The 115,343-nt window shown below is 37.7% G+C and carries 104 protein-coding genes, 3 rRNA genes, 3 pseudogenes and 2 riboswitches (2 of these 112 cut by a window edge); of the genes and pseudogenes, 82 read left to right on the forward strand and 28 right to left on the reverse strand.

Features of this window, described 5'->3' with window-relative positions; genetic code table 11:
* From MKX83_RS03295 to rrf, 5 genes are all read left to right on the forward strand, one after another.
* Positions 1 to 430 carry the 3' portion of a GNAT family N-acetyltransferase gene (locus MKX83_RS03295; protein WP_307319146.1) on the forward strand. The gene continues 83 nt to the left of window position 1, outside the view, so the window shows 430 of its 513 coding nt (coding positions 84-513); its start codon lies beyond the left edge, outside the window; it ends in the stop codon at positions 428 to 430.
* A 164-nt stretch (positions 431 to 594) separates the two neighbouring features.
* Positions 595 to 698: riboswitch (purine riboswitch) on the forward strand.
* Positions 699 to 826: 128 nt separating this feature from the next.
* Entirely contained in the window at positions 827 to 2,152 is a 1,326-nt protein-coding gene (locus tag MKX83_RS03300; protein ID WP_307319143.1) for an NCS2 family permease, read from the forward strand.
* Between the two features lie 487 nt (positions 2,153 to 2,639).
* Positions 2,640 to 4,188 (forward strand): 16S ribosomal RNA (locus MKX83_RS03305).
* Between the two features lie 326 nt (positions 4,189 to 4,514).
* Positions 4,515 to 7,447 (forward strand): 23S ribosomal RNA (locus MKX83_RS03310).
* Positions 7,448 to 7,718: 271 nt separating this feature from the next.
* Positions 7,719 to 7,835: ribosomal RNA gene (rrf, locus tag MKX83_RS03315) — 5S ribosomal RNA — on the forward strand.
* Together the 16S, 23S and 5S rRNA genes form the textbook arrangement of a ribosomal RNA operon.
* A gap of 424 nt (positions 7,836 to 8,259) precedes the next feature.
* Here the strand turns inward: rrf and MKX83_RS03320 are convergent.
* A complete protein-coding gene (locus MKX83_RS03320) occupies positions 8,260 to 8,403 on the reverse strand; it encodes a hypothetical protein (protein WP_341054041.1) in 144 nt (47 codons plus the stop codon).
* A 193-nt stretch (positions 8,404 to 8,596) separates the two neighbouring features.
* On the opposite strand from MKX83_RS03320, the gene MKX83_RS03325 reads away from it, so the two are divergent.
* The 14 genes from MKX83_RS03325 (at position 8,597) to purD (ending at position 22,539) form a co-directional block, all read left to right on the forward strand.
* Entirely contained in the window at positions 8,597 to 9,139 is a 543-nt protein-coding gene (locus MKX83_RS03325) for a DUF2179 domain-containing protein (RefSeq protein WP_095370725.1), read from the forward strand.
* Positions 9,136 to 9,330, forward strand: a complete 195-nt coding sequence (locus MKX83_RS03330; protein WP_251163305.1) for an NETI motif-containing protein — start codon at positions 9,136 to 9,138, stop codon at positions 9,328 to 9,330. The genes MKX83_RS03325 and MKX83_RS03330 overlap by 4 nt, the downstream gene beginning before the upstream one ends.
* Positions 9,331 to 9,424: 94 nt before the next feature.
* Positions 9,425 to 9,526, forward strand: a riboswitch (purine riboswitch).
* A gap of 142 nt (positions 9,527 to 9,668) precedes the next feature.
* Entirely contained in the window at positions 9,669 to 10,157 is a 489-nt protein-coding gene (gene purE, locus MKX83_RS03335) for a 5-(carboxyamino)imidazole ribonucleotide mutase (protein ID WP_095370724.1), read from the forward strand.
* The gene (gene purK, locus MKX83_RS03340) at positions 10,144 to 11,298 is read left to right on the forward strand and encodes a 5-(carboxyamino)imidazole ribonucleotide synthase (RefSeq protein ID WP_180317049.1); all 1,155 of its coding nucleotides are present in this window, start codon (positions 10,144 to 10,146) and stop codon (positions 11,296 to 11,298) included. Before purE ends, purK begins: the two co-directional genes overlap by 14 nt.
* A 3-nt stretch (positions 11,299 to 11,301) precedes the next feature.
* Positions 11,302 to 12,594 carry an adenylosuccinate lyase gene (gene purB, locus MKX83_RS03345; RefSeq protein ID WP_095370723.1) on the forward strand — a complete coding sequence of 431 codons (1,293 nt, stop codon included), beginning with the start codon at positions 11,302 to 11,304 and terminating at the stop codon, positions 12,592 to 12,594.
* Positions 12,595 to 12,686: 92 nt separating this feature from the next.
* Positions 12,687 to 13,406, forward strand: coding sequence for a phosphoribosylaminoimidazolesuccinocarboxamide synthase (purC, locus tag MKX83_RS03350; RefSeq protein WP_322910218.1), 720 nt, complete (start codon positions 12,687 to 12,689; stop codon positions 13,404 to 13,406).
* A complete protein-coding gene (gene purS / locus MKX83_RS03355) occupies positions 13,399 to 13,653 on the forward strand; it encodes a phosphoribosylformylglycinamidine synthase subunit PurS (RefSeq protein WP_095370721.1) in 255 nt (84 codons plus the stop codon). The genes purC and purS overlap by 8 nt, the downstream gene beginning before the upstream one ends.
* On the forward strand, positions 13,650 to 14,336 hold the full coding sequence (gene purQ / locus MKX83_RS03360; RefSeq protein WP_341049695.1) for a phosphoribosylformylglycinamidine synthase subunit PurQ: 687 nt from the start codon (positions 13,650 to 13,652) through the stop codon (positions 14,334 to 14,336). Before purS ends, purQ begins: the two co-directional genes overlap by 4 nt.
* Positions 14,320 to 16,536, forward strand: coding sequence for a phosphoribosylformylglycinamidine synthase subunit PurL (gene purL / locus MKX83_RS03365; RefSeq protein ID WP_341054044.1), 2,217 nt, complete (start codon positions 14,320 to 14,322; stop codon positions 16,534 to 16,536). The genes purQ and purL overlap by 17 nt, the downstream gene beginning before the upstream one ends.
* Positions 16,521 to 17,933 carry an amidophosphoribosyltransferase gene (gene purF, locus MKX83_RS03370; RefSeq protein WP_095370719.1) on the forward strand — a complete coding sequence of 471 codons (1,413 nt, stop codon included), beginning with the start codon at positions 16,521 to 16,523 and terminating at the stop codon, positions 17,931 to 17,933. The genes purL and purF overlap by 16 nt, the downstream gene beginning before the upstream one ends.
* Before the next feature lie 128 nt (positions 17,934 to 18,061).
* Positions 18,062 to 19,087 carry a phosphoribosylformylglycinamidine cyclo-ligase gene (gene purM, locus MKX83_RS03375; RefSeq protein WP_341054047.1) on the forward strand — a complete coding sequence of 342 codons (1,026 nt, stop codon included), beginning with the start codon at positions 18,062 to 18,064 and terminating at the stop codon, positions 19,085 to 19,087.
* A 16-nt stretch (positions 19,088 to 19,103) separates the two neighbouring features.
* Positions 19,104 to 19,676, forward strand: coding sequence for a phosphoribosylglycinamide formyltransferase (gene purN, locus MKX83_RS03380; RefSeq protein ID WP_095370717.1), 573 nt, complete (start codon positions 19,104 to 19,106; stop codon positions 19,674 to 19,676).
* Between the two features lie 31 nt (positions 19,677 to 19,707).
* The gene (purH, locus tag MKX83_RS03385; RefSeq protein ID WP_307315343.1) at positions 19,708 to 21,243 is read left to right on the forward strand and encodes a bifunctional phosphoribosylaminoimidazolecarboxamide formyltransferase/IMP cyclohydrolase; all 1,536 of its coding nucleotides are present in this window, start codon (positions 19,708 to 19,710) and stop codon (positions 21,241 to 21,243) included.
* Positions 21,244 to 21,261: 18 nt separating this feature from the next.
* Positions 21,262 to 22,539 (forward strand): phosphoribosylamine--glycine ligase, encoded by a 1,278-nt coding sequence (gene purD, locus MKX83_RS03390; RefSeq protein WP_341054050.1) that lies wholly within the window; start codon positions 21,262 to 21,264, stop codon positions 22,537 to 22,539.
* A gap of 48 nt (positions 22,540 to 22,587) precedes the next feature.
* Here purD and MKX83_RS03395 read toward each other — a convergent pair whose 3' ends face one another.
* On the reverse strand, positions 22,588 to 22,881 hold the full coding sequence (locus MKX83_RS03395) for a YgaP family membrane protein (RefSeq protein ID WP_095370714.1): 294 nt from the start codon (positions 22,879 to 22,881) through the stop codon (positions 22,588 to 22,590).
* A gap of 160 nt (positions 22,882 to 23,041) precedes the next feature.
* On the opposite strand from MKX83_RS03395, the gene MKX83_RS03400 reads away from it, so the two are divergent.
* The 8 genes and pseudogenes from MKX83_RS03400 to ligA (MKX83_RS03435) all read left to right on the forward strand — a co-directional run bounded on the left by MKX83_RS03400 (position 23,042) and on the right by ligA (MKX83_RS03435) (position 33,118).
* Positions 23,042 to 24,784: an adenine deaminase C-terminal domain-containing protein gene (locus tag MKX83_RS03400; protein WP_180317018.1), complete on the forward strand. Its 1,743-nt coding sequence runs from the start codon at positions 23,042 to 23,044 to the stop codon at positions 24,782 to 24,784.
* Positions 24,785 to 24,825: 41 nt separating this feature from the next.
* Positions 24,826 to 25,875, forward strand: coding sequence for a DUF3048 domain-containing protein (locus MKX83_RS03405; RefSeq protein ID WP_322910213.1), 1,050 nt, complete (start codon positions 24,826 to 24,828; stop codon positions 25,873 to 25,875).
* A 23-nt stretch (positions 25,876 to 25,898) separates the two neighbouring features.
* Positions 25,899 to 26,207 carry a YerC/YecD family TrpR-related protein gene (locus MKX83_RS03410; protein WP_095370712.1) on the forward strand — a complete coding sequence of 103 codons (309 nt, stop codon included), beginning with the start codon at positions 25,899 to 25,901 and terminating at the stop codon, positions 26,205 to 26,207.
* Between the two features lie 148 nt (positions 26,208 to 26,355).
* The gene (locus MKX83_RS03415) at positions 26,356 to 26,607 is read left to right on the forward strand and encodes a hypothetical protein (protein WP_341054055.1); all 252 of its coding nucleotides are present in this window, start codon (positions 26,356 to 26,358) and stop codon (positions 26,605 to 26,607) included.
* 902 nt (positions 26,608 to 27,509) lie between these two features.
* A complete protein-coding gene (locus MKX83_RS03420; protein WP_251163297.1) occupies positions 27,510 to 28,196 on the forward strand; it encodes a heptaprenylglyceryl phosphate synthase in 687 nt (228 codons plus the stop codon).
* Positions 28,197 to 28,268: 72 nt separating this feature from the next.
* On the forward strand, positions 28,269 to 30,497 hold the full coding sequence (gene pcrA / locus MKX83_RS03425; RefSeq protein ID WP_341054059.1) for a DNA helicase PcrA: 2,229 nt from the start codon (positions 28,269 to 28,271) through the stop codon (positions 30,495 to 30,497).
* 18 nt (positions 30,498 to 30,515) lie between these two features.
* Positions 30,516 to 30,932 (forward strand): annotated as a pseudogene (locus MKX83_RS03430) (DNA ligase LigA-related protein); the annotation flags it as partial.
* 191 nt (positions 30,933 to 31,123) lie between these two features.
* Positions 31,124 to 33,118, forward strand: coding sequence for an NAD-dependent DNA ligase LigA (gene ligA / locus MKX83_RS03435; protein WP_341054061.1), 1,995 nt, complete (start codon positions 31,124 to 31,126; stop codon positions 33,116 to 33,118).
* An 81-nt stretch (positions 33,119 to 33,199) separates the two neighbouring features.
* Here the strand turns inward: ligA (MKX83_RS03435) and MKX83_RS03440 are convergent, their stop codons facing one another.
* From MKX83_RS03440 to MKX83_RS03455, 4 genes are all read right to left on the reverse strand, one after another.
* A complete protein-coding gene (locus tag MKX83_RS03440; RefSeq protein WP_275425432.1) occupies positions 33,200 to 33,334 on the reverse strand; it encodes a hypothetical protein in 135 nt (44 codons plus the stop codon).
* Positions 33,334 to 33,978 (reverse strand): hypothetical protein, encoded by a 645-nt coding sequence (locus MKX83_RS03445; protein ID WP_341054064.1) that lies wholly within the window; start codon positions 33,976 to 33,978, stop codon positions 33,334 to 33,336. The genes MKX83_RS03440 and MKX83_RS03445 overlap by 1 nt, the downstream gene beginning before the upstream one ends.
* 433 nt (positions 33,979 to 34,411) lie before the next feature.
* Positions 34,412 to 35,353 (reverse strand): BsuBI/PstI family type II restriction endonuclease, encoded by a 942-nt coding sequence (locus MKX83_RS03450; RefSeq protein ID WP_341054066.1) that lies wholly within the window; start codon positions 35,351 to 35,353, stop codon positions 34,412 to 34,414.
* 16 nt (positions 35,354 to 35,369) lie between these two features.
* A complete protein-coding gene (locus MKX83_RS03455; RefSeq protein WP_341054068.1) occupies positions 35,370 to 36,902 on the reverse strand; it encodes an Eco57I restriction-modification methylase domain-containing protein in 1,533 nt (510 codons plus the stop codon).
* A gap of 290 nt (positions 36,903 to 37,192) precedes the next feature.
* On the opposite strand from MKX83_RS03455, the gene MKX83_RS03460 reads away from it, so the two are divergent.
* The 3 genes and pseudogenes from MKX83_RS03460 (at position 37,193) to MKX83_RS03470 (ending at position 39,655) form a co-directional block, all read left to right on the forward strand.
* Positions 37,193 to 39,127, forward strand: a complete 1,935-nt coding sequence (locus tag MKX83_RS03460; RefSeq protein ID WP_341054069.1) for an AAA family ATPase — start codon at positions 37,193 to 37,195, stop codon at positions 39,125 to 39,127.
* A 43-nt stretch (positions 39,128 to 39,170) separates the two neighbouring features.
* Positions 39,171 to 39,411 (forward strand): annotated as a pseudogene (locus MKX83_RS03465) (cation-transporting P-type ATPase); the annotation flags it as partial.
* Between the two features lie 58 nt (positions 39,412 to 39,469).
* The gene (locus tag MKX83_RS03470) at positions 39,470 to 39,655 is read left to right on the forward strand and encodes a hypothetical protein (RefSeq protein WP_110113995.1); all 186 of its coding nucleotides are present in this window, start codon (positions 39,470 to 39,472) and stop codon (positions 39,653 to 39,655) included.
* 101 nt (positions 39,656 to 39,756) lie between these two features.
* Here MKX83_RS03470 and MKX83_RS03475 read toward each other — a convergent pair whose 3' ends face one another.
* The 4 genes from MKX83_RS03475 to MKX83_RS03490 form a co-directional block, all read right to left on the reverse strand.
* Positions 39,757 to 39,981 (reverse strand): hypothetical protein, encoded by a 225-nt coding sequence (locus MKX83_RS03475; RefSeq protein ID WP_341054075.1) that lies wholly within the window; start codon positions 39,979 to 39,981, stop codon positions 39,757 to 39,759.
* Positions 39,982 to 40,177: 196 nt separating this feature from the next.
* Complete coding sequence (locus tag MKX83_RS03480) at positions 40,178 to 40,609, reverse strand: GNAT family N-acetyltransferase (RefSeq protein ID WP_341054078.1); 432 nt, start codon at positions 40,607 to 40,609, stop codon at positions 40,178 to 40,180.
* Positions 40,610 to 40,735: 126 nt separating this feature from the next.
* On the reverse strand, positions 40,736 to 40,873 hold the full coding sequence (locus tag MKX83_RS03485) for a hypothetical protein (protein WP_341054080.1): 138 nt from the start codon (positions 40,871 to 40,873) through the stop codon (positions 40,736 to 40,738).
* 169 nt (positions 40,874 to 41,042) lie between these two features.
* Positions 41,043 to 41,309 carry a hypothetical protein gene (locus tag MKX83_RS03490; RefSeq protein WP_341054082.1) on the reverse strand — a complete coding sequence of 89 codons (267 nt, stop codon included), beginning with the start codon at positions 41,307 to 41,309 and terminating at the stop codon, positions 41,043 to 41,045.
* A 284-nt stretch (positions 41,310 to 41,593) separates the two neighbouring features.
* Between MKX83_RS03490 and MKX83_RS03495 the strand changes: the two genes are divergently transcribed.
* Positions 41,594 to 43,081 carry a DUF4041 domain-containing protein gene (locus MKX83_RS03495; protein WP_341054084.1) on the forward strand — a complete coding sequence of 496 codons (1,488 nt, stop codon included), beginning with the start codon at positions 41,594 to 41,596 and terminating at the stop codon, positions 43,079 to 43,081.
* Between the two features lie 112 nt (positions 43,082 to 43,193).
* On the opposite strand, the gene MKX83_RS03500 is transcribed toward MKX83_RS03495, so the two are convergent.
* A complete protein-coding gene (locus tag MKX83_RS03500) occupies positions 43,194 to 43,613 on the reverse strand; it encodes a hypothetical protein (RefSeq protein ID WP_341054086.1) in 420 nt (139 codons plus the stop codon).
* Between the two features lie 262 nt (positions 43,614 to 43,875).
* Between MKX83_RS03500 and MKX83_RS03505 the strand changes: the two genes are divergently transcribed.
* A complete protein-coding gene (locus MKX83_RS03505) occupies positions 43,876 to 44,106 on the forward strand; it encodes a helix-turn-helix domain-containing protein (RefSeq protein WP_341054088.1) in 231 nt (76 codons plus the stop codon).
* 242 nt (positions 44,107 to 44,348) lie between these two features.
* On the opposite strand, the gene MKX83_RS03510 is transcribed toward MKX83_RS03505, so the two are convergent.
* From MKX83_RS03510 to MKX83_RS03525, 4 genes are read right to left on the reverse strand one after another with little or no spacing between them, the layout of a single operon-like run.
* Complete coding sequence (locus MKX83_RS03510; RefSeq protein ID WP_341054090.1) at positions 44,349 to 44,885, reverse strand: hypothetical protein; 537 nt, start codon at positions 44,883 to 44,885, stop codon at positions 44,349 to 44,351.
* Positions 44,873 to 46,753, reverse strand: a complete 1,881-nt coding sequence (locus MKX83_RS03515) for a tyrosine-type recombinase/integrase (protein ID WP_341054093.1) — start codon at positions 46,751 to 46,753, stop codon at positions 44,873 to 44,875. The genes MKX83_RS03510 and MKX83_RS03515 overlap by 13 nt, the downstream gene beginning before the upstream one ends.
* Positions 46,750 to 48,924 carry a site-specific integrase gene (locus MKX83_RS03520; protein WP_341054095.1) on the reverse strand — a complete coding sequence of 725 codons (2,175 nt, stop codon included), beginning with the start codon at positions 48,922 to 48,924 and terminating at the stop codon, positions 46,750 to 46,752. Before MKX83_RS03520 ends, MKX83_RS03515 begins: the two co-directional genes overlap by 4 nt.
* A 13-nt stretch (positions 48,925 to 48,937) precedes the next feature.
* On the reverse strand, positions 48,938 to 50,272 hold the full coding sequence (locus tag MKX83_RS03525) for a tyrosine-type recombinase/integrase (RefSeq protein ID WP_341054097.1): 1,335 nt from the start codon (positions 50,270 to 50,272) through the stop codon (positions 48,938 to 48,940).
* A 231-nt stretch (positions 50,273 to 50,503) separates the two neighbouring features.
* Between MKX83_RS03525 and ligA (MKX83_RS03530) the strand changes: the two are divergent.
* From ligA (MKX83_RS03530) to MKX83_RS03540, 3 genes and pseudogenes are all read left to right on the forward strand, one after another.
* Positions 50,504 to 52,096 (forward strand): annotated as a pseudogene (gene ligA / locus MKX83_RS03530) (NAD-dependent DNA ligase LigA); the annotation flags it as partial.
* A gap of 12 nt (positions 52,097 to 52,108) precedes the next feature.
* Complete coding sequence (locus MKX83_RS03535; protein WP_322910210.1) at positions 52,109 to 53,284, forward strand: CamS family sex pheromone protein; 1,176 nt, start codon at positions 52,109 to 52,111, stop codon at positions 53,282 to 53,284.
* 404 nt (positions 53,285 to 53,688) lie between these two features.
* A complete protein-coding gene (locus MKX83_RS03540) occupies positions 53,689 to 54,150 on the forward strand; it encodes an SRPBCC domain-containing protein (protein ID WP_095370705.1) in 462 nt (153 codons plus the stop codon).
* Between the two features lie 66 nt (positions 54,151 to 54,216).
* On the opposite strand, the gene catA is transcribed toward MKX83_RS03540, so the two are convergent.
* On the reverse strand, positions 54,217 to 54,867 hold the full coding sequence (gene catA / locus MKX83_RS03545; RefSeq protein WP_307315322.1) for a type A chloramphenicol O-acetyltransferase: 651 nt from the start codon (positions 54,865 to 54,867) through the stop codon (positions 54,217 to 54,219).
* Positions 54,868 to 55,087: 220 nt separating this feature from the next.
* Positions 55,088 to 55,831 carry a class I SAM-dependent methyltransferase gene (locus tag MKX83_RS03550; RefSeq protein ID WP_341054100.1) on the reverse strand — a complete coding sequence of 248 codons (744 nt, stop codon included), beginning with the start codon at positions 55,829 to 55,831 and terminating at the stop codon, positions 55,088 to 55,090.
* Positions 55,832 to 55,956: 125 nt separating this feature from the next.
* On the opposite strand from MKX83_RS03550, the gene MKX83_RS03555 reads away from it, so the two are divergent.
* The 21 genes from MKX83_RS03555 (at position 55,957) to gatB (ending at position 82,318) form a co-directional block, all read left to right on the forward strand.
* Positions 55,957 to 56,187: a heterocycloanthracin/sonorensin family bacteriocin gene (locus tag MKX83_RS03555; protein ID WP_095370703.1), complete on the forward strand. Its 231-nt coding sequence runs from the start codon at positions 55,957 to 55,959 to the stop codon at positions 56,185 to 56,187.
* A 195-nt stretch (positions 56,188 to 56,382) separates the two neighbouring features.
* Positions 56,383 to 58,281, forward strand: coding sequence for a putative thiazole-containing bacteriocin maturation protein (locus tag MKX83_RS03560; RefSeq protein ID WP_341054102.1), 1,899 nt, complete (start codon positions 56,383 to 56,385; stop codon positions 58,279 to 58,281).
* Positions 58,281 to 60,209 (forward strand): TOMM precursor leader peptide-binding protein, encoded by a 1,929-nt coding sequence (locus tag MKX83_RS03565; protein ID WP_341054104.1) that lies wholly within the window; start codon positions 58,281 to 58,283, stop codon positions 60,207 to 60,209. The genes MKX83_RS03560 and MKX83_RS03565 overlap by 1 nt, the downstream gene beginning before the upstream one ends.
* Positions 60,210 to 60,233: 24 nt before the next feature.
* Positions 60,234 to 61,742, forward strand: coding sequence for a SagB family peptide dehydrogenase (locus MKX83_RS03570; protein ID WP_341054107.1), 1,509 nt, complete (start codon positions 60,234 to 60,236; stop codon positions 61,740 to 61,742).
* 243 nt (positions 61,743 to 61,985) lie between these two features.
* Complete coding sequence (locus MKX83_RS03575; RefSeq protein WP_095370699.1) at positions 61,986 to 63,206, forward strand: MFS transporter; 1,221 nt, start codon at positions 61,986 to 61,988, stop codon at positions 63,204 to 63,206.
* A gap of 284 nt (positions 63,207 to 63,490) precedes the next feature.
* Positions 63,491 to 65,038 (forward strand): L-glutamate gamma-semialdehyde dehydrogenase, encoded by a 1,548-nt coding sequence (gene pruA, locus MKX83_RS03580; protein WP_095370698.1) that lies wholly within the window; start codon positions 63,491 to 63,493, stop codon positions 65,036 to 65,038.
* A gap of 1,164 nt (positions 65,039 to 66,202) precedes the next feature.
* Positions 66,203 to 67,498 carry an isocitrate lyase gene (gene aceA, locus MKX83_RS03585; protein WP_095370697.1) on the forward strand — a complete coding sequence of 432 codons (1,296 nt, stop codon included), beginning with the start codon at positions 66,203 to 66,205 and terminating at the stop codon, positions 67,496 to 67,498.
* Positions 67,499 to 68,087: 589 nt separating this feature from the next.
* Positions 68,088 to 69,350: a group II intron reverse transcriptase/maturase gene (gene ltrA / locus MKX83_RS03590; RefSeq protein ID WP_341054110.1), complete on the forward strand. Its 1,263-nt coding sequence runs from the start codon at positions 68,088 to 68,090 to the stop codon at positions 69,348 to 69,350.
* A gap of 238 nt (positions 69,351 to 69,588) precedes the next feature.
* Entirely contained in the window at positions 69,589 to 70,362 is a 774-nt protein-coding gene (locus tag MKX83_RS03595) for a hypothetical protein (protein ID WP_341054112.1), read from the forward strand.
* Positions 70,363 to 70,616: 254 nt separating this feature from the next.
* Positions 70,617 to 71,057 carry a YueI family protein gene (locus tag MKX83_RS03600; protein WP_095370695.1) on the forward strand — a complete coding sequence of 147 codons (441 nt, stop codon included), beginning with the start codon at positions 70,617 to 70,619 and terminating at the stop codon, positions 71,055 to 71,057.
* A 67-nt stretch (positions 71,058 to 71,124) separates the two neighbouring features.
* Positions 71,125 to 71,742, forward strand: a complete 618-nt coding sequence (locus MKX83_RS03605; protein WP_233435316.1) for a helix-turn-helix domain-containing protein — start codon at positions 71,125 to 71,127, stop codon at positions 71,740 to 71,742.
* Between the two features lie 156 nt (positions 71,743 to 71,898).
* A complete protein-coding gene (locus tag MKX83_RS03610; protein ID WP_341054115.1) occupies positions 71,899 to 73,164 on the forward strand; it encodes a hydroxymethylglutaryl-CoA reductase, degradative in 1,266 nt (421 codons plus the stop codon).
* Between the two features lies 1 nt (position 73,165).
* Complete coding sequence (locus MKX83_RS03615) at positions 73,166 to 73,630, forward strand: hypothetical protein (RefSeq protein WP_341054118.1); 465 nt, start codon at positions 73,166 to 73,168, stop codon at positions 73,628 to 73,630.
* Positions 73,627 to 74,982, forward strand: coding sequence for a tripartite tricarboxylate transporter permease (locus MKX83_RS03620; protein ID WP_095370693.1), 1,356 nt, complete (start codon positions 73,627 to 73,629; stop codon positions 74,980 to 74,982). Before MKX83_RS03615 ends, MKX83_RS03620 begins: the two co-directional genes overlap by 4 nt.
* 445 nt (positions 74,983 to 75,427) lie before the next feature.
* Positions 75,428 to 75,952, forward strand: a complete 525-nt coding sequence (locus tag MKX83_RS03625) for a GNAT family N-acetyltransferase (protein ID WP_341054120.1) — start codon at positions 75,428 to 75,430, stop codon at positions 75,950 to 75,952.
* Positions 75,945 to 76,514, forward strand: coding sequence for a hypothetical protein (locus MKX83_RS03630; protein ID WP_095370691.1), 570 nt, complete (start codon positions 75,945 to 75,947; stop codon positions 76,512 to 76,514). The genes MKX83_RS03625 and MKX83_RS03630 overlap by 8 nt, the downstream gene beginning before the upstream one ends.
* A gap of 103 nt (positions 76,515 to 76,617) precedes the next feature.
* Positions 76,618 to 77,400: a hypothetical protein gene (locus tag MKX83_RS03635; protein WP_341054123.1), complete on the forward strand. Its 783-nt coding sequence runs from the start codon at positions 76,618 to 76,620 to the stop codon at positions 77,398 to 77,400.
* Positions 77,393 to 78,643: a glycosyltransferase family 2 protein gene (locus tag MKX83_RS03640; protein WP_341054126.1), complete on the forward strand. Its 1,251-nt coding sequence runs from the start codon at positions 77,393 to 77,395 to the stop codon at positions 78,641 to 78,643. The genes MKX83_RS03635 and MKX83_RS03640 overlap by 8 nt, the downstream gene beginning before the upstream one ends.
* A 466-nt stretch (positions 78,644 to 79,109) precedes the next feature.
* Positions 79,110 to 79,400 (forward strand): Asp-tRNA(Asn)/Glu-tRNA(Gln) amidotransferase subunit GatC, encoded by a 291-nt coding sequence (gene gatC / locus MKX83_RS03645; RefSeq protein ID WP_095370688.1) that lies wholly within the window; start codon positions 79,110 to 79,112, stop codon positions 79,398 to 79,400.
* A gap of 16 nt (positions 79,401 to 79,416) precedes the next feature.
* Complete coding sequence (gene gatA, locus MKX83_RS03650) at positions 79,417 to 80,874, forward strand: Asp-tRNA(Asn)/Glu-tRNA(Gln) amidotransferase subunit GatA (RefSeq protein WP_322910201.1); 1,458 nt, start codon at positions 79,417 to 79,419, stop codon at positions 80,872 to 80,874.
* A 16-nt stretch (positions 80,875 to 80,890) separates the two neighbouring features.
* Positions 80,891 to 82,318 (forward strand): Asp-tRNA(Asn)/Glu-tRNA(Gln) amidotransferase subunit GatB, encoded by a 1,428-nt coding sequence (gatB, locus tag MKX83_RS03655; RefSeq protein ID WP_224939000.1) that lies wholly within the window; start codon positions 80,891 to 80,893, stop codon positions 82,316 to 82,318.
* Between the two features lie 220 nt (positions 82,319 to 82,538).
* Here the strand turns inward: gatB and MKX83_RS03660 are convergent, their stop codons facing one another.
* The 3 genes from MKX83_RS03660 to MKX83_RS03670 all read right to left on the reverse strand — a co-directional run bounded on the left by MKX83_RS03660 (position 82,539) and on the right by MKX83_RS03670 (position 85,332).
* Positions 82,539 to 83,069 (reverse strand): hypothetical protein, encoded by a 531-nt coding sequence (locus MKX83_RS03660; protein WP_341054131.1) that lies wholly within the window; start codon positions 83,067 to 83,069, stop codon positions 82,539 to 82,541.
* A 597-nt stretch (positions 83,070 to 83,666) separates the two neighbouring features.
* Positions 83,667 to 84,761, reverse strand: coding sequence for an ethanolamine utilization protein EutH (gene eutH / locus MKX83_RS03665; protein WP_341054133.1), 1,095 nt, complete (start codon positions 84,759 to 84,761; stop codon positions 83,667 to 83,669).
* A gap of 28 nt (positions 84,762 to 84,789) precedes the next feature.
* On the reverse strand, positions 84,790 to 85,332 hold the full coding sequence (locus tag MKX83_RS03670; RefSeq protein ID WP_095370683.1) for a cupin domain-containing protein: 543 nt from the start codon (positions 85,330 to 85,332) through the stop codon (positions 84,790 to 84,792).
* Between the two features lie 99 nt (positions 85,333 to 85,431).
* Here MKX83_RS03670 and MKX83_RS03675 point away from each other — a divergent pair, with 99 nt between their 5' ends.
* From MKX83_RS03675 to MKX83_RS03740, 14 genes are all read left to right on the forward strand, one after another.
* Positions 85,432 to 86,541: a M24 family metallopeptidase gene (locus MKX83_RS03675; protein WP_341054135.1), complete on the forward strand. Its 1,110-nt coding sequence runs from the start codon at positions 85,432 to 85,434 to the stop codon at positions 86,539 to 86,541.
* A gap of 207 nt (positions 86,542 to 86,748) precedes the next feature.
* Positions 86,749 to 86,985: a hypothetical protein gene (locus MKX83_RS03680; protein ID WP_095370681.1), complete on the forward strand. Its 237-nt coding sequence runs from the start codon at positions 86,749 to 86,751 to the stop codon at positions 86,983 to 86,985.
* A gap of 236 nt (positions 86,986 to 87,221) precedes the next feature.
* Positions 87,222 to 88,358 (forward strand): N-methyl-L-tryptophan oxidase, encoded by a 1,137-nt coding sequence (solA, locus tag MKX83_RS03685; RefSeq protein WP_095370680.1) that lies wholly within the window; start codon positions 87,222 to 87,224, stop codon positions 88,356 to 88,358.
* Positions 88,359 to 88,474: 116 nt separating this feature from the next.
* On the forward strand, positions 88,475 to 89,200 hold the full coding sequence (locus MKX83_RS03690) for an MOSC domain-containing protein (protein WP_341054139.1): 726 nt from the start codon (positions 88,475 to 88,477) through the stop codon (positions 89,198 to 89,200).
* A 22-nt stretch (positions 89,201 to 89,222) separates the two neighbouring features.
* Positions 89,223 to 89,672 carry a DinB family protein gene (locus tag MKX83_RS03695; protein WP_157733805.1) on the forward strand — a complete coding sequence of 150 codons (450 nt, stop codon included), beginning with the start codon at positions 89,223 to 89,225 and terminating at the stop codon, positions 89,670 to 89,672.
* A gap of 55 nt (positions 89,673 to 89,727) precedes the next feature.
* On the forward strand, positions 89,728 to 90,279 hold the full coding sequence (locus MKX83_RS03700) for a thioredoxin family protein (protein WP_095370677.1): 552 nt from the start codon (positions 89,728 to 89,730) through the stop codon (positions 90,277 to 90,279).
* Positions 90,280 to 90,292: 13 nt separating this feature from the next.
* Positions 90,293 to 91,363: an NAD(P)H-dependent flavin oxidoreductase gene (locus tag MKX83_RS03705; protein ID WP_341054142.1), complete on the forward strand. Its 1,071-nt coding sequence runs from the start codon at positions 90,293 to 90,295 to the stop codon at positions 91,361 to 91,363.
* Between the two features lie 113 nt (positions 91,364 to 91,476).
* Positions 91,477 to 92,094 carry a nucleotidyltransferase domain-containing protein gene (locus MKX83_RS03710; RefSeq protein WP_095370675.1) on the forward strand — a complete coding sequence of 206 codons (618 nt, stop codon included), beginning with the start codon at positions 91,477 to 91,479 and terminating at the stop codon, positions 92,092 to 92,094.
* Positions 92,072 to 92,512 (forward strand): GNAT family N-acetyltransferase, encoded by a 441-nt coding sequence (locus MKX83_RS03715; protein ID WP_095370674.1) that lies wholly within the window; start codon positions 92,072 to 92,074, stop codon positions 92,510 to 92,512. Before MKX83_RS03710 ends, MKX83_RS03715 begins: the two co-directional genes overlap by 23 nt.
* Positions 92,513 to 92,601: 89 nt before the next feature.
* Positions 92,602 to 92,754, forward strand: coding sequence for a hypothetical protein (locus MKX83_RS03720; RefSeq protein ID WP_180317016.1), 153 nt, complete (start codon positions 92,602 to 92,604; stop codon positions 92,752 to 92,754).
* Positions 92,735 to 93,391 carry a GntR family transcriptional regulator gene (locus MKX83_RS03725; RefSeq protein WP_180317015.1) on the forward strand — a complete coding sequence of 219 codons (657 nt, stop codon included), beginning with the start codon at positions 92,735 to 92,737 and terminating at the stop codon, positions 93,389 to 93,391. The genes MKX83_RS03720 and MKX83_RS03725 overlap by 20 nt, the downstream gene beginning before the upstream one ends.
* Positions 93,392 to 93,432: 41 nt before the next feature.
* The gene (locus MKX83_RS03730) at positions 93,433 to 93,840 is read left to right on the forward strand and encodes a CidA/LrgA family protein (RefSeq protein ID WP_233435314.1); all 408 of its coding nucleotides are present in this window, start codon (positions 93,433 to 93,435) and stop codon (positions 93,838 to 93,840) included.
* On the forward strand, positions 93,810 to 94,502 hold the full coding sequence (locus MKX83_RS03735) for an LrgB family protein (RefSeq protein WP_095370672.1): 693 nt from the start codon (positions 93,810 to 93,812) through the stop codon (positions 94,500 to 94,502). Before MKX83_RS03730 ends, MKX83_RS03735 begins: the two co-directional genes overlap by 31 nt.
* A gap of 204 nt (positions 94,503 to 94,706) precedes the next feature.
* Complete coding sequence (locus tag MKX83_RS03740; RefSeq protein WP_341054146.1) at positions 94,707 to 95,897, forward strand: cytochrome P450 family protein; 1,191 nt, start codon at positions 94,707 to 94,709, stop codon at positions 95,895 to 95,897.
* A gap of 390 nt (positions 95,898 to 96,287) precedes the next feature.
* Here the strand turns inward: MKX83_RS03740 and MKX83_RS03745 are convergent, their stop codons facing one another.
* Positions 96,288 to 96,737: a hypothetical protein gene (locus MKX83_RS03745; RefSeq protein ID WP_341054149.1), complete on the reverse strand. Its 450-nt coding sequence runs from the start codon at positions 96,735 to 96,737 to the stop codon at positions 96,288 to 96,290.
* Between the two features lie 699 nt (positions 96,738 to 97,436).
* Here MKX83_RS03745 and MKX83_RS03750 point away from each other — a divergent pair.
* A complete protein-coding gene (locus tag MKX83_RS03750) occupies positions 97,437 to 98,450 on the forward strand; it encodes a DUF3231 family protein (RefSeq protein ID WP_341054151.1) in 1,014 nt (337 codons plus the stop codon).
* Between the two features lie 73 nt (positions 98,451 to 98,523).
* Here the strand turns inward: MKX83_RS03750 and MKX83_RS03755 are convergent, their stop codons facing one another.
* Positions 98,524 to 99,375, reverse strand: a complete 852-nt coding sequence (locus MKX83_RS03755) for a LysR family transcriptional regulator (protein WP_095370668.1) — start codon at positions 99,373 to 99,375, stop codon at positions 98,524 to 98,526.
* A gap of 132 nt (positions 99,376 to 99,507) precedes the next feature.
* On the opposite strand from MKX83_RS03755, the gene MKX83_RS03760 reads away from it, so the two are divergent.
* From MKX83_RS03760 to MKX83_RS03775, 4 genes are all read left to right on the forward strand, one after another.
* Positions 99,508 to 100,605, forward strand: coding sequence for an NADH:flavin oxidoreductase (locus tag MKX83_RS03760; RefSeq protein ID WP_095370667.1), 1,098 nt, complete (start codon positions 99,508 to 99,510; stop codon positions 100,603 to 100,605).
* A 164-nt stretch (positions 100,606 to 100,769) separates the two neighbouring features.
* The gene (locus tag MKX83_RS03765) at positions 100,770 to 101,495 is read left to right on the forward strand and encodes an alpha/beta fold hydrolase (RefSeq protein ID WP_095370666.1); all 726 of its coding nucleotides are present in this window, start codon (positions 100,770 to 100,772) and stop codon (positions 101,493 to 101,495) included.
* Positions 101,496 to 101,656: 161 nt separating this feature from the next.
* Positions 101,657 to 102,952 carry an IS110 family transposase gene (locus MKX83_RS03770; protein ID WP_341054155.1) on the forward strand — a complete coding sequence of 432 codons (1,296 nt, stop codon included), beginning with the start codon at positions 101,657 to 101,659 and terminating at the stop codon, positions 102,950 to 102,952.
* A gap of 432 nt (positions 102,953 to 103,384) precedes the next feature.
* Positions 103,385 to 103,951: an AAA family ATPase gene (locus MKX83_RS03775; RefSeq protein ID WP_341054157.1), complete on the forward strand. Its 567-nt coding sequence runs from the start codon at positions 103,385 to 103,387 to the stop codon at positions 103,949 to 103,951.
* A 270-nt stretch (positions 103,952 to 104,221) separates the two neighbouring features.
* Here the strand turns inward: MKX83_RS03775 and MKX83_RS03780 are convergent, their stop codons facing one another.
* The 3 genes from MKX83_RS03780 to MKX83_RS03790 form a co-directional block, all read right to left on the reverse strand.
* Positions 104,222 to 105,355, reverse strand: a complete 1,134-nt coding sequence (locus MKX83_RS03780; protein ID WP_340977751.1) for a zinc-dependent alcohol dehydrogenase — start codon at positions 105,353 to 105,355, stop codon at positions 104,222 to 104,224.
* A 68-nt stretch (positions 105,356 to 105,423) separates the two neighbouring features.
* A complete protein-coding gene (locus MKX83_RS03785; protein ID WP_157733804.1) occupies positions 105,424 to 105,915 on the reverse strand; it encodes a DUF3888 domain-containing protein in 492 nt (163 codons plus the stop codon).
* A gap of 109 nt (positions 105,916 to 106,024) precedes the next feature.
* On the reverse strand, positions 106,025 to 106,951 hold the full coding sequence (locus MKX83_RS03790; protein WP_095370662.1) for a manganese-dependent inorganic pyrophosphatase: 927 nt from the start codon (positions 106,949 to 106,951) through the stop codon (positions 106,025 to 106,027).
* A 451-nt stretch (positions 106,952 to 107,402) separates the two neighbouring features.
* Here MKX83_RS03790 and MKX83_RS03795 point away from each other — a divergent pair, with 451 nt between their 5' ends.
* From MKX83_RS03795 to MKX83_RS03805, 3 genes are read left to right on the forward strand one after another with little or no spacing between them, the layout of a single operon-like run.
* On the forward strand, positions 107,403 to 108,149 hold the full coding sequence (locus tag MKX83_RS03795) for a metallophosphoesterase family protein (RefSeq protein ID WP_341054160.1): 747 nt from the start codon (positions 107,403 to 107,405) through the stop codon (positions 108,147 to 108,149).
* A gap of 16 nt (positions 108,150 to 108,165) precedes the next feature.
* A complete protein-coding gene (locus tag MKX83_RS03800; RefSeq protein WP_328198911.1) occupies positions 108,166 to 108,900 on the forward strand; it encodes a class I SAM-dependent DNA methyltransferase in 735 nt (244 codons plus the stop codon).
* Between the two features lie 23 nt (positions 108,901 to 108,923).
* On the forward strand, positions 108,924 to 110,036 hold the full coding sequence (locus MKX83_RS03805; RefSeq protein WP_341054162.1) for an alpha-hydroxy-acid oxidizing protein: 1,113 nt from the start codon (positions 108,924 to 108,926) through the stop codon (positions 110,034 to 110,036).
* On the opposite strand, the gene MKX83_RS03810 is transcribed toward MKX83_RS03805, so the two are convergent.
* The 3 genes from MKX83_RS03810 to MKX83_RS03820 all read right to left on the reverse strand — a co-directional run bounded on the left by MKX83_RS03810 (position 110,016) and on the right by MKX83_RS03820 (position 112,460).
* Positions 110,016 to 110,825 carry a GNAT family N-acetyltransferase gene (locus tag MKX83_RS03810; RefSeq protein ID WP_341054165.1) on the reverse strand — a complete coding sequence of 270 codons (810 nt, stop codon included), beginning with the start codon at positions 110,823 to 110,825 and terminating at the stop codon, positions 110,016 to 110,018. The genes MKX83_RS03805 and MKX83_RS03810 overlap by 21 nt on opposite strands.
* 11 nt (positions 110,826 to 110,836) lie before the next feature.
* Positions 110,837 to 111,451, reverse strand: a complete 615-nt coding sequence (plsY, locus tag MKX83_RS03815; protein ID WP_095370658.1) for a glycerol-3-phosphate 1-O-acyltransferase PlsY — start codon at positions 111,449 to 111,451, stop codon at positions 110,837 to 110,839.
* A gap of 574 nt (positions 111,452 to 112,025) precedes the next feature.
* Entirely contained in the window at positions 112,026 to 112,460 is a 435-nt protein-coding gene (locus tag MKX83_RS03820; protein WP_095370657.1) for a cell wall hydrolase, read from the reverse strand.
* 216 nt (positions 112,461 to 112,676) lie between these two features.
* Between MKX83_RS03820 and MKX83_RS03825 the strand changes: the two genes are divergently transcribed.
* The 4 genes in view from MKX83_RS03825 to MKX83_RS03840 are tightly spaced (at most 7 nt apart) and all read left to right on the forward strand, a layout consistent with a single transcriptional unit that may run on beyond the window.
* Positions 112,677 to 113,222, forward strand: a complete 546-nt coding sequence (locus MKX83_RS03825) for an RNA polymerase sigma factor (protein ID WP_095370656.1) — start codon at positions 112,677 to 112,679, stop codon at positions 113,220 to 113,222.
* The gene (locus MKX83_RS03830) at positions 113,219 to 113,680 is read left to right on the forward strand and encodes a hypothetical protein (protein ID WP_095370655.1); all 462 of its coding nucleotides are present in this window, start codon (positions 113,219 to 113,221) and stop codon (positions 113,678 to 113,680) included. The genes MKX83_RS03825 and MKX83_RS03830 overlap by 4 nt, the downstream gene beginning before the upstream one ends.
* Positions 113,677 to 114,744: a hypothetical protein gene (locus tag MKX83_RS03835; RefSeq protein ID WP_095370654.1), complete on the forward strand. Its 1,068-nt coding sequence runs from the start codon at positions 113,677 to 113,679 to the stop codon at positions 114,742 to 114,744. Before MKX83_RS03830 ends, MKX83_RS03835 begins: the two co-directional genes overlap by 4 nt.
* Positions 114,745 to 114,751: 7 nt before the next feature.
* Positions 114,752 to 115,343, forward strand: partial view of a hypothetical protein gene (locus MKX83_RS03840; RefSeq protein ID WP_095370653.1) — the 5' portion only. The gene runs 338 nt beyond the window's last position; the window shows 592 of its 930 coding nt (coding positions 1-592); its start codon is at positions 114,752 to 114,754; the stop codon falls past the right edge of the window.

Below are 115,343 nucleotides of genomic sequence, written 5' to 3' on the forward strand. Positions count from 1 at the left end.
AAGAGGTATTCCACAATGGCAGGATGGAGATGGACCCAATCGAGAAATCATTACACAGGATATTTCGAATAAGGAAGCCTACGTGTTGATGGCGGATGAACGAAAAGTCGGTACTGGCACGATCTTAACTGCGCCAGAAGAACCGTATGAGCAATTAGTGAATTGGGAGAAAGCAGAAACGCCGTATGCTTCGATTCATCGAGTAGCGATTGACCCAGAGATACAAGGAAAGGGTTATTCGACGATATTGCTTCAACATTTAATTACCGCTGCAAGGCTCAATGGATTTCGTGATATTCGCATTGACACCCATCCCGAAAATGAAGTCATGCAAAAGGTTATTCAGAAAGCTGGTTTTTCCTATATTGGGGATGTGGAGCTAGATGTTCCAAATGGTAATCGATTTGCCTACCAAATATTGCTTAAATAAAAGAAGTATTGCTTCATAAATCTAGTTGGTTTATAGTTAAACCAAATGAAATTACGTATATAAAGTGGAAAATAAACCTAATTCCGAACAATGGTAAAAAACGGACTAAAAATGTTCGTTTTTTATATTGACTAGGACTTTTTTAATTGCTAATATAATAGAGAATTAAATATTAAAAACATCTTCGTATAATGTTGGGAATATGGCCCAAAAGTTTCTACCAAGTTACCGTAAATGACTTGACTACTTGATGTGTGTGCGTAACAAAGGAATGTGCTTTAGATATTATACTAATCTTATTTTTTACATTCCATGTTACTTATACCATCCCTGTTGTCAAGACTTCGGTTACTTTCCGAAGTTTTTTTAATGCCAACTTTAGGGGGAAAATTAAAAATGAAAAAGTACTTCCAATTCGACGAACTCGGCACCAATTTTCGCCGTGAGATTATTGGCGGGATTACAACATTCTTAGCTATGGCTTATATATTAGCAGTCAATCCACTTACATTAACGTTAGCCGATGTACCTGATCTACCAGATCATATGAGAATGGATTATGGTGCAGTATTCGTTGCAACAGCTATTTCAGCCGCCATCGGTTCCTTGATTATGGGACTCATAGCCAAGTATCCTATTGGTCTTGCTCCGGGTTTAGGGTTGAATGCGTTTTTTGCTTATACAGTTATCTTAGTGAATGGCATGCCTTGGCAACACGCGTTAGCAGCCGTATTTATTTCCAGTGTATTTTTCTTAATTTTAACTTTAACAGGTTTGCGTGAAAAATTAATCAACGCAATTCCATTTGAATTGAAAATTGCTGTAGGTGCAGGTATTGGTTTATTTATTACCTTTATCGGCTTACAATCTGCAGGAATTATCGTAAATAATGATGCAACTTTAGTAGCTCTAGGAGATTTATCTGAACCAAATACATTACTTGCTGTATTTGGAATCATTGTAACAATTATTTTAATGACAAGAGGCGTAAAAGCTGGTATTTTCTTCGGAATGGTTATTACAATGATTGTCGGTATGATTTTTGGATTAATTCAAACACCTGAAAAAGTTGTGGACGCAGTACCGAGTGTAGCACCAACATTCGGATCATTATTCTCAGCATTTGGTGATCCATCATTCTATACAACTGCGATGTTAGGTGTTATTTTAACTTTCTTGTTTGTTGATTTCTTTGATAACGCAGGAACCTTAATGGCAGTAGCTAACCAAGCGGGATTTGTGAAAAATAATAAGTTACCACGTGCAGGTAAGGCGTTATTTGCTGATGCAACTGCATCTATGACAGGTTCTATTTTCGGAACTTCAACAGTTACTTCTTTTGTAGAATCGTCTGCTGGTGTTGCCGCAGGTGCAAGGACTGGTTTTGCAGCCATCATTACAGCGATTTGTTTCTTATTATCGTTATTCTTCTTCCCGTTACTAGAAGTGGTTACATCCGCAGTCACGGCGCCAGCTTTAATTGTTGTTGGTATCTTGATGGTATCGTCTCTTGGTCAAATTGACTGGAAACGATTCGAAATCGCAGTACCTTCATTCTTTACAATGGTGACAATGCCACTTTCTTATAGTATTGCAACAGGTATTGCAGTAGGATTTATCTTCTACCCAATTACAATGCTTCTTAAAGGAAAAGGAAAAGAGATTCATCCAATTATGTATTTCTTCTTCCTAGTCTTCCTTGCGTATTTGATTTTCCATTAATTGAGTGGAAGTAAAGAGCATCCTCTAGTAGGGTGCTCTTTTTGGTGTGAAAGATTACTTTCTTCTATATAAATATGTTTGTTGTGTGCATATTAAGGAAAGGTGAGTATCGTTAGTCCTTATTGCAGGATGAAAGTCGTGTTTTAATTTTGTGTTTCATTACAGGTTTAGTAAACTATTAAAAGGGAATGTATAATATATATAATTTTATTAAGAAAAATAATATTTTTTGTTGACGTATGTCGATGAGGGTGATATTATTATAAAGCAGTCGTTGATAACGCTTTCGAAGATTACTTTCGAAAAAAGAACTTTAAAAAGTTGTTGACAATAGATTGCGAGAATGTTATATTAACAAAGTCGCTTCTGAAGCGAATGAGATTGTTCTTTGAAAACTGAACGAACGTAAAACGTCAAGCGTAATTCTAAAAAAAGCTGATTTATCAGCAACAAAGCACCATAGGTGCAAATGAGCTAATCAAACACTTTATTGGAGAGTTTGATCCTGGCTCAGGACGAACGCTGGCGGCGTGCCTAATACATGCAAGTCGAGCGAATCTGAGGGAGCTTGCTCCCAAAGATTAGCGGCGGACGGGTGAGTAACACGTGGGCAACCTGCCTGTAAGACTGGGATAACTCCGGGAAACCGGGGCTAATACCGGATAATATCTATTTATACATATAATTAGATTGAAAGATGGTTCTGCTATCACTTACAGATGGGCCCGCGGCGCATTAGCTAGTTGGTGAGGTAACGGCTCACCAAGGCGACGATGCGTAGCCGACCTGAGAGGGTGATCGGCCACACTGGGACTGAGACACGGCCCAGACTCCTACGGGAGGCAGCAGTAGGGAATCTTCCGCAATGGACGAAAGTCTGACGGAGCAACGCCGCGTGAGTGATGAAGGTTTTCGGATCGTAAAACTCTGTTGTTAGGGAAGAACAAGTACCGGAGTAACTGCCGGTACCTTGACGGTACCTAACCAGAAAGCCACGGCTAACTACGTGCCAGCAGCCGCGGTAATACGTAGGTGGCAAGCGTTGTCCGGAATTATTGGGCGTAAAGCGCGCGCAGGCGGTTCCTTAAGTCTGATGTGAAAGCCCACGGCTCAACCGTGGAGGGTCATTGGAAACTGGGGAACTTGAGTGCAGAAGAGGAAAGTGGAATTCCAAGTGTAGCGGTGAAATGCGTAGAGATTTGGAGGAACACCAGTGGCGAAGGCGACTTTCTGGTCTGTAACTGACGCTGAGGCGCGAAAGCGTGGGGAGCAAACAGGATTAGATACCCTGGTAGTCCACGCCGTAAACGATGAGTGCTAAGTGTTAGAGGGTTTCCGCCCTTTAGTGCTGCAGCAAACGCATTAAGCACTCCGCCTGGGGAGTACGACCGCAAGGTTGAAACTCAAAGGAATTGACGGGGGCCCGCACAAGCGGTGGAGCATGTGGTTTAATTCGAAGCAACGCGAAGAACCTTACCAGGTCTTGACATCCTCTGACAATCCTAGAGATAGGACTTTCCCCTTCGGGGGACAGAGTGACAGGTGGTGCATGGTTGTCGTCAGCTCGTGTCGTGAGATGTTGGGTTAAGTCCCGCAACGAGCGCAACCCTTGATCTTAGTTGCCAGCATTTAGTTGGGCACTCTAAGGTGACTGCCGGTGACAAACCGGAGGAAGGTGGGGATGACGTCAAATCATCATGCCCCTTATGACCTGGGCTACACACGTGCTACAATGGATGGTACAAAGGGCTGCAAGACCGCGAGGTTTAGCCAATCCCATAAAACCATTCTCAGTTCGGATTGTAGGCTGCAACTCGCCTACATGAAGCCGGAATCGCTAGTAATCGCGGATCAGCATGCCGCGGTGAATACGTTCCCGGGCCTTGTACACACCGCCCGTCACACCACGAGAGTTTGTAACACCCGAAGTCGGTGGGGTAACCTTTTGGAGCCAGCCGCCTAAGGTGGGACAGATGATTGGGGTGAAGTCGTAACAAGGTAGCCGTATCGGAAGGTGCGGCTGGATCACCTCCTTTCTAAGGAATATACGGAATTAACTTGATGTTAGACTGTTCGTTCAGTTTTGAGAGTATAATCTCTCATTTCAATCGTTCTTTGAAAACTAGATAATGTAATGAAGAAGATTACCGAGTAATCGCCACCTTAGTTATTTTTCTCTCTATATATTATAGATTGATTTAAAATACTAAACTTTTTTTAATAAACACAACCGAGAGGGTTGTGAGAAGCAAGCAGTTCAAGGAAGCGAGCGAGGAAACACCGGAGTGTGCGTCTTGTGCACATGAGGATGTTGACGAGTGAGCTGACGCCGAAATGCGTAGCTTATCGCAAGCCGAACAATGGTTAAGTTAATAAGGGCGCACGGTGAATGCCTTGGCACTAGGAGCCGATGAAGGACGGGACTAACACCGATATGCTTCGGGGAGCTGTAAGTAAGCTTTGATCCGGAGATTTCCGAATGGGGAAACCCCCTATCCGTTATGGGATAGGATCCATACCTGAATACATAGGGTATGGAAGGCAGACCCGGGGAACTGAAACATCTAAGTACCCGGAGGAAGAGAAAGCAAACGCGATTCCCTGAGTAGCGGCGAGCGAAACGGGATTAGCCCAAACCAAGAGGCTTGCCTCTTGGGGTTGTAGGACATTCTATACGGAGTTACAAAGGAACGAGATAGACGAAGAGGTCTGGAAAGGCCCGCCATAGGAGGTAAAAGCCCTGTAGTTGAAACTTCGTTCCCTCCAGAGTGGATCCTGAGTACGGCGGGACACGAGAAATCCCGTCGGAAGCAGGGAGGACCATCTCCCAAGGCTAAATACTCCCTAGTGACCGATAGTGAACCAGTACCGTGAGGGAAAGGTGAAAAGCACCCCGGAAGGGGAGTGAAAGAGATCCTGAAACCGTGTGCCTACAAGTAGTTAGAGCCCGTTAATGGGTGATAGCGTGCCTTTTGTAGAATGAACCGGCGAGTTACGATTACATGCGAGGTTAAGTTGGACAGACGGAGCCGTAGCGAAAGCGAGTCTGAATAGGGCGAATGAGTATGTGGTCGTAGACCCGAAACCAGGTGATCTACCCATGTCCAGGGTGAAGTCCAGGTAACACTGGATGGAGGCCCGAACCCACGTACGTTGAAAAGTGCGGGGATGAGGTGTGGGTAGCGGAGAAATTCCAATCGAACTTGGAGATAGCTGGTTCTCTCCGAAATAGCTTTAGGGCTAGCCTCATGCGTAAGAATCTTGGAGGTAGAGCACTGTTTGGACTAGGGGCCCTCATCGGGTTACCGAATTCAGACAAACTCCGAATGCCAAAGATTTATCCATGGGAGTCAGACTGCGAGTGATAAGATCCGTAGTCAAGAGGGAAACAGCCCAGACCACCAGCTAAGGTCCCAAAGTATACGTTAAGTGGAAAAGGATGTGGAGTTGCTTAGACAACCAGGATGTTGGCTTAGAAGCAGCCACCATTTAAAGAGTGCGTAATAGCTCACTGGTCGAGTGACTCCGCGCCGAAAATGTACCGGGGCTAAACGTATCACCGAAGCTGTGGATTGAACATCGTTGATGTTCAGTGGTAGGAGAGCGTTCTAAGGGCGTTGAAGCTAGACCGTAAGGACTGGTGGAGCGCTTAGAAGTGAGAATGCCGGTATGAGTAGCGAAAGATGGGTGAGAATCCCATCCACCGAATGCCTAAGGTTTCCTGAGGAAGGCTCGTCCGCTCAGGGTTAGTCGGGACCTAAGCCGAGGCTGAAAAGCGTAGGCGATGGACAACAGGTTGATATTCCTGTACCACCGTATTCTGTTTGAGTGATGGGGGGACGCAGGAGGATAGGGTAAGCGCACTATTGGATGTGCGTCTAAGCAGTTAGAGGGACCATGAGGCAAATCCCATGGTCACATACCTTGAGCTGTGATAGCGAGGGAAATTTAGTACCGAAGTTCTTGATTCCACACTGCCAAGAAAAGCCTCTAGCGAGGAATAAGGTGCCCGTACCGCAAACCGACACAGGTAGGCGAGGAGAGAATCCTAAGGTGAGCGAGAGAACTCTCGTTAAGGAACTCGGCAAAATGACCCCGTAACTTCGGGAGAAGGGGTGCTCATTAGGGTGTTAAAGCCTTGATGAGCCGCAGTGAATAGGCCCAGGCGACTGTTTAGCAAAAACACAGGTCTCTGCGAAGCCGCAAGGCGAAGTATAGGGGCTGACGCCTGCCCGGTGCTGGAAGGTTAAGAGGAGAGGTTAGCTCACGCGAAGCTTTGAATCGAAGCCCCAGTAAACGGCGGCCGTAACTATAACGGTCCTAAGGTAGCGAAATTCCTTGTCGGGTAAGTTCCGACCCGCACGAAAGGCGTAACGATCTGGGCACTGTCTCAACGAGAGACTCGGTGAAATTATAGTACCTGTGAAGATGCAGGTTACCCGCGACAGGACGGAAAGACCCCGTGGAGCTTTACTGTAGCCTGATATTGAATTTTGGTACAGCTTGTACAGGATAGGTAGGAGCCTTAGAAGCCGGAGCGCTAGCTTCGGTGGAGGCGTCGGTGGGATACTACCCTGGCTGTATTGAAATTCTAACCCACATCCCTTATCGGGATGGGAGACAGTGTCAGGTGGGCAGTTTGACTGGGGCGGTCGCCTCCTAAAGAGTAACGGAGGCGCCCAAAGGTTCCCTCAGAATGGTTGGAAATCATTCGTAGAGTGTAAAGGCACAAGGGAGCTTGACTGCGAGACCTACAAGTCGAGCAGGGACGAAAGTCGGGCTTAGTGATCCGGTGGTTCCGCATGGAAGGGCCATCGCTCAACGGATAAAAGCTACCCCGGGGATAACAGGCTTATCTCCCCCAAGAGTCCACATCGACGGGGAGGTTTGGCACCTCGATGTCGGCTCATCGCATCCTGGGGCTGTAGTCGGTCCCAAGGGTTGGGCTGTTCGCCCATTAAAGCGGTACGCGAGCTGGGTTCAGAACGTCGTGAGACAGTTCGGTCCCTATCCGTCGTGGGCGCAGGAAATTTGAGAGGAGCTGTCCTTAGTACGAGAGGACCGGGATGGACGCACCGCTGGTGTACCAGTTGTCTTGCCAAAGGCATCGCTGGGTAGCTATGTGCGGAAGGGATAAGTGCTGAAAGCATCTAAGCATGAAGCCCCCCTCGAGATGAGATTTCCCATAGCGCAAGCTAGTAAGATCCCTGAAAGATGATCAGGTTGATAGGTTAGAGGTGGAAGTGTGGCGACACATGCAGCTGACTAATACTAATCGATCGAGGACTTAACCAATTCGAAATGCGGAGGCGCCTTGTTCAGGTGCGACAAGCATAAGACGGATTTGACAGGAGGTTGTTTTTTAACCTCATGACAAATTTGACTTATGACCTCGAGCACCTAGGCGCCGCAGCTGGACAGCACTACGTAAGTAGTCGCGTCAGCAACGCATAGGCGATTACTCAATAAATATCTTCTTCAACATTACCTAGTTTTCAGAGAATGATTTAAAATTTCTCTTGAAATTTTCATAAAAGACGTTATAATAATAAATGTCTTTAATAAGTCCGGTGGCGATAGCGAGAAGGTCACACCCGTTCCCATACCGAACACGGAAGTTAAGCTTCTCAGCGCCGATGGTAGTTAGGGGCTGTCCCCTTGTGAGAGTAGGACGTTGCCGGGCAAGATAAAAGAGCACATCATTTGATGTGCTCTTTTTTTGTGGTTATTTACTAGGTCTCTATAAGATTACAAGCTTTTTCTATTTAATCTGTAAATACCGATAAAAGTGATATAATTCTGTCCGCATTAGATAGTTTTCTTGTTGTAGGGTTGATGTAATGTTCTTTAGTTGATTCAACTCTTCTTGCATATATTGGAGTTGTGTTTGTATATTTGTCATATTGGTTTTTGCTATATTCTTTTCCCTTGCTTCTTCGCGAGAGATAATTTCATCTTCTCTAATCCCTTTTATAATGGATGCTGTTCCGATACTTTCTCCGGCAGCTACAATAATACTTCCAAGTAAGGCTAACCTAAATGACTCTAAACTAAGTATTCCTTCACTTTCCGATTCAGTTATGCCTTCTTCATCTTCTTCTAGTTGATCAAAAAGACCAATTGACTACGATTATGCTCCCAATTGCAGAGAGAGCGCCGCCTAGTAATGCCAGTCTCTCACTTTCACGAACCCCTTCGCCTTCAGTTTGGAAATTTGCATGATGTGCGTAAAATGGATACCAAAAGACCATCTCTCTCCACCTCTTTTCCGATCATTAGGCATACATCCTGTATAACAGAGTATTCTTTTTTATGTAGATGGTACATTGTTTCAAGCGTTTAATTTAGGAAATTTGGGGAATCGAACAGGAAAGTAGTCATTTAACCTTGAAAGTTTGGGTATAAAGGTAATAAGAAGGTTTGAAGTGAGATAGGAGTGTTAAAATGTTAGAGAATGGCCTTGTAATGGTAACGATTATTTTGGTTATTAATATTGTGTATGTGTCCTTTTTTACGATTCGTATGATATTAACATTAAAAGGGCAGCGTTACCAGGCAGCATTTATTAGTATGATTGAAATTGTTATTTATGTCATTGGTTTAGGCTTAGTGTTAGATAATTTAGACCAGATACAGAACATTATCGCCTATGCAGTCGGGTATGGTATAGGCGTCATTGTTGGGATGAAAATTGAAGAAAAGCTTGCACTTGGCTATATTACTGTTAATGTAATAACGAAGGAGTATGATAAAGATTTGCCAAAGGATTTACGGGCCAAAGGATATGGTGTAACGTCTTGGGCTGCGAATGGGCTTGAAGGGGACCGTATGGCACTGCAAATCTTAACTCCAAGAAAGTATGAATTAAAGCTGTATGATACGATTAAAACACTTGATCCGAAGGCCTTTATCATTGCTTATGAACCAAAGACGATATATGGGGGCTTCTGGGTTAAATCTGTTAAGAAAGGTAAGTTATTTAAGTGAGTCAAAAGAAAAAGAAATTTGAAGTGTTGGAAAATGAAACCATTGATCAATGCTTAGATCGCATGAAGCAAGAAGGGTATTTTCCAATAAGAAGAATGGAAAAACCGTACTTTAAAGAAATGAAGAAAAATGGGAAGACAGAATATGAACCTGCAGGGCAAAAAATAGTCTTTGAAGGACAACTTTTGTAGCAAAACACGAACATTAATTTTCTGACTTCTTTAATCGTTCGAGATTATCATTGACGGACAATTCGGAAGTTGTTAAGATGAAATTGAAAGAAAACCTAACAACATTTTAACCCCTCATATAATAATGGGAATATGGCCCATGAGTCTCTACCCGGGAACCGTAAATACTCGGACTATGAGGGAAAGCTTCTTGTTTGTCCAAGGGACTAGTGTCTCTAAATTCATAACATTTCAATTTATGAATGAATGGCTCAGACAGAATCTTTCTCTCTTAGATTAGAGCGAGGATTCTATCTGGGCTTTTTCATTTTTTGGACAAAAAGGAATGGAGGAGAAGGATGAAAATCGAAGTTGCCGTCATCATGGGTAGTACATCAGATTGGGAAACGATGAAACATACTTGTGACATTTTAGATGAGCTTGAAGTCGGTTATGAAAAAAAAGTCGTATCTGCACACAGAACGCCTGATTTGATGTTTGATTATGCAGAAAGTGCAAGAGCTAAAGGAATCAAAGTCATTATTGCAGGAGCAGGGGGTGCCGCACACTTACCTGGCATGGTAGCCGCTAAAACAACGCTACCAGTCATTGGTGTCCCAGTTCAATCTAAAGCGTTAAACGGGATAGATTCCTTATTATCCATTGTACAAATGCCTGGCGGTGTCCCAGTTGCTACAGTTGCTATTGGTAAAGCAGGGGCAACAAATGCAGGGTTACTGGCAGGGCAAATCTTAAGCGCCTTTGATGAGGAAATTGCTAAACGGTTAGAAGATAGGCGAGAAAGAACAAAACAACAAGTGTTAGAAAGTAGTGATGATCTTGTCTAAACAAACCATACTACCTGGTCAAACAATCGGCATAATTGGTGGAGGGCAGCTAGGTCGCATGATGGCATTATCGGCCAAAGCGAATGGTTTTCGCATAGCTGTACTGGATCCCACGGAAGATTCCCCATGTGGTCAAGTGGCTGATGTGAAGATTGTTTCAGCTTATGATGATATGAATGCAATAAAACAATTAGCATCTATAAGTGATATTGTGACATATGAATTTGAAAATATTAGTGCTGAGGCGCTTGATTGGCTTTGTGAGAATGCTTATGTGCCTCAAGGTTCACATGTATTATCACAGACACAGGATCGTATAAAAGAGAAGGTAGCGATCACAAAAGCAGGTGCGACTGTTGCCCCGTACGCAGAGATTCACGCAACGGAAGATATTTATGCTAATATAGAAGCGCTTGGCTTTCCTGCTGTTTTAAAAACAGCAAGAGGTGGATACGATGGCAAGGGACAATATGTAATTCATAACGAAGCTGACATAGAAAAGGCGAAAGAATTATTAAATCATGGTGCATGCGTCTTAGAGAAGTTCATTCCTTTTCAAAAAGAAATCTCAGTGATTGTTTTCAGGAATCCCAATGGTGAAACAGCTTTCTTGCCAGTTGGGGAAAATGTTCATAAAGATAATATTCTACATCAAACGATTGTACCGGCGAGAATTTCCAAATTAGCTTCTCAAACGGCCTTAGAAGAGGCGAAAAAAATTGCCGATGATTTTGAGCTAGTTGGTACACTTGCGGTGGAAATGTTCCTTGGAGAAAATGATGAGATCTATATTAACGAACTAGCCCCAAGGCCGCATAATTCTGGTCACTACTCTATTGAAGCATGTGAAACTTCACAATTCGAACAGCATATTCGTGCAGTTTGTAATTGGCCATTAGCAAATACAGAATTACTAAAACCAGCTGTAATGGTCAATATATTAGGAGAGCATGTTGAACCTCTTATTCGGTCCATTCCTACGGTAACGGATTGGAAGGTTCATTTATACGGGAAAGCAGAAGCGAAGTTTAAACGAAAAATGGGTCATGTGACATTGCTTCGCGACAATGTAGAGGAAGCTTTACGTGAAGTAGAACAAAGTGACATATGGCAAATTGCTGCAGAAAAGATCGGAGGATAAATCATGATTGATCGTTATACTCGCCCAGAGATGGGAGCTATTTGGACAGAACAGAACCGTTTCCAAGCTTGGTTGGAAGTGGAGATTCTTGCTTGCGAAGCCTGGGCTGAGCTTGGAGATATTCCTAAAGAGGATGTAGCTAAAATCCGTGAAAAAGCTTCATTTGACATTGAGCGAATTAAAGAAATAGAAGAAGAAACAAGACATGATGTCGTTGCCTTTACACGTGCCGTTTCCGAAACACTCGGTGAAGAACGTAAATGGGTCCATTATGGCCTTACTTCTACAGATGTTGTCGATACTGCACTTTCATATATAGTAAAGCAAGCAAATGATATCTTACTAAAAGACCTCGAGCGTTTTGTAGAAATTCTTAAAGTAAAAGCACAAGAGCATAAAAACACAGTAATGATGGGACGTACACATGGTGTGCATGCGGAGCCGACTACTTTTGGTTTGAAAATGGCATTATGGTATGAAGAGATGAAACGTAACTTGGCACGCTTTAAAGAGGCGGCTGCCGGCGTTGAGTTCGGTAAAATTTCCGGCGCTGTCGGTACGTATGCGAACATCGATCCATTTGTTGAACAATATGTTTGTGAAAAGCTTGGTATTCAGCCAGCACCTATTTCTACACAAACACTACAACGTGATCGTCATGCACATTATATGAGCACGATTGCATTAATTGCTACGTCCATCGAGAAGTTTGCCACAGAGATACGGGGCCTGCAAAAGAGTGAAACACGTGAAGTGGAAGAATTCTTTGCAAAAGGACAAAAAGGTTCTTCAGCCATGCCTCATAAGCGTAATCCGATTGGATCAGAGAATATGACAGGGATGGCAAGAGTCATTCGTGGTTATATGATGACCGCGTATGAAAATGTGTCATTGTGGCATGAGCGTGATATTTCTCACTCTTCAGCGGAGCGCGTGATTTTACCAGATGCAACGATTGCATTGAATTATATGCTTAACCGCTTTGGCAATATTGTGAAGAACTTAACGGTATATCCTGAGAATATGAAACGAAATATGGATCGTACGTTAGGGCTTATTTATTCTCAACGTGTATTGCTCGCATTGATTGATAAAGGCCTTGTGCGTGAAGAAGCGTATGATACTGTTCAACCAAAAGCAATGGAATCATGGGAAAAACAAGTACCATTCCGCAGCTTAATTGATCAAGATGAAAAGATCACTTCCCTTTTAACAAAAGAAGAGATAGATGATTGCTTCGATTATCATCACCATTTGAAGCATGTAGATACGATCTTTAATCGTTTAGGTTTATAAAAAATAATGGGGAGAAGAAGTTTTTCCTCCTCTCCCCATTCATTTCACCTAGTAAGAATATTGCTAATTTTCATGATTGGGAGGCGCAAGTCATGCAAAAAGGTTCACTTGTTTATGAAGGAAAAGCAAAAAGGGTTTACAACACAGATGATGCATCTATCGTTTGGCTAGAATACAAAGATGCTGCTACTGCTTTTAATGGAGAGAAGAAAGCAAGTATTGACGGCAAGGGCCGTTTAAATAATGAGATTACTAGCTTGCTATTTTCAAAACTAAAGGAGCTTGGTATTGATTCTCATTTTGTGAAGCAAATTTCTCCGAATGAGCAACTTGTAAAGAAAGTGGACATCATTCCATTAGAAACTGTTGTGAGAAATACTTCAGCAGGCAGCTTTGCAAAAAGGCTTGGCGTGGAAGAAGGAAAACCATTAACAAGACCAATTGTCGAATTTTATTATAAGGACGATGATTTAGGTGATCCATTATTAACAGAGGACCATATAGAAATCATGGATTTAGCAACCGAAGAAGAAGTCGCATTTTTAAAAGAAAAAGCATTGAAAGTAAATGAAGTATTATCACAATTTTTTAAAGAGTTGGGCATCCGCCTCGTCGATTTTAAATTGGAATTCGGTAAGGATGCATCAGGTGCTATTCTGTTAGCAGATGAAATTTCACCTGATACATGCCGCTTTTGGGATTTAAAAACGAATGAAAAGCTCGACAAAGATGTTTTTCGTCGCGACCTTGGCAATTTAACAGATGCTTATGAAAATATTTTATCCAGACTGGGAGGAAAACTTCATGTATAAAGTAAAGGTGTTCGTCACATTAAGAGAGAGCGTATTAGATCCACAAGGAAATGCTGTTAAGCACTCCTTGCATTCCATGAATTACAACGAAGTGTCAGATGTGCGCATCGGAAAATACTTGGAGCTTTCGATTGAAAAGTCAGAGCGTCCTGTTGAAGAAGTAGTAAAAGAAATGTGTGAAAGATTACTTGCGAATGTCGTGATTGAAGATTATCGTTTTGAAATCGAGGAGGCTGTTGCTCAGTGAAGTTTGCTGTGATTGTTTTTCCAGGATCGAACTGTGATATTGACATGTATCATGCAGTAAAAGATGAGCTGGGCTGTGATGTGGAATATGTTTGGCACGATGAAAAAAGCTTAGATGGTTTTGATGGCATTCTATTACCGGGAGGATTTTCATACGGTGATTATTTGCGAAGTGGAGCCATTGCACGATTTAGTCACGTGATGAAGGAAGTGATTAAAGCGGCTGAGGCAGGGAAACCGGTATTAGGCGTCTGCAACGGTTTTCAAATTTTACTAGAAGCAGGCTTACTGCCAGGGGCGATGAGAAGAAATGAAAGCTTAAAATTCATTTGTCGTCCAGTTCAATTAAAAGTCGAGAACAATCAAACAATGTTCTCGCAAGGATATGAACAAGATGAAGTGATTACCATACCAGTAGCTCATGGTGAAGGAAACTACTATTGTGATGAAGTGACACTTGCTAGTTTAAAAGAAAACAATCAAATTGTTTTTACTTACCATGATGCCAACCCGAATGGTAGCTTAAGTAATATTGCTGGTATTACGAATAAAGCGGGCAATGTGCTTGGCATGATGCCCCACCCTGAGAGAGCGGTAGATGAGCTAATAGGTGGCGCTGATGGGTTAAAAGTTTTTCAATCAATTGTGAAACAATGGAGGGAATCACATGTCGTTAATGCTTGAACCAAGTCCAGAACAACTAAAAGAACAACAAGTCTATAAGGAAATGGGTTTGTCAGATGACGAATTTGCAATGGTTGAAAAGATTTTAGGTCGCCTACCTAACTATACTGAAATCGGACTTTTCTCTGTTATGTGGTCAGAACATTGTAGCTACAAAAACTCTAAGCCTGTATTAAGTAAGTTCCCTACAAAAGGCGAGCATGTGTTGCAAGGTCCAGGAGAAGGTGCCGGAATTGTTGATATAGGAGATGAACAGGCTGTTGTATTCAAGATTGAAAGCCATAATCACCCATCTGCGATCGAACCTTATCAGGGGGCAGCAACGGGTGTGGGCGGTATTATCCGCGATGTATTCTCGATGGGCGCAAGACCTGTTGCACTCCTCAACTCTTTACGCTTTGGAGAATTGGATACTCCTCGTGTTCGCTACCTTTTTGAAGAAGTAGTAGCGGGGATTGCTGGATATGGTAATTGCATAGGCATTCCAACAGTCGGTGGAGAAGTGCAATTCGACGCTTCCTATGAAGGGAATCCACTTGTTAATGCGATGTGTGTCGGCTTAATTGATCATAAAGATATTAAAAAAGGGCAAGCGCATGGGGTAGGTAACACAGTCATGTATGTGGGAGCCAAAACTGGTCGCGATGGCATTCACGGTGCTACTTTTGCTTCTGAAGAATTAACGGATCAATCAGAGGAGAATCGTCCGGCTGTTCAAGTAGGTGATCCATTTATGGAGAAGTTGCTATTAGAAGCATGCCTTGAACTTGTAAAATCTGACGCATTAGTAGGGATTCAAGATATGGGCGCGGCAGGATTAACGAGTTCATCTGCAGAGATGGCAAGTAAAGCTGGTTCAGGGATAGAAATGAACCTAGACTTAGTTCCACAACGCGAAACAGGAATGACTGCTTATGAAATGATGTTATCGGAGTCACAAGAAAGAATGTTAATTGTAGTGACGAAAGGAAGAGAGCAAGAAATTGTTGACCTTTTCTCCAAATATGATTTAGAAGCAGTGGCAATCGGCCGTGTGACTGATGATAAACAACTACGTTTGATTCATAAAGGCGAAGTAGTGGCAGATGTACCAACAGATGCACTAGCAGAAGAAGCACCTGTATACCATAAGCCTTCCAAAGAACCAGCTTATTACCGTGAATTCCAGGCGATGGAAAATGATATTCCCGCAGTTGATGATCATGGAGAAACTCTACTGTCATTATTACAACAACCAACGATCGCTAGTAAAGAGTGGGTATATGACCAATATGATTATATGGTAAGAACCAATACAGTCGTAGCTCCAGGGTCTGATGCCGCAGTTATCCGTATCCGTGGAACGAAAAAAGGACTAGCGATGACTACGGATTGTAATTCACGCTATATGTATTTAGATCCTGAAGTAGGCGGAAAAATAGCTGTAGCTGAAGCAGCACGTAATATCGTTTGTTCTGGTGGCGCGCCGTTAGCAATTACGGACAACTTAAACTTCGGTAATCCGGAAAAGCCAGAAATCTTCTGGCAAATTCAAAAATCTGCTGATGGCATCAGTGAAGCTTGTCGTACATTAAATACGCCGGTCATTGGTGGTAATGTTTCATTATATAACGAAACAAACGGCACAGCGATTTACCCTACGCCAGTTATCGGGATGGTTGGTCTAGTGGAGGATATTGAGCATGTGACAACACAAGACTTCAAACAAGCAGGCGACCTGATTTATTTATTAGGTGATACGAGAGCGGAATTTGGTGGCAGTGAACTACAGAAGCTAAGCTACAAAAAAATCTTCGGGCAAGCACCAGCAATCGATTTAACAGTAGAAGCAGCCAATCAAGAAAAAGTCTTAATAGCTATTCACCAAGGGTTACTATCATCTGCACATGATCTTGCAGAAGGTGGGTTAGCAGTGGCAGTAGCTGAGAGTTTATTTGCGAATCAATTAGGTGCAAAACTTAAGTTAACTGGTGAAGCGACAACACAATTGTTCAGTGAATCTCAATCTAGATTCCTTCTAAGTGTGAAGAAGGAGAACAAAGAAGCATTTGAACAATTAACAAATGCTACACTCATTGGTGAAGTAACAAATGAGCAAGCACTTGAAATTACTGTAAACGACGAACTTGTAATCAAAGAGCAAACAGAAGTGCTAAATAAGGCGTGGAAGGGAGCTATACCAGCATGCTTGCAGAAATAAAAGGTTTAAATGAGGAATGTGGTGTCTTTGGTATTTGGGGTCATCCGGAAGCAGCACAGATTACTTATTACGGATTGCATAGCCTTCAGCATCGTGGTCAAGAAGGTACAGGTATTGTTGTAACAGATGGAGATAAGTTGAAGGGTGTAAAAGGAGAGGGCCTCGTCACTGAGGTTTTCTCTCAAGATGCTATTCAAGAACTAAAAGGAACTTCAGCAATTGGTCATGTCAGGTACGCTACTGCAGGTGGCGGGGGCTATGAGAATGTGCAACCACTTTTATTCCAATCACAAAATGGTGGTCTAGCTCTATGTCACAATGGAAATTTAACGAATGCTACAGCCCTTAAATATCAACTAGAAGCACAGGGAAGTATTTTTCAAACGAGTTCAGATACCGAGGTATTAGCTCATTTAATTAAACGAGGCGGTGTATCTTCTCATAAAGAGCGTGTGAAGAATGCCTTGTCCATGGTAAAAGGCGCTTATGCTTTCTTAATTATGACTGAAAATGAAATGATGGTTGCGGTTGATCCGAATGGTCTCCGTCCTCTATCTCTAGGCAAAATTGGGGATGCTTACGTAATTGCTTCCGAAACATGTGCTTTCGATATTGTCGGAGCTGAGTTTGTTCGTGATGTATTACCTGGAGAGTTATTAGTCATTGATGATAATGGGTTCCGTTCTGAAATGTTCGCAATGGCTTCAAATATATCTATGTGTGCGATGGAATATGTGTATTTCTCCCGACCAGATAGCAATATTAATGGCATCAATGTCCATACAGCGCGAAAAAATTTAGGGAAGCAGCTTGCTGTCGAGGTTCCGATTGAGGCAGATGTCGTAACTGGTGTACCTGATTCAAGTATTTCCGTAGCCATTGGTTATGCTGAAGCAACAGGGATTCCTTATGAGATGGGTCTCATTAAGAATAAGTATGTTGGTCGGACATTTATCCAACCATCACAGTCATTGCGGGAACAAGGAGTGAAGATGAAGCTATCACCTGTAAGAGGTGTTGTTGAAGGGAAACGAGTTGTCATGGTGGATGACTCCATTGTACGTGGAACAACGAGCCGCCGTATTGTGACGATGTTAAAAGAAGCAGGCGCGACTGAAGTACATGTAATCATCAGCTCGCCACCGATCAAAAACCCATGCTTCTATGGCATTGATACTTCAACAAAAGAAGAATTAATTGCTTCTGATCGTTCTGTAGAAGATATTCGCGAAATTATTGGTGCTGATACACTTACTTTTTTAAGTCCAAAAGGGATGATCGATGCCATTGGAAGAGAAGAAGAAGGCGAGACAAGAGGTCTTTGCTTAGCTTGCTTCACAGGGAAGTATCCAACGGAGATCTATCCAAGCACGCTACATCCGTACGAAAAAGTATAAATAATAAAGTAGCAACATGGTTTGCTACTTTTATTCTTAGAAATTAACAATACGTTTTGGTGCGAATACTTGGCGTATGATGCTAGATTGAAAGAATACCTGTTAATAAATTGGTGAGGTGGATAGGAATGGCGAATGCTTATAAACAAGCTGGCGTAGATATTGAAGCGGGTTACGAAGCAGTGAACCGTATGAAGAAGCATGTGGAGAAAACGATGAGACCAGGTGTAATCGGTGGTCTTGGCGGTTTTGGAGGCATGTTTGATTTGTCATCACTTGGCTTAAAAGAACCTGTGCTTGTATCAGGGACAGATGGTGTCGGAACAAAGCTGATGCTAGCTTTTATGATGAATCAGCATGACACAATTGGGATTGATGCCGTTGCTATGTGTGTCAATGATATCGTTGTTCAAGGTGCAGAACCTCTTTACTTCTTAGATTATATTGCTTGTGGGAAGGCTGAGCCAGAAAAGATAGAAGCCATTGTCAAAGGAATAGCTGACGGTTGTGAACAAGCAGGTTGCGCGCTTGTTGGTGGAGAAACAGCGGAAATGCCTGGAATGTACAGTGAAGAAGAGTATGATTTAGCGGGATTTTCTGTCGGTGCATGTGAAAAGAGTGATTTAATCGATGGTTCAAATATTCAAGAGGGTGATGTTTTAATCGGCCTTGCATCGAACGGAATCCATAGCAATGGTTATTCTCTCGTACGGAAGATATTTTTAGAGGATGCGAAACTCTCATTGCAAGAGTATAGAGAGGAACTAGGGAACACGTTAGGTGAAGAACTCCTAAAACCAACGCGAATCTATGTGAAATCAGTTTTATCGGCATTAAAGCAATTTGATGTAAAAGGCTTCGCTCATATTACGGGTGGCGGATTTATCGAGAATATCCCTAGAGTGTTACCTCAAGGCTTAGGAGCTGAATTAATCGAGGGTAGTTGGGAGATTCAGCCGATTTTCAAGCTGATGGAAGAAGTAGGTAAGCTTGAGCGTAAGGATATGTACAATATATTTAATATGGGCATCGGAATGGTGGCAATTGTTTCTGTTAAGGATGCTGAAAAAGTAGTCAATTACTTTAATAAGATTGGTGAAAAAGCAAGTGTGATTGGTAAAGTTACACAGCAAGAGGGGATTTCAATCCTTTAAATAGACGGAGGTTATCATGAAAAATATCGCCATTTTTGCATCTGGCAGTGGAACAAATTTTCAAGCGATTGTTGATGCCTTTAAAAACGATGAATTGCAGGTAGACATTAAACTACTGGTAAGTGATAAGCCAGAGTCTTACTGTATTCAACGTGCTGTAAATGAAGGGATTCCAACCTTTGCTTTTCGTGCGAAAGATTTTACGAGTAAAACAGCATATGAAGAACAAATATTAGTAGAATTAGAGAATGCAAACATAGATTTTATTGTTCTTGCAGGTTATATGCGTCTTATTGGGGATGTTCTTTTACGTGAATATGGCGGAAGAATTGTAAATATCCATCCTTCTTATTTACCAGCATTCCCTGGTAAAGATGCTATTGGACAAGCGCTTTCTGCAGAGGTGAAACAAACAGGTGTAACCATTCATTATGTAGACGAAGGGATGGATACGGGTCCGATTATTGATCAAAGAAAGGTAGCCATCCTACCAGGTGATACGAAAGAAGCATTGCAGAATCGAATTCATAAAGTAGAGCATCAATTTTATCCAGAAGTATTACAAAAGCTTTTAAACGAAAACGCCTAAGAGGAACATCTTACAGGGAGGAAAATGGACGATGAAAAAACGTGCGCTTATTAGTGTATCAGATAAAAATGGTGTAGCAGCATTTGCGAAAGAACTTCACGAATTAGGGTTTGAAATTGTTTCAACAGGTGGAACAAAAAAAGCAATAGCTGAAGCTGGGGTTCCGGTAATCGGTGTAAGTGATGTTACAGGATTTCCTGAAATTTTAGAAGGAAGAGTAAAAACATTAAATCCGCTTATCCATGGTGGATTACTAGCTAAGTTCGATGATTCATCTCATCAAGCACAGTTAGAAAAACATCAGATTAATCCGATTCAAGTGGTATGTGTGAATCTCTATCCTTTCCAACAGACCATTGCTAAGCCAGATGTGACAGTGGAGGATGCAATTGAAAATATTGATATCGGTGGTCCTGCGATGTTACGTGCCTCTGCTAAAAACCACGCACATGTGACAGTTGTTGTAGATCCCATTGATTACGAAACAGTCATTACACAATTAAAAGAAAATGACATTGTAGATGCTGCAACCAAACGCAAGCTAGCAGCAAAAGTATTCCGTCATACAGCTGCTTATGATGCAATGATAGCTGAATATATGACAGAATTAGCAGAAGAAGAGCAGCCAGAAAAGTTGACAGTTACGTATGAATTAAAACAAGCATTACGTTATGGAGAAAACCCTCATCAAAAAGCTTCCTTTTATCGCAAACCATTAGGGTCGGTCTTTTCGATTGCTAACGCTACACAGCTACATGGCAAAGAGCTGTCTTACAATAATATTAATGATGCTGATGCAGCGTTACAAATTGTTAAAGAGTTTGACGGACCAGCTGCTGTTGCAGTAAAACATATGAACCCATGTGGTGTCGGTATTGGCACAGATATTTATGATGCTTTCTCTAAAGCTTTTGCAGCTGATCCTGTGTCTATTTTTGGGGGGATTATTGCCCTTAACCGTGAAGTAAATGCACAAACAGCAACGAAACTTCATGAAATCTTTCTAGAAATCATTATAGCGCCTTCTTTTTCAGCGGAAGCACTTGAGATTTTACAAGGGAAGAAGAATTTAAGACTATTAACTATTCCTTTTGAAGGAAACAAAAAGACGGAAAAACGTCTAACTTCTATTGAAGGCGGTTTATTAGCGCAAGATTACGATACTTATGGTCTTGAAGAAGCGAATATTACTGTGGCGACAACAAGAGAACCAACGGAGGAAGAGTGGCAATCACTCAAACTTGGCTGGAAAGTAGTGAAGCATGTGAAGTCGAATGCGATTGTTGTCAATAATAGCGACCAAACATTAGGTATTGGTGCAGGCCAAATGAATCGTGTCGGCTCTGCGAAAATTGCGATCGAGCAAGCAGGAAAAGCAGTTGAAGGAGCAACAATGGCATCCGATGCCTTTTTCCCAATGAATGATACAGTTGAAGCAGCAGCTAAAGCTGGTATTACGGCTATTATTCAACCCGGTGGTTCGATTAAAGATCAGGAATCGATTGAAAAAGCAAATGAGTATGGCCTGGCAATGGTATTCACTGGTGTGAGACATTTCAAACATTAAACTGGGGGAGAACATGAAATGAACGTATTAGTAATCGGTAGAGGCGGACGTGAGCATGCCATCAGTAGAAAGTTAAGTGAAAGCAGCCAAGTGGAAACAGTGTTTGTTGCACCAGGAAATCCAGGAATGGAAGATGTAGCAACGATTATTGATATTTCCGAGAACGAACAAGAAGAACTGATTGCTTTTGCGCTCGATAATCATGTTGAATTAACAGTTATTGGACCTGAAGTTCCTTTACTTGAAGGTTTGGCTGATAAGATGGAGGGAGCTGGACTTACTGTTTTTGGACCGAAAAGTCGAGCGGCTGAAATTGAAGGAAGTAAATCCTTTGCAAAAGAGCTCATGAAGAAATATTCCATTCCAACAGGAAGCTATGAAGTGTTTGATCAGTATGAGGCTGCAAGTGCTTATGTGAAAGAACAAGGAGCGCCAATTGTTATTAAAGCGGATGGATTAGCTGCTGGAAAAGGCGTCGTTGTTGCGATGACAGAAGATGAAGCATTAGCAGCGTTAGCGGATATGTTAGTTGGAGAAAAATTTGGTGAAGCTTCTGCTACAGTCGTTATTGAAGAATTTTTAGCTGGTGAAGAATTTTCATTAATGGCTTTTGTTAATGGAGAGACAGTTATCCCCTTAGAAATTGCTCAAGACCATAAACGCGCTTTCGATGGAGATAAAGGACCAAACACAGGAGGAATGGGTGCTTATTCACCTGTTCCACATATCAGCAAGGAGACGGTTGAAACAGCGATTGAAACGATTTTAATTCCAGCTGCAGAAGCATTAGTTAAAGAGAATCGCAGTTTTTGTGGCGTTCTCTATGCGGGACTTATCGCGACAGAACTAGGGCCAAAGGTGATTGAATTCAATGCCCGCTTTGGTGATCCGGAAACACAAGTCATTTTACCTAGAATGAAGTCAGACTTATCCCATGTCATGTTAGAAGTAATTGCTGGAGGTAAACCAGTGATTGAATGGGATGAGGAGGCAATGCTTGGGGTTGTGGTCGCAGCCAATGGTTATCCGGAAGCATATGAGAGTGGTGCCGAACTAAAAGGAATCGAAAAAGTAGCAGAAGAAGCATTTGTCTTCCATGCAGGAACGGCGAAAAATGCCCAAGGTGCATTCACAACAAATGGCGGCCGAGTCTTACTTGTTGGTAGCAAAGCAAATGACTTAGTATCTGCACAAAAGCAAGTGTATGATGCGCTAACGTATCTAACAACAGAAGAAGTCTTTTACCGCAGGGATATTGGCTATAAGGCGATAGCACATTCGACTATAGAAAAATAGATAGGGAAAATGAAAATGCCCCCCAAAAAAAATAAGGGGGCATATTTTTCATTCAAAATCAGTATCCTTTAATAACTTTTGCTCTTTTAAAAAATCCATAGGTGGTTTAAACTGGTGGTCAGAATCTTTTATATTCTCTTTCCCTTTTTCAAATAAGGCAATGATAGGACAATAGCGGACAATACCTTCTGCAACCTTCATTGCACCAAGTGAAATAAGAATGAGAAAGCGATCACTCCAAGGTTTTTTAACGAGCTTTGTGGCACTCCAAGCAATAATGGTTAATCCACAAGTAATACGGATTAATGCCTGAATGATACCAATATTGGGCTTAACATTCATAAAAGGACCTCCTTCACAAAAAATTAACAAATATTTGTTATTCTTTACTGCGTTAAAAAGTTATATATGTTATGATAATAGGCAACATGAATGCTGCTTCATTATCGTAAACGAAAAATAAAAATAGATAATTGTAGTTACCATAAAAGGAGGAAACAGAGTGCTAGAACAGCGATACCGTTGGAAAAACAAACATCTACGTGAACATGTATCTGTTCTAGATGGGCGTATTGCACCAACGATGTTACTGAAAAATGCTCGTTACTTAAATCAAGCAATTAAAAAATGGGTACATGCGAATATCTGGATTCTCGGTGATCGTATTGTTTATGTCGGTGAAAAGCTTCCTGACAAGTTAGAAGGCTGTGAAATTGTTGATTGTAATGGAATGACGCTTGTTCCAGGATATATTGAACCACATGCACATCCATTTCAGTTATATAATCCCCTTTCCTTTGCTCGTTATGCAGCGCAATTTGGCACGACCACTTTGATTAATGATAATATGGTGCTAGCATTACAATTAGAGAAAAAGAAAGCGTTTTCATTTTTGAAGGAAATGAGAAATATTCCTTCAACGATGTATTGGTGGTGCCGATTTGATGCGCAAACAGAAATTCAAAATGAAGAGACAACATTTTCGCATGGTAATATTAAATCTTGGTTAGAGCATGATGCGGTATTACAAGGTGGAGAGTTAACTGGCTGGCCAAAGTTACTCGACGGTGATGATTTAATGCTCCATTGGATGCAAGAAGCGAAAAGAATGAGAAAGCAAATCGAAGGTCATTTTCCTGGGGCGTCAGAAAAGACTTTAGCAAAGTTAATGCTGCTCGGGGCTGATTGCGACCATGAAGCGATTAACGGACAAGAGATTATGAATCGTTTGATGCAAGGATATACTGTATCGTTGCGCTATTCATCAATTCGACCTGATTTACCGCAGTTATTGGATGAAATGCATGAATTGGGCATTGATCATTATGAATCATTTATCTTTACGACAGATGGCTCTTCTTCATCCTTTTCCGATCAAGGGATTATTGATCAGATGATCCGAATTGCCCTTGAAAAAGGGGTACCGACAATAGATGCGTATAATATGGGTACAATTAACGTAGCTAAGTACTATAACATCCAACATCTGCATGGAAATATCGCTACAGGTAGAGTGGCTAATATCAATTTCCTAGAGAATGAAAGTAACCCAACGCCTGTTAGTGTGTTAGCAAAAGGTAAGTGGATAAGGAAAGATGGTGAAAATACACCATTTGAAGATAATATGCCATGGGAAGAGTATGGATTTGAACCGCTAGAAATGAACTGGGAGCTTACATCTCATGATATGCAATTTTCGATGCCGTTCGGTATTAAAATGGAGAGCGCTGTTATCACAAAGCCTTACTCATTAGCCATTGATATTTCCGGCGATGAGCTAAGTAGGGAGCATGACGAGTGTTTCTTCATGTTAATTGACCGCAAAGGCAAGTGGCGTGTAAATACGGTGATTAAAGGGTTTGCTAAGGAGCTAGACGGTTTAGCAAGTTCTTATTCTAATACCGGTGATATTATCTTAATCGGTAAAAGCAAGAAAGACATGATGAATGCTTTTAATCATATGAAAGAAATAGGTGGTGGAATTGTTATTTCTGAGCAAGGGAACATTGTTACAGAAATCCCACTTAAATTAAAGGGAATCATGTCGAATAAAAGAGTGGAAGATTTGATTGAAGAAGAAAGAACCTTATTAGCCTATTTGCGGGAAAGAGGTTATCGTTTTGCCGATCCAATTTATACATTATTATTTTTTTCCTCCACTCATCTCCCTTATATCAGGGTTACACAGCGAGGAATGTATGATGTCATGAATAAAACTGTACTCTTTCCAACTATGATGCGTTAAAATGTAAAAGAGGGTAATCATATAGTGATAAGGGGTGCATCATGCTGAACAAATGGGTGACTACGTCTCTCGTAGCAATACTTTTGGTGACAGGATGCAGCAAGAATGAAACAGTTGAGGATCCAGCAAACGAAGAGTTAAATGGTGTGGATAATCAAGGTGAAGAAAGTATGGATTCGCCTGAAGAAAAGACAGTTTATCCTCTCACAGGCATAGCTCAAGAGGGAAATGGGAATCAGCGTGCTATAGCAGTTATGATTAACAATCATCCGAAAGCAAGACCACAATCAGGATTGACTCAAGCGGATATTGTTTATGAATTACTGGCTGAAGGTGAAGTCACGCGATTCCTTGCTATTTTTCAAAGTGAGCAACCGGATAGAGTTGGGCCAGTACGCAGTGCCAGAGAATATTATATTGAACTGGCGAAAGGGTTTAATAGTCTTTATATTGCTCATGGAAATAGTCCAGAGGCAAAGAAGATGCTTGCTGATGAATATGTGGATCATTTGAATGGCTTATACTATGACGGTACACTTTTTGAACGTGTGAGCGATCGCCAGGCACCTCATAATTCATATATTTCTTTTGCGCATATTGAACAAGGGGCTAAGGAAAAGAATTATGAGCTGGACGGGGCACCAGCTGCTTTTGCTCATTTAACTGACGAAGAAGCGGATAAACTGAGTGGCTCTGTGGCGGGAGAGATTGCAGTGAGTTATGGAAAAGATGAACGTTTTGATGTCACATATGATTATGATGAAACAACGAAAGCATACAAAAGATCTTCAGATGGTGAATGGACAACAGACTATGACACAGGTGACCCTGTGTTATTAAGCAATATTTTAATCATAGAAGCGAAGCATACAGTGATAGATGGAGAAGGCCGACATGACATTGATTTGACTTCAGGGGGTAAAGGTTATCTTATTCAAAGAGGTATGATGTCTGAAGTGAACTGGGTGAATAAAGAAGGAAGAATTTATCCAGTAATCGATGGAAAAGAACAACCACTTGCTCCGGGGAAAACATGGGTGAATGTCATTCCACAAGAGCCAGGAATCAATCAGTCGGTAACAATTAACTAAAAAATGAAAAAGGGGTAAATATTATGCAAATTAATAAACTAAGAGGACAAGAATTAGATCAATTATTTCAGGCGGTATTATCACTAAATGATTTAGACGAATGTTATCGATTTTTTGATGACTTATGTACTGTGAACGAGATCCAATCATTAGCGCAAAGACTAGAAGTAGCTCGTATGCTTAGAGAAGGAAAAACTTATCATAAGATTGAAACAGAAACAGGTGCAAGTACTGCAACAATCTCGCGTGTGAAACGTTGCCTAAACTACGGAAACGATGCCTACGAAATGGCATTAGAAAGAATTAAAGAAGAAGAAACAACAGAAAAATAATAGAAACCACAGCAATGGAAACGACCGAACCGAGGGAATCAGCACCCACGGTTTTTTTTGTTTTGGAACGAAGATTTAGGTACTAGTAGAAAAAGCGCGATTGAAATAAGAGAGAAAGTGAGTCAGAAACTGGACTTCATGAGGAAATTTGATTGGATTAGAGGAGAAGCGGGTCAGAAACTGGATACCAAGAGGAAATTTGATTGGATTAAGGGAGAAGCGAGTCAGAAAACTGGACTCAAGAGGAAATCTGGTTGGAATAGGTGAGAAGCGCGTCAGAAAATGGATACCAAGAGGAAATTTGGTTGGAATAGGTGAGAAGCGCGTCAGAAACTGGATACCAAGAGGAAATTTGATTGGAATAGGTGAGAACCGCGTCAGAAACCTGAACCCAATGTGAAATCTGGTTGAAATAGGTGAGAAGCGAGTCAGAACCTGGACTTCATGAGGAAGTTTGATTGGATTAGAGGAGAAGCGCGTCAGAACCTGGACTTTATGAGGAAATTTAGTTGGAATAGGTGAGAAGCGCGTCAGAACCTGGACTTCAAGAGGAAATTTGATTGGATTAGAGGAGAAGCGAGTCAGAAACCGGATACCAAGAGGAAATTTGATTGGAATAGGTGAGAAGCGAGTCAGAAAACTGGACTCAAGAGGAAATCTGGTTGGAATAGGTGAGAAGCGCGTCAGAACCTGGACTTCAAGAGGAAATTTGATTGGATTAGAGGAGAAGCGAGTCAGGACCTGGACTTTATGAGGAAATTTGATTGGATTAGAGGAGAAGCGAGTCAGGACCTGGACTTTATGAGGAAATTTGATTGGAATAGGTGAGAAGCGCGTCAGAACCTGGACTTCAAGAGGAAATTTGATTGGATTAGAGGAGAAGCGAGTCAGAAACTGGACACCAAGAGGAAATTTGATTGGATTAGAGAAGAACCGCGTCAGAAACTTGGACCCAAGGTGAAATTTGATTAGATTAGGTGAGAAGCGAGTCAGAAACCTGAACCCAAGGAGAAATCTGGTTGGAATAGAAGAGAAACGGCTCAGAAACCCGGTCCCAACTGGAAATCTGATTGGAATAAATGAGAACCGCGTCAGAAACCTGAATCCAAGAGAAAATCTGATTAGCCAAAACAGAGTTTGCATCCGAATCCGAATGAATCATTTACATGGTGAATGGCAATGTCTGCAATGATGTTAATTTAGCCAAATAAATCCATTCTTACTTCATTAGCGGTTTCCTTTTTGAAATGCTTCTCAAATGATATAATGATTGAATGGAAAGATAGAATGGAGGAACTATGTATGTATGATGTTCGCGCGTGGCACCATGCGTTTAAGCTCGACCCTAATAAATATATATCTGATGAAGATTTAGAGAAAGTGTGCGAGTCTGGCACGGACGCGATTATTATTGGGGGGACAGATGGCATTACGCTTGAGCGGGTGCTTGATCTTATGGGGCGTGTTCGTAGATATACAGTTCCATGTGTGTTAGAGGTTTCCACAATTGAGTCGATTACACCTGGGTATGATTTGTTTTTTATCCCGACGGTTTTAAATAGTAAAGATTCCAAATGGATTAATGGAATGCACCATCAAGCAGTTAAGGAATTTGGCGAGATCATGAATTGGGACGAGATTCTTATGCAAGGATATTGCGTGCTAAATGAAGATTGTAAAGTCGCTCAATTAACGAGTGCGGATACGAATTTAACGATTGAAGACGTCAAAGCCTATGCCATGATGGCGGAAAAAATGTTTCATTTACCGATTTTTTATCTGGAATATAGCGGTACTTACGGCAATGTAGAAATAGTGAAAGAAGTAAGTCGAACATTAGAAGAAACAATATTATTTTATGGTGGCGGGATTACCTCTGTGGAACAAGCAAGAGAAATGGGCGCTTATGCAGATGTAGTTGTCGTTGGAAATGTCGTTTATGATGATATTAAAATCGCATTAAAAACAGTAGAAGCAGTGAAACAATAAATCTTGATTAACCAAATTAATCAAGATAGACTAAAAATAGAACAAATGTTTGTATGGTGGTGAAGAAAAGGAATGCAATATTTATCTAATAAATTATTAAATGGTTTGAATAAGGAGCAGCAACAGGCTGTAAAGGCAACAGATGGACCTTTGCTTATTATGGCTGGAGCAGGAAGTGGTAAGACGCGTGTACTTACCCATCGCATTGCTTATTTAATGGTAGAGAAGGGCGTGAATCCATATAATATTTTAGCAATCACGTTTACGAATAAGGCCGCAAGAGAAATGAGAGATCGTATTCGTGCGATGATGGGCGGTGTGGCTGAAGAAATCTGGATTTCTACTTTTCACTCTATGTGTGTGAGAATATTACGTCGTGATATTGATCGGATTGGGTTCAATCGTAACTTCACAATATTAGATTCTACTGATCAGCAATCTGTTATTAAGAATATCTTAAAAGAGCGGAATTTAGATCCGAAAAAGTTCGATCCTAGAGCAATTTTAGGGACGATTAGTTCTGCAAAAAATGAACTAATTGAACCAGAGGAATTCGCCAAGACTGCCGGTGATTATTTCTCCCAAGTGACAAGTGATGTGTATACAGATTATCAAAAACGTCTGCGAAAGAATCATGCATTAGACTTTGATGATCTTATTATGAAGACGATTCAATTATTTAATCGCGTCCCTGAGGTATTAGAATACTATCAACGTAAATTCCAGTATATTCATGTGGATGAATATCAAGATACGAATAGAGCGCAATACATGCTAGTAAAATTATTAGCGAATCGTTTCCAAAATATATGTGTGGTTGGAGACTCGGATCAATCTATTTATAGATGGCGCGGGGCAGATATTGCCAATATCTTATCCTTTGAAAAAGATTATGCGCAATCACAAGTCATTTTGCTAGAACAAAACTATCGATCCACACAAAGAATTTTAAACGCAGCTAACGGTGTCATTGATAAAAACATGAATCGTAAAGCGAAAAACTTATGGACGGAAAATCCTGAAGGAAATAAAATTCAGTATTACCGTGCAGATAGTGAGCAAGGCGAAGGACAATTTGTCGTAAGTAAAATAAAAGAATTAGCGCAAAGTCAGAATCGTAAGCTTGCCGATTTTGCTATTCTATATCGCACAAATGCCCAATCCAGGGTTATGGAGGAAATGCTATTAAAGTCGAATATTGAATATGCGATTGTTGGCGGAATTAAGTTCTATGATCGTAAAGAAATTAAAGATGTATTGGCTTATTTACGATTAATTGCCAACCCTGATGATGATATTAGTCTACAGCGAGTGATTAATGTGCCTAAAAGAGGGATTGGTTCTGGATCAGTTGATAAGATTGCTAATTTTGCAACCATGCATGATATGACAATGTTTGAAGCACTCGAATCCATCGAATTAATTGGCTTAAGCCCAAAAATCACAAAATCTGCTATAGAGTTTCGTGATTTAGTAAAGAATTATACACAAATGCAAGAATACTTATCTGTGACAGAATTGGTAGAGGAACTGTTGGACAAGTCAGGCTATCGTGACATGTTAAAAGCGGAGAAATCGATCGAGTCTCAAAGTCGTTTGGAAAACTTAGATGAGTTTCTATCTGTAACGAAGAATTTTGAAGATGCGTCCGAAGATAAAACACTTGTTGCCTTCTTAACAGATTTGGCGCTTGTTGCCGATATTGATAAATTGGATGATGACGGTGAGAAAGCGGATGCAGTTGTATTAATGACGCTTCACTCAGCAAAGGGATTAGAATTTCCAGTTGTCTTTTTAATGGGTATGGAGGAAGGTGTATTCCCTCATAGCCGTTCATTAATGGAAGAAGCAGAAATGGAAGAGGAACGTCGCCTTGCTTATGTAGGGATTACGAGAGCAGAAGAGCAGTTATTTATAACAAATGCGCAAATGCGTACACTATTTGGCCGTACAAACATGAACCCACCGTCCAGATTTATTCAGGAAATTCCGGCTGATTTATTAGAAGGATTAGAGCCAAAAGCAAAACCCCTTAATCGAGGTCAGTCCACGTTTAATAGTTCTTCAGGAAATCGTATGCAACCTGCTCGTAAAGCGGTTGTTCGCCCAGCTGTACAAAATACAGGTGGTAGCGGTATGAATTGGATAGTTGGAGATAAAGCTGTGCATGGTAAATGGGGTACTGGAACAGTTGTAAGTGTCAAAGGTGAAGGTGATGGAATGGAGCTTGATATTGCTTTTCCAAAGCCAGTAGGTATTAAAAGATTACTTGCTAAATTTGCCCCGATTTCGAAAGGTTAAAGGAAAGGGTTGAACGTCTTGGAGGAAAAGAAGGTAGAACAAAGGGTCAAGGATTTGCAAAATCTCCTTAATCAATATAATTATGAATATCATGTACTTGATCAACCATCTGTGCCTGATGCAGAATATGACCAGCTTCTTCATGAGCTAATTGCACTTGAGGAGCAACATCCAGAGTTGAAAACAGAAGATTCCCCAACGCATCGGGTCGGTGGGCAAGTATTAGATATGTTTGAAAAAGTTGAACATCGCACGCCGATGCTCAGTTTAGCCAATGCATTTAATGAGCAAGACTTAAGGGATTTTGACCGTCGTGTTCGCCAGGCAGTGGGTGAGAATATCTCATATGTCTGCGAGTTAAAAATTGATGGACTGGCTGTCTCTCTTCGCTATGAAGATGGATTGTTTGCAATTGGAGCAACGCGTGGAGATGGCTCCTTATCAGTAAAATATAATTTGTCTAATACAGTATGGAATAGTATAAACAGTAGGGTTAAAATACCACCATTATTAGTTAGACATGTAGGGGGATGTAGTCCCGTAGCGGGTAGCGGTAATGATGAACTTACTTTCAACAGGAATAGAAAAAATTTTATTGTACTTAAACAAGTTGGGGGTATAGTGGCATGAATATAATAGAAAGAATTGTAGAGCTACGTAACCTTATCAAATACCATAATGATTTGTATTATGACAAAGAACAACCTGAAATAACAGATTATGAATATGACAGACTTGTCCAAGAGCTAAAAACTTTAGAGAATGAACATCCAGAATTTATTAGTCCAGATTCCCCTACTCAAGAAGTAGGGGGTACAGTTAAACGTGAACTAAGAAAAGTACAGCATGATGTACCAGTGATAAGTCTTCAAGATGCATTTTCTAAAGAGGATATATATGAATTTGTAAATAAGGTGAAGTCTCAAATTACTAATCCTAAGTTTGTAGTAGAAATGAAAATTGATGGCTTAACTGTCATGCTTAGATACCATAATGGAAAATTAACTGAAGGAATAACGAGAGGTAATGGTGAGGTCGGGGAAGGGGTTTACGAGAACGTATTAGAAATACAAACTGTCCCTAAAAGTATCCCAACAAAACTACCGTATTTAGAGGTTCGTGGGGAAGTTTACATGTCCAATAAGTCCTTTGAAATGGTACTGGAAAGAGAAAAGAATAAAGGTGGCAAGACATATAAAACAGCAAGGAATTTAGCATCTGGAACACTAAGACAATTAGATTCAAGTATAGTTAGGGAACGTAATCTTGATATTTTTGTCTTTAATCTTGAAATTTCAGAAGGTAAAAATTTTACTTCTCATAGTGAAACTTTTGAATGGATGAAAGAACAAGGTTTTACGGTTATACCTAATTATAGAGTCTGCACTACAGCAGATGAAGTATGGGAAGCTGTATCATCAATTGGTAAAGAAAGAAACAATTTACCTTTTGGAATAGATGGAGCTGTGATTAAAGTTGATAATTTAAACGACAGAAGAGTGTTAGGAAGTACAAGTAAAGTTCCGAGATGGGCTATTGCTTATAAATACCCACCAGAACAAAAAGAAACAGTTATAAAAGATATTAAGATACAAGTAGGTCGTACAGGGAGATTAACTCCTTTAGCAATTTTAGAGACAGTTAAGTTAGCTGGAACAGATGTCTCGAAAGCAACTCTGCACAACCAAGATTTTATAGATTTAAAGGATATTCAAATTGGTGATACGGTAGTTATTCAAAAAGCTGGTGATATTATTCCAGAAGTTATAAGAAGCATACCTGAGAAGAGACCAGCTAATGCCATAAGATATTGCATACCACCAACTTGCCCTATATGTAATTCACCAACTATAAGGGATGAAAATGGTGCTGATACACGTTGTATCAATACAGAGGGCTGTCCTGCACAACAACTGGGCGGTATAGTATATTTTGCATCAAAAGGTGCAATGGACATAGAGGGACTTGGACCAAGTTCTGTTGAATCACTTGTGTCAGAAGGCTATATCAAAGATATTGGTGACATCTATTACCTTGAACAGTATCGTGATGAACTAATTGAAAAAGGTGTAATTGGAAGAAAAAAATCTACAGATAATCTTTTAAAAGCAATTGAGAAATCAAAAGATAATGATTTAGAAAAGCTAATAACAGGGCTTGGAATAAAAAATGTAGGGAAACAAACTGCAAGAGTATTGGCTATGAATTTTCCTGATATTGACGCAATAAGTAATGCAACTTATGAACAATTAATTGCTTTACCTGATTTTGGCGATATAGTAGTAAATAGTGTTTTAACCTATTTCAATCATGAAAAAAATCAACAACTTATCTCTAAATTAAAAAGAGCAGGTGTAAATATAAAATCGAACACTTCAGAAGTTAGTGGTGACGATAGATTTTTGGGTAAAACATTTGTAATCACAGGAACACTTCCAACCTTAAAAAGAGATGAAGCAACTAAAAAGGTTCAAATGTACGGTGGTAAGGTTTCAGGTAGTGTGTCTAAAAAAACATCATACGTTCTGGCAGGAGAAGAGGCTGGAAGTAAATTAACAAAGGCTCAAGAATTAGGGATAAGGATAATTAATGAAGAAGAATTTATGGATATGTTGAAATAAAGTAAATAAAATAGAGAACGTACTATTGTCGTTCTCTATTTTTATACCTTTAAATCCTGAGTATAACTTTTATACAATATTTTAAATACCTCTTTTGGCAAGAATCCGAAGAGCTTTTTGATTCATTTTCCTAACTTTATCAGATAAAAACAATTCTTCTGGAACAATCATGGGTCTTTTGGTTGGATTAGTCGCTTTCTTACATTTTAGTGTCATCACAAATCACCTTCGCTTTCTATGCCTTTCGTTTTTAAAACTCTATAATGGGTATCGTATTTTTTGCGAAGCCTCGATAAATTGGTAAACCCCATGATGCCGATTCCTGCTTTTAAAATTTCATCCCATAAATAATTCTTAGGATATCCGTAATCTTTAATCGCTTCAAGATAAGCAGTTACACTCTTATCTAACAGTTGTTTAGCATCCCTATCCAGTGCATCTTTATCCTTAGATACACCATACTCCATAGTTAGTGGTTCGAGTGTTAATTTTACCCCGTTATAAACTGGTGAGTGTACATTGCCATCCAAAGTGTGCATAATGGCTGGGTCAAAGATTTCTCCATTTATTTCAACCCAAGAATGACTAAATTGGGTATTGGCTTCATAGTCTTCTACTTCCCCTATCACGAGTTCATTTTCAACTCCCTGCTCCGTTAATAAAATATGTAACATTGCAGAAATCAGATGACAGCCCCCCGATGCTTCTTCTGTTTTCGCTAAATAATCTAAAGTGGATTCATATGCCTTCTGTATCCCTACTGCTTGTGGATGATTAAGTTCAATTTTTTTCATATTACGAATACATTCAGTGGATAAGAATGTTAGAAATTCTAATTTGCTATTAAAATGTGGAATCATCTTTTTCTCCTCGTATTTGATATTTAATTAATGATTCTTGGATAGTTCATACACCTTACTTAACTTTTATATCCCAATTACATGAGTGTAAAGATTGGGATTAAGAAAGGGAAAAACCACCCCAAAGCTCCGCAAAGGCAAAAAGGATGGTCTTTCTGGTCGTTCTCGTAAATAATCCAATTTTTCGGTGAATCAAACCATTAAAGCTCGGTTAAAGGGACAACAATAAATGTCCAGTTATCGTTGTCCCTTTAAGATTACAATAAAAAGAATTAGGTTTCCAGTATATTAACCATATTGTTCCTTTGTAGGGGATTAATTACTTTTATTTATTTCATTATTTTTAAAGATAGAGGCTTTTGTTATTCACGCATTTGTTAAAGCTGTTAGATAATATGGAATAAGAAAAAAACAAGCCTCCTATGAGGCTTGTTTAGTTACGAGGACCAAAAAATCTATCTCCGTTTAAGTGAATCATATGGTCTGGATTATCAGCTACCCAAATTTCTGTCTCCCATGCAATTTGGTCAATGAACTTTTTGAATCCATTTTTTGCAGACATATCCAAGAAGGTTGTAACATAAACAATTCCACACTTACAATCTTCGAGCATAGCTTGGATTTCATTGATTCGTTTCATCGAAATTGGACCTACAGAAGTGACCGCTTCTATAAAATAGAGCCAATTCTTTTCTTTCACGTACAGAACCACATCAGGTAGTTTATCATGGTCAGTGATTACTACCCCTAATTCTTCCAACTTTGCTCTGTTCTTAATTAAATCTTTCTTTTTAGTATCCCCTACATAAAGGACTTCCGCACCAGGGGCAAACCTTGGAGCAAACTCTTCGATAATAGCCTTTTGAAGCTGATTATGTGCTCCAGGGCTGAAATGCAGTTTTTGTCCATTCGCAACAACTGGAATCATCGCCATTTCCCTAACTTGTGTATATTGTTCCACTAAGGTTTCATGGTTTTCTAACCATTCTCCCAACTTTTCTTCCCATTCAACCGTTCCATATGCTTGAATGACTTCCAAAGTTTCATCAGCTAAACGATAAGAATACTTCGGACTATTAGTAGCCCTTTCGTCATCATCATCATTTGAAACTGCAATCGCACCATCTACAAATTGATGGATGCTCTCTTTTCTAATCGTTTCTCGGCTATTCGGTTTGTATATTTTTCCGTAATGCCTTGCCATAAACTCCATCATATCTACAATCCGCAAGGAATTAATTGAGGCATTAGCCCAACTGTCCTCTTCTTTTACTCCAGCCAATGCCAACAATACATATCCACTTCTATCGTTGTATTGTTTTGGTGGCATACCTAATTGTTTCAATATGTCTTTAGCTTCTTGTAGCTTACCCATTGTAAAAACTCCCTTTTTATCCTGTGTTTATTCCCTGCCTTGGGTTGACTAAAAACAATTCTTCTATAATCGTATCACAAGTTTCTGTTGTAATGGAGTTTGTTTCCAATATTCTTTTACCCATTCTTTTAATATCTTTTAAGGAAGGAAGTGGGATAGCATTTACTTCTGTAGCATTTACTTGGGTACTGCCATTCAATATTCGATAGTACGTATCAATATATGAACTATTAAAAAGAACAAATAATCCATACATTTCTTCTTTTGTCATTTCACCTTCTAACTTCGTAATATAGTTTAAATGGTTCTCAATTCCAACTTTTGCATTTATAAAATCATCAGCAAAATAGAGGGAACACTGTACCCTTCTTCGTTCTTCTTTACTTGTAAATCGCTTAACCAATAAATAGTTTTTGCTATCCAATAATACGCTTTGACTTTCTTCTGTATCCACTATATATTGTGGATTCTTTGATACTGGAACTGGAAAAGAAATTCTATTATTAATAAAGTGATTCGCCCATAAAAGGGGAACTGTATTTTCTTCTGGTACTTCTTTGATTAAATCTAATGCTCGAAAATCAACAACAGGTCCAGTCTTTAAACGAAAGCCTAAAGATATCAAATTATATTCCCAAGAATTAACAAGGGTTAGTAATTCAATTTCTTCTATAGTTGATGGGATAAGCATAAACAAGTTGTCCGAATCCATATCTACGACAGTGCCATAAGGCACTTGTTGGATAAAATTTTCTCTCATATACATATTCTCAGAGGCAGAAATAGTAATAGTATCAGTTATTTCTGTAGTTTTAATAGCTCTTAATACAATCGCTTCCTGAAGTACCTTATCTCCATCAAATACATCTAATCTGGAATGGAAAAGGTGAATATTGGTTATCCGAACGGTATTTAAGAAATACTCACGAAACTTCCGAAAATAAAGACCAGAGGTAAAACTACGTGGAGTAATAAAAATCATCTCTCCATTTGGTTTTAGTAATTTAGCGGCCATTGCCATAAACAAGAAATATATGTTTGGTTGACCATGTACAACTGAACTCATAACAACAGATTCAGGTTCGGCTTTGGCAATCTTTTTATATGGAGGATTACTGATTATGACATTGTATAATTCTTCTTCTGATTTCTCTTCTCTACCATTCCAGAAGTCGTCATTACTCAAAATGAAATTTTGGTCATAAATGGTATAAGTAATCGTCTTTCCATTCTGCTCTAAAACTGTGCGAATAAGTTCCATGTTCTCCCTTAGGAGAGGAAGAACATTTTCATCATTTTCGTATAAGTCAATGTGTATATGTGTAATAGTGTTTTGCTCCAAAATTATTTGGCATAATCCACCAGCAAGTATTCCCGTTCCTGCTCCTGTATCTAAAATTCGGATACTTGATTGATTGTATTCCATCAAACTTCCCATAAATTTTGCAATGGAAGGGGGAGTGAAGAACTGTCCGATTTTCTTTCGGATATTCTTTCCTACTCTTTTTCCATAGTCGATGGTTTTATCATAAATTTGATTAACTAACATAACTGCACCTCAAAGTGATTCGTAATCTAACATCTTATTTTAACATAGAAAAAACATGCAGTTAAAAGAACTTATGATTTCCTTAATATTCCAAAAGTAAGTGGGACAATCTTCTGCTGATGGTCAGTAAAAGGTAACTCCTAATAATGTATAAAATGAAATTTAAAAAGAGAAATGAGATTGGAGGTCTCGTTTCTCTTTATAGTAATAAGGAGTTTGAGAGAAAAGTTAAATAACAGGAAATATGTTACAATCATACTAAGAAATTGAGTTTTGAAGGAGTGTTTTAAATGAGGCTGAGCTATTTAGAAATAAAAAATTATAAATCAGTTGATTATTTAAGGATTCATATAGACTCATTGACAGCAATCGTTGGCAAAAATAACTTTGGGAAATCAACAATTTTAGATGCTATTCAATGCTTTTATGGAGAAAAGGCTATTGAGTCAGATAATTTCCATTTAGGAACTGATGAAGACATTGAAGTGACAATTATCTTTGATGAGATTTCTGATTATGATATTGAAAGATGCTTTGGATATAAAACTATGGTTGCAAAAACAAATTTAAAAATAAAAGAGCGAATTGAAGATGGTGAGTTTGCTAAGAAACAATTAGAAAAATTAAAGAGTGATAGAGATAAGAAATTCATAGAAGTAAATGAAAAGTATAATATCGATTACCCAAATAAATGCACAATTACAGTTACTTTTTCATATTCAAAAAAAGGAAAAGGAACTTATAAAATAAATGAAAATACTAACATCGCTAAATCTGATTTATTAAAATTTTTACCACCTATTAAAGTCATTTCTGCAATAAGAACACCAGACAAAGAAACTACAGCAGGTACAAAATCCAATTTAAAAGAACTGATATCTTTACTTCAAAGCGAAAATGATTCTGAGGATTACATAGAAATGCCTAAAATAGATGGTAAGCTATCATATGGAGAAATAAAGACTCTGATATCCAAAAAAGAAGAAGAAAAATGCAAATACCTATCGGAAGATTTAACGAAGAATTTTCAAAATGCTATTAATACTGATTCTTTACTTGTAAAAGTTAAGATTGATAACTCTTTCAAATTTGATTTTAAATATAAGACAGTTTTAGAGGATAAGGATGTACCAGGTAGAGAGATAGATATTCTCTCTTGCGGAACTGGTTTACAAAGTATGATGATATTGTCCATTTTACAGTCCTATATAAAACTTAAGAAAGATGACGACTTTATTTTATTGATAGAAGAACCCGAAGTTTATTTGCACCCCTCATTACAAAGAAAAATGATTAGTACATTGCTAAAAATCAGTGAAAAAAATCAAATTATTTTAACCACTCATTCGCCAATAATCATAAGTAAAATTGATAAGGGAAACATACATTGCGTTAATAAGGATAAGGGAGTCACATTTATGGTAGAAGCATCTGTAGAAAATATCGTACAAGAGTTAGGTGTGCAAATATCTGATATATTAAATAAACAGGCTGTTATATTTGTAGAGGGTAAAGATGATTCTCGGTTGTTTAGTCTCCTTATCAATAAAATTGCAAAACAAAAAGGTTTGGAGACGAACTTTGCTGAAAAGTACATTGATATGATTCAGACTGATGGCTTTGATAAAATGAGTTTTTACGCTAATGCTCAAATATTGCATAAAGACGCTGTGAAGACCCCTTATTGGGTAATTACCGATTCGGATGGAGAGTATATCGAAGACAGAAAAAAAGATTTAATGGAAAAAGGAAAAGCAAATGGTCTGAACATAAGAGAAGAACAGTTTAAAATCTTATCAGAATATGCAATAGAATCCTATTTTTTAGCTCCTATATTATTGGAACATGTATTTGGGTTTAATGAAAAGGAATCCACTCTTTTACATGATACTTATTTTCAAAAATACGAAGAGGCATTATATAGTCTAAGGCAAGGAAAAGGAATTATAAATAAGAAAACCTTTAGAAATAACTATAAGCCTAAAATAATGTTCTCTAATTTAGATAAGCCAGAAGAGATTATCGAGCTTATTTTAAATAAATACTATTATACAGATGTTGAATTCAAGAGATTAAGAAAAAAACTTATAGAAGAATGGAATAATCAAAGTGACCCAATAGGATACTTTATCGACCAATTAGATTATTCAGTTCTTGTTAATTCTAAAATGAATGAAGTGATATGTCATTTAGACGAAATAATTGGCTCAATAGTAGGTAAATGAGTGAATTATGGATATTTAATACAACATTTCTATTTATTCTTATGGGAATTGTGATGCCCCTGCCCTTGCCCCTGCAACAGTAGGTAAAGCAATGGGTGGGGATGGAACGGACACTGCATTAGAAACTGCGGATATTGCTTTAATGTCTGATGATGTAAGTGAACTTCCATATACGATTAAAATTAGTTGGGAATCCTTGGGAATCACCGAGCGAAACATTACCTTTTTATTAGGTATTAGAGTTACTTGCCTTGGTACTTATTGTTCCTGGATGGTTGACATTATGTTTTAGCAATCCTTGCAGAACAGTCGCTTAATACGTAGTAGTTAAGGAGTATTTATATGAAGGATAATATGGAAAATTGCCCCCATTGTAATACGAATCTCCAAGGGGAATTAATACCAAAAGAGCAACAGGAATCCTATGGAGCGACTCATTTCACAAGAAAAATTGGCATATACGACCTTTTGAAGGACCAGACGGTTAAATGGAAATGTCCTGATTGTGGAGATGAATGGGATAGATAATAATTGTTAAGCAATACGAAGAGAAAAGTCTATCTTCACACTCAAACGCCTGAAAAAGCTGTTCTTCTTTAAATTCATTTGTTTCTTTGTTAAAAGTGTCTTTAATTTTCTTCTAAAATTCCCATCAACTCTCTTCGGGTGTCTTTGGACAAGTTTTTAACCATGGTTTCCATCCCAACATTTGTCATGAGAAGATAAAGCATTTTTAATCTTTCTTGCTCGTCAAAGAAGATATCGTTCTGGTACATTTCAATTTTTTCTGGAGTGTTTTCTTCGTACTGTTGATAGGTTATTTTTTGTGGTTCTCTGCGAGGAATAAGTTCCATTTTCAATTCTCCTTTACTGACTCTTTTCTCGAATCGCTCTTTGTGCATTTGTAAATGTTCTTTTATCTTGAAAGCTCTTTTATAAGATAATAGTGATATTACAAACAAAGAATACTGGTCATCTTCAACTAAAGTGCACGTTACTTTAAGTTTAATTTTTCACAAACTCGATTTGTAAAAAAACCCTTTAGGTGATTTAGATAAGATTTTTTGCAAATCCAATACTTTTTTCTACATAACCCATATTTTTATAAAATCTGTGTGCATTCTCTCTTTCTGGTCGGCTTCCGCTATTTAATCCGATTCCAGTAGCCCCAATTTTTCTTGCCCAACTTTCTGCATTCTCTAAAAGTTTTTTCCCTATTCCTTTACTACGATAATTAGAATCCACAACAAGGGCTACAATACGAACATAGAAGCCATCCATCTCATAATAATATCCCTTAACCATCCCTATCATCCCAACTATTTTGCCATCATAAGAAGCTAATAAGGTGTGATAATCAGGACTTGATTCAATATTACTAAATCGTGTTTTCATATTTTCAATTGTAGAAGGATAACCAAGTTGTTCAATCAGTGACGTTAATTCCTCAATATCATTCACTGTTGCTTCTCTGATTTCCATTAATCAAATCTCCCTTAATTTTTTATTCTTATTATATTTCGGTTCTTACCCAAAATTCCCCTTCTTTTTAGTAATCTGCTTCGTTAGTTTAATAGGGAAATCACCAACAGCTTTAACAGAGCTAACTTATGAAAAAAATCTTTTTCCTTTTAATTTCTCTAAGAAATGAAGAAGTTCCTTTATTTCTTTTTGCCGAGTGATTTCATTAGGGGAAGGAGTGGTCATAGGGATACGTACCCTGGATTTTCGTTTAAATTGTTTCATTTTCATAAACCTCCCTTAGCAAGAATTAGTAAAGCCTTCTTATTCAACTTTTTCAATTCAGTAAATGAATTTTCCATTTTTACAGACAATGGTCTTCTATTAGGATTAACAGTTTTTTTACTTGTTAAGTTTTAAAGACATCTAATTCACATCCACTAAGATTTCTAATTCATTCTAACAAGGGTCTTAAAATGTCGGCCGCACCTGCGGTTGCAATGACTTGTTCTCGTGTTACAACCTCCATTGTATCTTTATCCAAGTAATACTTAACAAACAAAATCGCCCCAATATCATTCATTAAAATAAAAATATCAAGGTAATGATTCTTAGGGTGATATAGAAAATCTGCTTTTAAATAAATATCCTTTCCAAATTGAGTTATTTCTTTGTGTAACAGTTCTTCGCATCTCTTTTTCCATTGTTCTTCTGTGACCACATTAATCACCCCAGTCTTACTATAGAAAAAGAAAACCACCCCGAAGCTCCAACATAGCAAAAAGGGTGGTCGTTCTCGTAAATAATCCAATTATAGATTATCGCAAAATGGCAGTAAAAACAATCTAAGTATGTATATTATGAATTATTTTTAAAATCTAAAATTAAGTAGGAAGAATTACCCAATAAATGGTATCCTTAATACAAGGAGGTTTAAAGATTGTGAAGACGAAGGACTTAAATAACTGTGATAATAAAGAAAAGTTAAGATGGTATCATTCAACGATGTTTATTGCTATTTTATTCGCTTTTTGGTTTCTCATTATCCCTTTAATTGTCGGTATAACTTTGTTGCTCCGTCAAAGAAAATTTGATTTAGAAAATCGCCAAAAAATGAAGACATATAAGCAAGATAAAGAAATCGAGTTGGTAAAACGAACTCTGAATTTAGAGAAAAGAGAGGAAACACTTGAACAAAGTGAAAACCGATTTGAGCAAAGAGTCGAAGAATTTAATAGTCAATTGGTTAAAAAAGAAAAAGAAGTAGGTATTATAACCTTAGTTCAACAACTTAGGATACTTTCAATGGTCAAAAATAAGCAACAAGAATTGGAGAATTTAGAGTCATCTATTATCGATAGGAAACATAGAGTAAAGGAAGTTTTTAAGAACAAGCATCATGAGATAGAAAAGTTGAATTCACAAATAAAAGCTCTTAAACAGGAAATAATTAGTTTAGAAGATGAAGCCTTATATCATTCATTTGGATTATATGAAAATAAGTTTGATTTCGAGAGTTCAGAAGAATACTTAGAATTCTTATTGTTAGTCAGAGAAAAGCAGAAATACCTAATAAAAAATCGAAATGCGACAAATCATCTTGATTCTTGGACTTTAAATGGAAGCACCAGAAAAGGGACAGCAAATAATAATCAAAATATAAAAATGGCAATAAGGTCTTTTAATCATGAATGTGATTCTATTATTGATAAAGTTAAGTTTAATAATGTTGAAGTTGCTGAGAAAAAAATACGAACTGCGTTTTATCAAACTAACAAATTAAATCGTTACAATTCCATTGAAATTTCGGAAGAGTACCTGAATTTAAAAATAGAGGAGCTTTTTTTGGCATATGAATATGCTCAGAAGAAGCATGAGGAGTTAGAGGAACAACGCAGAATTAGAGAGCTTTTAAGAGAGGAAAGACGAGTTCAAAAGGAATTAGAAGAAGAGTTAAAGAAAATAAAGAAAGAGGAACAGCATTTACTAAATGTTTTATCTAATCGTTCAACACAAATTAGTGAACAAGAAATGTTTCAATACATAAATAGATTGAATGAAATTAGAAAGCAAATTGAGGAAGTAGATTATAGAGTTAAGAACACGAAGGCTGGTTATGTTTATGTAATATCCAACATTGGTTGCTTTGGTGAAAATGTCTATAAGATTGGAATGACAAGGAGATTAGACCCTTTAGATAGAGTAAGAGAATTGGGAGGAGCATCAGTACCTTTTCACTTTGATATACATGCTGTTATCTTTTCAGAGGATGCTCCAGCTTTAGAAGCAAGTCTACATAGAGCATTTCATCATCGAAGAGTAAATCGAATAAACCAACGTAAGGAATTTTTTAAAGTTGAATTAGCTGATATAAAGAAAGTAGTATATCAATCACATAAAAAACCTGTTGAATTCAAAATGATTGCTGAGGCAAAGGAATTTAGAGAGACAAAAGAATTGGAGAAAAAATTGGCTAAACAACACATCATTTGATTTTATAACTATAACAAGAATCTATGCTAAACGTGATTCAAGAAAGATTCAATGAAAAACAAAGACCATATAAATAGGTCTTTGTTTTTCATGTATTCATCAAAACATTGCATCATTTCTCAATGCCTTTAATGACGATAAAATTAAGTAATTCTGATGGTTTAACACACAATATAGGACTTATGGCTTCAAAAGTAATTGCAATTGTTAATTTTGCAAATGCTTTAACCTTACTTTTAGCTTCAAAGCCATGAATGCTTAAGGTAACTTCACCAATAACAATCTGCAAATTACCATTCATCATATAGATATTGATTTGATGTCTGCTATCAATATATACTCTGTTTCTGTGCCATTGTAACTTCCCATCATCAGAATAATAAGAACAAAGTTCTCCTGATTTCCTCTCGATTTTAATTGCTTCAATACTTTTCATAAGTGAGTTGAAATTTCTTCCTTCTCCACTCATAGAAAAACACAAGTAGGCTGTGTTTTTATTTTCTTTTTCTATTGCCCATTTTTCAATTTTCAAATTAATCCCCCTGTAAAAAATAATTTACTTATTCCTTCAAGCAAGATAGGATAACAAAAAACACTTTACTGCCCGAAGGAAATAAAGTGTTTTTTGTTAAAATATATATCATTTACGATAATCAGCATTAAGCTATTCATATAATCAACCTCTTACTTTAGGAAAAGATGTTTCCAAAATGCTTCTCTATTATAGTCAACTTTTTATAAAATGTCACTCATAGTCTGTAGATATATAGTGTGCATTTTCATAAATTTATTTTATGGAAGATAAATTTATCAAAATCAAATTTGGACTTGCTGTAAAAGAATTAAGACTCTCGAAAAATATTTCTCAAGAAAAATTTGCAGAAATTGTAGGTCTTCATAGAACTTATATTAGTGAGGTGGAACGAGGAACAAGAAATGTTTCTTTGATAAACATTGTCAAAATAGCCGAAGGCTTAGAAATTAAGACCTCGGAACTTTTCCACAAAATAGAAAAGAAAATATAGAATTTATTCTAATTAAGGCTGACGAATCTTTTTCGTCAGCCTATATGTCTTATGAAGCGTTTCTCCAATGTAAATTAAAAAACCACCCACATTAGTCTGGGTGGTACTACTGTATGAGTTTATTGTATTAAATAATTTAGAACATGATTGACAGTCTCTTCGAGCCTATTTAACAGATTTTTAACTCATTGTACTACAACGCATGTTATTCTTCTTCTAAATACCTTAAATGGCTTTTGACACTATTTTAAATTAGGTAATACAGTAACTTTAGAGGTATTTGAATTTACGTTATTATTGCCTTTTGTATTTTTATTTTTTAAGTTGTTATATTTCTCATGCAGTTCTTTGTTTTCCTTCTTTACATTTTTTATATTATTTTCTAACAACGTGATTTTCCTTCGCATGATTTCCAGGCCTACATCTCTTTCTGACATGAACTTTACTTTATTTTCGAGTTCTGCTATTCTCTCTAAATGTTTTTCAATTTTCCTAATAGGGTCAGAGTCATTGTATTCACTTATCCTGAATTCAATATACTTCTTTAAAAGCTCATTATTATAAATGGTTTGTCTTGCGATTTTTGATTTTGTAGCTGTATTGTTAATGGATGGTCTGGTGTTTTTGATAGCATTCTTAAATTTTTCCTGTACTGTGAATGCCTCACTTAAAACACTCTCTATTTTTTTTAGATGTTCCCAATTTTTCGGTTCAATTAATTCAATTTGTATATCCATTTTTTCTAAGGTAAGAGTGATAGTATCAACTAATTCAGCCACGCCTTGACCTCCTTATAGATAGTTTTATAGTTATCAACAAAAAAGGATATTTGTGGGTACTTTTCTTTAATGTAGGTTTCACCTTTTAACTTTGTTTCTTTTTCCAACTCTTCAAGTTCTGGGATTAAAAACTTCTCTATAATATATCGCAACTTGTTGGTTTCTTTCTCAACAGCCTTCTTGAATCCTTTGTCTTGATTGTACTTAATTGTTTTTAATAAAGTGGTATATTTTTCATAGTTTATATCTACCATAAAAAAGGAGTGAAATAGATTAGTACACATACCGTATGCACAATACAAGTTATCCGTTCCATCGCTTTTACTGCACTCTCTAATAGGACCACTCTTTATGCAGATACCCCCATTTTTAGCTCTAACGGGCATTTTCTTTGTCAGTCCACTAATGATTTCATCTAAATCCGTAGCAACATTTAGTTTCGACTTTTCAATATACTCGTTAATACGTAGCATTAAGGTATCTTTACCATCACCCATAACTTCTGATTCGCCTGTAACAAGCATTTTCATTACTGATTCTGCTAATTCTTTTTCCTTGGCTAAATCCTGTTCCCGTCTATAATACCCATAGGTAATTTCTTTTGTTAAATGGTTCATATGTCTTTGAACGTAATATATTGGAACACCTTGATTAATTAAATCGTTGCACAATCTCACCCTAAATTGATGTGGGCGAGGGGTGCTTATAGTATCTGTTGGTTTATATTTTTTTAGATATTCAATGCTTACTGCATTACGCTCCATCAATATTCCGATATTTTGATGATGAAAAGTTGGAAACTTTTCTTTTACGTTAATACAACCAATTTCTCTTCCATGTTTTAAGGAGATGTTTACTAACATTCTGGATAAAGCATTTTCAGAAACAGGCAATGTTTTTGCCTTTAAAGGTACAAATAGTAGACTACTTTTTATTTCTTTTCTTCTGTCCTTATAAATTTTTTCTAAAGTTTTATAAGCCCTACATGCTAAATCTGTCATGGTGGTATTTACTTCCTTAAAGTTTCCATTTCCTTTTACACCTTTTGAAGTCTCATATCGCATGTAATAGGCTGTTTTCGTACCTTTAAGAATTTGTACGCTTTCTAAGCTATTTAACGGAATATCGCAAATTTCTCCGTTTCTTAGCCCAGTTTGAGATAATAAAATGACCATTGCAGAAATCCCTCTGTCATCAATTGGGGCATTTTCGTTATCCATAATATTACTTAGGCAAGATAATAAATTGTCCAAGTATTCATCTGGTATCGTATCCCATTTGTTAGATTCTCTTTGTGCTTTAAGCTCTTGACTTTCCTTTTTTGTAAGATTTAGGTGTTTATTTATTTCAATCCAATCAATTTTATTGTAGTTATTTGAATAGAATTGAAAAAACTCGTTAATGCAATTTTTATAACTCCGAATAGTATTAGGTGCAAGGTGACTTTTAGAATCAATGTATTTTTTAACTGTTTGAGGGCTGACATACTCAAGAGAATAGATGTCAAATGCTGATAGGTACTTTACAAAATCTTTTATATTCCCAAGAGTTTTGTAGATGGTCTGAATCTTATCTTTATCTTCCCACACTTTAGTCAGAGCAAAAAACTTTAATTGTTCTTTAAAGGAAACATCTACCTTTGAAAAATCAAAAGTAGATTTCCTCTTGGGAACACGTTGAAGTGTGACTGAATTGAAATCCCATACATCGTTTGAAAAGTAAATTTCTCCAGATACTATTGGTAACTTATCTATTCTTTTTATATGATTGAAAATTCTATTCGTAGTTACACCTTTTAACACAGAATCATCAAATTCACCTGGAAATAGCCACTGAATATTGTTAATTTCTTTTAAAGTGCCATTCATCCTAATGTATTCTCCTTAAGCTCTAATAACTTCCTTAAATAAGTAAGATAAAGACGTTTTATAGTGACTAAACGCTCTTTATCTGTAGGTAATTTAGCTAATTTGATTTCATTATCAATACTTCTAATCTTTTCTTCGTAAAAAGGTATTCTATCAATAGTCGCTATGAAACCAGAACACATTAAACAATCTAAATTATCATCTTTTTTGATACAAGATTCGTATGGACAGTACCCGCATTGGTCATTTACAAGGTCTTCGTTCTTGTGGTCTGTTTCAGCGACTATATTCCCTTTGATAGTAGGATTTCCTATGACGACCATGTGTGTTGCTTCAAGATAATCATTGATTTTTTCAGCAACATAGTGATTAGTGGTTGTGCTAATATTTTTATGGTTAGTTAAAGCCCGTAGTTTCATATCTGACAGGTTATTTCTAATAGCATATTCTAATGACTTAGTCATGTAGGTATCCCTTAAATTTTGTGCTGTAAAAGATTCAATGCCTAATTCTGAACAAATTCTTTTTAGGTAATCCGAAAAAGTTCGGACATTTATTACCTTAAAGTACAAATTTGAATATTCATGAATAAAAATGTGTTCTTTAATTGCATTATCTTTACATTTATCTCTTACTTCTTGAGTGAATTGTATAGCAGTTTCAATATACCTTCGAGTAAAAGGAGTAATTGGTATTTCTACGATTTTTCCACCTGAAACTTTTGTATTCGTTTCTAAGTAATATTCCTTTTTTACGCCCTTTTTTAAACAATTCACTTTTAGATTTATAATCTGAGAAATCCTAAATTCTGTAGCCAGAGCGATATGGAAGACAATATAGTATAGGGTGTTTAAATAATTGTCTTTTGATTTTTCCTTTAATTTAGCTTCTATTTTAAATAGATTTTCATTTGATATATCTTTGGCGGAATTTCTTACTTCCTTAGATTTAGTTACTAAATATTTTAATCCGCTTATTTCAACATTATAAAGATTGTGTTCCAGAACATAGTTGAGAAAAACCTTTACATTTATAATGTACTGAACATTTTTGTTATTTGTTTTTATGAATTGTGCGTAAGAGAATATTTCCTCTACACTAATAGTATCTTGTTTATCAATTGATTTTGTCATTTCTTTTATGCTGAATTTATTCTTCAGGTCATATATGAAGTTTAGAAATTTAATGATTATATATGCTTGGTCAATTCTTGCGGCCAAACTAACTTTAGAATTCCAAAACCAGTGCTTGACACAATATTTTAAAGTTTTATCTTTACATAAAGAGAAGTCGATTGGCTTATATGAAAAGCTATTTATTTTGGTTGTTTTATTTTCAGCACCGTTTGGCATGACTAACCATTTATCAAATGCTGGAATTGGGTCAAACGGATTAAGGGGGATAGGAAGAAATCCCTCTTCATAATTCCTGTTAAAACTTACAGTTTGAAGCATATTACCATCTATACCGTCTCTCCAATGTAATATGTTCTTACCTTCAGGAAGACTTAATAGCTTCAGATAAAACTTCTTTAATAAGGTTAATAGAGTGACCCTGTATTTAAAATTATTAAAAAAATAGAATTGTTGTTTAAAAGTTTCAGCATTAAAATCGGTTATCTGATTAATTTCCGTACCATTAAGGCTCTTTTGAAAGTTTTCGTAAAAATCAAAACTACGTGCTGTAGTATTATGAACAACAAAATCTCTAAGCAAATAAGAAAGATAGAGGTTAGTGCAATCATTTATATAACAAGATGTACGCTGTTTGTTTTTATAAACAATTAAATTGTGTGGCAAAAGTGAATTAGAGAAAAGCTGGAATAGTGCCTCGACCAAATTTTTTGTGTGTACTGATTTAAATGTTTCAACTAACTCGATAAATTCACCACTATAGCAATCATTTTTTATGAATTCCGATATTAGCCTACATGTACATTCTTGCATTTCAGTGTTGATACTCATATTAAATAGTTCCTGAAAAAACTCCCAAGTGACTGAATGGCAATCAATATCTTGAGGTACAAGTTCTATTACCTTATTTACAATTTGAACATCAAAACTGGAGTATCTAACATTTCCTTTAGCCTTTGTTTTGTTTAAAAATAAATCTATGATATTTTGTATTTTTTCATCTTTAAAAGCAAATACGATAGGGGTACTTGTTGACATTTCTTATCCACCTTCAAATGGTTAGTTCTGGAATAACTTCATAAATAGATTCAACTAAACTTGTTCTCTGCTCTATAATCTCTTCATCGGTTGGGCGATAATAATGTTTTACAGAATTAATGTTATTATGTCTTAGAAGGTTTTTTAATGTAAGTGCATCAACATTTTTGTATTTAACCATGAACATTGCGTATCCATGTCTGAATCGATGACTTAAATTATGCTCTCTCTGTTCTTTATCGACATTTAATCCAGCTTTTTTGAAAATATCCCTTAATGTTTTACCCCATAAATTTTGGCTTAAAGGTCTTCCAATACTGTTAATGAATACATAGAAATTTTCAGTATTATCATCTTCAACCGAGTCGGCATATGTGTATTTCTGATAATTGTTTTGAAATTTAAGGCTTTCGTTTAAATGAAATTCGTTTACGTAATCATTAATCTTGTCTAATAAGGCATCACTCAAATAAACAACTTGATAACCTATGTCCTTTGTTTGATATTTCTTTGTTTTATAGGTTTTTTTACTTTCAGGAATCATCCGCCATTTTGCTAATTGGTCAGATGAATCCGAACACCGATTACGTATATATAAAAAGTTACCCTTATCATTTACAACGATGTCTTCATTTGTCATTCCAAGTGCCTCACCAAGACGTAACCCATTCTCAAACATTAAACGGACTAAACATTCCTCTCGGAGTGTGTATTCCTTTCTGATTACATCAAGAATTCTCTTAAAGTCCTCAACACTTATATATCTGGGAGTGCTTATCTCAGGTTTGTAGTTTTTGAAACTAACATCATATTTATATATTTTCATAGGAGAATCCGTCTCGTCATTATATATGAGTTTATAATCTGTACCTTTTTTTAGAAGAGGTGACTTATCATGACCTAAATACAAAATGAAGCTCCTATATAGAGCGATATAAGTATTGATAGTTGAGGGGCTACGTAGGGTAACTAAGTCTAATTGATATAAAGTTCCCTGTTTTGAGATTCCTTCAAGAAATGAAAATAAGTTTTGAACATCATTTTTTGAAAGGGAATCAATTTTTAAATCGTATAGTTCTAAAAACGAATATAATAACTTTAAGGCATTTAATACAGTATAACGATGGTTGGGAGAAGCACCCTGTAGTTCAAAATTTAAGTAATCAAAGACTTCAGGTATTGGATTCATTTTCAAGTCGTATAGAAAGACATATTCTATACCATCATAAACAACCTTTGCATTTTGAAAATGTACTTTCTCTTTTATAGATACTTCTCCATTTTCCGTAATGAATTTTTTTTCAAAGTAGATACCATCATGAGAATGGCATTCAGTTATCAAATACATAGAATTATCCCCTTGAAGAACATTTTGTAAATATATTAGCATTCACAATATAATTTGACAATTTCTATTTTACCGATAAAGTTTTTAGGTGAAGATTAAACAATTTTTATGGGAAATAGTTGAAAGTGTATTTTATTTGGTTGTCTAAATCGTTATAATGTAAAATGGTTTAGTAAATTGTAGTATTTAAAGGCTTTTGATATAATTGTACAAAAAGTGTTTTACTGATAAGGTTTTATTGGTGAAAACATTACCGTTAACCTTCGCACCATTCGTTCCATTCCTCTGCGGGTAAAGGAAACGGTAACCTTTGAAGTACGCGGAGAGGCGTTCATGCCTAGAAAATCGTTCTTAAGTTTAAATAAAGGAAAAGAAGAACGAGGTGAGGAACCCTTTGCGAACCCTCGAAATGCTGCTGCGGGTTCACTTAGGCAATTAGATCCAAAAATCGCTGCATCAAGAAATTTAGATATATTCGTTTATGCTATGGCTGACGAGGGGAAAACGGGTATTCGTTCTCATAGTGAAGGTCTGGACTTTCTTGACTCTCAGGGGTTTAAAACGAACAAAGAGCGCCAGAAGTGTAAAAATATAGATGAGGTCATTCAATATATCGAGAAATGGACAGAAAACCGACCAGACTTATCGTATGATATTGATGGAATCGTTATTAAAGTCGATTCATATGACCAACAGGATGAACTCGGGACAACAGCAAAGAGTCCGAGATGGGCGATTGCTTATAAGTTTCCTGCTGAAGAGGTAGTCACGCAGTTAAGAGATATTGAATTAAGTATCGGTCGCACCGGTGTAGTGACGCCAACAGCATTACTTGAACCTGTTAGAGTTGCAGGTACTACCGTGCAACGTGCATCCCTTCATAATGAAGACCTTATTCGTGAGAAGGATATTAAGCTAGGTGATTACGTTGTGATTAAGAAAGCAGGCGACATCATCCCTGAAGTTGTCAATGTATTACCTGAAAGAAGAACGGGAGAAGAAGTTGATTTTCATATGCCAACTCATTGCCCGGCATGTGAAAGTGAACTTGTGCGTTTAGAGGAAGAAGTCGCACTTCGTTGTATTAATCCGAAATGTCCTGCGCAAATAAGAGAGGGGCTTATTCATTTTGTCTCACGAAATGCGATGAATATTGACGGGCTAGGGGAAAAAGTAATTAGCCAATTATTTGCAGAAAAGTTAATTGAAGATGTGGCAGATATTTATCATCTTACGTATGAACAGCTTATTCAATTAGAGAGAATGGGCGAAAAATCTGTTAACAACTTGCTAAAGGCCATTGAAGTCTCTAAGGATAATTCTTTAGAAAAATTATTATTCGGACTAGGGATCCGTCATGTGGGGGCGAAAGCGGCAAAAACACTTGCGCAAACATTTGGAGAGATGGGCAAAATCCAGCAGGCAACCATGGAGGATTTTATTAGCATTAATGAAATAGGCGATAAGATGGCTGATGCACTCGTCACATATTTTGAACAAGAAGAAGTAACATCTCTCATTCAAGAGTTACAAGATGTTGGAGTGAATCTGACTTATAAGGGACCAAAACCTGTAAATATAGCGGAATCTGATTCTGTTTTTGCTGGTAAAACCATTGTGTTAACGGGTAAATTAGAACAGCTTGCTAGAAATGAAGCCAAGGAAAAAATTGAAGCTCTAGGAGGCAAGGTCTCTGGCAGTGTAAGTAAGAAAACAGATTTAGTCATTGCCGGAGAAGACGCAGGCTCGAAATTAACCAAAGCTCAGGAATTAGGCATTACTATTTGGGACGAGGAAAAATTGATTGAGGAATTAAATTCGTAAGAGGTGAAAATCGTGAAAAAACTCATGGCAGTGTCGCTGTCATTCGTTCTTTTACTCGCCGGTTGTGCACCTAGTTTTAACCAGCAAGAAGAGGTTGTGCAAAATGAAAATGAGAGCAGCGAAGAAGAACAGGCGATCATACCAAACTTTAAAATATCCGATTCGTACTATCGGACAATCCTACCTTTTAAGCCAAGTGAGTCACGCGGTTTAGTCGTTAATAATGTGAATACAAAATATGATATTAATGAATTCGAAACAGGTTTAATGAGAGTGGCTCAGAACCATTTTGATACGGAAAAGTTCTTCTTCCAAGAAGGACAATACCTTGATAAAACCACGATTTCATCATGGTTAAGTCGCCAATATACGAAAGAACAATTAGAAGAAAAAGATATGACGGAGGAAGAGAATCTCGGTCTAAACCCTGTTGATGATGGGAAAGGGACTAAAGAAGAAAGAAACGCCCGTGCACCTCTTTATTTAGCCCATATTTTAGAACATAACTATCTTGTAAAAGATGGCGATAATAAGGTGAAGCTTGGCGGTGTCGTCATTGGTTTGGCACTTAATTCCGTCCATTATTATCAAAAAGAAGCCTACGGTGCCACGTATGAAGAAGATATTTCTCATAGTAAAGTAGAAGCAGAAGGCAAAAAGATGGCTGAGGAAATTATAAAGAGATTAAGACAACAAGAAGGGCTTGAGAACGTACCGATTACCATTGCCCTATTTGAACAATCGGAAAGAACGTCTGTCGTCCCAGGAAACTTCTTCGCCTATGCGCATGCCGCTGAGGGGAGTAACCAGCTAAGTGGTTGGGAAGATGTAAAGGAAGACTATATTTTATTCCCATCTAATACAGCCGAAGAGAAGTATCGTGAAGACTATACGAATTTCTTGAATTTCAAACAAGATGTTGAAAAATATTTCCCTAATTTTAACGGTGTCATTGGAAAAGGTTTCTATATTGGTGATCAATTGCAACAGCTAAATATAGATATACCTATACAATTTTACGGTAAGTCAGAAAGTATCGGATTCACCCAATATGTAACAAGCAAAGTTGTTAGTATGTTTCCAGAATATATCTCTGTCCAAGTAAGCGTCACATCAGTTAACGGACCAGAATCATTAATCGTCCGAAACGCAAACGAAGCTGAACCATTTGTTCATATTTATCAATAAAACGAAAAAACGCCGCTATTTTTAAACGGCGTTTTTTTATTTGCAATGGGATTAAGGTGGTTTGAACAAAAAGACAAGGATTAAGTGCCCCAACATACTTTTCGAAGATTTTTAGAGAGTACTCTAAAGGTAGCGGAACGAATTCCACCCGCAACTAGGTATTATTCCGACAGTGACAACAAATGATTTTGCCTGTGCACTTGTACACCCCGCGTGAATCGGTCCAACCAAGGTGAAAGCAATCGAAGAAATCCATCTATCAACATCGTCATTATTATCAAATAGGTCAGCTTAGCTGAGGAAGGAGTAATCTATGCTTCCGTAGAAGAAATAGTAGAACTTTAAGGTTATTTGTGATATCAACATTTATTGCATAGAAATGATAGACCGAAGGAGGTTTTGTTATGGAAAATAGAACAGATACAGCTTCAAGAGTGATCATGGCAGAATCACACACGATTTATGAAGCATTTCTCCATCCGAAAGCTTTAGTATCATGGCTCCCACCTAAAGGAATGTCAGGTTATGTTGAAGATTTTGATCCGCGGGAAGAGGGAACTTACAAAATGACACTCTTCTATGAAGGAAACCAACCCTCATATGGAAAAACAACTGAGAACAGTGATGTGTATCAAGGGAAATTTTTAGAATTAGTTCCTGATAAAAAGATAATACAACTAGTAATATTTGACTCAGAATCGCCGGAATTCACTGGTGAAATGAAACAGACATGGCTATTTGAACCTCTTGCAAAAGGGACAAAAGTCACCATTATATGTGAAAATGTCCCTAAAGGAATAAACAAGGCAGATCATGATATCGGTTTACATTCAACATTAGAAAATCTAGCTCTATTTGTGGAATAATTTTAGGTATGACCTTTACTAAAAAAACACCGACTAAATTTATGTAGTCGGTGGGTTATTTCTCATTCACTTAAGCATTTGTTTAGGATTTCGAACAAGGCGCTGAAATGTGTCCATAAAAAGAGCGGTGTGATAACCGTCACAGACAGCATGATGAACCTGTAGTGAAAGTGGTAAATAAATATTTTCATTCTTATTGAAAAATTTACCCGCAGTAACTATTGGCAGGAGGTAATTTGGATTTGTATTTATATTTAAGTTAAATCCAGTGAAAGTAGTCCATGGAATCATAGATATATTAACGACATTTTCAGGTACGGGTGCTTTAGGAAACAATTTTCCTGTACCAGTATATAACTCAGTATCGGTCACATAATCCATGTGGAACCTTTCAAAGCCTTCATCGATATCGGTGAAAATAGCGGAAAATAACGCTGACTCCTTGTCAAAAATCGTATACATAGGAATCACTCTGTTCCAGTACCCTAACTCACCTTTAGCAGTAACATTCATTCTAAAATGTTTATTTGTATTGACAACTTGTGTGATTAAAAAAATAAAAGCAGGATAAAATTGATATCCTTTTTCTTTAGTAAATTGGTATAGCTCAGTAATATCAATGTTATTAGTGATACTAAAGCTAGTTTGTTGGTTTAAGAAATGATTGAAAACCTCTTTACGTTCCCAATTATTTATGTCGATTTTAGTGAATTTCATCTTTTAATGCCTCCTAAAATATATTCTGATTTTAGGAGGCTATAAGAACTGCTTTTTTCATTGGTCCCATTCCTTTAGTTTATTTAAATAATCCTAACATATGTAATATGCTTTAGCACCTATATATATACAATCTATATTCAAAAAAGGAGTAGCCACCCGTTGGAACTCCTATTAACAATGAGATCATGTATATCACGGGTGGGTAGATAATAATTGTTTATTTTCCACATGCAAATATCCGGTAGCCCAATAGCTCATTATATTTCAATAATAGGTTAAAATGTTCGTTCATTACGGTATAAAGCTCTGGTTCAATGTGCTTTGAATAAAGAAAATCAGGGTTGGGATTGTATTGGAGCATCGACTGATTTTGACCACTTACGCGAATGTTCGTAAATCCTGCCCCTTCAAATAAACGCTGCCATTCTGCTTCGGTGAGGACAGAGTTGATCCCATAGAATCGATTGATTTCATCTGCTATCCATGGAGGGAGTGAGACATTGGCAGTAAACTCATTAGAAATAAACCGCCCCCCTTTTTTTAATAAACGAAAAATCTCTTTAAGCGCTTTCGGTTGATTGACAAAAGTAAGGACTGATTCGCACATAATTAAATCAAATTTCTCATCTTCAAGTGGGAGTGCCTCGATAGAACCTTGGAAAATACGTACTGGAAGTTTAGCTTCCTTCATTCTATGGGTTGCTTTTTCCACCATAATAGGATTAATATCAACCCCAGTTACGTTTGCCCCTGACTGAGCAGCCAAAAAGGCGGCTGTTTGGCCAGTTCCGCAGCCTACATCTAAAATTTCCGACATAGCGTCTAATTCTTCATTCATAAGAAGCGCCTTTGTTAGTTCAAAACCACCCGGGTGCGCTCCTCCAACACCAAACTTTGATAAGAAATCTAAATAAATGGGAACCACCTCCTTTTGTATTTCTATAAGGTATGAAAAAAACAAATCTAATGTTCTTTGCCAAATGGGCTTTTACATCAGTAACAACTACCTAAAAACATCATAGTTTGTTACAGAGAGCGGTTTTAGACTCTCTTTCTACGGACTAAACCTAAAAAGGGGAAGAAAAAATGCAAAATTTTCAAAATGAACTTCAATCACTTGGAATGGATCAATATCAGGTGGGTGAATTAACACCTATTCAATATCAAGCACCAGTACCAGTTCAATTTAATGATATGCGTCGCTGTGGCGGCTGTGGTGGTTGCGGAGGTTGTGGTGGTTTTCGCTGTGGTGGTTGTGGCGGTTTTAGATGTGCAGGCTGTTTTGGTTGTTTTGGTTGCTTCGGGTTCTTTATTTAACAATTCCTTTTTTAAAGGCAAGTGTCAGTGTAAGTTACCTTCGTTCTCTCGTCACAAAATGAATAATGAAGCGTGTGTAAACACTCTACAAGTCCCTATGTTAGGGGCTTCTTTTTCGTTATTCATAATGGACAAATACAAATACATAAATTATAAGGAATATTTAATGAATGCTCAGATCGAAGGAGGGGCTACATGACGAAATTGAAAGCAACCTCACGTCTCAAAGTGAAGAATGATACATTTTATCTACCAGACCCAAAGGGAGGCGTCTATTTTAGGAATAACGCCAGTTCATTTTGGATGGATGGAGGCACTATTTATCAATGGATTGAAAAGCTGATCCCTATGTTTAATGGAAATCATACTTTGGAAGAACTCACTGCGGGTTTGACCACTCCCTATCGAAACAGAGTATATGAAATTGGTGAGGCTTTACTGACGAAAGGTTATGTTAGAGATACGAGTCAAGATCAATCACACCAATTACCAGCAAGTGTTCTAGAAAAATACGCTTCACAAATTGAATTCATTGAGAGTTTTGTTGATTCAGGTGCGTATCGTTTTCAAAGGTATCGCCACGCAAAGGTATTAGTGATGGGATCTGGTTCTCTATTCGTTTCGCTGACATCTGCATTGTTGGAATCAGGGCTACCAACCTTTCATGTGATGAGGACAGAAGCAGTCCCAACAGACCATAAGCGGATTAATGAAATAGTGAATCATGCCAAAAAGGATGATCCTACCGTGAAAGTGGAGGAAATTCCTTACAGTAAGAATTGGAGAGAAGTAGTACAATCATTTGATTGGATATTATATGTTTCCCAAAATGGAGATATAGACGAAGTGAAGGAGATTAATCAGGTTTGTAAAGAAGAAAAGAAAGCCTTCCTTCCTGCTTTATATCTAAAGCAGGTGGGAATGGCAGGGCCTGTAGTTGATTCAGAAACAGAGGGATGCTGGGAATCTGCATGGCGTCGAATGCATGAGGCAATATTGGAACAAGAACGTAAGCAACAGCCTTATTCTTCGACCGCAGGTGCTTTATTGGCGAATATTATTGTTTTTGAGTTTTTTAAGCAGGTGACAGGAGCAATGGATAAGAAAGAAAACAATCAATTCTATTTGCTAAATCTTGAAAGTTTGCAAGGTGAATGGATTTCGTACTATTCACATCCATTAGTTGAAAATCTTACATTTAAACCTGAACTTGTCGATGATTTAAACACCCGACTTCTGAGAGAGAATACGGAACAGCCCAACACAAACAGACTGTTAGAATATTTTAGTTTATTAACTGCTAAAGAAACAGGGATTCTTCATATTTGGGAGGAAAAGGACTTAACACAGCTTCCGCTTTCACAATGTTATGTTCAAGCAGTAAATCCATTGGCAAAAGGACCGGCTACTCTTTTGAAGAAGGCTTTATGCTCGGGTCTAACACATGAAGAAGCAAGAAGGGAAGCAGGGCTTACTGGACTGGAGATGTATGTTTCACAAATAGTGAGAGGTAGAATAAGTGGATTTATGGGCATTGGTGCTGGTGAATCCCTTGCAGAAGCGGTTTGTCGTGGACTACAAGCGTATTTGGAAGAGGAAAGGCGAGGTCTTCCAGTTGACCAGCAACAATCGCTGTTACCAGTAAATCTTGAGAGGATAGAGGATCGTAGTTGTAGATATTATTTACAGTCACTGACCACCTTAAATGGTCCACCCACTATCCGTATGGGAAATGAAATATTAGGCTTTCCTGTTATATGCATAGAGTCAAATGGTTTTAAATATAGTAGTTCTGGTTTAAATATCACACTGGCACTAAGTCACGCTTTGCAAAAAGCAGTATCGAATGTACAAAATGAGGCAACGTTCCATGAGGGGGAAATAAACTCTTATTATGGTATAAGAGGGAAAGAGGCAAAACTAAACATTCCTTCATGTGAGCATTTGACAAAAAAGGAGTTATTACAATCTGCTGTTTACAAATTAAATGAGGGCCATAAAGAGATCGTTGTTTACGATCTTTCTTTTGAACCATTTTTAAGAAAAGAGTTAGCTGGAGTTTATGGTGTACAGATTTGTAAGGAGGTACGCTAATGATTGTCATCGTCGGTAATGGTAAACTGGCCGATTTTGTCTATAGGCAATTGTCTAGTAATTATACAGTCGCGCGGCAAGATCTATTAACGGATTTCCCTGAAGATACAACATTGGCGCTCGTATTGCATGATAATTGGCAGCCCTCCGTTCATCAACAAGCAGAAGAAAAATTCAGAAAGGAAAATATTCCATGGCTCCGTGGCTTTGTTTCTTTTGGTGAGGGAATTATTGGTCCATTTATACAACCGGGAAAACGGGGATGTTCACGTTGCGCCGATGTAAGGCGCATCATAGGAGGTACAGATTCTAAAGAAATGTGGGGGCTTTATTATAAATTATCAGGAGAAAGTCGCCCGCAAGACGCATGGGCATCACGAACGGGACTTTGGCAAATGACAACTTTATTATGTACAGAAGTGGATTATATTCTTCAAGGAGAGATCAATCATTTAGAAAATCAACTGTTCATTACAAATCTTAAAACGTTCATGCATTCATCTCATCATTTTTCCTTTGATCCAATGTGCCCAATATGTGGAGACATTCCAGAAGATTCAGCGGAATTAGCAGAAATTAAGTTGCAATCTAGTCCGAAAATTCAAGGTGCTGGTTATCGCAGTCGTTCAATTGAAGAATTAGAAACCGTGCTATTAAGAGATTATTACGATCATCGGACGGGGGTAATCAATGGAAAAATACAGGATTGGACACTTCCTTTTGCTGATGTTCTTATGAATATGCCACTGTTTGGTGCAAGCGAGGGAGTGGCTGGAAGATCTAACTCTTATCGAATGAGCGAGTTAACAGCTATTTTGGAAGGCTTAGAGCGGTATTGCGGTATCGAGCCTAGGGGAAAAAGAAGGGTTGTACGAGGAAGTTATCTAGATGTTATGGATCAAGCCTTAAACCCTTCAACTGTTGGTTTACACTCACCTGAGTATTATGAGAATCCTCATTTTCCGTATCAATCATTCGAACCTAATAAACCAATGAATTGGGTTTGGGGTTATTCATTCTTACAAGAAAGATCTATTCTTGTCCCAGAATTACTTGCTTATTACAGTTTAGGTTGTGGGGAAGGTTTTGTTTATGAGACTTCAAACGGATGTGCAATCGGAGGTAGCCTGGAGGAAGCTATTTTTCATGGAGTAATGGAAGTCGTTGAGCGAGATTCCTTTTTACTCACTTGGTATGCGAAAATGCCATTGCCACGTCTTGATTTAAGTTCTGCAGATGACAAGGAATTGCAATTGATGGTTGATCGGGTACGTGAGGTGGCAGGGTACGACCTTCATTTTTACAATTCAACGATGGAACATGGTATCCCAAGTGTGTGGGCAGTAGCAAAAAATAGAAGAGAAACAGGTATAAATATTATTTGTGCTGCAGGTGCTCATATGGACCCAGTAAGGGCTGTTAAAAGTGCCATCTATGAGCTAGCGGGCATGATGTTTGTTCATGATGAGAAATTAGCAACAAATAGGCAAAAATACGAGGAGATGCTTGAAGATCCGTTTAAAGTAAGAACAATGGAGGATCATGGCATGTTGTACGGTCTACCCGAGGCGGAAGAATACCTAACGTTTATTTTGAATAATCAAGGGCCATTACGTACATTTGCTGAAGAATTCAAGAAGCCACCAGTATACAACGATTTGAAAGATGACCTTCACGAAGTTCTTCAGACGTTCCGTGAAAATAATCTAGAAGTGATTGTCGTTGACCAAACAACACCAATTATTCAAGAGAATGGATTGTATTGTGTGAAGGTCATTATTCCTGGGATGTTGCCAATGACATTTGGTCATCACCTGACACGGGTGAAAGGATTAGATAGAGTACTAAAGGTGCCAAAGCAGCTAGGGTATAGGAAGAAGCACTTATCGTATGAAGAGCTGAACCCACTTCCTCACCCGTTTCCGTAATGGAAGGAGAGGAGGATGAAAGAATTGGAGTTAGATACATTTATACACAATCTCCACTTTGATACAGAGAAACTTGCTCCACCCGATTGGCAGGTCGATTGGGAAGGGGCCCCCCTTCCGTATAAATTGTACCGTGGGTTACCAGCTATTCCGTTAAACGCTAATGTACCTTCAACCCTTCACCAAAATCTAATGCCTACATTGAAGGAGATTGGGCATTTGCTATGGTATACCTATGGAATAACTCAATATGTCCGGCTCCCTCATGACACTCAATCATTGCGGAGATTTGTCCCCTCCGGTGGGGCGCTTTATCCTAATGAAATATATGTATATATGAAACTTGAAGATGCTAAAACAGGCATCTACCATTATGATGTTGCTCATCACCGCCTCATTTTGTTACGGGAGGGAAATTTTGATACATTCGTTTCCAAAAGTTTGGGGACAGTGATTGAAGATTGTTTTTGCACTGTTTTTATTTCAACCTTCTTTTGGAAAAATTTTTATAAATACAATCATTTTTCCTATCGATTACAGGGACTAGATACTGGGGTGCTCATTGGACAATTATTAGAAGTAGCAGATCAATTAGATTACAATACGAAAGTTTGCTATCAGTTTTTAGACGGAGCAATGAATCATTTACTAGGTCTAGCTGAAGAAGACGAAAGTGTGTACGCAGTCATTCCGATATCAACTAAAGCCATCGACCAAACGACTAAAGAAATGGTGTCCTCCCATACATTGTGCGCCGAAATAGCGCAATTAGGTCACCTACCTCATAACCTGTCAAAGACTATGGACTATCCGTTACTTAGAAAGCTCAATGAAGCTGCCATGTTCGATTCAACAGTGTCTTTTAGAAAGGTAAGGTGCCAGGGTGAAACATTCACTTCTGGTACTGATATAACCTTGCCAAATACACAAAACTATTCATATGATTTCTCATCGATTTGTAAGAAGCGGTTTTCTCCAGATGCAGACTTTATGATGGGGGAAATAAGGCAAACGACTCTAGCAACCTTGCTAAAGGAGACATGTTCCTTCACTTATCATCACGATCTTGATGATACCGACGGCCATGTTGCTGCGCGTGTAACTTTATACGGCAGCCTACACAATGTGGAGGGGATACCGAACGGGGCTTATGCTTATGACAATGAAAATCATATGCTTCGTCTATTGAAAGAAGGTGATTATCGCCCGTTTTTACATTCGGGCTTAGTGATGCCTAATGTTAATTTATATCAAGTGCCGCTTTGTATGCATGTAATAGGGGATAAAAGCCATTACAAAGATTCATTGGGTTACCGAGGATACCGTATTCAACAGATGGAGGCAGGCCTACTAACACAACGATTACTCTTGCATGCGTCTGCCTTAGATTTGGGAGGGCATCCACTATTGGGTTATTCTGTAAGTCAATGCGATCAACTCTATGAACTCGCTTCTAAAAGGAAAACGAGCTTAATTCAAATCCCGGTTGGCATGCACCGGCCTCGTGCTTGGTTGAAAGGAGGATTACGTTGATGTAGTTTACTCATCAATAACGTACCCTCTCAAATTCTTGGTAATGAAAACAAGCCTTCTAACTCAACTTAGAAGGCTTTATCAAGTATTAGTTTGCAACAAATATCTCTCTTGCCTTCTTTTCTTACCCTTTTAAACCACAATCATCTATAAAAAAGTATTTTCTATTAGAAAAAGCTTGCATCTCACGTTACGTTATCTTCTATGATTGGGTGTAGATAGAATGAGAGAGGCAGGGTATGAATGGAACAACGATATTCTTTAATGAGAAACACACCTTTTATTTTCTTATTTATAGGTAGCTTTTTGGCGATTATTGGATTTAGTATGTTTTTCATGACAACTACTTGGTTTGTAATTTCAGATTTAGGGTCTGCTAGTTCACTAGGCATGATTCTCATTGCCATTACTGTACCTAGAGTAGTTATGATGGCATTTGGTGGAGTACTTGCTGATAAATATAAGAAGACGACCATTATGTTCACTACGAGTACCATTCAAGGTGTTTTACTCGTACTCATTTTTTTACTAAACAATGCCGGTCAATTAACATTTGTTTATTTGCTTATTTTGGGGTTCTTTTTTGGAACACTAGATGCTTTTTCTGGACCAGCCGGAACCTCGTTAATTCCCAAGTTGGTACAAGTACAACAGATCAAACAAGCGAACGCAATCATTCAGGGGTTAGGTCAAATTGGTTTTATTGTTGGTCCAATTATTTCTGGGAGTATCATGGAGTTCGCTGGCGTAACAACAGGTTATTTAGTTTCAGCTATTATTGTTCTGTTGTCTGCTTTCTTTATGTTTCCACCATTCTTAAAAGAAGGTCCAGTAGACAATACAGTCAAACAAACACCACTGAAAGATTTGATCGAAGGGTTTTCTTATGTCAAAGCGAGCAAATTTTTGATTACAGGCATTCTTATTTTAATCACGTTAAATTTCTTTGCCTTTGGTGCGATTTCTATTGCGATTCCCATCTTAGTAGAGACGTACGGAGGTTCACCAATCAATCTTAGTTACATTGAATCAGCATTAGGAGTGGGGATGTTAGTTAGTACTGCTATTATTGGGATGGTTAAAATACGCCGTAGGGGGTTCACTTCTATTGTTGGTCTAATTGCAACACTAATTGTTGCGATAGCATTTAGCCAAATTCCCAATTTGTATATATTGACAGCTTTAGCTTTCTTTATTGGATTTACGATGACATTTGTTTCTATTCCATTCTTCACTTCAGCACAAGAAGATACAGACCCAAGGATTATGGGAAGAGTGATGAGTATTGTTTTCTTAGCGATGAACGGCTTTGACCCGTTGGCTTATGCCACTGTCACTTTACTCGTGTCTAAGGGAATTGATATCCAATTAGTCATTTTGTCCTTTTCTGTTATTGGATTAATCATTGCTCTAGTCACTTTATGGAAAGGAAAGACGTATAGAAATTACGAGTCAACTTATTAATGTATTTAAAACAAGAGACCACTTTAATATAAAAGAAGTGGTCTTTTGATCACTAACATACTATTGTGAATCAACTAGGTAGATCCTTGATCAATAGGAGAAAAAAATCAATTTAATAGAAACTTTATTATTTTTCTAAAAATAGTATTAGTAGAATCATTGCTGAATTTTCTCTAATTATGGTAGTATAATAATTGTTAGGGTTAATCTTTTCACAGTCTGAAATGTGCCAATTGTAGCAACATTTCAAAATGACTGATGTGAACTTATAGGAGGATGAAAAAATGGTACAATCTTATAAGCATGAGCCATTTACTGATTTTAGCGTTGAGCAAAACCGTGAAGGGTATTTAAAAGGTTTAGAAACGGTTAAAGGTTATTTAGGTCAAGATTATGATTTATTAATCGATGGAGAACGTATCTCTACTGAAGATAAAATCGTTTCTGTAAACCCAGCGAATAAAGAAGAAATCATTGGTCGCGTTTCAAAAGCGAACCAAGAGCTAGCTGAAAAAGCGATGCAAGCTGCAGTTAAAGCCTTCCAATCATGGAAGAAAGTGAAGCCAGAAACACGTGCAGATGTGTTATTTAAAGCAGCAGCCATCATTCGTAGACGTAAACATGAATTCTCTGCCTTATTGACAAAGGAAGCAGGGAAGCCATGGAATGAAGCAGATGCTGATACAGCTGAAGCGATTGATTTCTTAGAGTATTACGCGCGTCAAATGCTTGCAATTAAAGATGGTGTGCCTGTTAACAGTCGACCAAATGAATTTAATCGTTATGATTATATTCCTCTTGGCGTTGGTATCATCATTTCTCCTTGGAACTTCCCATTAGCGATTATGGCAGGTACAACCGTTGCTGCTATTGTTGCAGGGAATACCGTTCTATTAAAACCCGCTTCTACAACGCCAATTGTGGCTGCGAAATTCGTAGAAGTTATGGAAGAAGCCGGTCTACCAAAAGGTGTACTGAATTTTGTACCAGGAAGTGGCGCAGAAGTAGGTGACTATTTAGTAGATCACAAAGATACGCGTTTCGTATCATTTACAGGATCTCGTGATGTTGGCCTTCGTATTAACGAACGAGCTTCAAAATTAAATGATGGTCAAATCTGGATTAAACGTGTCATTGCTGAAATGGGCGGTAAAGATACCATTGTTGTAGATAAAGAAGCAGATTTAGAGCTTGCTGCTCAATCAATCGTAGCTTCAGCCTTTGGTTTCTCTGGTCAAAAATGTTCTGCATGTTCACGTGCAGTCATCGTTGAAGATGTTTACGACCAAGTGTTAAATCGCGTAATCGAAATTACAAAAGAGAAACAAGCTGGTAATCCGGAAGACACAAGCAACTTTACAGGACCGGTTATTGACCAAGCTGCGTATGATAAAATCATGAGTTATATTGAAATCGGTAAACAAGAAGGAAGATTAGTAGCCGGTGGAGAAGGCGATGACTCTAAAGGTTATTTCATTCAACCAACAGTGTTCGCTGATCTTGATCCAGAAGCTCGTCTCATGAAAGAAGAAATCTTCGGCCCAGTTGTCGGTTTCACAAAAGCAAAAGACTTCGACCATGCAATTGAAGTGGCAAACAACACGGAGTATGGTTTAACGGGTGCTGTTATTACAACCAACCGTGAACATATCCAAAAAGCACGTGAAGATTTCCATGTCGGAAACCTTTACTTCAACCGTGGTTGTACAGGGGCGATTGTCGGTTACCAACCATTCGGAGGGTTCAATATGTCAGGAACAGACTCAAAAGCGGGTGGCCCTGACTACATCATGCTACACATGCAAGCAAAAACAACATCTGAAATGTATTAATCTGTCTAATCAAAGGGTGCTCACTAAAAATACGGTGAGTGCCTTTTTTTATGTACGTACCTTTACCAAATCTACTGGCAAAAGTTGACGTAGTAGTGAGCGGATGACAAACATTACTCGGCAATCCTTAGCCAGGGTGGTTATGAGTAGACTTTTACTGAAATCTGGTTGGATAGCTAGTATTAAAGAGTTTGCTCGGATAACATTGTAGGAAAATGGCAAGATAGCGGAGGAAAGCGAGATAGCGCATGCAACTCTGTAAGAAGCCGGGAAGATAGCTGGGGAAAAGGGGATTGCGCGTGCAACTGTATGGGAAACTGGGAAGATAGCTGGGGAAAGTGCGATTGCGCGTGCAACTGTATGGGAAACTGGGAAGATAGCGTAGGAAAGGACGATTGCACGTGCAACTGTATGGGAAACGGGAAAGATAGCGTAGGAAAGTGCGATTGCACGTGCAACTGTGTGAGAAACGGGAAAGATAGCGTAGGAAAGTGCGATTGCACGTGCAACTGTGTGGGAAAATGGAAAAGGTAGCTGTGGAAAGGACGATTGCGCGTACAACTGTGTGGGAAACGGGAAAGATAGCGTAGGAAAGTGCGATTGCGCGTACAACTGTGTGGGAAACGGGAAAGATAGCGTAGGAAAGTGCGATTGCACGTGCAACTGTGTGAGAAATTGGAAAGATAGCGGAACAAAGTGAGATAACGCGTGCAAATCTGCAGAAACCGGAAAGATACCCGAGCAGAGCGAGTTTACCCATAAAAATTAAAAGAAAAATAGCAAAGCAAAAGAGGTTTGCTTCGCTATCCTTAAAGGATCTCCTACAGTCAAAAGAGCAAAACCCTCAAGACTCCTCATTAGCAACTTCAACTCTTCATTAAAATAGAACTAATTCCAAACAAATGAAAGTTTTCTAGTTTGTAATTTTGAATGTTTTTTAATCTGTATTATAACAATCTCAAATTATAATCCCTTTAAAACATTGGTATATCAATGTTTTGATCGTTGTTGTCGATATTTGTCGAAAATAATATCAGATTATTTTGAATAAAATAGTTCCAATAACGGATTGTCTGTTATATAATACAAATTGTTAAGAGGTTATTGTAATACAACAATAAAGACGGGTTTTTTATTCAAATGATTAAAGGGAGGATTTAACAGATGGCGAATGAAAGAGTTAAACAATTACAAGAGGCTTGGGCAAATGATTCACGTTGGATGGGGATTGAAAGACCTTATTCTGCAGAAGAGGTTATTAAACTAAGAGGATCAATTGATATCGAATATACGCTTGCTCGGAGAGGGGCTGAGAAGTTATGGAAGCTCATTAATGAGGAAGATTTCATAAATGCTTTAGGTGCATTAACAGGCAATCAAGCGGTACAGCAGGTAAAAGCGGGGTTGAAGGCGATTTATTTAAGCGGGTGGCAAGTTGCTGCTGATGCGAACCTTTCTGGACAAATGTACCCAGACCAAAGTTTATATCCAGCGAATAGTGTACCAAATGTAGTGAAACGTATTAATCAAGCGCTACAAAGAGCGGATCAAATTCACCATATGGAACAAGATGAATCAATTGATTGGTTTGCGCCAATTGTAGCGGATGCAGAGGCTGGTTTTGGTGGACAGCTGAATGTGTATGAACTCATGAAAGGCATGATTGAGTCAGGTGCAGCTGGGGTCCATTTTGAAGATCAATTATCCTCGGAGAAAAAATGTGGACACCTTGGAGGGAAAGTTTTACTTCCTACACAAACGGCAGTGAAAAACTTAATATCTGCTAGATTAGCAGCAGACGTGATGGGTGTACCCACACTAGTCATTGCAAGAACCGATGCGAATGCCGCTGATTTAATTACTAGTGATGTTGATCCATATGATGCCGCTTTTATTACTGGGGATAGAACACCGGAAGGGTTTTACCGGACCAAAGCAGGCTTAGATCAAGCAATTGCAAGAGGACTTGCTTATGCACCATATGCTGATCTTATCTGGTGCGAAACATCAGAGCCAAGCTTAGAAGAAGCAAAAGCATTTGCAGATGCTATTCACGAGAAGTTCCCTGGTAAACTACTAGCGTACAACTGCTCACCTTCATTTAACTGGAAGAAGAAATTGGATCAAGAAACGATTGCTAAATTCCAAGTTGAGTTAGGAAAAATGGGTTACAAATTCCAATTCGTGACATTAGCTGGTTTCCACTCATTAAATCACAGCATGTTTGAACTTGCACTAGGTTATAAGGATCGTGGAATGGCAGCTTACTCTGAACTTCAACAACGTGAATTTACTAGTGAAGCAGATGGTTACACGGCAACAAGACATCAACGTGAAGTAGGAACAGGTTATTTCGACCAAGTTTCCATGACTATTACAGGTGGTACATCATCCACAACCGCACTAAAAGGCTCAACCGAAGAAGAACAGTTTACGAAGGATGAAGAAGTTCAAGTGTAATTTTTTGTATTGCCCTAATAATAACTCCAATTTTTTGCCTCCCTATTTTAGATGGGGAGGTCTTTTTGTGTGCCAGGCATGTTCATTAACTTGGCGGTGAAAGTCCGCTATGGGCGTTGGGATATGCGAACCATTAGCTGAAGGCAAGGGTGTCCATGGCGACGTGGAATCTGAAGGAAGCCCTAGGCAAATCCTTGGTCTGAGGTACACGAATCACATTTGAGGTTTCCATTCCTGGATGAGTTTGCAAAACAAAACAAAGTCCAAAATATCCCCGGATGGGATGGGAATAAATGTGACAGATATATGAGGAGAAAGTGAATGAACTTACCCTGGGAGATCTCTTAATCCCCTTAATAGGAATCTATTTAGCGATAAATAACTGAATTAAGAGAAGTCAGCAGAAGTCATAGTACCAACCTAACGGTTGAGAAGGACTGAACGAAAGGAGAGAACATGTTAGAGCTATTTACAAAGGGACGATGAAACAGAAACCGATTGGGTTTCAAGGGGAGCCTTGGACGGAATCCAGGAGATTCTTTTGAAATGTAGAGTTACCTTTGTACAAACTTGACGACATGGGACCAATATGGAAACTAATGATAATTTAATTCGAAGAATTATAAGCCCAGATAATCTAAACCTAGCTTTTGTGAAGGTGAAAAGGAATAAAGGGGCAGCAGGAGTCGATGCGAAAGATATAGAAGCGACCCGTCTTCACCTTAAAGAACAGGGACAAGAAATTATAAGGCTTATACAGGACGGAAAGTACAAGCCCCAACCAGTACGAAGAGTCGAAATCCCTAAACCAGATGGAGGGAAAAGAAAACTAGGAATTCCTACGGTAGCGGATCGAGTCATCCAACAAGCCATGGTCCAAGTCTTGACACCCATTTTTGATAGACTATTCAATCCGAACAGCTATGGTTTCAGACCGAACAAAAGTGCACATCAAGCTATTGAACAGGCAAGGACATACATCGAAGATGGATATCAATTCGTTGTGGACATTGACCTTGAGAAATTCTTTGATAAAGTTCACCATGATAAACTCATGTCCCTAATTTCAAAAACAATTGAGGATAAACCGACCTTAAAGCTAATCCGACGATACTTACAAGCGGGTATTATGGAGAATGGGCTAGTTACAGTAAATAGAGAAGGGACTCCACAAGGAGGTCCATTAAGCCCTCTTCTTAGTAACATTATGTTAAATGAGCTTGATAAAGAATTGGAGAAGCGTGGACATAAGTTTGTTCGCTATGCGGATGATTGCAACATATACGTCAAGAGCCATAAAGCGGGAGAACGAGTGAAACAAGGTATTATGGACTTTATTGAGAAGAAATTAAAACTGAAGGTGAATGAGGGGAAAAGTGCAGTGGAAAAGCCAGTGGCACGTATATTCTTAGGGATGAGTTTTTACTCTTCGAGCAACACCACCCGAGTATACGTGCCAAAGAAATCGAAAAAGAGACTCGAGGAAAAGCTTAAAAAGTTAACGAACCGCAACTGGGGAATAGCCATGGAATACCGAATTCTTAAAATCAATCAATTAATCCAAGGGTGGGGCAACTACTTCAAAATAGCTGACATCAAGAAATATGCTGGAAAGATAGACGGGCATATTAGGAGAAGGCTACGTGCCTGCCGTTGGAAAGAGTGGAAGAAAGTCAGGACCAAATTTAGGAACCTGACGAGATTGGGAATCAAGAAAGGTAAGGCGTGGCAATATGCAAACTCCCGTAAGGGATACTGGAGAAATTCCAAGAGTCCTGCCTTGGACCAAGCCATGAACAATAGATATTGGCTTCAACAAGGATTAAAACAATTAACAAACATTATTACATAAACTTTCGAACCGCCGTATACCGAACGGTACGTACGGTGGTGTGAGAGGTCGGGGGTTAATCACCCCCTCCTACTCGATTGTGTAAAGGAGAAGGTGGCTACAAAAGTAATCTAATGCCGTTAGGGCGGAAAGAAATAGGGATTGCGAGTCACACAGAAGGAAAAGTGGAGCTGAGCGTGTAGCAAAAGAGGTTAGCGAGTCACTCAGAAGGAAACCGGAAGTTGAGCGCGTAGCAAAGGTGGTTAGCAAGTCACTCAGAAGGAAACCGGAAGTTGAGTGCGTAGCAAAAGTGGTTAGTAAGTCGCTCAAGAGGAAAAGAGGATATGAGCGCGTAGCAAAGGTGGTTAGCAAGTCACTCAAAAGAAAAGCCGGAGCTGAGCGCTTAGCAAAGTGGATTAGCAAGTCACTCAGAAGAAAAAGTGGATATGAGAGAGTAGCAAAAGAGGTTAGCGAGTCACTCAGAAGGAAACCGGAAGTTGAGCGCGTAGCAAAAGTGGTTAGCAAGTCACTCGGAAGGAAAAGAGGAAATGAGCGCGTAGCAAAAGTGGTTAGCAAGTCACTCAGAAAGAAAAGAGGAAATGAGCGCGTAGCAAAAGTGGTTAGTAAGTCGCTCAGAAGGAAAAGAGGAAATGAGCGCGTAGCAAAAGTGGTTAGCGAGTCACTCAGAAGGAAACCGGAAGTTGAGCGCGTAGCAAAAGTGGTTAGCAAGTCACTCAGAAGGAAAAGAGGAAATGAGCGCGTAGCAAAAGTGGTTAGTAAGTCGCTCAAGAGGAAAAGTAGATATGAGAGAGAAGCAAAAGTAATTAGCGAGTCACTCAGAAAGAAACCGGAAGCTGAGCGCGTAGCAAAGGTGATTAGCAAGTCACTCAGAAGGAAAACCGGAGCTGAGTGCGTAGCAAACGAGGTTAGCGAGTCGCTCAGAAAAAAACCGGAAGCTGAGTGCGCAGCAAACGAGATTAGCAAGTCACTCAAAAGAAAAACCAAACCTGAGTGCACATCGAAATCCAATTAAGCATATTTTCTAGGATGTTTTTGTCCAGTCTATAATAATCGATAATGTACATTTGTGTTCCTCTCATGACTGATTGTACTACGATTCCAAATCCTCCAAAGAAAAGTAAATAATTACAGGTCCACTAATCACCTTTTGCCCAAATTTTCATACGCTTAAGTGAAAGAGTTGAGTTCAAGTCAATGGGCACGTATACTAAAACGAACATATCCATTAATCAAACGTTTGATTGATGAGGTGGAGGTAATAACGGTATGGCTGAGAAGGTTGATGATTATATTACACAAGGAATTTATGGAAAAAAAGAAACGAAACCAGATGAACGTAGAAAATTTCTGGGCACATTGAGAGAAAGAACCGTTATCGCTTTGACACAGGCGCAAGTAAGGAAACCGGGTATCATGAAAGAAGTAAAAGAAGCGATGACAAAAAATAAACAAGCACGCGTATATTTAAATGGTCATATTGCTTATCGTGACATATCGAAGTATGCCAAACTAGCGTCTGAACAGCATATGTCATTTACCATTGTCACGAACAAGGACTACAACTCGGACCTTGGTCTTGTTCTCGCATATGATTATGCCATTGATCAAGATGACATTTATGTGCAAGAACAAAGTAAGGTTTATAAAGAAGCGAATCAAACTGAGGCTGGATTTAAACAGTGGATGAAAAAAATATTTAGAAAATAAAGGGAGAAAGGTCGTGGGATAACGGCCTTTTTCTAATTCAACTTTGTTGAAAAGAATGAAACTTTATTTGAAACCATCCAAACCTCATTATATAATTTTATTAAAAGATATGAGGGAGAGGTTTCTAATCGAGTTAAGGCAAATAGGTAAGAGAGTTAAGCAAGCTAGATTAAACAAGCAAATGACACAACAAGATTTAGCAGAAAAATGTGGGCTAACGAAAAGTCTAATTTCTAAAATAGAGAATGGTCAAACAGCATCTGCTGTGGCAACTTTGTTAAAAATTTCTAATCAACTAGATATTCCCTTATCTTGGGTGCTTGAAGAAAATGAAAGTAAAAATTTAGTGCTTTCTCCGAGTCAAAGCCGCACGACAAAGGTTGGCAATAAGGAAATGGGCTATCTATATGAAACATTAGCTAATCGATCTCCGTTCAGTAAGATTGATCCAGTTGTTGTGACGGTTTTGGAGGACTCAGCTAAAGAAGGTCCATACACACATTTAGAAGACGAATTTATATACATATTAAAAGGTTCAATTTATCTCTCTTATGATGGAGAAAAATACTTATTACATGAAGGTGATAGTGCGTATTTTGCTGGTACCATTCCACATGTGTTTTTACCAGTAGAAAAAAAGGAAGCAAAAGTATTAACCATTTTTATACAAGCAGATGAAAGATAATAGTAGGGTTTTGGATGATCTTCTCAAGAGATTCCAAAACCCTTTATAATTTTCAGATTTTTTATTTACTTTTACAGAAAGGGGGTGTAATATTTTATTTAATATCATTCAACTTAGTTGAATGATATTAAATAAAAGTACTAAGGAGTGAATGGAATGAATAGTCGTCTATCTGGTTTTCATCGATTTTCGGTTGAGGAGAGACTTCAAATAATATCAGAAGCGTGTCATTTGACAGAGGAAGATAAGGAAATACTTATTGGCAAACAACCCCTTTCTATTAGTACGGCTGATGCCATGATTGAAAATGTGTTAGGTTCAATTTCAATTCCTGTTGGGGTAGCAACGAATTTTAAAATTAATGGTAAGGACACTTTTATACCGATGGCAACTGAAGAGCCTTCCGTAGTCGCTGCCGCAAGTAATGCAGCGAAGGCATCCTATGATAAAGGTGGTTTTTTTGCATCATTAAGTGGATCGGTAATGATTGGTCAGATACAAGTTATAGGTGTTGAAGATCCATATGCTGCAAGATTAAGGGTGTATGATAAGAAATTAGAAATTTTGAAAATATGCAACGAAAAGGATCCAACTCTAGTAGCTATTGGTGGAGGCGCAATAGACATAGAGGTAAAGATTATCCAAACGGTGAATGAGGTTTTACTTGTGGTTCATTTATTAGTAGATACAAAGGATGCAATGGGGGCGAATGCTGTCAATACAATGGCGGAATCAATTGCTCCATTGATAGAGAATATTACTTCAGGAAAAGCGCTTCTTAGAATTATTTCTAACTTGGCTGACAGACGATTAGCTAGAGCTCATGCGGTATTTTCAAAGGATCTACTTGGTGGAGAAGAAGTTGTGCGAAAGATTGTAAACGCTTACGAGTTTGCAGATGCTGATCCTTATCGAGCGGCTACACATAATAAAGGAATTATGAATGGTATATCTGCCGTTGTACTCGCGACTGGGAATGATACAAGGGCAGTTGAGGCCGGCGCCCATGCTTTCGCTGCAGTAACAGGGCAATATCGTTCCCTTACGAAATGGGAAGAAAATCGAGCAGGTGACTTAGTTGGATCTATTGAACTTCCGATGCCTGTTGGCATTATTGGTGGCGCTACAAAGACTCATCCGGTTGCCAAAGTAAATTTAAAAATATTAGATATTCAATCAGCAGAAGAGTTAGCTTGTTGTATTGCATCCGTTGGTTTAGCGCAGAATCTAGCTGCGATGAGAGCTTTAGCAACTGATGGCATTCAAAAAGGTCATATGGCCCTTCATGCAAAAAACTTAGCTGTTATGGCTGGTGCAACAGGGGATGAGATTGGTCGAGTCGTTGCTGAAGCAGTAAAGGAAAAAGATGTAAGGTTTGATCGAATCCTACAATTAACAAAAGAGATACAAGGGAGGATTTAATATGGCTCCTAATTTACATGTGGATAAGGGGAAGCAAAGCATAGAACTAGATAAAATAAATGAAGCACCTAAATATCTTGAAATATTAGGTGATACAGTTTTACCTCGTAATATTATTCTAGCAATTATTATAAGTATCATTCTTAGTTTAAGTGGATACCTTTTAGGGGAAAGATTATTTCCTCTGTTTGCCAGCGAAAAGATGGTATCGTCGTATTCTTTATTGCTTGGTATTGGCGGTAGTGTATTATCACTTGCTTTATGTGCCTTTATATTTAATCCTAGTAGAGTGCTGACAGAAGAAGAAACTTCTCTTGAAAGTATGGAAGAGATTTTTAAAGATATGCAGTTAGATCCAAAGGAAGAATATTTATTAATTGAAGAAGATCCTGTTACGAGAAAAGAAATGGAAGCACTTGGCGTTCTCGATAAGTTTAGGACAATTGGGGAGGACGATAAGAAATGAGTATTCTCCTCATATCTATTTGCTTAGCTTTAATTGGTGCTATTCTATTTTCTTTAATTGGGTTAATCTCTGGAACAGATGAAACGGCTATAATGGTGCCATTTACCTTATTAGTTATCTTGTTAGGAGCTCCCCCGGCAGCTGTGTTTGCCTTTTTTATGGCAGCTGTACTTGCCAAACACTTAACTCATGCCGTTCCTACCGCGTTAATGGGTATTCCGGGAGATACAACTGCTGTCCCATTAATTGATCATGCCTCTGCTTTAAGAAGGCTAGGGATGCCTCATATTGCATTAAGGAAAATGGTATCGGGTGGTGTGATTGGTGCTTTTATCGCCTTACCGACAGCCGTCTTATTAGGACAATTCCTTGGACAATTTGCTGACTTTTTCAAATCAGCTTCAGGATTGATTTTTACGTTAGCGGCCATTTTAATTGCTTTTTTCTCAAAAGGAAAATGGGTAAGTGTTTTGATGATTATCCCGTTAGCTTTTTTTATTAAAAGTTTAGATGTATTAAGTTTTAGCATATTAGATAAGCATTTAACCATTAGTTTCTTTTTAGGAATTGCCATTGGTCCAATGTTTACTGATATTTTGTTTGCACTGTCAGGAAATGCACGACAGACCATTCAAAGAGATCGTCCTAAAGAGTATCATTTGGCACCAGATAATAAATCATGGGCAGGATTTTTTCCTAATCCATTTAAAATACTGACAAAAAGGCAAACGATGCAAACGACTGGTACAAGCTTTATTTCTTCTTTGACATTTGTATTTAGCCCTGTAGGAATGACTTCCTTAATGGGGGAAATTGTGGGTTCGAGATCGAAAGGGATTTATAAAAAATCAACGTCCAGTTTAACCACAATGAATGGAGTCACAGAGTCAACCTATATTGCCGAAGCAATCATTCCTTTAATAGCATTTGGTATTCCGTTGAGTCCTGTTGCATTAGGACCAGCATCGCCGTTATTTAATGCACCACCAGTGTTTACAAGTGATCCGGTTAATAATCTCCATAATTACCTAGATCCTTTAGATTTTCTTTTATATGGAGCGATTGGTCTTATCATTGCCACTCTAATTGCTTATCCGTTTTCAATGAATTACGCGAGAAAGGCAACCGTTTTGGTCATGCGCTTTATTAGTCAAGAGGCAATCGTTGCTATGTTTATTGGTTTAGCCTGTTTATTGGCTTTTCACGAAGCAGGATTAGTCGGTATCGTACTCACCTTTACAATGGCTGCAATTGGGGGGCTTTTGAATAAAATCCTCGGAATTGGTTCAGGCGTTCAGTTTATGGTATTTTATGCATCAGCCTGGTTAATTAGTGTTTTATTTGGTTTTTAAGAAAGGATTTTTTTATGAAAATGAAGAAATGGATAGAAAGTCGGGAGAGGGGACCGTATGCATACGGTCTCTTTTTAATGGTGATAAGAAAATGTCTCCGTCAGCAAAAAGTGAGGAGCCAGATTGCGGATATGGCTGAAGGGATGCTGTCAATTAGGCTAAAACGAGTAAATGCCTGCTGATTACATACAAATAAGAGATCCTTTTCAAGCGAATGAGGATGAAATGGATGCTTCCAATTATTTTTCTAATGTAATTCATTCGTTTTTAATATCTAGATAAGTTAAATGTTTTTAAAACCGATGAGAAAACTTTACACTTAGTTGTACATGAAGATAGTACTGAATTGTTAGAAGATAATTTTGTTGTGACCGTACAAGTGGTTTAGAGGAAGCGTTACAACTTTGGTATAGGTTTGCAAAAGTGGTAGAAAGGAAGAAAATGAATGGAAACGAGAATTTTTCATATTCGTAAAGCGACAGTGATGGATGCGGAACAATTATCTCAGTTAAGGTTGATTGTGGACGGTGAGACGGATAGCTTTGACAGGGAACGAGGAGAAGATTTTTTAAGTACGGCAGATTTTGAAGAGATGATACGATCTGAGTCAGTTGAAAAGAATAGTATATTTTTAGTAGCAGAAGTCAAAGGTCACCTTGTGGGTTTCCTAAGAGCTAAAGGGGGCAAATTAAAGAGGACTTCACATCGATTGGAGTTTGGTGTTGCTGTGAAAAAACAATATTGGGGACAATCTATAGGAAAAAGTCTTATTCAAGTAATGTTGCAATGGGCAGATCAAAAAGGGATTAGAAAAGTAACGCTGCAAGTATTAGAAACAAATAAAAAGGCGATTGCACTGTATGAACGACTTGGTTTTATCGTAGAAGGAGAATTAAAGGATGATAAAAAAATAGGCGATATCTATTATTCTACGATCTTAATGGGGCGGAGGAATGAGAGTAATGGATAAAAGGACGTTACTTACGGAAAATTTTTTAAAAAAGGTTATTCAAGGAAAGCGAGTGGGTGATTTCTACCCTTTTATACAAGGTGGTGATACCGAGATGGAACAATACATCTCCCATTTGGTAGGAGAGATAGGTGGATTAAAAGGGTTGTTGTATGAAGCAGATTTTGACCATTATGGCAGTGGATTTGCCTCGTATGTTAGTGTGTTTCTCTGGAAAAAGGAAGAGGAAGAAGTATTAGCAAATGGTGAAGTATCTATGAAGGGTTTATGGTTATATATTTCAAGGTTAGCGCCGGTAGTTATTATGGGTAAAGGTGAAATGACGAGACATGGTAGTAGTGGAAGTAGCGACTTTTTAGCAAGTCATACTGTGTGTGAATGGCCATCTGAGACATGGAGTAAACAAATTTGGGCAATAAAAAAAATCGTAGAAGCATATCATTATGTTATTTTGACAAAAGCAGATGTAGATCAGTATTTAGATTTTCAGATAGACATCCCAACAATACTCAGTGAACCGCCATACAAAGTCTTTGACGCGCATTTTTATTGGGAAGATTGATTAACTGTTGTGAAATAAAAGTTTACCAAAGATTATGCAATGAAAATCGTAAGACAATCGAGTATGATGAGAGAAGTTTGAGTTTGATCACGGAGGCTATGGGATGATTATTCGGAAAGCTAACTTCTCTTTATTATTGTTTCTCTTTATGATAGGAAATTTCTTATTATTTGCGATCGCCATTCACTCCTCATCTCTTGAGGTCTTTTTTTTCCATTGGGTAGTTCTACTAGCTAGTGTTATGGTTATACTTTTCCTTTCACCAAAATGGTCTTATATAGTTATAAGTGCACTCACTGTGTTATATGGTTTTCTATTATGTTATTTCAGTTATTTACAAACGGTTTTTAATCAGATGCAATTGATTTCTTTATTTATATCTTATGTATTATCTGTTGTCCCTCTCCTTTTTATCAGGCATAGCTTTTTAAGTATGGACATCCGCATGAAAGAATTATTAGCGGAAACGGTTGCTTTAAGAAAATATATGGACTCAGACGGGCTAATGCTTACAAAACAGGAGTTTTATGAACGTAGCAAAATAACATTGCGGGGAATGAATAGAAGGAATGAAACAGGTTTCCTATTAAAGGTATCTGTTTTAAGTAATGGAGTGACGCAAAAAGCTTGGCAAGGCTTAGTACAAAATGTAATAGAAGAAACCATTCGGAGTGATTTCGATTTCTTTATGAGTGAGGGTGCGTCTTTCATTATTTTCTTGCAAAATACGAATGAAGAAGGCGTCATTAAATTTCAAAACAGACTATTAAGTAATTTACGTCTGCAAATGAACATGATTCAGCCACCTATCCAATTTCGCGATTATGCTATAGTCGATTTTGACGAGGTCTATCAGATGTTGCTGGAGGAGAAGTCGAATGTTTAAGGTTGTGTTACTCTTGATTATGGCTTTCTTTTGGTTTTTGCTTTTTTATTATTCGATTTTATTAGTCTCTGGTGTTTTGCATTATAAAAGGGAAAGAGAAAGAAAGCGTAAACCTCTTTTGAAATATCCTTCTGTTGCTATTTTAATCCCTGCTCATAATGAAGGGTTAATTCTTGAGGATACGCTGAATGTTATGATGAAATTAAGGTATCCTGGTCATCTTGATGTATTCTTATTAGACGACCAGTCGATAGATCAAACAGCGGCAGTGGCTAGAAGTTTTGCAGAAAACTTTTCGCGTATTCACTATATTAAGGTCCCGCCTGGCGAACCTAAGGGAAAGTCGAGAGTGCTTAATTATGGATTGAGTATTAGCCAATCTGATTATTTTCTTGTGTACGATGCGGATAATCAGCCAGACTCGGATGCTGTGACAAAGCTAGTAGAAATAGCAGAACAAACAGAGAATGCAGCCGGAGCTGTCGGAGTAGTTCGTACCCTTAATCAAAATAAAAATTTGCTCACGCGGATGATTTCAATAGAGTTTCAAGTATTTCAATTGACAATGCAAAGCGGTAGGTGGAAATTGTTTAACCTTGGCTCTTTACCGGGAACTAATATGCTTTTAAGACGTTCTGTCATTGAAGAGCTAGAGGGGTATGACCCGTATGCACTTGCGGAAGATGCAGAGTTGACGATACGAATTACCCAGAAGGGATACGTATTACCGATTGTTCCATATGCACAAACGTGGGAACAGGAACCAGAGAATCTTCAAACCTTTTTAAAACAAAGAACAAGATGGCTCATTGGTAATCTTTATTTACTAGAGAAGAGCTTCAAGGATATTCATTTTTGGAAAGGTAAAACTTTCTTCCATAGTTTGCAACATCTTTTAACCTATTTTGTATTTATATTTTTCTTAATTACTTCAAATGTTATTTTTGTCGGTAGCTTATTCGGTATTAATTTTCCCGAAATGACCGCCCCTTTATTGATGATTTGGTTAATGAGTTATGTGGTATACTCCATCCAAATTATAAGCAGTTTAGCAGTAAATCAACAGCTCTCGCTAACAAGCCTATTTGTTGGGGCAATTATGTATTTTACGTATGCCCAACTATTCGTCATCTTACTTATTCGCGCGTTTGCGATTTATCTTTATCATCGTGTGAGAGGCTTAACGATTGGATGGGATAAAACAACACGCTTTAAAGCAGACGAGAAAGATGAAGCAGCATAAAATGGCTTCATCTTTTTTATATGGATGTGGTTCACTTTTATTGTCGAGTTGTGGTAGAGAGAAATGCTTGGGGCCTGATAAGAATTACTGGTTGCAAATGAAGACGCAGAGGTGAGTGCGTCCAAGGGGGAATTGTTGGTCACATGTAATGAATCAGAATTATTGAAGAAAATCTTGGTTTTCTGATGGTTCTTCAACCCTATGAACCACTCATCCCTACTTTGCCATTGATCTTACTCTATAGCTAACTAAACTACAAACTACGTAATCCTTCCCCTCTATCTGGAAGTTCTTTGACCCCTTTATCAAAAATCAATTTCTATTATTTGTCCATTAGGCGATCTATTGAACTCGTGGTAAAATAAAGGGTGGTGAAAACGATCAGATCTTCATGTTGCTTTAACGCGTGAAAGTTTGATATGATCAATATAATTGTGTATTTTTATTTGAATTTGGAGGTGTCTATATGTCTAGAATTACAATTGATGAGGTTAAGCATGTGGCGAACCTAGCGAGATTAGCGATTACGGAAGAAGAAGCAGAGCAATTCCAACATCAGCTAGATGCAATTATCTCGTTTGCCGAAGAGTTAAACGAGTTAGATACCGATCATGTGGAACCGACTTCCCATGTGTTGGATATGAACAATGTATTACGTGAAGATGAGGCAACAAAAGGACTGCCGCAAGAGGAAGTTCTGAAGAATGCACCTGATTCACAAGGCGGCTATATTAAAGTGCCGTCAATCATGGATTAGTTGGAGGGGAAACATTTTGAGTTTATTTGATCATAAAGTGTCTGAGCTTCATGAGCTTTTACATAAAAAAGAGATTTCAGCGACTGATTTAGTCGACGCATCTTATAAAAGAATTGCTGAAGTAGATGACAAAGTAAAAGCCTTCTTAACATTAGATGAAGAGCATGCACGTCAAGTAGCAAAAGAAATCGATGGTAAATTGGGAACGGACGAACAAAAAGGTCAGTTATTCGGGATGCCAATCGGTGTCAAAGATAACTTAGTCACAAAAGGTTTAAGAACAACTTGTGCGAGTCAAATATTAGATAATTTTGATCCAATCTATGATGCAACGGTTGTTTCGAAATTAAAAGAAGCAGAAGCCATTACGATCGGTAAATTAAACATGGATGAGTTCGCTATGGGATCTTCAAATGAAAACTCAAGTTACAGAGCGACACGCAATCCATGGAATATCGAAACGGTTCCTGGTGGTTCGTCTGGTGGATCAGCTGCAGCAGTTGCGGCAGGAGAAGTATTATTTTCACTAGGATCAGATACGGGTGGTTCGATTCGTCAGCCAGCATCTTTCTGTGGGGTTGTTGGGCTTAAACCTACATATGGTCGTGTATCTCGCTTTGGTTTAGTGGCGTTTGCTTCATCTCTTGACCAAGTGGGACCAATTACACGTACAGTTGAAGATAATGCGTATCTTTTACAGGCGATATCTGGCGTTGATCCAATGGATTCTACTTCAGCTAATGTGAGTGTACCGAATTTTGCTGAAGGCTTAACCGGTGATGTGAAAGGATTGAAAATCGCTGTTCCGAAAGAATACTTAGGCGAAGGTGTGCAAGAAGATGTCAAACAATCGGTGCTTGCTTCCCTTAAAGTATTAGAAAAATTAGGAGCAACATGGGAAGAGGTTTCCCTTCCGCATTCTAAATATGCACTTGCAGCCTATTATTTACTTTCTTCTTCTGAAGCTTCAGCTAACTTAGCACGATTTGACGGTGTACGTTACGGTTACCGTACTGAAAATCCAGAGAACTTAATTGACCTTTATAAAAAGTCTCGTTCTGAAGGATTTGGTGATGAGGTAAAACGCCGTATTATGCTTGGTACATTTGCCCTGAGCTCAGGTTATTATGATGCGTATTATAAAAAGGCGCAAAAGGTTCGTACACTAATTAAACAAGATTTTGAAAACGTCTTTGAAAAGTATGATGTAATTATCGGACCAACAACGCCAACACCGGCATTCAAAATCGGTGAGAAAACGAAAGACCCATTAACAATGTATGCGAACGATATTTTAACCATTCCTGTGAACCTTGCTGGTGTACCAGGTATTTCTGTACCTTGTGGATTCTCAGAAGGGTTACCATTAGGGTTGCAAATTATCGGTAAGCACTTTGATGAAAGCACGGTTTATCGTGTTGCCCATGCATTTGAGCAAGCAACTGATTTCCATAAACAAAAACCGGAGCTGTAAGGGGGGACAAGGAATAATGGAATTTGAAACAGTCATCGGACTTGAAGTCCACGTTGAATTAAAAACAGATTCAAAAATTTTCTCTGCGAGTCCGAACCATTTCGGTGCAGAGCCAAATACAAACACAACTGTTGTTGACCTTGGTTACCCAGGTGTACTGCCAGTAGTCAACAAAAAAGCAGTTGAATACGGGATGAAGGCGTCTATGGCCCTAAACTGTGAGATTGCACCAGTGACGAAATTCGATCGTAAAAACTATTTCTATCCGGACAATCCGAAGGCCTATCAGATTTCTCAATTCGACAAACCGGTTGGAGAACATGGCTGGATTGAGATTGAAGTAGATGGCTATAAGAAAAAAATCGGGATTACGCGTATTCATCTAGAAGAAGATGCGGGTAAACTAACACATGGCAAAGGGTATTCTTTAGTCGATTATAACCGTCAAGGAACACCTTTAATTGAGATTGTCTCTGAGCCGGATATACGCACACCAAATGAAGCCTATGCGTATTTAGAGAAGCTAAAATCAATCGTACAATATACTGGTGTTTCTGATTGTAAGATGGAAGAAGGTTCCTTACGTTGTGATGCCAATATTTCATTACGACCTGTCGGCCAGGAGGAATTTGGTACAAAAACAGAACTGAAAAACTTAAACTCTTTTAACTTTGTTCGTAAAGGATTAGAGTACGAAGAGAAGCGCCAAGCAGAAGTCCTTCGTGAGGGTGGTGTCATTGAACAAGAGACACGTCGTTTTGATGAAGCTACTGGGAAAACATTGTTGATGCGTGTGAAGGAAGGTTCTGACGATTATCGTTACTTCCCAGAGCCGGATTTATTAGATATTGTGATTGATGAAGATTGGAAAGCCCGTATTCGTGCGGAAATTCCTGAACTACCAGATGCACGTAAAACACGTTATATCGATACGTTCGGCTTACCTGCCTATGATGCAGGTGTCCTTACCGTAACAAAGGAAACAGCGGATTTCTTTGAGGCGACTGTTGCAGCGGGAGCAGAGCCGAAACAAGCTTCAAACTGGATCATGGGTGAGGTATCAGCCTATCTTAATGCAGAAGGGCTCGAACTCCATGAAACAAAGCTAACAGCAGAAGGGTTAGCAGGAATGATTGCGTTAATTGAAGATGGAACGATTTCTTCAAAAATTGCTAAAACTGTTTTCAAAGAATTAATTGAGAATGGTGGAGAAGCAAAGAAAATCGTTGAAGATAAAGGATTAGTGCAAATTTCAGATGAATCAGCGCTACTCGCTATCGTTACTGAAATCCTTGATAATAACCCACAATCCATTGATGATTTCAAAAATGGGAAGAAAAAAGCAGTCGGCTTCCTTGTTGGTCAAATGATGAAAGCAACAAAAGGACAAGCGAATCCACAAATCGTAAATAAATTATTAATGCAGGAAATACAAAAGCGTTAATCAAAAAAATCCGGACAATTGTTCGGATTTTTTCGTTTAGTAATGGCAATGCAATAAAGTTGATTAATTTAATAAAGTCATTACATTTTGTATAAATGGTGCCAGAAACTGAAATGAAAAGAGTAATTTTAACGGATAGAAATTTTGTACAGCTCAATAGCAGGAGTTTGGGAGTCAAAAGATGGAATCGCTTGAGATATAAGCAAATAGAGAATCTATACTAAAGAAAGGGTAGCTGCCAAATAAGTAGTGTAATCAAGGGAATCGCGACTGATAAAAGAGTCGCTGTTAAATAAGTAGGGCAACCAAGAGAATCGCGACTGATAAAAGGCTCCCTTGCCATATAAGTAGCGTAACCCGAAGAATCGTGACTAAAAAAAGAATTCCTTGCTATATAAGTAGGGCAACCAAGAGAATCGCGACCGATAAAAGGCTCCCATGCCATATAAGTAGCACAACCCGAAGAATCGCGACTGATAAAAGGATTCGTTGACATATAAGTAGCGTAACCTGGAGAATCCCGACTAAAAAAAGGATTCCGTGCTATATAAGTAGCGTAATCTGGAGAATCGCGACTAATAAAAGGCTCGCGCGTTATATAAGTAGCGTAACCAAGAGAATCGCGACTAAAAAAAGGATTTGTTGACATATAAGTAGCGTAACCCGAAGAATCGCGACTAAAAAAAGGATTCCGTGCTAGATAAGTAGGGCAACCAAGAGAATCGCGACTGATAAAAGGATTCGTTGACATATAAGTAGCGTAACCTGGAGAATCCCGACTAAAAAAAGGATTCCGTGCTATATAAGTAGCGTAATCTGGAGAATCGCGACTAATAAAAGGCTCGCGCGTTATATAAGTAGCGTAACCAAGAGAATCGCGACTAAAAAAAGAATTCCTTGCATATAAGTAGCGTAACCTGGAGAATCCCGACTAAAAAAAGGATTCCGTGCTAGATAAGTAGCGTAACCCGAAGAATCGCGACTAAAAAAAGGATTCCTTGCTAGATAAGTAGGGCAACCAAGAGAATCGCGACTGATAAAAGTCTCCCAAGCCATATAAGTAGCACAACCCGAAGAATCGCGACTAAAAAAGGCTTCCACGCCATATAAGTAACAAAACCAAGAGAACCGCTACTAATAAAAGCCCTCCTGTCATACAAGAACTGCAAAAAAAGAAAACACATGCTAACATAAACTGATCTTCAACGATAATCTATCCAAAACGAACACCTCAGTTGTATCTATCACCATTATCAACACCAGCAATTACTATTAATTCCCGTCTCTATACAAATATGAAAATTCCCCTAGCACTTAAGTTTATCATCAGTTGAGAGGATGACGCGCTTTAGCGAAATGTATGCTGCTTCTTCAGGTCCCTACTTACAATCATTGCTAATAAAACGGCACTAATGCCTGCCACTAACTTGCCAATAATCATGGCAAATACGACTTCTTTCTGAATACCGGCAACAAAGGCTAAATGACTTCCTAGAACAAAGGCTCCGCTTACAGCAAAAGCAACATTAACGACCTTGCCTCTCGGTTCCATATCTTTTAGCATGATCAACATGGGAATATTATGAGCGAGTGAAGCAATCAACCCAGCTGTTGATTTATCACTTAGTTTTAACCAAGATCCCACCTTACTGAGTGGTTTCCTGAAATATTTCGAAATAAAAGCTACTAAAGGAAAAGCTCCCGCTAAGAAAATAGCAATCGAACCGACTGTTTGAACCCCTTCCTCAATTGGCGTTAAATGGGGGATCAGTGTTAGGTCTGTTAATGTTTCAAATATAATCGCTGTAAGACCAATAATTGCAATGATTTCAATGAATTTACCGAAGATGGCAAATCCTCGAATCATGTTCTCAGGCTTTTTCCATAATCCCCAAGCAATTAGCAAAGAGAATACAATGGTAGGAATCAAGTTTTTGATAATCATAAAAAACGGCAATCCAGCAACTAGGCCTCCAGCTAAACAACCAAAAGGTACAGTAATAAGTCCCACTAGAATACCCCTCGCAAAATAAGGTTGGTCTTCTTTTTCTATGAGTCCTAAGGCAACAGGGATTGTAAATACGATAGTCGGTCCCATCATAGTGCCAAGGAAGACCCAAGCGAAAAGTTCTGAATCCACACTAATGGACATCTCAGTGGCTAGGGAATAGCCCCCCATATCAATGGCGAGAATAGTATTGGCGAACGCTGCTGGGTCAGCTCCTACGAATTCATAAACGGGAGAAATCACAGGTGTTAAAATGGCTGCTATGACGGGTGCTAAAGAAATAATCCCAATCATAGATAACGCGAGGGAGCCCATCGTCATCATTCCTGCAGTGAATCGCTCACCTAGTCCTAATTTATTCCCGCATATTTTATCAAGTGCACCGACACAAAGGAAAGCGGCAACAATAAAAATAATCAAATCATTTATGCTCATCTTGTTTCTCCATTCGAAATGATGTTTATTAGAAAATTGCAGGGGTTGTAATTGAAATAATGATTGTTTCTTGATTGAGTGGGTTTTCCCACATATGAGGTACGGTTGATGGAAAATGTATGGTTTCTCCTTCGTTTAGATGATATTCCTCATCCTCCACTCTTACAATAAGTGCCCCCTGTAATATATAGAAAAACTCTTCACCTGGGTGCCTTACCAGTTCAACATCTTTTTGTCGAGGTTTTAACTTTACGATGAATGGTTCCAATTTCCGTTCAGGAAAATGACCACTTAGTTTAATAAATGTAGAGTCCGAGCTTTCCATTTTAAATGGTCGTTGGTGCTCTTTTTTCATGACATAATGAAAATCATCATCTTCTTCAAAGAAATGAATCATTTTAACCCCAAAAGCATCAGCAATCCTTTTTAAAGAAGTGATAGCTAATGAAGAGGTACCTCTTTCAATTTGTGATAAAAAACTAACAGATAGCTCCGTTTTCTCACTTAGTTCTTTCAATGTCATGCCTTGCTCGTACCGAAGTTGTTTAATCTTCTTATATATATCATCCATTGAGGTGACATCCTTTCTTTTTTTGCTTTTTTATCTTATCATGTTTTATACAGTAATAGTATAATAATTTTACCTATACTATAAAAGGGGGAATTAAAAATGAGTATTTACCAAAAAAGGTTAAAACAATTACAGTTATATATAAATGAGCAGAAACTTGATTTTGCTATCGTAACTCAACCTAAAAACATATTCTATTATACTGGGTTTAATAGTGAACCGTATGAAAGATTCATGGCGGTTGTTATTGATCTACAAAAGAGTGAGGAGTACTTATTTGTGCCAGCATTAGACTATGAAGCAGCTAGCGAGCATTCGTATGTGAAAAACATTATTCCGATTAGTGATGATGAAAATCCATATGAAAAATTAAAATCAGTCATCCAAGTGAATAATCAAATAGTAGGATTGGAAATAAAAGAGATCACACTTTATCAACAAGAACAACTTAAAAACGTTTTTCCGCATTTTAATTATCAAGATATAGGTAGGTTCATAGCAAACCAAAGAATGCTGAAAACGCCAGCTGAACGGACAAAGGTTTTACATGCAGTAACAATTATTGAAAAAGTACTCGCTGAGGGATTGAAGAAAATTGAAAAAGGGATGACAGAGCTCGATTTAGTATCAGAGTTTGATTATTTAATGAGAAAATTCGGTGCCGATGGTCCTTCTTTTTCTACCACGGTCCTCTCAGGTGCAAAATCATCTTTACCACATGGGCACCCTGATCAGAACAAGCTCGAAAAAGGTGACTTTCTCTTAATTGATATGGGGGTTGTTGCGGATGGGTATTGTTCCGATATCACACGTACTTTTGTTTTAGGAGAACCAACGACTAAGCAAAAGAATATCTATGAAATTGTAAGGCAGGCTACACTTTCGGGTGTTTCAACAGCCCGTGCAGGTATCCCAATCGGCTCAATTGATAAAGCGGCTCGCCGAGTGATCCAAGAGGCAGGCTATGGACAATATTTTAATAATCGCGTGGGCCATGGATTAGGTATTGATGTTCATGAAGAGCCTTCTATTCATGAAAAGAACGATCGCTTAGTTGAAAAAGGTTTACTTTTCACGGTAGAACCTGGGATTTATATACCGGGATTTGGTGGGGTGAGAATTGAAGAAGACGTCTATATAAACGAAGAAGGAACGGCCGAAATTCTTACATCTTTCCCAACAGCATTGCAAGTAATTGACCGTTTTTAACTTAGTTTAACGATCGTTTTTATCGAAATAATTTGGATTACAACCACTTTACTTATGGTAAAAGGTAGTTTATAGAAATAACTTGCAGATCTTCTATATTAAAATGCCATACATATCTCGTTTGGATATTTTATCCTTTCTTAATCCACGTATAAGAGTACCTCGCTAGTTTATGTTATTATGGTTAAAACGAAGCGGAGGGAAGGTGTGAACCTTTTGCATTGGATGATTCTATTCATCATTGTTTCCGGTTTTATCACAGTTGCTTCTATGAAAAAAAGGATGGAGAATAAACTCGCGAGGCTAGTGGCTCAAGGTGAAAATGGGGCGTACAAAAGAAATAGAGATATGCAAGCAATTATATACTGGATTTTAGGTACAGTAGCCTGGGGTGTCGTAAGTATCTTTCTTATTATATGGTCATTTAATGATTTCTTCGAATAACAGATTGGTTTGTAAAATAAAACACTTTGATTGTTGAGGAGTTTATATTTTATATAATCAATCTTTTTTTTGTTAATTTTTCCTACACGACTACTTCCTTTAAGAGATTGTTAAACAATTGCAACAAATTTCGACAAAAGTCTTCCCGTTCCTGTGGTATATTGGCTAATGGTGATAGTATTTAGAAAATTAAATAAAAGAACACTTATAGTTTAGCATCTTGGAGGGGATAAAAATTGCATTACGATACAATTATTATCGGCGCAGGTTCGATGGGGATGGCTGCAGGTTATTATTTAGCGAAAGAGGGCAAAAAGGTTTTGCTTATCGATGCAAATAGGCCACCTCATCAGAAAGGAAGTCATCATGGTGAGACGAGAATCATTAGATATGCTTATGGTGAAGGACATGCTTATGTGCCACTCTTGTTAAAGGCTAAACAACTATGGGAAGAAGTAGAGAAAGAATCCGAAATGGAGTTGTTTTTACAAACAGGTGTTTTAAATATTGGTAGCGAGACTTCTCTTTTTATGAAGGAGGTCAAAACAAGTGCGGAAAAATATCAGTTACCACTTGATGTTTACACACATGAAACGGTCAATACTAAATGGAGTGCATTACATTTAGATGATGGAATGGTTGCTTATCATGAGCCGACATCTGGGGTTTTGAAGTGTGAAGATTGTATTGAGGCTTACCGGAGACTTTCTTTGTCCTATGGTGCTAAAATCGTGACTGATAGCGTAATTACTGACTTATCTATTATAGAAGGGATTGTTAATATTGCTACACAGGATGGTCATTATTCAGGAGACTCGTTAATTGTATCAGCAGGAGCTGGCACAAATTCCATCCTTAGTTATCTGGACTTGCAGCTTCCATTAAATCCGATTCGGAAAACTTTCGCTTGGTATGAAGCACAAGAGGATGTTTATGAGGCGAAACAGTTTCCAGCCTTTACATTTGAATCGCCATTAGGTCATTATTATGGCTTTCCTAGTATAGATGGTTCAGGATTGAAACTAGGAAGGCATGATGGAGATGTTCAGAGAATAGAGAGTAAACAAGAAGTGCAGCCTTTTAATGAGGATGATGAGAGAGAGCTTACAACATTTCTAGGGAGATATTTCACTGAAAAAACAAATTTACAATTTGGTAAAACCTGTATGTACACAATGACACCAGATGAGCATTTTATTATTGATCAACATCCTCAATATGAGAATGTTGCAATTGCAGCGGGATTTTCCGGTCATGGATTTAAATTTAGTAGTGTAGTTGGTCATGTTTTAAGCGAACTAATCCAAGGAAAAACTTCGTCAGTGGATATTTCCCCTTTCACAATTGAGAGATTTGCTGAATTGAAGCGATAATAATGAGGGAAATGTCGTTAATCAGATACTTTCCTGGGAAATAAGAGGAATTATGTCGGAGAGGGATAGAAGAAGGTTCAAGTTTCGACACCAGGTCATAGAGGAGGTGTAAGAGCATGCAAAAAATTGGTGTTCTTTCGTCATTACTACGTTATCCTGTCAAGTCATTTGGTGGTGAAAATGTTGAGTCCACTAGAGTCTTACCATACGGTGTGTATGGCGACCGAAGCCACGTCATTATAGATAGGAGTAGACAAGGAAAATACCTTACGATCACTCAATATCAAGAAATGGCAGCATATCAAGCCACTTTTGTCAGTGAGGAAAATGAAGATACATACCCGGAGTTACAAATACATACAGCAAATGGAGAGAGGTACGGGTGGAATGATGAGAGGTGGAGGCAAGATCTTCGTCTGAAAAGTGGAAGGGATTTATCTTTTCATTCTTTTACGCCATCCTATGTACCCATTGGGGCTATTGAAGAAGCTCCCCTTTTGTTAGTAACACATTCATCACTACAATATTTAAGTAAGCAACTTGGAAAAAGTGAAATCGATCCGAAGCGTTTCCGTCCCAACTTTATTATCCATACTGATTACGATATGCCATTTTCGGAACATGATTGGATCTCCAACCAAATGAAAATAGGAGAAGAAGTGGTGATAGAGATAACTAAGCCTTGCGAACGTTGTATGATTATTACTATTGATCCGAAAAATGGAAAAAGGACACCTACCATACATAAAGAGATTATTAGAACCAATCATAATCATTTTGGTGTTTATGCAAAAGTGATTCAAACGGGGAACGTAAAGCTTGGTGATGAGATTTGGCTATAAATGACTGATGAGGGGTGATACAGTGCAATCGCAAAAACAAGCGATGATCCGCCATCATGAACAGTTTATTAAATTTATAGAATCAATCCCAACAAGCCATTGGCGGAAAGAAATAAATGAAGGAAAATGGTCGGTCGCTGAAGTGGTAGGTCATTTTATTCCGTGGGATGAATTTATTTTAAAAAAGCGTCTACCATTTGTTTTATTACACCTTCCTCTACCAAAAGCTCCTTCTGCAGAAGAAATGAATCCAACAGCCGCGGAAGCAGCAAGAAATCAATCGCAGGAGACAATCATTGCAGAATTGCTTGTAAAAAGAAAACTAATAATAGAAAGAATCTCTAAAATTCCAGATTCGTATTGGCAAAAACCGTTAATCATTGGCAATAAGAAAATAAGCCTATATGATTATCTCATCGGGCTTGCTGCACATGACGAACATCATATGAAGCAAATTAGTGCCATACTTTAATCGTTCAATGGTATGATATGATTGGATAAAAACGTAAGAGGGATGTGCAAAGGAAATGGAATTAAGAGAATGGTTTGAAAAGGGTTTAACGAAAGAGCAATATCTAAATCATATGCAAGTAAACAAAGAAGGTATGCTTACCATTTATGAGGGTTTTTCACTTAGTGAAGAAGAAAAGGAAGCATTACAAGAGGTCAAGCAAAAAAATCTGCACGCCATTGTCCTTACTGAGGATTGGTGTGGCGATGCGATGATTAATAATCCTGTTCTATTAAAAATTGCTGAGGAAATCGGTATGGAAGTACGGTTTGTTCTAAGAGATAGTAATTTAGAATTAATGGATCAATACTTAACAAACGGAACAGCACGAGCAATTCCTATTTTTGTATTTATTGATGAAGCAGGTGCAGAACAAGCTGTATGGGGCCCACGTGCACCAAGATTGCAAGATTATGTGATGGAGAGAAGAACCTCCCTACCTGCTAAGGAAGATCCAAGCTTTGAACAGGCTCAAAAAGAGCTTTATAAAAGCATTGGAGAAACCTATCAATCTGATCCAAGTTTATGGCATAGTGTGGCTGAGAGCATTATTGCAAAATTAAAATAAGAGGTGAGGGGAAATGAGTTGGAACCAAAATAGAATAACAGATATGTTAAAGGCGAAATACCCAATATTCCAAGCACCAATGGCAGGAGGAGCGACGACTGTTGATTTAATTAGTAGAACCTCTATGTATGGTGGTGTCGGAAATATCGGAGCGGGTTATATGAGCCCAATGGATATGGAAACGATGATTCATGATATTCGTCAAAAAACCAATCACCCTTTTGGCATCAACTTATTTATACCTGGGAATGATATCGCTTTCACAAAAGAAGAAGAAGAAAGGGCGATTGAATCACTAGAAGTATTTCGTAACGAACTTCAAATTGATGCACCGCTTCAATTACCAAGAAAAGATCACCGCTTATTTTATGAACAGCAATTAGAAGTTGTGATGAAATCTTTTGTTCCGATATGTAGTTTCACATTTGGTATTCCAGAAGAAGCAGTGATAAAAGAATTACAAAAAGAAGGAACAAGAGTAATCGGTACAGCGACATCAGTAGAAGAAGCTGTTCTCTGGGAAGAGAGAGGTTGCGACCTTCTTGTTGTACAAGGGAAAGAAGCAGGCGGTCATCGTGGTACTTTTATCGGTGATGCACTTGATTCCCTTATTCCGTTAGTTGACCTTATTCCAGCAGTTACGGATGAAATCAGTATTCCAGTCATTGCGGCGGGTGGCATAATGGACGCTTCGGGTGCAGAAGTTGCCTTTCGCTTAGGAGCTGAGGGTGTTCAATTAGGTACTGCTTTTTTAGCAACAGAAGAAAGTGGTATTCATCCCGCTTATAAGAAAATGCTTGTCTCTTCTAATAAGAAAACAAGCTTGACAGAAGCCTTTTCGGGTAAATGGGCAAGAGGGATTCACAACCGTTTTATGGAGCAAATGAAAAACCAAACTAGCTTACCTTATCCACTTCAAAATGACTTAACACAAGCGATAAGATTAGTGGCAGCGAAACAAAATCAGACTGACTTCATGTCACTTTGGGCAGGAGAAAGTTATCAAAAGGCTACTCTTCAATCTGTAAAAGTACTCATGGATAATCTTGTTGCAGGGTTGGATCAGCAATTGGATGATGAATAAAGATTAAATTACTCACGCGTGGGAGATGAGACCACGCGTTTTTTATCTTGACAAAACCTCTTACACTTAAAAAAATCAAATAATTTTTAAAAATGAAATAGTTGGAGGTTACGATGTTATTAGAAAGAGCAGGGAAACGAAAAGAGCGCGCTAAACAAATATTGAAGGAGCTTTCTTTACTTGAAAGGTGGTCTCGAATAGGAGAAGTATATGTAGTGGGAGCCTATGCTTATGATTTAATGGTCGATTGTGATATTGATATCGAAGTCTTTTGTGATGAACCTAATGCCAATCAAGTGTTTAGTATGTTAGCGGAGATTGTTGACCACCCACAAGTAGTAGATATTAAATATCACAATTACCTGAATGAATCATTTAATGGTCTCTATTTTAAGATTTTATATAAGTATGATAATCTAGAAGTTTGGAAAATTGATATGTGGTTATTTCCAAAAAGTCATAAAGGACCTTTGTCTAGGGATCTTGTGAAGGAAATGCAATATTCGTTAACACATGAATCAAGAACACACATCCTATCAATAAAAGAGGAACTCTCTAAGAGAGAATTAACCTACCCTTCCATTTTTGTGTATCGAGCAGTCTTAGAAGATGGAATCATAAATAGTGAGCAATTTTACGATTGGTTAGCTGACCAAGATATAACGCGATGGACGCATTGGAAACCAGCAAGAAAAGGAGAGAAATATAGTGGAGATCAGAAAGCCAACTGAAAAAGAGGTAGAAAGTATTTTAAAGTTATCTGTTCAATCAGTGTATGAAGGTACATTAAACCGTTCTAAACCGGAAGAGCGTAAGCTGAGAGAGATGGTTGAATCTATAAGAAGTAACGGGGGAGAATATCTTGTTGCTGTAGAACATGAAGAAATAATGGGATGGGTGCTGCTTGGTGGAAAAAGAGACGAAATGACCGAGCAAGAAATTGGCTTCATTTATGAATTGTATGTGCAAGAAAACAATAGAGGAAAAGGAATGGGTCGGCAATTAATGATGGCAGCGATGAAGGAGCTAAGAAAACAACAGTTCAAAGAATTTCGATTAACAGCTTATCACGGTAACCCAGCCATTGGATTGTACGAGTCACTGGGATTCCAACCCAGAAATATTTCAATGGAATGGAAGCAATCATGATAATCTACGGTAAGTAAGATATTTTGTTTATTGAGACTCTCATCTGGGGAGTCTTTTTCTTGTCATAATAAGTTGGTGTGAAATATATAATGATGATAAAAAGATATCAAGCATATATTCTTTACAACCACCTATTGTTGTTTATTGCAACAACTGGTATACTTTCTTGGTTGGCATCTGGTATACCAGATGCAGATACCAAATTTTCAAAGGGGAGATTGTATGGTTTTTCAAAAGGTTGAACAACCACCTTCTTTTAAGGAACATGCCTATCGTGAAATAAAAAGAGCGATTATTCAACATGATATTGCACCAGGCTCAACAATTCATGAACGTACCTTGAGCGAAAGCCTAGGGATTAGCCGGACGCCTTTAAAGTTAGCACTTCAACAGTTAGAAATGGAAGGCTGGGTACAATCATTACCGAGAAAAGGGATTTCAGTGAAAGAGATAGAGCGTAAAGATGTCAATGAAGTATTTCAATTGCGAAAAGCGAATGAAGCGCTCGTCATTGAACTTTTAATCCCATTATTAAATCAGGAGATGCTACATAAACTAGAGGAAAAGGACCAGCAACTTTTTGAATTGAAAGAGGATCCAGTCGCATTTATGTATCATGATTCTGCTTTTCATTTATTTTTAGCAGAGTTAACAAATAATGAAAGATTGTATCAAATTATTCGTAATTTAATAGATTATGTGAATTGGTATGGGTTATATATATTAAATAAAAGAGTGAGTATCGAAACGGTTTATAATGAACATCAATTGATAATAGAAGGGTTAAGGTCAGGAGATATTGATCGCACAAAAACGGCTATGGTTAGACATCTTGATCATTTTTATTCTGAAATGATGGCCAATCTATCATCCTATTAATAGAAAGAAGGGCAGTTGCTCAGGAAAATAGAGCAGCGTGAATGATGAAAGTTTTATTGGTTATTTTACAAGTATGTATTTTATATATTTTTTCCTTTATAGGAATCTCTATTCAGCATTTTTTCTCATTAACCATACCAGGAAATATTATTGGTATGTTGTTATTATTTGTTTGTTTATGTTTTAACATTGTGCCCGTCAAAATGATAGAGAGCGGTGCGCAGTTTCTTCTTAGTATTCTGATGTTGTTTTTTATTCCAGCAACGGTGGGGGTCATGGATTACCCAGAATTACTATCTGTGCGCGGATTATTACTGATTATTGCGATATTGGTGAGTACAATAATTACAATGGCAGTATCCGGTAAAACAACCCAGTATTTTGCGAAAAAGACACAACAAAGAGAGGCGGATCAAGCATGCGAGACATCTTCTTCTCAATCTCTATGATTCTTCTCACTTTAGTTATCTATTTCGTTGTTTCATCGCTATATAAAAGGTATCCACTACCCATCTTGTTACCAATTTTGTCAGGTACAGTTCTAATGATTATCATTTTAGTAAGCTTAGGTATTTCATATGATAAATACATGGAAGGTGGGCAGTTCATTACATCATTATTAGGTCCGACCGTTGTTGCCCTAGCCTATCCATTATACAAACAACGTGATTTTTTGAAAAAATACCTTTTTACGATTATAGGTGGGGCGTTTATTGCAACTCTAACAGCGATGTTAAGTGTGGGTCTCCTTGGAAAGGCACTTCGTATTGATTCTGCACTAATCATTTCAATGCTACCAAAATCACTTACAACACCTGTCGCAATAGAAGTAGCTAAAGTGTTAGAAGGGAATGCTTCCATGGCAGTTGTCGGGGTAACGATTACGGGGATCTTCGGCGTAATAATTTCCCCCTATATTTTTAAATATTTGAGGATTTACACATCTATTGGTCGTGGAATTGCACTTGGCGGCACCTCGCATGCAATGGGTACGGCAAAAGCGGCTGAATATGATGAGCTCGCTTTTTCCATTAGCTCCATTACTATGTCTATATGTGCCATTATTGGTTCAATCATCGGACCACTCATCGTTTGGGTCTTGCAAATGTAAGCTTCTATTATAATAGAGGCTTTTTTTGTTTAACGAATTCATTCTGATTGTGTTAAATATATCTTAGACGAGGGATGAGATGCCTTTACTGTCAGTTAGGCTATTTATCAGTTCATTTATCGTATCAGTTTATACGCAAATTAAAGGGTTTTCAACGATCGCCAAGAATAGATACAGTACAGAGTCAATAAAGGAGGAAGCGATTTGCCACAAAAAACAGATGAGATTTTCTCACATCAGTTTCATCAAAACCCTTATGATTATTACAAAGAAATTAGACCACACCAGCCATTTACAAAGGTGAAGTTATTCAGTGGTATGGAGTCTTGGATGGCATTTAGTTATGAAGCGAGTGAAGCGGTGTTAAAAGATCCACGTTTTATAAAAGATATGAGAAAAGTCTATCCAGACGAAATAACAGATGAGAATATGCCACCGATTGCGAGTAGTATGTTATTTGTTGACCCGCCTGACCATAGAAGGTTACGCAATCTTGTCCAATATGGCTTTACGCCCAAAAAAATAAATGCGCTTAAAGGAAGAGTGGAAGAAATTGCTCTAGAACAAGCAGAACTAATGAAGGGAAAAGAGACGGTTGATTTTATAGAAGTGTATGCATTTCCGATTCCTATTCGTGTCATCTGTGAATTGATTGGTGTGCCTGAGGCAGATCAAATGGATTTTCAACGATGGTCACATGTGTTAGTAGATGTAATGGATCCCGAAGATCACGACGAAGCGATGGGCGAATTCATTGTTTACTTAGAAAATTTAATTGAACAAAAGAAACTTACTCCGCAGGCGGACTTACTTTCTGATTTAATTCGAGCGGAGGAGGATGGGGATAAATTATCGAAGCGTGAGCTAATCGGTGTCATCATGTTATTAATCGTAGCAGGGCATGAGACTACAGTAAATTTAATCGCCAACGGGTTACTCGCCTTATTGTCACATCCCGATCAGCTACAATTATTAAAAGAAAACCCTGACTTGATGCCACAGGCAATTGAAGAACTTTTACGATATAACGGGCCGGTTGAGTTCAGTACGGATCGTTGGGCGAGTGAGTCTTTTACCTTTATGGGCCAGGAAATTGCACAGGGTGATCATGTCATTGTTTCTCTTGCTTCAGCTGATCACGATCCGCAAGTTTTCTCAAATCCAGAGCAGTTAGATATTACAAGAGAGAAGAGCCCGCATATTGCCTTCGGAAAAGGAATTCATTATTGCTTAGGTGCACCATTGGCAAGATTAGAAGGGGACACCGCTTTACGTATATTATTGCAGATCTTTCCCAAAGTAAGCTTAGCTGTCCCCGAGTCTGAACTAGAGTGGAGACAAAGTATCATTATTCGTGGGTTAAAAACCATGTTTATTAACTTAAATAAAAATTAAGAGGATAAACAAAATCTCTTTGTTCTTGGATGCTTTATGGATAAATCGCAAAAAATGACGTGTGAACAGGTGCACGTCATTTTCCTTTTTTATTCCTATTTTAGGTTTTCATTGTTCTTGATTTTATATTTAATGTAGGACAAACCACCAGTATAAGAACACCTAAATAATCTAAATGGTGCAGATCAATGAAAAGTTGAAAATGAATAGGAATATCATTGTAATTTTCTTGTGAAGAAACAAGAATATGGTAATACTCTGCTAGCTACCTTCAATAGAAGAAATATTTATGTGTTACGCTATACTGTCTAACAATGGAGAAGGAAAATCAACAGAAACTGAAGTTTGGATTGGGAGTTACAATGTTTCTAAGTCATTAGCATTTAATGATTACTTAAAAGGTATTAACTTCATAAATATATTTCCTATAATTATTCCAGGAATTACACATAACATTGGTAACCAAACAGGTCCCAATAGTATACCGAAAATCGTGAAGTCTACCGAAAAAAGCAAACCAGCTGTAACAAAATAACCCGAAAACACAAATGGGATGAAAGAATATTTACTTCCTACACCAGATTCTTTATAAGCATCCCAAATCGCATAGAAATATAAACAAGGATAAAACATAAGCCAGTGATAATTTGCTTGTTCTATAGCCATAGGAATATTCCCTTTAAAGCTATATATAATGATTTCATTAAACTTTGATTTAATGTTTATAAATATTTCTAGCATGAGAAAAACGGTGCCCTTAAATAGTTTTCCATTTAAATATTGTCCAAGTCCTGGTAAAGCAATACTCCATAATATTTTCTCTAGTGGAGAATATTTCATACTGTTCCACCTTTACAAGCATTACTTCTTTTTCAAAGGATTTAAGCTGGAAAGTAATCTCTCTATATAATTGAGATAATACCTTCATTTGAGAGCGACCGTTTTTTCCAGAAGCGGTTAAAATCCCCTTATTTCTTTCGATTGTGGCACTTGACAAGAGATGAAGGTTTTTGACGACTTTCCTTTTTTAGCATCAGTTGTAAGACACTATGTCTTCGCCTCTTTATACAGTTTCATCACACGGAATTAATGTAATTTAATTATATGTGGATAATTGCAAAAACGATTTCATTAAGTCCAATTTGAACTGTAATACCCTAAATTTCGTATGATCTTGTTTCTCCTGCTTTGCAAAAAAAGTAACAACAAGTTAAATATTTCTTTAATGGATTTATCCACAACTATAGTCATCAGACTATCCATTAACTATATCTTTATTGTTTGATTCATATATGCTCCCCATATTTGTCCTTGTCTTTAGAGAAGTAAGTCTAAGATTATTATTCATATTATCACCTTAAATCTATCATTTTCAAACTCCCAATAAATTATGAGTTTAAGTTAATTATTACCTTTATCCTTTTTAAAACAGGGTTTTTACAATGCAATTGAATTTCCTTTTTATCCTTAATAACTTTGGCATCGAATATTACTTGGTGAATGGGACACCTTATGAGTAAAAACTGCGAGGAGTCAAAAATGAACAATACATCTAATGCAAAATTAACTTCTGCTGAGATTGCAGCATTATGGACACAGTATATGAACGAAACCGCAAGTATTTGTATTCACAAACATATGTTGGAACATATAGAGGATACTGAAATAAGAAGTGTATTTGAATATGCAATGGCCCTTAGCCACGAACATACACGAAAAATTAAAGAGTTCTTTAAGAGTGAAAGTTTTCCGATTCCCATTGGATTTTCTGACAATGATTACATACCAAATGTACCTCGCGTTTTCTCTGATGTTTTTTGTTTAAATTATTTAAACATTATGTCCATACATGGTTGTAATGGGTATAGTGGTGCAATAACTACATGTACTAGAGTAGATGTTCGAAATTATTTTAGTGAATGTATAACTACTTCGGTGGAATTGTGTAACCAAACGAAAAACTTACTTTTAGAAAAAGGTTTGTATTTGCGTCCCCCTGTGATTACCCCTCCAGATAGAGCAGAATACATAGATGATAAAAGTTATTTAACGGGATGGTTGGGAGAAAAAAGGCCATTAAGCTGCATTGAAATAGCAGATATTTATTTTAATTTAAAGAAAAGCATATTTGCTAAGGCGTTTGTAGTTTTTGCTCATCAAGTGGCAAAATCAAAAGATGTAAAAAAATTATTAAAGAAAGCTGTAAAGACAAAAGAGAAGCATGTAAGGACGTTTTTTGAAGTTTTTCTAGCAGAAAACCTCCCGAATCCGTCTATTTTTGATGCTGAAATTACAGATTCGACGAACTCACCATTCTCTGAAAAACTCATCATGTTCCAAGTAGGATTTTTATTTTCAACAGCAATGGTGTATTACGGGACCGGTTGGGCTACTTCACCAAGACGAGATTTATCACCAAAATACATGAAAGCAATTGCAGATGATTTAGATATTGGTAATGAATGGATTAATCTAATGATTAAGAATCGTTGGGTCGAACAACCCCCATTGTCTGAAGATAGAAGTAAATTAGCAGAACAAAAAAATGAATAGCTACCAATAGGTGGCTTTTTCTTCTTAATACTAATAGGAAGGCAAATAAAAAAAGAGCTAAGAAGCTCTTTTTTTATTCCCAATGACTTGCATGCTCTTGAACGATTTCCATCATACACTTTATCGATGGAGAAATCCATTTATCTTTATGATGCGTCATATAAGTTGAAATCGACGATTGCTTATTAGATACCTTTTCCCCCTTAAACACCCCATTTTTCAATTCTTCTTTCACTGAGAACAAAGGCACTAAAGATATGCCCAACCCATGTTTAACACAATGCTTAATGGCTTCAATGCTCTGAAACTCTAAACTAGCTTCAATATCTAACTGGTTTAATTTTATATACTCATCAAAAACAGACTTGTAACTACATCGTAAATCAGAATACAATGCGGTTCTGGAGAAGTCTTTTTCATTGGGGCTAATTAATACCATTTTCTCTCTAATCAATTCCTTAATAAATAAATCTTCTTTTATCCAATCTTCTTTTTCCAAAATGAGTGCTAAATCAATATCTCCGCTTTGTAGACTCTTAGTAACATCATAGTTCTCTAATGATTTAACATGTAAATTAACCTTTGGATATCTCTGTTTAAATTCAAGTAGAATAAGTGGAATTCGACAGATGGTCAACGATTCCGATATACCAATGGTTAGTTGACCCTGTGGTTCTTTATCTATATTTAAAGATTGATTGTAAAGTTCAATAATTTGGGTAGCATATGGATAGAATTGTTTTCCAAAATGCGTTAAAACTACCTTTTTTCCTAATCGGTCGAACAAAGGATTGTCTAACTCTTTTTCAAGCTCTTTAATGTGTGTTGTAATAGAGGATTGTGAATAGCCTAGGTGTTGGGCTGTTCTATTAAAACTACCTTTTTCTACTATAGTTTTAAATGTAATTAATTGACGTAGCTCCATATTTATACCCCTTGTTGGTTCAATATTATTGAATGTTTAATTTTAATATATTCATTTTACTAAACTACATACTTCATTTAAGCTATTTACTAAGAAGTTGTCAATTATCAAATCAACAGGAGGAATCTTAAGATGGATAAAAATATTTTGTTTCAATCATTCAACATCAACAATACAGAACTTAAAAATAGAGTAGCGGTTGCACCTATGACGCGAATTAGTGCAGACCAAGAAGGTTTCATTACAGACAGAATGATTAAATACTACCGTTCTTTTGCAGAGGGTGGCTTTGGGCTAATTATTACGGAAGGCACATATATAGATGACGAGAACAGTCAAACGTATCAGTTTCAACCGGGAATTGCATTGGATGGACAAGCGAAAGAATGGAAGAAAATTGTTGATGCTGTTCATTCAGAAGGTGGAAAGATCTTTATGCAATTGCAACATACCGGACCACTTTCCCAAGGAAATCGATTTACTGAAGAAACCATAGCGCCATCTGCTGTTCAACCGAAAGGAGAGCAATTAAAATTCTATCTTGGAGAAGGTCCATTTAAACGGCCAAGAACCATTACAAAAGAGGAAATGGTAGATGTTAAATACAGTTTTGTAGAGGCGGCAAAAAAAGCAAAATCTGCTGGTTTTGATGGTGTAGAATTGCATGGTGCAAACGGATATTTATTAGATGCTTTTTTAACAGAGTACACGAACGTTCGGACAGATGAATATGGGGGGAGCACCGAAAATAGAGTACGGTTTCTTGTTGAAGTTGCCAACGCTGTAACGGAAGCCGTTGCGGATGAGCAGTTTATTGTTGGGATGAGAATTTCACAATCACAAGTCAATGACTACTTTTATAAGTGGTCAGGCAAAGAAGTAGATGCAGAGATCATTTTTAGTGCATTAGGTAAGTCAGGATTAAATTATATTCACGTAACAGAATTTGAAGCTTGGCAACCTGCCTTCGAAGGTAGTGAGACTTCTCTTGTATCTCTTGCAAAAAAATACAGCGAATTACCGATAATCGCCAATGGACAACTCGAAAATGTAGATAGAGCAATTGAAATGTTAACCGATGGAGGTGCCGATCTAGTAGCTCTTGGTAAAGGAGCCTTAGCTGATCATGATTGGGTTAAAAAAGTTCAGCAAGGTGAAGTACTTTCTACATTTAATGCCGAAGCAACACTTCATCCCATAGCCAATATAAAGGATTTTGAAATAGAATAATACTAACTTGAAAAGTGAAATCGTCATGAGTTTCCTTATTGAACTAACAGTTAAATAAGGAAGCTCTTTTCTTATGGAACAATGGGGGCAGGTTTGTTGAATAAGATTTTTAGTAATGTTAAATTTTAACTTAAGATAGTCGGCAAAATGATAGGAGTGAACCAATGAACAATGAAATGTTTATACATATAAGTAAATGTAAATTATATGCTAAATTGGTGGGAGAAAATAATGGAAAGCCAACAGTCATAATGGATGCCGGATATGGAGACTTTTCTAAGGCATGGAATTCAGTATTAAGAGAGATTTCAATGCTCTCTAGTGTACTAATTTATGATAGAGCAGGACTTGGGAAAAGTGAACCAAGTTCTAGTCCCAGAACTAGCAGTGAAATGGTAAAAGAATTAAAGGAACTTCTTAGTGAAGCTAAGATTAAGCCTCCCTACATATTAGTAGGTCATTCGTTTGGTGGAGTAAATATGCGGATGTTTGCTACTGAATATCCAAATGAAGTTTGTGGACTAGTCTTGATTGACTCTACTCCAGAAGAATACAGAGAGCGTTTTCTCCCTACAATGTCAAAAGATTTTCAACAAGCATATAAGAGGCAATTCGTTTACGAAGGAAATTATGGAGAATTTATGGAAAGCCTGAAGCAGTTAAAAGACACTAGAAAAAAATTAAATGTCCCATTAATTGTTCTATCTGCGGGTCAGAAAGCTCATTATTCTATAGAATCACAAAAGTTATGGAATGAAATGCAGGGAGAGATTCTCGAAATATCCTCTGAAGGAGAATTAATAATTGCTGAAAATAGTGCTCACTATATACAAAATGACGAACCGAAAGTCGTAGTCTATGCAATAAAAAAGTTAATTGAGAATAATTAGTTCAGCTGCTAATTTAAGCAGCTTTTCTTATAGAATAAACGGGGCAGCATTCCTGTAATAAGTGAAAATGAAATTTGATAGAAAAAAGACCTCTTGATAAGATAAATGTGTCCTAAGCCGGCTAGCTAAAAGGGACAAAATATCTATTCGGAGGTCTCAAAATGAATTATAACCAAAATCATAAAATAGCTCAAATTACATCAAAAACCTTAATCATTGGTATTGATATTGCCAAACATCATCATGTAGCTAGAGCACAAGATTATCGTGGAATAGAGCTAGGTTCTACTTGCTTTTTTGATAATACTCAAGAAGGAATTAGGACATTTATTAATTGGATTAATCAAATAAAAGATTCATACAAAATGGAGTCTGTCATTACTGGAATGGAGCCAACAGGCCATTATTGGCTTAATTTAGCTCATATTCTAAAGGAGGAACAGATTAAGTTCGTCGCGGTCAACCCCTTACACGTCAAGCACAGTAAGGAACTAGACGATAATTCTCCAACTAAAAATGATGTTAAAGACGCAAAAGTCATTGCACAACTAGTCAAAGATGGTAGATACTCCGAACCAACGATACCACAAGGAGTTTTCGCAGAACTGCGTGTGGCTAAGAAATTGCGTGATCTATTAAATGTAGACTTACAAATAGTGCAAGGACAGATACACAACTGGATTGATCGATATTTTCCAGAGTTCTTTACCGTTTTTAAAAGTTGGGAAGGGAAGGCAGCTCTTCATTTATTAAAGCTGGAAGCATTACCGGAAGAACTGGTGAGATATACAGAAGAAGAATTACTAGAATACCTTAGGCAAGCAGTGAAGCGCAGTATAGGGATTAAGAAGATTCGTGCCTTAAAAGAAGCAGCCAATCGCTCGATTGGCATCCGTCAGGGTGCCATGATGGCTAAAATGGAGTTAAGAACGTTAATTCAAAAGTATGAACTCATTCAAAAAAAGTTCGAAGAGCTTGACCAAACTCTGGATACACTACTTCAAGATATTCCAGGCGTTGATCAAATGTTAAAAATAACAGGAATTGGCCGTGATACAGTGGCGGGTTTCTTCGCTGAAGTAGGCGATTTGAGTGAATACAATCATCCTCGCCAGATAACTAAACTGGCTGGACTTAGCTTAAAAGAAAATACATCAGGTCAGCATAAAGGGAGAACCAGAATAACCAAACGTGGTCGAAAGAAATTACGAGCATTGTTATTCCGAGCATCTATGATTCTAGTAGCCAAGAACAAAGCCTTTAAAGCCCTACATTATTACTACACAATGAGACCTGACAATCCGTTAAAAAAGATGCAGTCTTTAATTGCCTTGTGTAATAAGCTCATCCGTATACTATTCTCTATTGGTAAGAAACAGTTTGTGTTTCAAGAGGAGAAGATGTTGAAGGACATCCCTCATATGCATGCATTTATCCAAGAACAAATAGCAGCTTAATCACTATTAAACTAACGATTAACCAATAGATTTAACAAGATGAACAGACAAAATCAGCATGGGATTAGTTGGCAACGCAACTAACGTAAGGACTTAGATCCTGTGGGGCAGCATGACCGACATCCACCTTATGGAAAGGTTGAACGAAGGAATGTAGGAGCGTAGACTCTGTGAGACTTGGGAGGGTAGACCTCCATAAGAGATGTGGACATCCATTGGTGCGTACATACCTATTTATCCAACTTTTGGGAATCAACCGAAGGTTGGCTAGTTTCCTGCGCTCATTTTCTTCGTAAACAGCTTGATTGTGTACTTTTCACTCTAATCAAATCTGTAAAGTAAAACAAGTTAGATAGCAATACGGTGAAAAACTGCGTAATTAAGAGATAAGTGTTTGTTTATTGAGGGAGTTTAGTTAAAGGAGATAATATTATGAAGAGGTTAGTGGTTATTACTGTGGGCAAGACTCATTGTGGGAAAAGTACTTTTGCAAGAGAATTAGAAAATGAACTAGAAAACTCTTTTGTGTTAGATCAGGATAATCATGCTGAATTTGTTAATAGGCATTACAAAAAATTACAACCGAAAACTGGACCTAATACTCTTAAACATTCCATATCCAAGTTAATTGCTGAATATGCAATAGAAAATACGGATCTTCATATTATAGTTAGTAGTGCAAATAGAACTAGAAAAGGTAGAAAGTATTTGCTTAAAGAAGTCTATAATAAAGATGAGTTTATCCGTATCTTGGTAAATTTTGATATTCCAGATGAAATTCTAAAAGAACGGGTTATTAATAGTAAAAGAAATACCAATATATTAAGAGGTGCATATTCTAATTTTGAGCAAGTGCTTATTCGGCAACAAGCTGAATCTTTACATGAAGATGTAGTTGACCCAGGAGAAGGGGAAGCAGACTATTTATATATAATTAAAAATAGCAAGGAGGTTAATTCTACCATCAAAGAAATTGTTAAAATATCTAAATGTAAATGATTATCTCTCATTTTTATAATTAAGTTTCTTCTTGAGCTAAGGGGTGCTAATGTTCAAATTCAGCTACCAAATTAACTAACTAGGAATAAATTTATTGAAAAAAAGAAACTGTCATCTCACTTGAGGATTACAGCTTCTTCATGTTACGTGATGATATTTGATCGTTATTTGTTAACTCGTTGTTCCGCTGACATTCTCAGTTTTCTTACAATATAGGACTAAAATTGCAGATACAAATGAAAAGCCATTTTTTCATTTCATTGTCATTATTTACGGTTTTAATACTACCTTTATACATTGATCTTCGTGGTTATTAAAAATCTGGTATCCATGACTGGCATCTGCTAAAGAGATTTTATGTGTGATAATCTCTTTAGGATTAAGCTTTTCTTCTTGTATCATTTGATAAAGTTCTGGCATCAGATGAATGACAGGAGCTTGCCCCATTTTAAGCTGTATATTTCTGACCCAAAATGGACCAAGTGGGAATGCGTTATAATTGCCTCCATATACGCCAGTCAATTGAACTGTTCCGAATTTCCTTACGGCTTTTGTGGCAATTTGGATGGGTCCTAAAGTGCCGCCTTGTAATTTAAGTTTCTGTTCAAGAAATTCTACTGGAGATTTTTTTCCGTCCATTCCAACGCAATCGATGACAACATCCGCACCACCATTGGTGATTTCTTTCAAATGCTCCCCCATATCAGGATACTTTGTAAATTCAAATGTTTCTACTTTGTTCATTTTTTTTGCATGATTCATTCGATAGTCCAAATAATCGATTGCAATTACTCTTTTGGCTCCCATCATCCAGGCAAATTTTTGAGTCATTAGCCCAACTGGTCCGCAACCAAGAACGATTACTGTATCTCCTTTTTTTACTCCAGAGTGAAGTACACTCCAATAGGCAGTAGGTAATACGTCAGATAAAAAAAGCAGAGATTCATCTTCTAATTCACAATCTTTAGGCACAATAAAAGGGGTGAAATTTCCAAATGGTACTCTCAAATATTCTGCTTGTCCTCCAGGATAGTTACCGAATTTCTCTGCATAGCCAAAGTATCCACCTGAATCATAATGAGGGTTAGAATGATCGCATTGGCTTTCCATTTGGTGTTCGCAGTAGAAACAATGTCCACATGATACGTTAAAGGGGATAACAACCCGATCGCCTTTTTTAACCCTTGTCACATCTGGACCTACTTCTTCTACGATTCCCATTGGTTCGTGACCAATGATATAGCCTTCCGGTAGTGGCATATTTCCTTGATATAAGTGAAGGTCTGATCCACAAATAGCCGTTGAAGTTATTTTTACAATAAGATCGTCTTTCTTCTCTATCTTTGGATCGGCTACCTTTGTTACTGCTACTTTTTTAGGTCCCTGGTATGTGACAGCTTTCATGGTTATCACCTCTATATGTTTTAATGTTTATTCTTTCAAATGTGGAGGCTATTATGCAAAAAAATGCCTTATTCGGCGTTTTTGTTCGTTTCTATTTTTTCTTTAGGGTCATGATGTTTAAACTCGATTAATTCAACTTTAGAACCTGCCACAGCTTGCTGGCTAAATACTTTGTTGTTATCAAGTGGTGTGACACCAAAGCTGATTTTATCAATACCAGTGGGTTCCGTTTGATCACCTTCGTAAGTATTGACGATGAAAGTTAATATATAGGGGTGACTCAGTTTATTTTCTTCTTTAGATTGTACGATTTTTACCAGTGCATGAGGGTGCTGACCTTTTGTATGATACTGCACCTTCATGGAATCGTTTTTGTAATAGTTGCTGACGGCTTTATTTATTTCTTCATCAAATTGGTCGAATAGAAATTGGTTAAATGCCTCATGCATCCCGTGCATTTTATGACTACGGTGTTTATGGTGGCCCTCGGCATTCGCTATAGGAGTCATGACACTAATTGCAAGTAAAACAATGGACATAAACGTTAGGATTTTTTTCATCATATTACCTCCTTTTTATTAAAATTTGTATATATATCCTTTTTTATACATATATTTTTCCATAAAAAAAGTATCCTCATTTTGCAATGAGGACACTTTTTAAAAAAAATTAAGCTAATACATTTGTTAATGGTGGTACGATTTGTTTCTTACGAGAAACAACACCTTTTAGTAGAGCTTGATTATCTACTAGAATGACTTCAAATGCTTGTTCCACAGCTTTTACTTGAGATCCAAGAGCAATAGCCATTGAATCATTGTTAAGTATATCTGTTAATACAAATAGGAATAAATCTAATTCTTTATCAACAATCGCTGTCATCATTGCGGCTTCTATTTCCGTTTTACGTTTAAGGACATCGTCTAAATCGACAGCGTTTACTTGAGCGATATAAGCTTTGTGTTCACCTAATTGAAATTCTTTCGCATCAAGTGTGATCAATTGATCCACAGTTTTTTCACTTAAATCTGCACCGGCTTTAAGCATTTCCAAACCATATACTTGTGGGTTGACACCAGCAATTTCAGCCAACTCTTGAGCGGCTTTTACATCTTGTTCTGTGCATGTCGGTGATTTGAAAAGTAAAGAGTCAGAAATGATAGCTGAAAGCATCAAACCAGCAATTTCTTTTTTAATCTCTATACCATTCTCTTTATAGATTTTGTTTAAAATGGTTGCTGTACACCCGACTGGTTCTGCACGGTAGTATAGAGGATCGCTTGTTTCAAAGTTGGCAATACGATGATGGTCAATGACTTCAAGAATTTGGACATCACGAATATCATCTGCACTTTGTTGAAATTCGTTATGGTCAACGAGAATGACTTCCTTTACATCGCTAGCTACTTTTTCTACATAGCGCGGTGCCGCTTGCTTGAAATAGTCTAATGCGTATTGTGTTTCTCCGTTAATTTCGCCAAGGCGAACTGGTTCTGCATCCATACCTAATTCTTTTTTGAGGTCTGCATAGGCAATTGCAGAGCAAATCGTATCAGTATCTGGGTTTTTATGACCGAAAATATATACTTTTGACATCGTTCGTCTCCTTGATTAAAAGATTATTCATTGCTATTTTAACATAAATTTTAGCAGTAATCATGGCAAGAACACAATACATTCATGTTTAATTCGGAGAAAAGAAATGGAAGGAAGAGAGGGGGAGTTTTTAGTATTTGCTAAACCCTTTACTGCTCAGTGAAAGAGGAGTAGACTTTTCGTAATGAATTGTCCTTTGTTGGCAATAGAGAGGTATTGCCCTCCTTGGTGGTAAGTGAGGAAGTGGCAAATGAAAGGATGCGGATCTCTTAAAGGAATCTCAAGTCGCAAAAGAAGTAATCACTGACTTCAGGGAAAGAAGTACAATTGAGATAGTTACTGAAAGAAGAACCGTCCCTCTTGAACAAAGTAGAGTAACCAATTCAACAATAAAACTGCTATTATTTATGGCAAAATACTATAATCAACAAGCACGAAGGAGGAAATGACCATGGCCATTGCAATTATTTCAGATATTCATGGTAATTTGACAGCTTTAGAAGCGGTCCTACATCACATAAAAGAAAGAAAAATAGATAAGATTTTTTGCTTAGGTGATTTAATTGGTAAGGGTCCGAGTGGTTTAGAGGTAGTACATAAAGTAAGAGAAACATGTGATGTGGTACTGCAAGGGAATTGGGATGATTTTATTAGAAAGCCAATTGATAGTGAAGAAATCGAGTGGCATCAGAAGCAGCTTGAGGGAGAAGCTATGGACTATTTACAGAGCTTACCCTTCCATTTTGATTTTTATATGAGTGGAAAATATATACGACTTTATCATGCTTCAGCAAAAAGTGTTTATCATAGAGTCATCCCAATGAAGGCCACGACCAAAGAGAAAAATGAGATGTTTGAAATAAGTGAATGGATAAAGCCGCTTGAACAAGAGAGGAAGCCTGATGTAATTGGATTCGGAGACATTCATGCTGCGCTCATTGAACCAATTCAACCGCAAAGAACATTATTTAATTGTGGCAGTGTCGGTAATTCATTAGATATTCCACAGGCAACTTTTGCGATTATGCATGGGAATTATCAATCTAAACAAGAAGGTCCCTTCTCAATTGAAATAGTGAGAATTCCTTATGATATTGAAAGAGAAATACATCAAGCTGAAATAATGGGGATGCCCAATGTTGCAGCCTATGCTCTCGAGCTACGTGAAGCGAGATATCGAGGAGCACCAACAAAATAATAAAGGGAGCGATACAGTGGAATATCGGGGATCATCCGTTTATGAAAATGATGAATTTTTACAAAATTATTTGAAAAGAAGAATGCGTAAAGAAAGCCCTAATGAAATGATAGAAAAACCAGCTTTTTTGAATTTACTAGGTGACATGAGCAATAAAGATGTGCTTGAACTTGGGTGTGGTGCTGCCACTTTAGCAAAAGAGTTGGCACCCTTACTCGGGTCCTATACAGGGATTGATGGTTCGCAAAAAATGTTAGAATTGGCTCTGAAAAACCTCGCAGGCATTCCTAATGTGAAATTAACTCATGCTAGTTTAGAAACATATGACTTTAAAAAAGAAACTTATGATTGTATCTTTTCACAATTAACGCTTCACTATCTTGAAGATTTCAAACAAATTTGCGAGAATATTTATAACAGTTTGCGAACGGGTGGCGAATTTGTCTTTAGTGTACAGCATCCGGTCCTTACAAGTGCTTTCATTAGCGGTGGAGGTAAGCGAGAAAATTGGGTAGTGGATGACTACTTTCTAATTGGTGAGCGGGTAGAGCCGTGGATTGATGAAAAAGTTGTGAAGTATCATCGGACGATCGAACAGTATTTTAAAATATTGCAAGATTGCCAATTTAATATTATGAATCTTAGTGAAGCTACACCAATTCAATCATCATTCTCTTCAGAAAAAGAGTGGAAAAGACGCCAAAGGATCCCACTATTCCTACTCTTCGCATGTGAAAAAAGCCGCAAATGAGTTTAACAAAAGGAGATAGACAGATGAATATTGAGGTTCCAGCCGTTTTCCCTGTTTCATATCAAGCATTAGAACAAGAAGCAAAAAAACTTATGTCTAAGGGAGCATATGGATACGTCCGCTCGGCAGCAAGTAATGAGGAAACATTACGAAAGAATACAACAGCCTTCGAAAAATGGTCAATACTACCTCGAATGCTTAGAAATGTAGCAGATATAGATATGAGTGTGACATTAGGAGAGCATACTTATCCATACCCCATTTTTATTGCCCCAGTCGGCATGCAAAAATTGACACATGAAGAAGGTGAATTGGCAACTGCTAGAGCGGCGAAAACAATCGGAGTTCCTTTTATCCAGAGTACAGTCTCTAGCTACTCGATTGAGGAGGTCAAAGCGGCAACAGTAGATAGTCCAAAGTGGTTCCAGCTTTATTGGTCGAGGAATGAAGAGGTTTCATTCAGTATGGTAGAGAGAGCTGAAAGAGCAGGTTATGAAGCGATTGTCGTTACTGTTGATACAATTATGACAGGCTGGAGAGAAACGGATATCGCTACACAATTTTCTCCGCTAAAAGAGGGCTACGGTAAAGCAAATTACGAATCAGATCCAGCCTTTATGCATGCGCTTGGTGAGAAGACTGACCATGAATCTATGATTCAATCTGTTTTAGATAATATTCATTATCCTGAAATGAATTGGTCGCATATTGCAGCATTAGCAAAAAGAACGTCCTTACCTATCTATATTAAAGGTATCCTTCATCCAGAAGATGTACAATGTGCAATAGAGGCAGGCGCATCAGGGCTAATTGTTTCTAATCATGGTGGCAGGCAATTAGATGGAACAGTTGCTGCGCTAGATGCATTGCCTGCGGTTGTTAAAGCAGCTAATCAAAAAGTGCCAGTAGTATTTGATAGTGGTATTCGCCGTGGGACGGATATAGTAAAGGCATTGGCACTAGGCGCAGCAGCTGTATGTATTGGTCGACCATTTGTATATGGTTTAGGTATAGACGGCCAAGTAGGGGTTGAAAAAGTATTAGAAAACTTAATAGAAGAAACGAGAATTACCATGTCCCTAGCTGGCATTGCAAGAGTGAAAGACTTAAATCAGTTAAAATTGATAAGAGAATAATTTTAACCGTGCACTCAGCTCAAATCCAGCTGATTGATATAACTTGATCGCCTTATGATTATCAAGCGATACACATAATGTGATTTTATCTATGTTTTCAAACTGGAAGAGTGTTTCGAGTGCAGCCTCAATGAGCTGTCGCCCTCTTCCTTTTTTTCTTGCTTTAGGACATACAGCAAGGAATTCAATCTGCCCTTCACCAAAGTGTGGTGCAGCTTCGAGATATACATAGCCCTGTAATTGGCCATTTTCTGTCAATAGAAGCAGTTTATGATGCTGATCCAACAGTTTTAGTATCTCTTCGCCTGACAAATAAGTTTGTGGAAAAGTTGCTTCGTGTAGTAGCAGAAAATCGTTGCGATATTGCTCATGATAGCTGTGACAGATGTTTTGGAAAATCCCTCGCTTTGCTGCGAGTATGGCGTGATTTCCTTGGTGAGTGGCATTGATTGATTGTAAAAAATGTAAGGTACTATTATTCTTTTCGTTCACAAAAAACGATAATTGCTGTAGCTTATTTTCATAGGAGTTTACAACTTGGTTCCACAAATCTTTTTTTACCTCATGATTCTTGGCAAAGGGACCCCATACTTCGGCACTCCGGTCAGCTTCATCAATATCTAATCCTATTGCAGCTTCAATTTCACCCTCATATTCATAAGTGATAAAATAAGGCTTTATTTCTTGTATATCATGCAGAATGTCCTCTTCCTTTTCTCCACAATAGCCGATATGATGCTTGTCTAATTGATTTAAATCAGCGATGAACTTGGCTAACTGTTTAGTCATAACAGACCTCCTTAAGCTTGTTTAGGTGGCAGACGGTCATCTTTAATTTTCTTATCATTAATTTTAGGCTCCCTCTGCAGTAAATGGTTGCGAATATTTGAACGGTGTAAATAAATGAGCAACAATAAAAATAGGAAGAAAATCCATTCATTTTTTTGTAGTGGTGAAAGGGTGGCATATAAGAAAAGAGCAACCCCTACAGAAATGGAGCCATAGTAAAGGTATTTTGTGATAGAAACCACGGCAACAAAGGTGATATAGGCAATTAGAAATAACCAGATATTCGCGACCAATAGCACACCAGCAGTAGTAGCAATGGCTTTTCCTCCACGAAAGCCAGCGAAAATAGGGAAGCAATGCCCAACAACTGCAAACAAACCAATAATTAGTGGATCACCACCTGTTTGAAGTAACAGGGGGAGTGAAGCAGCAAGTGCACCTTTACCAATATCAATAATTAAAACAGTAACCCCTGCTCTTTTTCCTAAAACCCGAAGTGTATTCGTTGCGCCGGGATTGTTGCTACCATATTCACGAATATCAATGCCAAAGAAAAGTTTACCTACAAGCAAGGCAGTAGGTATCGAGCCAATGAGATAAGATAGTAATAAAATAAATAAGTCCATAGCTAAACTCCTTATCAAGAAAATTCTAACATTACTAATTTTACCATATTAGTCTATGCGAAAATATCCTATAAAATAATAAATAAATATTAAAATAATGTCTATCTTTGTCAAAAAGAAAGAAACTATTTAGTGTAAAATAACAGTGTGATAGAGTGGATGACAGAAAATTATAAAAATTTTTTAATCGTCTTAAGAATTACATCATTCAACTAGACTGTTATAAATCAGGGATTGAATAAGTTCTGCAATATCCTCATGGTGAGGAATAACAATTAAGTAATCGGCTTCTTTCTTGAAAGGGACGTTATGTTTTTTGTTTCTTAGTAGTTCCGTAAAACGTTTTTTCTCTCCTTGGATGATATCTGCTCTTCGATTACTAATACTATTCGTCTATTTTAAAAAAATGTAGCTTGAACAAAAGTTAAACCCTCGATAAAGACATTGCTTCAATCTACGGGAAAAAATTATTTCCTAAGGGTTATAAATGCCGATTCTTTTGTAAATAAATCACCCCAACTTAAACAAATAACAAAAAAACACCCCTTTTTGGGATGTTCTTTGTTGTTCTCTTTTAAACATAAACACTGTCACATGTGTTAGCGATTGGTTCATAATAGCAGTGATTTTTAAACTGGCCAGCAAAAGGTTGATTATACCAAGTAGGCGGGCAGGGAGCATATGGATTGAAATACCAGAGTGCATATTTAGCAGGGTGTTCACGCCAATATTTCAAATTTTTCTCGGCGAGTCTTTTTTCTGTGCTCCTTGCTCTGTTGTAAAAGAGGTTCCCCTTCTGCACGGCTTCGAATGAATAATTACCACCTTGCACATGATAAATGACATCCTCGATTGTTCGAACATCTTTAAAGTCAAGACAGTCAGCGATTGCACGATTAACGATTACATTGCCTACGTATAACATTCCTTGCTTTCCTTCACCCTCAGCTTCGGCTCTCATCATCCTTGCCATTAAATCTACGTCGGAACTTGTATAAGCTACTCTCATGCTGTTCTCACCCCATAGTTAAGAATATGAAGATAAAGTGATATTCATGATTGAAAATGTCTAGAACCCATTATTTTGCAAAATATAAGTATAGTCAAGCAGGCTAATTTTTGCTTGAATAAAGCTAGTGAAAATATTTTTATCTTTTGTGTAGGGGAAAGATGATTGTGTAACGTCTATTATGATGGAAGCTAAAAAGGAAAGGGGGAGAGTGACATTAGCGACCAAGTTCTTATCCAAAAAATATTAGATGGCAACGACCATGCTTTCCGATTACTTGTCGAAAAATATCGCAATGAACTTTTTAAAGTTACGTTTGCGGTATTACGTGATCGGAATGCTGCTGAAGATGCCGCACAAGAAGTGTTTTTGAAAATCTATCACTCTCTCCCCCAATATGAGGATCAAGGTTTTAAAACATGGATGAAACGAATCGCCGTCAATCACGCCATTGATATGAAAAGAAAAAAAGAACGACAGCGTGAAGACATAATGGATGTGATTGATTTTGATAGAAGGGAATCTTCACATGGTAATATTGAAACAAAGTTCCTTAGGAAAGAAACGGTAGAGTTAGTAAGACAACGTATCCATCAATTGCCAGAAGGCTATCGACATGTCATTTATGATTTTTATATAAACGAAAAAACCTATCAACAAATGGCAGATGAGCAAAATGTGCAGGTGAAGACCATCGAAACAAAATTATACCGAGCACGTCAATGGATGAAAAAGCATTGGAAGGAGGACGATTTTTCATGAAACATTACAGTTATGAACAATGGACGAAATATGTGAAGAATGAATTAGATGGTGAAGATAAAATTCTTTATGAGGACCACCTCTATACCTGTGATCAATGCTTGGAGGTCTATCTGACGGCAATTGAGGCAGAGGAACTCCCAGATATTATAGATGGAACAGCTTTTACCGACAACATTATGGCCCAATTGCCAAATGAAAATAATAAACAAGATACAAAGAATGAAAATTTCTCTCGCAAAGCCACAGCGTTCTATAAAAAAACAATTTTTCATTATGGGATAGCGGCAGCGATGACTTTAATACTTATGTCAACGGGCTTTTTCCAAACGCTCACACAATATGCTGGTGATGTGGAGAGTAAACAGTTTAAAGAGGATAAAGCATCTATAACAGAAGGAATTATGGATAAAACATTTGCTTGGATGGATACAAAGAAGGAGGAGGATAAAAAATGAAAAACCCTTTATTGGCATTCTTATTAGGTTTTTTCCCTGGAGGAGGTCTTTTATATTTAGGCGTATTCCTCCGCGGGTTGGCCTATCTAATAGGCGAATTTGCCCTTATTGCCTTTACATTTTTCATGCTTTCGGTTGGGGTAGGAGGCGAAATTATACTTGTTGTCTTTGCTGGTGTCATTCTTTATATTATTAATCTCGTCGATACAGCTATTATGGCTTCAAAGTTGCTAAAGAATAAACAAGACCCGTCCTCTAAAGTCGGAGAGGAACTGGACTATGAACGGTTCCGTACTATTCTTTTATCTTTTATTCCAGGGGTGGGACATTTTCATTTAGGATTAATGAATAGAGGGATTACCTTACTAACGGCTTCACTTGGTTTCTGTATTATGGTTTTGTTTGTCGCTTTTTTAACTGATCGTGGAGAGTTTATGGTCTTTCTTTTACTATTCCCAGTAATTTGGGTATACAGTTTCTTTGATGCGATTCAACAATTAAATAAAAAGCAAAAAGGGGAAGAGCTTGTAGACAGAACTTTATTAGAAGATATAGAAAGAGGAAGAGAAGAGGGCCGGAAAAGTAAAGGGCTTGCTACTTTCTTATCTATTTTCCCGGGAGCAGGTCATTTGTATTTAGGACTACAGCGAAGAGGGATTCAATTAATGGCTGCTTTTCTTTTCTCTATCTATATTTTGGACGTTCTGCGTTTAGGGATTTTCCTGTTTCTCATACCAATTATATGGTTTTATAGTTTTTTCGACGGTTTACAAAAATCCTCACGCTATGGGGAAGAAGAGTTAGAAGATGTACCGATTGTTTCTTATTTTGAAAATCATCAAAAATGGTTAGGTATAGGGTTGGTTGTAGTTGGTTTGTATTACATGACAACAAATGTCTTATTGCCGGCTTTTGCACCAAGTATTATTGAAGTGTTGAATATTGACGTCTGGTACTGGTTTAATCGCTATTTCCAAACAGCTATTGTATGTATCGTTTTAATTGGTGGCGGGTTAAAGCTCTTATCTGGAACAAAAGAAAAGAAAAAAATGAAGAAGGGGTGAAGAAAAAATGAGGACATGGAGAGTAGGAACCTTTTCAATGGGGGCATCACTTTTATTTTTAGGCGTATATTTGCTTCTTTCACAAATATTTAAGCTGGATGTCTCGAGTATACTTATTTCATGGTGGCCGATTATTTTTGTTATTTTAGGCGGCGAAATCTTGCTATTTTTATTCTTCTCAAAACAAGAAAAGCCTTACTTAAAGTATGATATCTTTAGCATTTTCTTTGTGGGTGTGTTAGGAACAGTTGGTATTACCATTGCACTTCTTAGTATGACAGGTATTGTTGATAAAGTGAGTGCCAATATGGACCTTGAACATAGGACAGGTGATTTACCAACATTCGATTTTGCTATGAATAATGATGTGAAAAGAGTTGTTGTTGATTCAGGCTCAACTGGCATAAGTGTGGAAGGATCGACAGGAAAGGAACTGTCTGTATTTGGTACCTACACTGCTACCCAATTAGAGAAAAAACCATTAATTACGGATGTTGAAGATTATATGACAACTACTGTAAAGGGAGATACCTTATACATTGCTTTTAAGGAACTACCACGTGAGTCAATCGCAATGTTTCAAAATTATAGTACTTTGG

It is taken from the genome of Cytobacillus sp. FSL M8-0252 (assembly GCF_038007345.1).
GTDB lineage: Bacteria > Bacillota > Bacilli > Bacillales > Cytobacillaceae > Cytobacillus > Cytobacillus kochii.

Excerpts from the sequence above, each read along its gene's own strand:
- MKX83_RS03705 (WP_341054142.1), top strand. The coding sequence starts at position 90,293 with ATGAGTTGGAACCAAAATAGAATAACAGATATGTTAAAGGCGAAATAC.
- MKX83_RS03525 (WP_341054097.1), bottom strand. The coding sequence starts at position 50,272 with ATGTATTTGATAACTGAATGCCATTCTCATGATGGTATCTACTTTGAA.
- MKX83_RS03575 (WP_095370699.1), top strand. The coding sequence starts at position 61,986 with ATGGAACAACGATATTCTTTAATGAGAAACACACCTTTTATTTTCTTA.
- MKX83_RS03615 (WP_341054118.1), top strand. The coding sequence starts at position 73,166 with ATGGCTCCTAATTTACATGTGGATAAGGGGAAGCAAAGCATAGAACTA.
- MKX83_RS03540 (WP_095370705.1), top strand. The coding sequence starts at position 53,689 with ATGGAAAATAGAACAGATACAGCTTCAAGAGTGATCATGGCAGAATCA.
- purH (WP_307315343.1), top strand. The coding sequence starts at position 19,708 with ATGAAAAAACGTGCGCTTATTAGTGTATCAGATAAAAATGGTGTAGCA.
- MKX83_RS03640 (WP_341054126.1), top strand. The coding sequence starts at position 77,393 with ATGTTTAAGGTTGTGTTACTCTTGATTATGGCTTTCTTTTGGTTTTTG.
- MKX83_RS03565 (WP_341054104.1), top strand. The coding sequence starts at position 58,281 with ATGATTGTCATCGTCGGTAATGGTAAACTGGCCGATTTTGTCTATAGG.
- MKX83_RS03760 (WP_095370667.1), top strand. The coding sequence starts at position 99,508 with ATGGATAAAAATATTTTGTTTCAATCATTCAACATCAACAATACAGAA.
- purL (WP_341054044.1), top strand. The coding sequence starts at position 14,320 with ATGTCGTTAATGCTTGAACCAAGTCCAGAACAACTAAAAGAACAACAA.
- MKX83_RS03820 (WP_095370657.1), bottom strand. The coding sequence starts at position 112,460 with ATGAGAGTAGCTTATACAAGTTCCGACGTAGATTTAATGGCAAGGATG.
- MKX83_RS03445 (WP_341054064.1), bottom strand. The coding sequence starts at position 33,978 with ATGATTCCACATTTTAATAGCAAATTAGAATTTCTAACATTCTTATCC.
- gatC (WP_095370688.1), top strand. The coding sequence starts at position 79,110 with ATGTCTAGAATTACAATTGATGAGGTTAAGCATGTGGCGAACCTAGCG.
- purF (WP_095370719.1), top strand. The coding sequence starts at position 16,521 with ATGCTTGCAGAAATAAAAGGTTTAAATGAGGAATGTGGTGTCTTTGGT.
- MKX83_RS03625 (WP_341054120.1), top strand. The coding sequence starts at position 75,428 with ATGGAAACGAGAATTTTTCATATTCGTAAAGCGACAGTGATGGATGCG.
- MKX83_RS03660 (WP_341054131.1), bottom strand. The coding sequence starts at position 83,069 with ATGTCAACGAATCCTTTTATCAGTCGCGATTCTCTTGGTTGCCCTACT.
- catA (WP_307315322.1), bottom strand. The coding sequence starts at position 54,867 with ATGAAATTCACTAAAATCGACATAAATAATTGGGAACGTAAAGAGGTT.
- MKX83_RS03300 (WP_307319143.1), top strand. The coding sequence starts at position 827 with ATGAAAAAGTACTTCCAATTCGACGAACTCGGCACCAATTTTCGCCGT.
- MKX83_RS03420 (WP_251163297.1), top strand. The coding sequence starts at position 27,510 with ATGTATGATGTTCGCGCGTGGCACCATGCGTTTAAGCTCGACCCTAAT.
- MKX83_RS03395 (WP_095370714.1), bottom strand. The coding sequence starts at position 22,881 with ATGAATGTTAAGCCCAATATTGGTATCATTCAGGCATTAATCCGTATT.
- MKX83_RS03560 (WP_341054102.1), top strand. The coding sequence starts at position 56,383 with ATGACGAAATTGAAAGCAACCTCACGTCTCAAAGTGAAGAATGATACA.
- plsY (WP_095370658.1), bottom strand. The coding sequence starts at position 111,451 with ATGGACTTATTTATTTTATTACTATCTTATCTCATTGGCTCGATACCT.
- MKX83_RS03410 (WP_095370712.1), top strand. The coding sequence starts at position 25,899 with ATGCAAATTAATAAACTAAGAGGACAAGAATTAGATCAATTATTTCAG.
- MKX83_RS03830 (WP_095370655.1), top strand. The coding sequence starts at position 113,219 with ATGAAACATTACAGTTATGAACAATGGACGAAATATGTGAAGAATGAA.
- MKX83_RS03745 (WP_341054149.1), bottom strand. The coding sequence starts at position 96,737 with ATGAAATATTCTCCACTAGAGAAAATATTATGGAGTATTGCTTTACCA.
- ligA (WP_341054061.1), top strand. The coding sequence starts at position 31,124 with ATGAATATAATAGAAAGAATTGTAGAGCTACGTAACCTTATCAAATAC.
- MKX83_RS03405 (WP_322910213.1), top strand. The coding sequence starts at position 24,826 with ATGCTGAACAAATGGGTGACTACGTCTCTCGTAGCAATACTTTTGGTG.
- MKX83_RS03475 (WP_341054075.1), bottom strand. The coding sequence starts at position 39,981 with ATGGAACTTATTCCTCGCAGAGAACCACAAAAAATAACCTATCAACAG.
- MKX83_RS03700 (WP_095370677.1), top strand. The coding sequence starts at position 89,728 with ATGGAATTAAGAGAATGGTTTGAAAAGGGTTTAACGAAAGAGCAATAT.
- MKX83_RS03785 (WP_157733804.1), bottom strand. The coding sequence starts at position 105,915 with ATGAAAAAAATCCTAACGTTTATGTCCATTGTTTTACTTGCAATTAGT.
- pruA (WP_095370698.1), top strand. The coding sequence starts at position 63,491 with ATGGTACAATCTTATAAGCATGAGCCATTTACTGATTTTAGCGTTGAG.
- MKX83_RS03755 (WP_095370668.1), bottom strand. The coding sequence starts at position 99,375 with ATGGAGCTACGTCAATTAATTACATTTAAAACTATAGTAGAAAAAGGT.
- MKX83_RS03515 (WP_341054093.1), bottom strand. The coding sequence starts at position 46,753 with ATGAATGGCACTTTAAAAGAAATTAACAATATTCAGTGGCTATTTCCA.
- MKX83_RS03620 (WP_095370693.1), top strand. The coding sequence starts at position 73,627 with ATGAGTATTCTCCTCATATCTATTTGCTTAGCTTTAATTGGTGCTATT.
- MKX83_RS03495 (WP_341054084.1), top strand. The coding sequence starts at position 41,594 with ATGTTTATTGCTATTTTATTCGCTTTTTGGTTTCTCATTATCCCTTTA.
- MKX83_RS03725 (WP_180317015.1), top strand. The coding sequence starts at position 92,735 with ATGGTTTTTCAAAAGGTTGAACAACCACCTTCTTTTAAGGAACATGCC.
- MKX83_RS03690 (WP_341054139.1), top strand. The coding sequence starts at position 88,475 with ATGCAAAAAATTGGTGTTCTTTCGTCATTACTACGTTATCCTGTCAAG.
- MKX83_RS03780 (WP_340977751.1), bottom strand. The coding sequence starts at position 105,355 with ATGAAAGCTGTCACATACCAGGGACCTAAAAAAGTAGCAGTAACAAAG.
- MKX83_RS03720 (WP_180317016.1), top strand. The coding sequence starts at position 92,602 with ATGATGATAAAAAGATATCAAGCATATATTCTTTACAACCACCTATTG.
- aceA (WP_095370697.1), top strand. The coding sequence starts at position 66,203 with ATGGCGAATGAAAGAGTTAAACAATTACAAGAGGCTTGGGCAAATGAT.
- MKX83_RS03790 (WP_095370662.1), bottom strand. The coding sequence starts at position 106,951 with ATGTCAAAAGTATATATTTTCGGTCATAAAAACCCAGATACTGATACG.
- MKX83_RS03750 (WP_341054151.1), top strand. The coding sequence starts at position 97,437 with ATGAACAATACATCTAATGCAAAATTAACTTCTGCTGAGATTGCAGCA.
- MKX83_RS03635 (WP_341054123.1), top strand. The coding sequence starts at position 76,618 with ATGATTATTCGGAAAGCTAACTTCTCTTTATTATTGTTTCTCTTTATG.
- MKX83_RS03810 (WP_341054165.1), bottom strand. The coding sequence starts at position 110,825 with ATGACTAAACAGTTAGCCAAGTTCATCGCTGATTTAAATCAATTAGAC.
- MKX83_RS03600 (WP_095370695.1), top strand. The coding sequence starts at position 70,617 with ATGGCTGAGAAGGTTGATGATTATATTACACAAGGAATTTATGGAAAA.
- MKX83_RS03520 (WP_341054095.1), bottom strand. The coding sequence starts at position 48,924 with ATGTCAACAAGTACCCCTATCGTATTTGCTTTTAAAGATGAAAAAATA.
- MKX83_RS03710 (WP_095370675.1), top strand. The coding sequence starts at position 91,477 with ATGTTATTAGAAAGAGCAGGGAAACGAAAAGAGCGCGCTAAACAAATA.
- purK (WP_180317049.1), top strand. The coding sequence starts at position 10,144 with ATGATCTTGTCTAAACAAACCATACTACCTGGTCAAACAATCGGCATA.
- MKX83_RS03770 (WP_341054155.1), top strand. The coding sequence starts at position 101,657 with ATGAATTATAACCAAAATCATAAAATAGCTCAAATTACATCAAAAACC.
- MKX83_RS03775 (WP_341054157.1), top strand. The coding sequence starts at position 103,385 with ATGAAGAGGTTAGTGGTTATTACTGTGGGCAAGACTCATTGTGGGAAA.
- purS (WP_095370721.1), top strand. The coding sequence starts at position 13,399 with ATGTATAAAGTAAAGGTGTTCGTCACATTAAGAGAGAGCGTATTAGAT.
- gatB (WP_224939000.1), top strand. The coding sequence starts at position 80,891 with ATGGAATTTGAAACAGTCATCGGACTTGAAGTCCACGTTGAATTAAAA.
- MKX83_RS03805 (WP_341054162.1), top strand. The coding sequence starts at position 108,924 with ATGAATATTGAGGTTCCAGCCGTTTTCCCTGTTTCATATCAAGCATTA.
- purM (WP_341054047.1), top strand. The coding sequence starts at position 18,062 with ATGGCGAATGCTTATAAACAAGCTGGCGTAGATATTGAAGCGGGTTAC.
- MKX83_RS03440 (WP_275425432.1), bottom strand. The coding sequence starts at position 33,334 with ATGACACTAAAATGTAAGAAAGCGACTAATCCAACCAAAAGACCCATG.
- MKX83_RS03670 (WP_095370683.1), bottom strand. The coding sequence starts at position 85,332 with ATGGATGATATATATAAGAAGATTAAACAACTTCGGTACGAGCAAGGC.
- MKX83_RS03505 (WP_341054088.1), top strand. The coding sequence starts at position 43,876 with ATGGAAGATAAATTTATCAAAATCAAATTTGGACTTGCTGTAAAAGAA.
- MKX83_RS03735 (WP_095370672.1), top strand. The coding sequence starts at position 93,810 with ATGCGAGACATCTTCTTCTCAATCTCTATGATTCTTCTCACTTTAGTT.
- purE (WP_095370724.1), top strand. The coding sequence starts at position 9,669 with ATGAAAATCGAAGTTGCCGTCATCATGGGTAGTACATCAGATTGGGAA.
- eutH (WP_341054133.1), bottom strand. The coding sequence starts at position 84,761 with ATGAGCATAAATGATTTGATTATTTTTATTGTTGCCGCTTTCCTTTGT.
- MKX83_RS03460 (WP_341054069.1), top strand. The coding sequence starts at position 37,193 with ATGAGGCTGAGCTATTTAGAAATAAAAAATTATAAATCAGTTGATTAT.
- purN (WP_095370717.1), top strand. The coding sequence starts at position 19,104 with ATGAAAAATATCGCCATTTTTGCATCTGGCAGTGGAACAAATTTTCAA.
- purD (WP_341054050.1), top strand. The coding sequence starts at position 21,262 with ATGAACGTATTAGTAATCGGTAGAGGCGGACGTGAGCATGCCATCAGT.
- pcrA (WP_341054059.1), top strand. The coding sequence starts at position 28,269 with ATGCAATATTTATCTAATAAATTATTAAATGGTTTGAATAAGGAGCAG.
- MKX83_RS03835 (WP_095370654.1), top strand. The coding sequence starts at position 113,677 with ATGAAAAACCCTTTATTGGCATTCTTATTAGGTTTTTTCCCTGGAGGA.
- MKX83_RS03610 (WP_341054115.1), top strand. The coding sequence starts at position 71,899 with ATGAATAGTCGTCTATCTGGTTTTCATCGATTTTCGGTTGAGGAGAGA.
- MKX83_RS03450 (WP_341054066.1), bottom strand. The coding sequence starts at position 35,353 with ATGGGTAAGCTACAAGAAGCTAAAGACATATTGAAACAATTAGGTATG.
- MKX83_RS03455 (WP_341054068.1), bottom strand. The coding sequence starts at position 36,902 with ATGTTAGTTAATCAAATTTATGATAAAACCATCGACTATGGAAAAAGA.
- MKX83_RS03555 (WP_095370703.1), top strand. The coding sequence starts at position 55,957 with ATGCAAAATTTTCAAAATGAACTTCAATCACTTGGAATGGATCAATAT.
- purC (WP_322910218.1), top strand. The coding sequence starts at position 12,687 with ATGCAAAAAGGTTCACTTGTTTATGAAGGAAAAGCAAAAAGGGTTTAC.
- MKX83_RS03630 (WP_095370691.1), top strand. The coding sequence starts at position 75,945 with ATGGATAAAAGGACGTTACTTACGGAAAATTTTTTAAAAAAGGTTATT.
- MKX83_RS03485 (WP_341054080.1), bottom strand. The coding sequence starts at position 40,873 with ATGAAACAATTTAAACGAAAATCCAGGGTACGTATCCCTATGACCACT.
- MKX83_RS03730 (WP_233435314.1), top strand. The coding sequence starts at position 93,433 with ATGATGAAAGTTTTATTGGTTATTTTACAAGTATGTATTTTATATATT.
- MKX83_RS03470 (WP_110113995.1), top strand. The coding sequence starts at position 39,470 with ATGAAGGATAATATGGAAAATTGCCCCCATTGTAATACGAATCTCCAA.
- MKX83_RS03675 (WP_341054135.1), top strand. The coding sequence starts at position 85,432 with ATGAGTATTTACCAAAAAAGGTTAAAACAATTACAGTTATATATAAAT.
- MKX83_RS03325 (WP_095370725.1), top strand. The coding sequence starts at position 8,597 with ATGTTAGAGAATGGCCTTGTAATGGTAACGATTATTTTGGTTATTAAT.
- MKX83_RS03480 (WP_341054078.1), bottom strand. The coding sequence starts at position 40,609 with ATGGAAATCAGAGAAGCAACAGTGAATGATATTGAGGAATTAACGTCA.
- MKX83_RS03765 (WP_095370666.1), top strand. The coding sequence starts at position 100,770 with ATGAACAATGAAATGTTTATACATATAAGTAAATGTAAATTATATGCT.
- purB (WP_095370723.1), top strand. The coding sequence starts at position 11,302 with ATGATTGATCGTTATACTCGCCCAGAGATGGGAGCTATTTGGACAGAA.
- ltrA (WP_341054110.1), top strand. The coding sequence starts at position 68,088 with ATGGAAACTAATGATAATTTAATTCGAAGAATTATAAGCCCAGATAAT.
- MKX83_RS03795 (WP_341054160.1), top strand. The coding sequence starts at position 107,403 with ATGGCCATTGCAATTATTTCAGATATTCATGGTAATTTGACAGCTTTA.
- MKX83_RS03320 (WP_341054041.1), bottom strand. The coding sequence starts at position 8,403 with ATGGTCTTTTGGTATCCATTTTACGCACATCATGCAAATTTCCAAACT.